The following is a 94,717-nucleotide window of genomic DNA, read 5'->3' on the forward strand; positions in this document are numbered from 1 at the left end:
TTTGAGGTAGTCAATTGCTAATTGAATATCGCTTAATAACTCTGAGGCTTGAGTTTGCATGGCATAGCTTCTGCCCGTTTCAATATCTTCGGGTGTGTATCCGGTTTCAAAGCCAGGAGCAATCCGTTGAAAAAGGGCAGGTGCGATCGCTACATACCCAAGTTGGGCAATCCGTTCTGTAACTTCCCGAATGTGAGCGTTGATACCAAAAATTTCCTGTAATACTACAACTCCTGGGTAAGATCCAGGTTCTTTTGGCTCTGCTAGATAAGCAGATACTTGAATATTATCTTGCAAAAGATTAACCGTTGTGGTACTTGTTGCTTGCTCTGTCATAATAATTTTTACCAGTGCTATGTGATTAGCTGTGTGTTTATTTGATATAACTATGCCAGTATGCCTAGCTTTTTTCTAATTAAATTATCAATAACCAATAGTGAGCGCATTAGAAATTTCTATCAGAAAAACTTTATATGTAAATAAACCTATTTGAGATGTAGCAAATGTAGCTGGTCACAAAAGGAGGGCTGAGTTAAAAGTGTTGAGTATAAAAGCAACACTTAATATTCAAAACTCAGCACTCATTAGCACTTAGTATTCAGGAGGTTTGGTGATGATTCAATTCCGTATTCAGCCAGACAGCGAAATTCCCGCATCAACCCAGCTGTTTAATCAAATCCGATTTGCGATCGCTTCTCGACAATATCCCCCGGCTTACAAATTACCAAGCACACGGGCGCTGGCAATGCAAACGGGTTTACACCGTAACACCATAAGTAAGGTTTACCGTCAACTTGAGGAAGACGGATTTGTTGAAAGTATGGCTGGTTCGGGTATTTATGTTCGTGCCCAAGGTCATGAGGGCGGTAGTAGGCTGCAATCACCAATTCTCAAACAAAATCCTGATGCATATCAAGTTGTCCAGCAAGCACTTGACGAGTTGCTCTCTCAAGGATGTTCGCTGAATCAAGCTAGAGAGCTATTTTTAGCGGAAATCGACTGGCGCTTGCGTTGTAGTGCGCGGGTACTGGTTGCAGTGCCATCTTATGACATGGGTGCTGGTGAGTTGATGGTCTATGAATTAGAGCGATCGCTAAAAATTCCAGTGCAGTTGGTAGCAATGGAAGAATTAACAGCTGTGCTAGATAAAACCACCTCTGCGACAGTAGTCACCAGTCGGTATTTTATCAGTAATGTGGAAGCGATCGCAGCTCCAAAAGCTGCACGGGTAATTCCTCTAGATATCTACGACTACAGCAAAGAACTTAGCCTCTTGAAAACCCTACCAAAAGAAAACTGTGTTGGGATAGTTAGCCTCAGTTCCGGGATTGCACGAGCCGCAGAAGTCATCCTCCACGGTTTGCGGGGCGATGAACTATTGGTGATGACTTCGCAACCAAAAGATGCTTATAAACTTCAGGCAATGGTTAAGCGGGCTGAGGTCATTATCAGCGACCAAGCTAGTTTTGCGGCAGTACAAGCAGCCGTGCAAGCATCTGATGAAGATATTATTCGTCCACCAAAGCTGATTAAGGTTGAAAATTATATCGGCGCTAACTCGATTAACTTGCTAAAACGAGAACTGGGTTTAAGTTAATCTCAAGATAATTCTACCAACATCTTTGAGAGCAACTGATACAGGAGGGATAGGATAGTGCAGATTGTGATTGTGGGCGCAGGCCCAACAGGTGTAACCCTTGCGCTGCTCCTTGTAAAACGTGGTATTGCTGTAACGTTAATTGAAGCAGCAAAAGACTTTCATCGTGTATTTCGCGGCGAAGGATTAATGCCCAGTGGCTTAGATGCCCTAGAGGAAATGGGTTTATCAGCCTTGTTGGAACATATTCCCCATCGGCAACTCGACGCGTGGGAATTTATTATCGGGGACAAGCAGTTGTTTCGAGTTGATGAACCAATGGGAGCAACCCGACCCTGTACGCTCGTTTCACAACCACCGCTACTCAAAGCACTTATTTCGGAAGCTCAAAACAATGATGGATTTGAATTTATTCAGGGTATTCCTGTCAAAGATTTGCTGTGGAGTAACCAACGTGTTGCAGGTGTAGTACTGAGCGATGGGAAAGAATTTGCTGCTGACTTAGTGATTGGGGCAGATGGTCGAAATTCTCTTGTGCGACAACGTATAGGATTGGAATTGGTACGTCAGCCCAAAAATATTGATATTCTCTGGTTTAAACTTGCCGCCAGCCCTGAGTTTGCAGCCGATAATGTGTTTCGTACTATTGTAAATGGCGATCGCGTATTTACCATCTTTCACGGAGCAGAATCAGGAAAACTACATCTAGCTTGGGTGATGTCGGCAACCGAAAATACTGACTCCAAACAAGCCAACTGGGCAGAGATTTTTGCCTCACTATCCCCCTCATGGCTAGCAGAGCATTTCCGTAATCATGCAGACACCATCGAATCTCCCATTCGGCTTTCTGTTGTGGTTGGTTATTGTCCCCAATGGCACGCACCAGGAGTACTGCTTCTAGGTGACGCTGCACACCCAATGTCTCCCGTCCGTGCCCAAGGAATTAATCTCGCATTCCGTGATGTGATTGTCGCTGCTAATCATCTTGTGCCACTGTTGCAAAAAAAAGCCGGACACCAGGATATTGATATGGCACTATCGCACATCCAAGCAGAACGTCAGCCAGAAATTATCCGCGCCCAGCAGCTCCAATTAGAGGAAGCGAAACAAGGCGAACTACTGCGAAAAAATGCACTGCTGCGATCGCTGTTGATTCAACTTGCTCCCTTACTCCGTAAAATAATTAAAAAGTCTTGGTTAAGGCGACAATACAAAATGCGTCAAGGTATCACACAGGTACACTTAACTGTCTAAAAAACCGCCGGCAGTTATCCGACTTGTGGTTGTGGGGTGTTAATTTGCAAAAACTCTTGTACCTGTTGCATATAAGTTGGCGCATCTTCCAACATAGGAAAATGCGCTGTGTTACGAATCATCACAAATTTAACTTTGTCATTCAATGCAGCTGCTTGACGCCCCATCTCGGCTGGAATAATTTTGTCATACTCCCCCGCCACAAGCAGAGTCGGCACTGTTAGCTTGGCAAACTCTTGCGGCATCACTTCAGATTGAGCCTTACTGACTGAAGTAAAAATTGTTCCTAAAGCCGCATCATAATCTGCTTCGAGAAAATCTTCCAAAAAAGCTTGCCGCTCAGAATGTGGTATCGAACTATGCAGAAATCGGGCCATAAACATACGGTCAACAAATGGAATTTTGCTTAACCACTTGGGACGGAATTTTACTACATAGCCACCAAATTTATGAAAGGCACTAAAAGATTTTTCGTCGTACTCAAAAATACCGCTACAAGTTAAAATTCCTCGTTCTACTCGTTCGGGATAGCGGTTAAAAAATAAAGTGGCAACAGAAGCGCCCATCGAATGAGCATTAATATAAACACGCTGGAGATGCAACCCATCTAACAAAGCTGCCAAATCATCAGCGTATTCCTCTAATTCATAGGTTAGCTCTTCAATTGCCTCTGATTTTTCCTGGGGGGATTCCGATTCGGCGACAGCTTCACTTGCTTCGGCTATGGTTGGCTTCCCACCAGAACGGCCAAATCCCCGCATATCGTAGAGTAAACAATCAAATTGCTCTGATAAAGCATCAGCAGTATTTTGCCAATATCTAGCCGAACCAGCCCAACCATGCATGAAAACCATCACTGGTTTTACCAAAGAACCGGATGGTTTTTTCACCCATTCGTAGTAATGCTCAACGCCACGAACATTAATATAAGGCATTAGTCATTTGTCCTTTGTCAGTTGTCATTAGTCCCTGGTATATGGTTATTATTCCTTATTTTTTGACCAATGACTAATGACCAATACAACTCTTGGAGAGGCTACACTTCGACTACGCTCTGTTACCACGCCAACGACTACGCGGTAGTTGAGCGCAGCCGAAACTCAGTACAAGTGACTAATGACTATTAAGCTGATTCTGGCTTCGGTAGTGAAGACGGATGGATTATCAGTTCAGCAGTCGATCGCTTCTCGACCATTTCCCTTGTAACTGTACAGCGTGTCACATCCTTACGGGATGGTAACTCATACATTACATCCAGCATCAGTTCTTCAACAATACCGCGTAATGCTCTCGCGCCAGTTTTACGGCGGTAAGCTTCTTGAGCGATCGCTCGTAAAGCATCTGCTTTAAAATCTAGCTGGACATTATCCATCTTCAGCAGCTTTTGGTACTGCTTGACTAAGGCGCTGCGTGGTTGGGTAAGAATCGCCATCAGCGCTTCTTCATCTAGCGGATCTACTACTGCTACCATTGGCATCCGCCCAATAAATTCTGGAATCAGGCCAAATTTTACTAAATCATCCGGTTCTAGATGGCGAAGGGTGTCTGCTGCTCGTTTCTCTTTTGATTGGCCTTCCCCCGGTTGTACAAAACCGATTGCTTTTTTGCCAACTCTCTGATCTACAATTTTTTCTAAGCCCACGAAGGCACCACCACAGACGAACAAAATATTACTTGTATCAATCTGGATGCAGTCTTGATAAGGATGCTTGCGCCCTCCTTGGGGTGGTACATTAGCGATCGTTCCCTCTAACATTTTCAGCAAGGCTTGCTGCACGCCTTCGCCAGAAACATCGCGGGTAATTGACGTGTTCTCGCTCTTACGAGCAATTTTGTCAATTTCGTCAATGTAAATAATTCCCCGTTGCGCTTCTTCTATATCCAAATCTGCCACCTGCAACAGTCGCAGCAAGATATTTTCCACATCTTCTCCCACATACCCTGCTTCTGTCAGCGTCGTCGCATCGGCTACGGCAAAGGGTACATCCAAGATTTTCGCTAGAGTTTGCGCTAAGAGAGTTTTGCCGCAACCAGTCGGGCCGATTAACAAGATGTTGGATTTTTGCAGTTCTATGGCATCATCTGACCCAGGTTTGCCACTGGCTTTAGACTGAATGACTGCCAGCCGCTTGTAGTGATTGTAAACAGCTACTGACAGAACTTTCTTCGCTTCGTCTTGACCAATAACGTGTTCGTCGAGATACTTTTTAATCTCTCTTGGCTTGGGTATTTGATTAAACGAAATACTAGCAGAGTGAGTACGCCGTTTTTCCGGTGGCTCTGCTCTTGGTGCTGGTTGTGCTGCCGCACCATTAGTATCGAGTAACTCCTCGTCTAGTATTTCATTACACAAGTCAACGCATTCATCGCAGATGTAGACTCCCGGCCCTGCGATTAATTTACGCACCTGCTCTTGAGACTTGCCACAAAATGAACATTTCAAATGGGAGTCGTACTTAGACATACCAGCCTCTTATTTCAGAATGGTGACGTTTTCCCCTGCTACGGGAAGATTTTGCCTGGAAATGACTTGATCGATCAAACCGTAGTTTTTTGCCTCTTCTGCCGACATAAAAAAGTCGCGCTCAGTATCTGCTTCAATTCTTTCTAGGGGTTGACCAGTATGGTGAGCCATTAACTGATTCAACTTAGCCTTAACGTAAAGAATTTCTCTGGCTTGAATTTCAATGTCAATGGCTTGACCTTGAGCGCCACCAAGTGGTTGGTGAATCATAATCCGGGAGTCGGGCAGAGACATTCGCTTACCGGCAGCCCCTGCTGTCAACAAAAATGCCCCCATGCTCGCGGCTAATCCAAAACAGATGGTAACAACATCAGGGCGAATTTGCTGTATTGTATCATAGATTGCCATCCCTGCGTAGACGGAGCCGCCAGGAGAATTAACATACAGTTGGATGTCTTTTTCTGAGTCTTCGGCGTCTAGGAATAACAATTGAGCCACAATTGAGTTGGCTACGGCATCATCTATTGGCGTTCCTAAAAAGATAATCCGCTCTCGCAGCAGGCGGGAGTAGATGTCGAAAGCTCTTTCTCCCATGCCAGATTGCTCTATCACCATCGGCACGATGTTGCTAGGGCTGCTTAACTGGGAGTTAATGTTTATTCGACTTAAGTTGCTGATTGGGGAATTTCCCGACTGCGATTCAAGCATACAAGCTTTCTTTGACAATTATTTAGGACAAATGTTTCAGCAGCAGATGCTGCCTTTTCAACGAATGGAATTTTTATAAGCTACGTATTAACCATTATGCCTCATATAATTTCCTCTCGTGTAACACAGTATCAAGCCTAGGCAATAACAGGTGTCACTATTTGCCGAAAATTTATTAATTATTCAATTATTTTGACTTAATCCCTAAGTCATTGGGCATTGGTTATTTCTCTCCCGACTTCCATCATCTCCCTTACCTTACCCATTTCACCAGTACTTTAACTCAGGACTGGTGAACTCATGGTTGGTTGTGGGATTTTTTATTATCCTTCTGTAACTTCTGTAGAAGCTTCGCTGTTTTCTTCCTCAATCTGAGGTGCATCAGCATCAGCATCTGATTCTGCGTCTTCCGTTTCCTCCGCAGGACTCAAAGAACCTTCGGGTACAAGTTCAACTGATGAGTGTTCTAAGAGCCAATCGATGATTTTTTCGGTTAACAGTTCGTTTTCCACGATTGAGCGCAGTTTATCTTCATCAACGTCTTGTTCCTCTGAGTATTGCTCCAAAAGTTCTGTGACTCTGGCTGCGATTTCTTCTGGTGTTACCTCGATAGATTCGCGTTTGCCGATTTCCCGCAAGGATAAGGAGCGTTTGATGCGTTCAATTGCTTCAGTACGCGATCGCTCCCGCAATTGCGGAATAATATCTTGAGTAAACAGCTTTCTCACATCCAATCCCTGCTGAGACAGCCGGATTGCTGTTTGAGTCAGCATTGCATCCACTTCTTGCTCAATCAAAGTTGCTGGTAAGTCAACTTCTACGTGCTTAAGTAGTTCCGTTAACAAGGCTTCCTGCTTATTGGTTTTTGTTTTGTCGTCCGCCTCTTTTTGATATTGCTCTACCAAAGAAGCGCGCAACTCCTCTAAGGTTTCAAAATCGCTGACTTCCTGGGCGAAATCGTCATTTACTTCTGGTAGTTCCTTTTCCTTCAGCTCTTTGAGCGTCACGGTGAAAGTTGCTGCTTTTCCAGCTAATTCTTCATTAGCATAAGGATCTGGGAACTGCGCCGCAATTTCTTTCGTTTCTTCAGGATTCATCCCGACTATTCCCGAAATAAAGCCTGGAATAAACTTATCTTCCTGCAACTCAACTTGAAAATCAGTTGCTTCGGCTCCGGGAATCGGTTCTAGTTCAGCTGTTTCGTCCTCGCCCTCAACTCTGGCGAATGAACCTTTAAAATCGACTACGGCAATATCGCCGATTTGGGCTGCACGTCCTTCCACAGGAATCAATGTCGCCAATTCTTGACGTTCCTTGTCAAGGTTAGCGTCTACTCGTTCTGGATCGTACTTAACTTCTTCAGCTTTGACTTGCAAATCAGTGTACTGCACGAGATTCACTTCTGGTTCTACATCGACAGCAGCGGAAATCGTCAGGGGTTTTCCAGGTTCATAATTACTAATCAAATCCTCAAAGGAGGAGCGCAATTGCGGCTGACCGATTGCTGGGATGGATTCTTGTTTGACTGCTTGCTCAATGCCATCTTGAATTAGTTCTTCCAGCGCCGCTGCCTTGATTCGAGTTGTACCCAGCCGTTGTAGTAATATCGGCCGAGGCACCTTGCCTTTACGAAACCCAGGAATATTGGCAGTACTCGCTAAGTTTTTAATGACCTGTTCGTAAGTTTGCTTGGTAATTTCCGGCGTAATCTCTATTTCCAGGCCAATTTGGCTGGCGGGAAGTTTTTCCTGGGTAACTTTCATGCTTCGTCTCTAGTTTTCTGGTATTTTATACTCCGAGTACACACAAAACGCAATAAAATAATTGTTTGCGTTTATGGCTTGATGTCTCTTAGGGGTAATGAGAGTTTGCCAAAAGGTCTTGTGACATCCAAGGATGGATGTTTGTCCTGGGGCAAAGATCCAGTTTACTGCCAATTATCAAGGACTTGACATTTTACCTTCATAACAATTTGGTTAATTGGGTATTGAGATCAGGGGGAAGATGACAGGTGATAGGAAAAAAATCTGTAACCTCTACCCTGTAACCTAATACCCTATTCGCTTTTTCACTCCTGACTCACCTAAAACTTGGGAATTAATTATTCAGTGGGCTAACGCCGTGATATCCTGGTCTCAAAGAGTGGTTAGTACCCCAGATTAAAGTTATAGTATTGAGTCTAGCTATTATCTAGCTATTATTAAGTTATGTGTGGTACGAGAGTGCATCTGTTACTTAACCGCATAGCTCAGTTTTACGTTGTGCTGGCTTTTTGCATTTAGTAGTATATTCATCATCTTAGTCAGCACGTTTGTAGCCAATATATTTGTTTCTTTACAGGAAGGATGCTTGTTAAACCCCTAAATGCAGATATCTCCCTTTTTATGATAAATAGCGGTTTATTGTATAATATCTAGTTATAGTAAATCAATGAAAAAATCGCCGTTATTTTAAAATGCAACATCACTTAACTTAATTAAAAAAATGTATTAAATATATAAAGATATATTAAATTAAAGAAAAATCTAAACCTATTAAAAATGTATTTCCAGACTGCGATCGCTATTTAAATATAACTAAATTGTCAATTGTTCCAAATTGCAGATTAAGTCTCTTATAAGGAGGAAGCAAGTTTGTCGAAATCCTATCGTTTAGCTATTTTAGGAGCTACTGGTGCAGTAGGCACAGAGTTGCTGGAATTATTAGAAAGTCGTAATTTTCCGGTTGCTGACTTGAAGTTATTGGCATCAGAGCGGAGTGTTGGGCGATCGCTACAATTTAAAGGGGAAAATATACCAATAGAGTCAGTCAGCGATCGCGCCTTTGAAAATGTCGATATAGTACTAGCTAGTGCAGGCGGTTCTACATCCAAAACTTGGGCAGCAGTTGCTGTGGAAAAGGGCGCAGTGGTAATTGACAACTCTAGTGCCTTTCGGATGAACCCGGAAGTTCCCTTAGTAGTTCCAGAGGTGAATCCCCAAGCCGCAGCGCATCACCAAGGCATTATTGCTAACCCCAACTGCACAACGATTTTAATGGCTGTGGCAGTCTGGCCATTGCATAAAGTTAAACCAGTGCAACGCATCGTCGCTGCAACCTACCAATCTGCTAGTGGTGCGGGTGCTAGAGCAATGGCAGAAGTCAAAACCCAAACAAGCGCTATACTACAAGGACAACCACCGATTGCTGAAATATTGCCTTACCCATTGGCATTTAATTTATTCCCGCATAACTCCCCATTAAACGATTTGGGTTATTGTGAGGAAGAAATGAAAATGGTCAACGAAACCCGAAAAATATTTGGTACGCAGCAAATCAGAATCACTGCAACCTGTATACGGGTTCCTGTACTCCGCGCCCACTCAGAAGCCATTAATTTAGAATTTGAGACTCCCTTTAGTGCGAAGGAAGCCAGAGAAATTTTAAATTCCTCCCCCGGAGTAAAATTGGTAGAAGATTGGGGAACAAATCATTTTCCGATGCCAATTGAAGCAACAGGGCAAGATGAAGTTTTAGTGGGAAGAATTCGTCAGGATATTTCTCATCCCTGTGGCTTGGAATTATGGTTATGTGGCGACCAAATCCGCAAAGGCGCAGCATTGAATGCAGTACAAATCGCTGAGTTATTAGTAGAGAAAAATCTACTCAAACCATTAGCTATTAGTCATTAGCCACTTGTACTGAGCGTAGTCGAAGTATTGGTCATTGGTAAAGTGACAAAGGACTAATGACAAAGTAAAAATGACACTTGAAAGCAATTTGCAGATAGGTTATTACAATAGAGAACCACCAAGATATAAAAACATGGGTAATCAGGAGTGAAAAAAGGGTGGGAGATTTTGGCAATGTTTTAACCGCTATGATTACGCCATTTAAAGCAGATGGTAGTGTCAACTATGATGTAGCGGCAGAACTGGCGGCGCATCTAGCTAACAACGGTACAGATACATTGGTGATGTGCGGCACAACCGGAGAATCACCGACGCTAAGTTGGGATGAAGAATACCAGTTGTTTGTCGAGGTATTGCAGTCCGTGGCTGGAAAAGCCAAGGTAATCGCGGGTTGTGGATCGAATTCCACCAAAGAAGCGATCGCAGCCACCCAAAAAGCGTCTAAAATAGGAGTACATGGTTCCTTACAAGTTGTTCCTTATTACAACAAACCGCCGCAAGCGGGATTGGAAGCGCACTTTAAGGCAATAGCACAAGCCTGTCCCGACTTACCGTTGTTGTTATATAATGTTCCCGGTCGTACCGGACAAAACCTTCAGCCAGAAACAGTTGCCCGGTTAGCTGAGGTTAGCAATATTGTTGGGATTAAAGAATCCACTGGTAATATAGATCAGGCAAGCGAAATTCGTCGCTTGACACCAAAAGAATTCCACATTTATTCTGGTGATGATTACATGACTTTGCCCTTGTTAGCGATCGGGGCAAAGGGTGTGGTAAGTGTGGCTTCTCATCTGGTAGGAAACCAACTACAGCAGATGATTCAAGCTTTTAGGGCGGGAAAAGTTGAGGTAGCAAGCGACATTCATCTCCAACTATTTCCGTTGTTTAAAGCTTTATTTCTCACTTCAAATCCCATTCCAGTGAAAAAAGCACTGCAACTTCAAGGTTGGGAGGTTGGTTCAACTCGTCCGCCCCTATGTGAAGCTGATTTAGAACTCAGTCAAAAATTAGAAGCGGTTCTGAAAGAACTTAGTTTAATTTAACCACCAACTTATTTAAATGCTGGTAGTCTCCTCCTTGTCAAAGATACATATAAACAACGATCATAATTGTTCATAAGTTGCAATTTAAAAACCTGTGCTAGGACTGATAGATATACTATGAATCCTTGAGTTTTACAGTTGATTTTATTAAATAAAAAATTGAAATCTTCAATTAAAACTTGATTGCTTTGGGACTGGCTTAAGAGACAGATGATGTTGTCTTAAATACAAGTTCGTTAACTATCAACTTAATTAACCACAAGTAACAATCTAAGGAGAAAATGGCTAAAAACGAAGCTAATAATTCCGCCTTGAAAATTATTCCTTTGGGCGGTTTACATGAAATTGGTAAAAATACCTGTCTTTTTGAGTATGACGATGAAATTATCCTGTTAGATGCAGGATTGGCTTTTCCCACAGAGGCGATGCATGGGGTAAATATTGTTTTACCAGATACGACCTATCTGCGGGAAAATCGCCACAAAATTAAAGGGATGATCGTTACTCATGGTCATGAAGACCATATCGGCGGAATTGCCTTTCATCTCAAGCAATTTGATATCCCGGTGATTTATGGGCCCAGACTAGCAATGGCAATGCTAGAGGGTAAATTAGAAGAAGCAGGAGTCCGCGATCGCACAGAAATTAGAACAGTTCTACCACGTGATGTAGTGCGGATTGGCAAAAACTTTTTAGTTGAATATATCCGTAATACCCACTCCATTGCTGATAGTTTTACTGTTGCCATTCATACTCCCCTGGGTGTTGTCATTCACACAGGGGATTTTAAAATTGACCATACCCCAGTGGATGGTGAAAAGTTTGACTTGCAACGCCTAGCAGAACATGGAGAAAAAGGCGTTCTTTGTTTACTAAGTGATTCCACTAACGCGGAAGTGCCAGGATTTACGCCTTCAGAACGTTCAGTTTATCCCAATCTGGAGCGAGTATTTAGTCAAGCACCTGGGCGATTATTTGTCACTACCTTTGCTTCTAGCGTCCATCGCATCAACATGATTTTGGATATTGCGAAGAAACAGAATCGTGTAGTGACAGTTGTCGGGCGTTCCATGCTGAACTTGATTGCTCATGCTCGCAATTTAGGTTACATCAAGTGTGAAGATAATCTGCTGCAACCATTGCACGCCGTCCGAAATCTACCCGATGAAAGAGTACTGATTTTAACTACAGGCTCTCAGGGTGAATTGATGGCAGCCATGACCCGCATTGCTAACAAAGAACATCCTCACATTAAAATCCGCCAAGGAGATACGGTAGTCTTCTCTGCTAACCCAATTCCCGGAAATACGATCGCTGTAGTAAACACCATTGATAAGTTGATGATTCAAGGTGCAAAAGTGGTCTATGGACGAGATAAAGGAATTCACGTCTCCGGTCACGGCTGTCAGGAAGAACAAAAGCTGATGATTGCCTTAACTCGACCCAAATTCTTTGTGCCATTTCACGGCGAACATCGGATGCTAGTGAAGCACGCAGAAACGGCTCAGAGTATGGGCATTCCCGCAGAAAATATGATCATTATTCAGAATGGTGATATTGTCGAACTGACTGAAGATGCGATTCGCGTCGCTGGTAAAGTGCCATCTGGTATCGAATTGGTGGATACTACTAGTTCGGGTATGGTAAGCGCCAAAGTGTTGCAAGAACGGCAACGTATGGCCTCAGAAGGGATTATCACGATCGCAGCTGCCATTGATTGGAATGGTAAACTGTTAGCAAAACCAGAAACTCACCTCCGGGGTGTAGTTACAAGTGTAGAGCGATCGCTGTTACAAACCTGGGTAAAACAACGCATTGAAGAAATTCTCGCTGTGCGCTGGACAGAATTTGCTCCTGAGCAAGGTGAAGCAGCAGATATAGACTGGGGTGGATTGCAAGGAACTTTAGAACGAGAATTGCAACGTTCCATCCGTCGGGAATTGCAATGTCAGCCATCTGTGACTTTGTTGATGCAAATCCCTGATGAGCCACCTGTGAAAGTTGCTGACGGGAGAAGACGGCGGACTCGAACTGCTGCTCAGGTAGCATCATAGGCTAAGATCGCAATTTAACGTAGAAGCGCAAAGACGCAGATTTTTTATGAACGTCTTTGCGCTTTTATGTAAGATATGGTCTCTTATCATGGGTACAGAAGCCGAGCGGTTTGTATTTGCCTATAGTTATTGGAGGCGATCGCTATGACTAAAACACCAATAAAAATTAGTACTCTTGAGGAATACATCAATTTTGATGATGGTACAGACAAGCGTTATGAACTTGAGGATGGGGTGCTGCTAGAAATGCCTCCTGGTACTGGCAAACATGAGGCGATTATCACCTTACTGTTAGTTCGCTTTTTTTTAGAAATTCAAAAAATGGGACTGCCTTTACAACCGCGCCCTAACGGTACAGAGGTGCTGACCAATAAACAACTTAGAAGACCTGATATTTGTGTAATTACCAATGAACAGGCAAAAAGTATTGAGACTACCTCGGCTATCCTCAAAACTGCTTCACCCCTCTTAGTTGAAGTGGTAAGCCCTGAATCTATTGACCGAGACTATAACCAAAAAACCTCTGAGTATGCAGCTATGGGTGTGGTCGAGTATTGGATTGTTGACCCCCTGGAAAATAAAGTAACTGTGTGTTTACTAAATCAGAGCAGTTACAAGCAAACTGTGTTTATTGAAGACCAACGGATTGTTTCTCAAACGTTTTCAGAATTGACCCTGACAGCCCAGCAGGTGTTTTCAGCTTAAGATTGTTTGGTTCCTTTGCGTGAAATAAAAAAAATACTGATTGCGTTCGTCGTTCGCGTTAGCGTCTCTGAAGGAGAAGACGTTGCCGAAGGCATCGCCTAAATCTTGCAATATTCAACACGGCATAGGGAGCTAACTTGTTAGGTTGCTGACCAATACTTGTCGGGTTTTGGGGGAAAGGGAAAGGGTTTGAATTTACCTTTACCCTTTCCCCTTTTACCTTTCCCCCAAACCAAAAGAGAGATTGTTGGGTTTATCCGAAAAGTATTGGGTTGCTGTCGCCTCAAGCAACTGCAACCAATATCTCCTCATTTTTCTCGGCTGCTGAAAGATACAAATTTCTCCATCGCTCGAAGTCTTCAAAACACCATTCATTTCTTGCAAACAGTTTTTCAGGATCGATCTGTCGAAAAATGCTGGCCCCTTCACTGACTAGCTCACGAGAAATAAGTCCCAAAGACTCCTCTGTTGATAACAGAGTTGGAGCAAAGGTTTGATCTCCGAACATGAGTTTTTCAACAATCTCATCAGCATTCGCAACCTTTCTTCTCGATAGCTCCTGCGACAAACGTTTCTCGATTTCAGCAGATGTTTTTTCTAGTAATGCTGTTCTATCTTCAATCCCTGGATAGGCTTGACGAGTAAGCTTTAACTCAGACCGCAATTCAGCAATTACCCAATCTGCTTCTAGTTCAGATCCAAAAATCTCGTGGTGTGTTTCGATAAAATCTTCAAGGATTTCATTATTCTCTTCAGGATCAATCTCAAAAAAGCGGAAAATACCGCAGCCATAGGGGAAAAGATAAACGACAAGGATGCTGAGTGCCTTTTCACGTTGAAGGCGTGCGTACAGGGTACTGCCAGGAGGAATTGCGCTGTAGAGTACGGAAACACCCATAAGCAAGCTCATCTGAATTTTAACGCTTCAGACTATATCATTCTCAAATCGCACTGCCAACCTAAGTTTAGTGAAATGCAATCGATTCTAGTCGATCAAAAATCGCTACTTCTACCGTATTCAGCAAGCGATGAACAAGACACACTTACGTGAGAAAGTGGGAACACGGAGAGGAAAAAAGCCTTCTAGGATATTACTGATGTTTATACTTAGCAAAAATACTTTCAAAAAGACCTTATATTAAGTTCTGTAAATGTTACACTAAAACCTATCCAATGATGGATGTCTTTATTAAAATTTAAACTGTGTCAAGTTATGAACAAGATCGTAATATTACACTACCGATCCCCAGAAATTTGCGATTAACTTGACGTAGTAATAAATTAGGTTCTGACTTAAGTGGCTAATCAGGTATTACATTATATCGCAGTCAGAACGCGATTTTTCCGGGAAAGTTCGTTGCCACGTTGTATATATTCATCAAAAAGGTGAATAGCCTCAATAACACAGAGGGTTAACCATGAAGGTATTCGACAATACCACAAAAAAGATTTTTCTGGCTAGCTGGGTATCAATCAATCAAGCAGAGACTACTGACCATAAATTAACCCAGCTAAACCATTCTCCTTCCAAGCCTCACTGGGATATTCTCCAACCCCTACGGCAGCGAGTAGAAAACATTCAAGTCCGCGATCGCCAACTAGCTCACCGTTTGTGCAAACTGATTCCATCTCAGTGCCCCTTTGAGCGCGATGTCAAATTATTTGGCAAGACCTTGTTTCACATCCCGCCCATGTGCAAGCTCAACCCCTTATATGAAGAAGTGGTTGGTTTACGTTTCCGAGCGTTGTGCTATCTAGCCGACGACTGTGGCGAAGATGTATCGCAGTACTGCTAATACTGAGATATGAAGGCTGAGGAAAAAGTTAGGAGTTAGGAGTAAGAGGTCGGGGATCAATAATATAACTCCTAATTCCTAACTTCTAACCATTTTTTATTATTTTTTTACTATTTCTTTTGCCATTTTTGGATGGCATCTTGAGCATCTTCATAAGCGCCTGTCTCCTCTGGCACTAAAGCTGCGGTGGCAATTGCGGCTTTACGTTCTCCTTCGGCAGCGCGGCGCTTTGCCAGGTCTAAAATTTTCTCACTCCATTTATTGATCGATTTTTGGGCAGTATCGAAGCCTGGTTGACCTGCCGGCACTTTCTTGGCAACTTCGATCGCCCGATTGTAGGTAGATGCCTGTTCGGGCTTAATTAAGGCATTCGCTGCATCTAAAAGAGTTTTGTTACTCACATACTGCTTACCCTCTAAGCGCCACAGGTTAATTGCTGCTTGTGCCTTCGCGTAGGGGGCTTCATCTTTGGTGATTAATCGAGCCGCAGCAATAGCGCTGGCATACTGTCTTTGTTTAGCACGACCTTCTGCTAAATCTAAAATCATCTGGCTCCAAATCTTAATATTCTCCTGAGCTTGTTCGTACAGTGGTTCGCCAGGTTGAATTTTTCGGGCTGTAGCGATCGCCATGCTCAAATCGCTCGCCTGAGTTTGTCTAAGCGACATTTTCGCCAAGTCTAATACTGCTTGATTCCGCTTTTTCGATTGGGAACTAGAGACTATTTGGGCGTTAGATTGGTTGTTAAGTCTAACTGGTTGAGTGCGAGCGCTTGGTAAATTCTCCACAACCTGGCGATCGCTAACAGTAGCATTGGGTGATGCACTTGATATTTGCTTAATTCTAAAAGTTTCTTGATTACGCAGAAAAACTACGGCGATTAAACCTGCTACCAGCAAGCTACCTCCGCCCCACAAGATAAACTGTTTCCAAAAAGGGATGCTTGGCTGATTCGCTGGCAATCGCGAGACGTAACCTTTTGAGGAATTGGGGATAAATCTTCCTCTGGTATTCACTCCCAAGGAAGTTTCCGCCATTGGCTGGGCAACTAATCTGCTACCTGACTCCTGGACTTTTTGACCCTTTGCCTGTTGGGAGGAGTTCACACTAAGTTTTCCCTGTCTGCCTGGATCTGCTGAACTTTTAGCGGAATCGTCGAGGGGAGGAGCTGCAAGGGCAATAGCAAAAGATTCTTGAGGATAAATCACCGCTTCCGGCTGAAAATCACTTTCCATTGCCAATTTTGGCAAGATTACTTGCTGCCTTGATGGGATGATAGTGGCAGGGTTTTGGATAGGACGCCAGTGATGGTGACATAACTTTGGCACAATCAGGCTGAGATAGCTTTCTAAATCTGCCAAGTTGCTGCCATTACCAGAACGCAAAGCTTCTAATAAAGCTGCTGTAAAGAATCCGTGACCTAGTTCGTTACTCTCATGGGAAAATTGCTCTGGTTGGCAAGAAAGAATTGTCGCCAGTTGTAGCTCTTGGGCTAGTTCTATTGTTTCTTCACCAACGGGAGCATCCGCTTGAGTGCCAAAAGCGCGGTTGATATCGAGTAGTAGCAATACATTTAGGTTAGCAAGTTGTAGACTTTGCATTAGCGATCGCAATTCTATGCCGGTCTCTTGCACGAGTTCCGGATTGCCCTCTGCTGGCATTAAGTAATCTTTGCCCTTGTAGTTGACTCCATAACCGCTAAAAAATAACCACAGATAGTCTTCCGGTTGCCAACTTGTTGCTGCCAAATTTTCAAGCAGCAGCAAAATATTTTCCTTCGTCGGGTAAGTCGATCTATCCCCAATCGGCGGCGAAGTATCTGTCATAACTAGACAGTGTTTGGGGAGAAAACCTGCCTCTGTCACCAAAAAATCTTCTAGTGCCTCAGCATCTGCTTGGGCACAACTTAAAGGTTGAAATAACTGATATTGATTGATACCAATCGCGATCGCCCAGTAATTTGCCATCCCGCTCTTTGTCAGTTATTGTTGTTTGCTGGTCTTAAAATTGCGGTTGGCTTTGCCAAAAAAACAAAGCTAACCTATGTCTTATAGTCTAGGTGATTCTGATTGAATCTTAAGTTAGAATGTAATTTTTATTACGTTAATTAGCCGGAAAATACCTTTACCTAATTTCAATAACAGATCATTACTAAGGAGATAGAAGGTCATGAGCAAAATTTCTGCTCACCTACCATCATCGCTCGCTCCCTTTTCAGTTATTAGCCAAATTGCCAGAAGAATCCGGATAATTCCTTTAGTAGTTTTGCTCATATCTACTGTTCCTGCGTGGTTTTTGATGGAAGCGATCGCACCGCAGCTTGTGCGAGCTTACACCGCTAGAGTCGATCTAGCTATTGACCGCCTGCCAGAAGAAAACTATGAAACCGTTCTCAGGAGAGCGGAAGCGGTCGCTAGGGCAGCTGCTCAAAGGAGCTTCGACCAAGATATCTTGGTGACAGATGTTTCCATCATTGTGTCCGTACAAAATTATGGCGCGATCGCACCAGTCCTGACATTAGATGTAAGTCGTCCTCAATGGCGATCGCGTCCTGATGCTCAAAATTGGGCCACTTACTTCAAAACTGCGCGATCTTTACTTTTCTTTGAAAACAACTCTAATCAAGTTCCAGCAGCTAGCGCTGTGTCAACGCCAAAATGACGGGTTGAGCTAGAAGTCCGAGCCAAAGCTTTTTTGGCTCGGTACCTTGGGGGATTTAAAGAAAGTCATTGTTGCTGTTCCCGCGTTGTGGCGTCAGTCCTAACCCAACTTACTTATTCCTGACTCAACTGTTGTCTTTGGCGTCAGTGGATGGCCTAGAATAAGAAGGTTGTCAAGAATCGCGATATCTGCTGACATGGCTGTTCCTAAGAAGAAAACTTCCAAATCAAAACGAGATAAACGTCGAGCTACCTGGAGGCATAAAGCCGTCGTTGAAGCTCAGAAAGCCCTATCTCTGGGCAAGTCAATTTTGACTGGACGTTCTACATTTGTTTATCCGGCTGCTGAAGAAGAGGAAGAAGAATCATAATTTCTCAGTCAGGAAAAGCATGAACAGCACCGATAGATTTGATTGCCAAGCTCAACAATCAAAGTTCCGATCGCTAGATAAATGCTTTTTCTTAGCTTTCCTGATTGCATTATGAATCATAACCACTCTACATAAGCTCATTAGATCGAAAAAAATTGGTAGTGAGTAATTGGAAATATCCATTACCCATTACCTATCATTCAAGAGTTGATATAAAGAGTAAAACATTTGGTGCTGTTGGCAACTCAGCAAAAAAGCTTGTAAACATCTTGAGAAAACTGATTTTTCTCTAACTATGCTAGGAAAATTTTTTCAGAAACCAGGCAAAGAAGAAGGCGATCGCGTTCCTCCTGGTCAACACTTAGCTAAAGGTTTTCCCGTATTAACTTACGGTGAAACTCCCCAAGTCAGCACTGAGGAATGGGAGTTTCGAGTTTGGGGTTTAGCAAAATCTGCTACCTTTAGTTGGTCAGACTTTATGGCGTTACCTCAACATGAATTCACAGCTGACTTCCACTGTGTAACGCGCTGGTCTAAACTTGATGTCAAATGGACTGGTATTAAAGTTACAGATTTTATGGGTCTGATTGAATTAGACCCGAAAGTAGCCCACGTTATGGAACACTGCTATGGCGGCTACACCACCAATATTTCTGTAGAAGATTTTCTACGCGAAGAAAACTTCTTTGCTTTTAAAGTCTTTGGTGAAGACCTTCCATCTGAACATGGTGGCCCGATGCGGCTAGTTGTCCCCCACCTCTACGCTTGGAAAAGTGCTAAGTGGATTAATGGTTTAGAATTTTTAGCTGCTGAAGAACTTGGTTTTTGGGAGCGCAATGGCTACCATCGCCGTGGCGAACCTTGGGCTGAGGAGCGTTACAGCAACGCTTTTGGGATTTAATAGTTAGGAGTTAGAAGTTTAGAGTTAGGAGTTAGGATTCAAAAATTCATAACTCATAACTCATAATTTCTAACCTAGAAGTTTCTTGATTAGCGGCAATTTGCCCTGATATGGAGCATATCGCCATTTTAAATCGAGCCAGAAGGAGTTTTGCAATACACTTTTCTTATGGGAAAAGGTGTCAAAGCTAGCTTTGCCGTGATAGTTGCCAATACCGCTATCTCCCACTCCACCAAATGGTAAAGACGAGACACCAACCTGCATAACTGTGTCGTTGATACAGACTCCACCAGAGGAAGTTTCCTGCAAAACTCGCTTTTGCAGGTTTTTGTCTTGAGAAAATAAGTATAACGCCAAGGGTTTGGGTCTAGAGTTAATTAAGGCGATCGCTTCTGCAATGTCAGTATATTCAATGATGGGTAAAATAGGCCCAAAGATTTCTTCCTGCATGACAGAATCTTCTAGTGAGACATTATCAATTAGTGTTGGAGCAATATAACGCTCTGAAGGTTGATTTTCTCCACCGATGACAACTTCACCGTCTTTGAGAAAACTAACCAATCTCTCAAAGTGTTTTTCACTGATAATCCGGGCATAATCAGGACTGCTTGCTGGATTCTCGCCATAAAATTCTTTTAAAGATTTTTCCAGACCATCTATTAAATCTTTTTTGATTGTTTTATTAACTAAAAGATAGTCAGGGGCGATACAAGTTTGTCCAGCATTAATAAATTTGCCCCAAGTAATTCGTCTGACAGTGTGTTCAAGATTAATGTCAGTATCTACAATACAAGGACTTTTGCCACCCAATTCTAAAGTCACTGGTGTGAGATATTTTGCTGCTGCTGCCATGATGATTTTGCCGACGGCTGTACCACCAGTAAAAAAGATATGGTCAAACTTTTCTGCAAGTAGTTTTTGACTTGCTTCCACGCCACCTTCAACCACTGCAAGATAAGCAGGATCAAAATGTTTGGCAATAATCTTAGCTATGACATCAGACGTATGAGAAGCAATTTCTGAAGGTTTGATAATTGCACAATTCCCAGCTGCGATCGCACCTATTAAAGGTGAGATAATTAACTGAAATGGATAGTTCCAAGGGCCGATAATTAAGACAACCCCTAATGGTTCTGGATAAATTTTCGCTGAGTAGGAAAAAAAATCCCAGGAAACCGCTGCTTTCTTGGGCTTACTCCAGTTTTGAAGATGTTTGATGGCGTAATCAATATCTTTAATTACGCTGATTTCTGTAAGATAAGTTTCTACTTCTGGCTTATGTAAATCCGCTTGTAATGCCTCGACTATTGACTGTTCATGCAGGGTAATTGCTTGCTTAAGATTTTTCAGTTGTTCAATGCGAAAATTTACATCTTTAGTTTTGCCCGTTTGAAAAAAATCTCGCTGAGTCTGGATAATATTGCCAATGTTAGATAATTCAGTGGTAATCATTGTTTTGTCCTATCAAAAACTATTTAATACTCATGCCATTATCTCAGCATATTTGATTCTTTAATTTTTAGCGTTTGATTTTTTAAGTGAATTTTTTACTTTAAATGATTGTAGATAATAGTAATGTTATAAATTATGAATTACCAAGATAAAAAACTCTAAAATTCATAATTTATAATTACTAGTTTTTTCATGCTTTGGTGGGAAGAAGCACAATAAATACACTACCTTTGGCCAACTCAGAATTAAGCAGAATAATACCTTGATGTGCCTCGACAATTCGACGAGCAAGGTACAATCCTAAGCCACTACCAGAACTCTTATGACTGCCTTGGCGAAATCGTTCAAATATAGTGGCTTGTTCTTCAGGGGGAATACCTGGGCCTGTATCCGCTATTTCAATTCTAATGTAGTCAACGGAATTGGATGTTGCAGATAACTGAGATTGATTACTTTTATCGAACTGGCGTTGAGAAGTAAAACGAATAGTAATAGACCCGGAGTCGGTAAATTTGATTGCATTTCCGATGAGATTGGTAAATAGACGATGCAGTTCCAAGCGATCGCCCATCACTGTGTTTGACTCTTCAGTAAAATCCAAATTTAGGGACAGTGCTTTGTCTTGGGCTAGAGGTGACAATTCTCCAGTCACTTCTTCTAGTAGTTGTCTCAGATTAACTGGTTGAAATGCCAAACTTTTGCGACCAGCTTCAAAGCGATAAACTTCCAATAAGGTATTGACCATAGTAAGCAGGTTCAGATTACTACGGGCCATGATGGCGATTACTTCCTGCATTTGCGGTGATAATGTTCCCAACGCACCTTGCTGAAATAGCATTAACATGCGATCGGCGGCTACCAAGGGAGTGCGTAAGTCGTGGGTGAGGCGGGAGACAAAATCTTCTCGCTGGCGGGCAATTTCATCACGTTCATCCATACTATGCTTCAAACGCAGGAGCGATCGCACTCGTGCCAGCAATTCATCTACTGTTACAGGTTTGCGGATAAAATCATCAGCACCCAAGTCTAATCCGTGGGCGACATTGGGCGCATCGTGGGCAGTGATCAGCAATATGGGGATATATTGCGGCAATTTCATATCTCCACGAATGTGCTTGGTAACTTCGTACCCGTCCATACCTGGCATCATTAAATCCAGCAGAACCAAGTCACAAGGAGAAGCTTTCAATTCTGCCAAGGCCGAAATACCATTTTCTGCGGTGCTAATGGTGTAACCTTCTTCTTCCAAAATAGTTTTGATCAAAAACACGTTATCAGGAGAGTCATCGACAACCAGAATTTTGTCAGAGCGAGAAGATTGTGAAGTCATATAGATGCAAGGTACGAGGTAAAAGTAAATTTTTGTAAGACTAGCTGTATTTGTAACAATTTGTCTACCAAGTTTTTTAGTAAGCCTCCCTACCTAAGAAGTATTTTTTACTATTAAATTATGGCTGGTAGAATTTTAGCTTTAGATACAGCAAATGGTTGAATGACTTATGTAGCCTTTGATGTATCGGTTTCGGTAGGGAACTGGAGATGTTGCGTAGGCGATCGCCCAAGACTAAGAGTGCCTTCTGAGTTTCTTAGGGCAACATACTTCTTATGGTAGAGTGAGCTTTCCCGTATGTAGGATAATCCCTGTTCAGCATTCTGCAAAATTTGTTTTCAAAATTAGAGCATAGAGGAAACCGTTGCCTCCTTCACAACTAGCCACTGGTGTCTGAATTGTTCTCTTTTGCTGGCTCCGGCAGAAATTTTAAAGATGTTTTAAGTAAAATCCAATCCAGATAGAATGCAAGAATATGCATTTTCAGAAAGTGGTTGAGGCGTTGGAAGTTTTCATCCCTCAGCAGCCATGCCCAGATTTTTTTCAGCAGTAGCACTAGGATAACTTCAACAGATTTCTTGAGAATCAGAGTAATTAATATTTCTAACATTGCGATCGCCTCAGTTGCTTGACTGAGTTCAATGTCGCAATTTTGTTTTGTAGTTATTTATTTGACTTGTTGTGACTTAGATTGACTTGTCTTGACATCTCATGACTTGCCGTAATTCGCTTGAAATGCAGGGTAAACTTAACTTTAAGCCGATTTTAGAATAGGTATATGTCGTTACCAAAATACTTCCTTACACAACTAGAGCAATACAGCGAATTGTCAAATAGAGAAAAGGCAGTTTTTGTGGAAATCTTTGGTAATAGCAAGAGCCGAGTCGAAAGTGACACAAGCGTTTCATGTCTCTGAGAGCAATTTAAGTAGTTGCCTTACAGGTATTTACAAGAAGTTCAGTATCAGTGGCAGGGGTCCTGTGAAGGAAACCCGCTTGCGGGAGTATCTCGAAAAGCGATATTCACAGCAGAAGCCTGTTGATATTACAAAGGATGATATTGATGCTCTAGTTCAAGAAATCCGGGAAAAGGTTAAATCCAGCATTAAACAAAAGTGTGGAACGATGCGCGTGCTGGATATGGATCGGCCTATTGAGTTAACTGGAGAGCGAGGCATCTATACTAACGTCAACATTCTGGAGAAAACCACAAAACGCAAGCGAGTGAAAATTGGGCAACTGCTACAAAAGTTTGATCGGGAGGACTTTGATCATTTTGGACTTCATGAAGCCAGTGAGAAGCGAGTACCAGGACTGCAAGCAGTACAGCATCACAATAAACTAATGGTTTTAGGTAAACCGGGCGCAGGAAAGACTACATTTTTGAAGTATTTAGCGATGCACTGCATCGAAGGGCAGTTTTTGACAAATCGAGTTCCTGTATTTATCTTATAAAGAAGGGTTGGATATATTGCTTAAGAAATGGGATGCTAAACGGAACATTGAGCGCAATCAAGTTTATAAAAATTTATCTTTGTGCTGTAAAGAAGATTTACTAAGTGAAATTGCTTTTACTACCTTTGAGCAGAAAGACTATTTTTTTAAACAAAAAACTGTAGAGGCATATATCGCCAAGTTTATCAGTAATTTACAGGATGCTAATTTAGAGCCAGAGGTTTTACAAGTTGATAGCGAAGACGTTTTGAAATCTATTGAAGCCCAGCATGGGTTACTGGTGGAAAGAGCAAAAGGAATTTATTCTTTTTCACATCTGACTTTTCAAGAGTATTTTTGTGCTAGAAAAATTGTAGCTACTTTAGCATATAAAAATTTAGTGCATCACATCAATGAAAAACGCTGGCAGGAGGTATTTTTACTCACAGTTGGAGTTATGGAAGACCCAGATAATTTAGTATTATTAATGAAGCGTAAAATTGATAATTTAGCTGCTTCAGATGAAAAACTACAGCATTTTTTAGAATGGCTTGATTGTAAATCTAGTTCATTTGAATCTTTTTACAAGCCAGCAGCTATCAGAGCATTGTATTTTACAATGACTTTAGATAGCGAACAAAATAAATTAGATAATGCTCTTGAATGGGATATAGAAAATACTTTATCTGGTTTAGATAATGCTCTTGGATTGGATTCAGAAGATACTTTAGATGATATAGAGATAGATTGGTTACTCAATCATGCTCTCACAAATACTCTTGTTCTTAGTGATGACTTAGCTAACGCTTTTTTTCAAGGTCTTGATGCTACTGATATTCTTGATGAAACTATTGAGAAATCATCTCGTGGACAAGCGTTAGTTGCTCGGGATAATGCTTGGTGTAATATAGCTGATCTTGATGATTTTCTTATAAATGCTATAGATTTAGCTTCTTCTTTTCAATCAGAATTGAAGACGGCATTGCAGTTACTAAGAGATAAACTCAATGAGGCAATACCAGAATGGGAAAACCTATTTGAAGAACTAGAAGAATTTGGAGAATGGTGGGATAAAAATAGTCAAGCCTGGACTGAGCAGTTAATAGCTTTAATGATTGAACATCGTAATATTGGTCATAACTGGCAATTCAGTTATAGACAAGCTAAACTATTACAGCAGTATTATAATAGTAACAAGCTCCTGGTAAACTGCTTAAACAGCGATTGTAATATTAGCGATAAAATTAGACAAGAAATTGAGCATAACTTGCTATTACCAATAAGTAAATTAGAAACGGAAAATAACAAAGATATTTCCTAATTTTGCATTTTAAACCTTTATCTACGTCTTTAGAAGTTTCGATAATCCTTTCTCGGTAACTTCTGACTTCAGTAGATTGAACTGTGATGAATTAAAACAAGAAGTACCTCTGTGCCATTGGTAAAACTGTTGCAGGTTCACAAATCAGCAACTCTCCATCTGCCCTAACTTGATATGTTTCTGGATCTACTTCAATGTGGGGTAGTGCATCATTCAGCTTCATATCCTGCTTACTCAATTGACGTGTCCCAGAAACTGCAACTGCTGCCTTTTGTAAACCTAGCTGGCTAGGAATTTCTTTCTCTAAAGCTGCTTGCGAAACAAAAGTTAATGATGTGGTATGACGCGCCCCTGCGAAACTACCAAACATCGGCCGCATATACACTGGTTGCGGTGTAGGAATACTGGCGTTAGCATCGCCCATTTGCGCCCATGCAATCATTCCGCCTTTAATCACTATCTCTGGCTTCACGCCAAAAAATGCCGGACGCCACAAACATAAATCTGCTAATTTTCCCTCTTCCACAGAACCTACATATTGAGCAATTCCATGAGCGATCGCCGGGTTAATTGTATACTTCGCAACATACCTTTTTGCACGAAAATTATCTGCTTTTTGCTCAGTTCCTTGTGGGTTAAGACTTCCCCGTTGCACCTTCATTTTGTGAGATGTCTGCCAGGTGCGAATTATCACTTCGCCTACCCTTCCCATTGCCTGGGAGTCAGAAGAAATCATACTAAATGCGCCTAAGTCGTGCAAAATGTCTTCAGCAGCAATAGTTTCCCTACGGATGCGAGATTCGGCAAAAGCGACATCTTCAGCGATCGCAGGATCAAGATGATGGCATACCATCAACATATCCAGGTGTTCATCTAAGGTGTTGAGGGTGTAAGGGCGTGTCGGATTGGTGGAAGATGGCAAAACATTAGCTTGTCCGCAAACTTTGATGATATCTGGTGCGTGTCCTCCGCCTGCGCCTTCGGTATGGTAGGTATGAATGGTACGATTCTTAAAAGCGGCGATCGTATCTTCGACAAATCCGGCTTCGTTCAGGGTATCAGTATGAATCGCTACTTGCACATCGTATTCATCGGCAACGCTGAGGCAAGTATCAATTGCTGCGGGTGTGGTTCCCCAGTCTTCATGTAGTTTTAACCCCATTGCACCGGCGGCTACTTGTTCTACAAGTCCTTGGGGTTGACTAGCGTTACCTTTGCCCAAAAATCCTAAGTTGACGGGAAAAGCATCAGCAGCTTGCAGCATTCGGTAAATATTCCAAGGGCCGGGGGTGCAGGTAGTGGCATTTGTACCCGTAGCTGGGCCAGTACCGCCGCCGATCATGGTGGTAATCCCGGAAGCGATCGCAACTTCAATTTGTTGGGGACAAATAAAATGAATATGGGCATCAATACCGCCAGCAGTGAGGATCATTCCTTCCCCTGCTAAGGCTTCGGTTCCGGGGCCAATAATAATATCTACATTATTTTGAATATAAGGATTTCCGGCTTTACCAATTTTGAAAATCTTGCCATCTTTAATGCCAATATCTGCTTTGACAATACCCCACCAATCGAGAATTAAGGCATTAGTAATTACTAAATCTACAGCACCATCAGCGTTAGAAATGGGGGATTGTCCCATCCCATCTCTGATAACTTTACCGCCGCCAAATTTTACTTCATCGCCGTAGGTGGTGAAATCTTGTTCAACTTCAATAAATAATTCTGTGTCTGCAAGTCGGATGCGATCGCCTACTGTTGGCCCGTAGGTTTCGGCGTAGGCGCGGCGATCCATTCTATAAGGCATATAAAATCCTTCTTTTTAACGCAAAGGGACGCGGAGGGAAGCGCAGAGGTACGCAGAGGTTTTTAGAGGTTTCCGTTAATTTTGGCGTTGAAGCCGTAGACTTGGCGAGTACCAGCGAGGGGGATTAGAGTTATTTGTTTTTCGTCACCTGGTTCAAAGCGAACTGCGGTTCCTGCGGGGATATCGAGGCGCATTCCTCGCGCTTGTTCTCTGTCAAAGTTTAAGGCGCTATTAACTTCATAAAAGTGATAGTGTGAACCGACTTGTATGGGGCGATCGCCTGTATTTGAAACTTGTAATTTTATAGTTGGACGACCAACATTTAGTTCAATTTCACCTAATGGTGTGATAATTTCCCCAGGAATCATAATAAATTCAAAAGTTAACGAATTGGATTATGTACTGTCACTAACTTGGTGCCATCAGGAAAAGTAGCTTCTACCTGTACTTCATGCACCATTTCTGATATCCCTTCCATGACATCATCCCGCGTCAATAGAGTTGTACCATAACTCATTAATTCAGCTACAGTTTGCCCATCTCTTGCACCTTCTAAAATGGCAGCAGAAATATAAGCGATCGCTTCAGGATAATTCAGTTTTAAACCCCTTCCTTTACGTCTTTCTGCTAATAAAGCAGCAGTAAAAATTAATAGCTTATCTTTTTCCTGCGGCGTAAGTTGCATTCTTACCTCCTCTGTGTTCTCTGCGCCTGTGCGGTAGCCTTCGGCAAGCCGCTACGCCTCTACATTCAAACCTGCCACACTCTTGGTATACAATTACCACGATTCAAGAAAGAAACTCGCAGCAGCTGCCAAACATTAATAAACCAGTTTCTCACCTCAGATGTAGAAGTACCGCGATATCGGCACAATAATCCATGTTGTAACCGACTAACACCCGCTTCTCCTTCCCCATGCCATAAATTTCGCGTTTTTTTGACAATTTCTGCTGAAACTGCACCACTAACCCAAACTAGACTACCTACTATTGGTTTTCCAGCCAAACCGTGGGGATTGTGAAAAGTTTCTTCGCTACCCTGTAACCATTGCCGATCAATCCATAAAGGAATACCTTCTTGCCAAATTTCGGTGTGCGATCGCCATTCTCCTTGCAAGAATTTTTCTCCTCTAGCACTGCGACCAAATCGGGTAATTTCCCAGCCTAACCAACTGCCCCCGGTTGCTAATTCTACCCGTAAATCTTGCCGATAAATCGCGTCGTTAAATAAAATTGTCTCTTGCGGCAACCATTCTAAACAAGCACCAGTATCAACTTGCATCTCGATGTTTTGTCTTACTTGTAAGCCATTACTGCGATATATTTTGCTTGCAGCAGCTGTAGTGATTAAGGCTTGGGTTTGGGGTTGGAGGTGGATGTTAGAGGATAAGCGATCGCCTCCCACCATGCCCCCAGCCGTGTGTAAAATGACGCTATGACAAACTTTTTCCCCTTCTGGATAAAATGGGCGTTGTACCTTCAGAGGCGCTTGGTGGTGACTGTAAAGTAATTGGGTTTTACCCTGGCGATCGGCATAAACTAAATTAAGTTTGCCATGCCAACCTTCTGCTATTTCTGAGTTGCAGGTCATTTATAAATTTTTATTTTTAAATTACTTCACCAAGGTGTACGCTAGTGCGATATACCATATAGACAAAACCATTTTTATCACGAAATCGCTGATATAACTCTTGGAAATTATTAATAAGCTGTTCGTATACCGACCCTTCACGCGGTAAATAAGAAACACTCATTGCTCGTCCAATAAATCCAGTTAAATCTAACTGTTGTCTATAAGTAAAATTATATTCACGGATGTTAATAAAATAGGGAGTTACTAATAGTGGCTCTACCGATTGCATTCGAGATTCTGCTGGGTGATTATTAGATGCTTCGCGGACTATTCGGCTATATTCTGTAGTTAAAGCATCTTCTCGATCGCGGTTATTCCACACCACAGCCAAGCGTGCTGATGGTTTTAAAATGCGGTGAAATTCCAATAAAGTTGGTTCGGGATTGAACCAATGGAAAGCTTGAAAACAAGTAACTAAATCAACTGATTTATCAGGGAGTTGGGTAAATTCTGCTGTTCCATCACGAAACTCTATCAAAAAATGTGGTTTAGCAGCTTCTCGCATCGCTGCATTTGGTTCTATGGCTATGACATTAACTCCCCGTTCAGCTAACAATCTTGAAGAAATTCCTGTACCTGCGCCAATATCTGCTGCTACGAGTTGTGAATTTTCACCTAATCCTTCCAAGATAATATCAATTGCATCTGCGGGGTAGCTAGGTCGATATTTTACATAATCATCTGCTCTGTCAGAAAATCGGTTGAGTGGGTTTAAGGTATGTAAGGGCGTTGTTTCAGGATTAATTTGGCTCATGGGTTTTGATGTAAAAGTAAAAATAAACCTGTTAGTTGGGCATATTTTCAGGGAAGCATAGAACTGTAGCTCATGAAATGCGTCAATCTACCAGAAATTATGACAGCTAAAGTGATAAGTATTTGCAACCTCAAGGGTGGAGTCGGTAAAACTACCATCGTTATGGCATTAGCGGAATATTTAGCAGGCGATACAATGTACCAAAAGCGTGTACTTGCTATTGACCTTGATCCTCAAAGTAATTTGACTAGTGCTTTAATGTCAGAAGAGGTTTGGGAACAAGAATTTGAAAGTAAAAAATTGACATTGCCTTATTTATTTAAAAATCCCGAATATTTTTTAGAAAATGTTAAAAACGAAAATTTTATAGTTAAACACAATCTTTCAAATGTTAGAAATAGAAATTCTTTTGCCCACTTGCATCTGATACCTAGCGGCCCAAGGCTATTTGAAATCCAGGAAGAATTGCCATCAGGTTATTATTCTTTTAACTTTAAACCTGTTGAGCTTATTCGTACAATCCTCAAACCCTTATTAAATAATTATGATTATATTTTAATAGACTGCGCTCCAAATATTAATACAGTAGTTAAAAGTGCATTTCTAGCTAGCAATGCTTGTATAATCCATTGTGTCCCAAACCGAATGTCTATTCATGGATTAGATTTATTACTTGAACACATTGAAAAGTTTAATAGAGATTATATACATAACTTAAAAGCAGTTGGGACATTAATTTCTCGTTACAACCGAACTATAGCCCAAAGCGAAAATCTAAACTCTATTATTGTTAACCCTTTCTATCCACCAGTTTTTGAAACCAAAATTTTAGAAAGAGCAAAAATTGCCGAAGGGTTAGAACTAAGTAATTATTTGACATATAAACAAAAATATGATGATTCTCATGAATCTATGGTGAAATTAACTAAAGAATTTATACAGAGAGTAGGTAGATAATGGAAACATCACAAATTGCAGATTTATTAAGAGCGATCGCAGAAGTTGTAGAATCTGAGCCAAAACTTGCCAAGGCTATAGAAAAATGTTTAACTAACAGTTTAAATGCTCAAAAAAGTAAAGATTCATCCGACGCAACACCAAAGCAGTCAGACACTAAAAAAACTCTCCAAAATGGCGATATTATCCTAACTGAATGTCGGCAAATTTTACGTAAACAGGGTGAAGAACAACTGAGATTTTACTTAACTGAGCTAGGAGAACAGGTTAGAGAACTATTGAAACACGGTCAACTTGACCCGAAACGCTCTATGCGCCGCCGGAAGGATTTGAATAGCATTATTGAGCATATTATTCAAAAATTGCAAGCTCAAGATAAAAGCGGAAAACTACTTGCAGCTTCAATCTCTAAAATATGATGCAGCTTTACTAATTCCTCTATTGCTGTTCTAACCAAGCTATAAAATCAGCAATTTCAGAAAAATCTAACAACGCCTCTCCCAAATTTTCTAACTGTTCGGCAGATAAATTCCGAACCTGCTCAACTAATGATCCATCAATATCGCCGAAACGCCGTTTAAGTAGACGACTAATTAATTTAAACGCTTCCTTTTGAACGATATCTTGATAAATTACAGACTCTTTCATAATATCCTCCCGCAAAAATTGCCGAACCAAATCCTTGTCAAAGCGCAAACCTGCCAATATTTCTACACAACCCGCGATATTTTGTCGCTCCTCCCTATCTGGAATTGTAGCGACTTGTTCAGCCACTTGTGCCAGTAAAGTTTGCGGCGAGTCAGTTCGCGTCAAACTTGCTAAAGGTAACAGTGCCGGATTAGTTAAAAATAGTGTTGAATCTTGCTCCCAAAGACGAACAACTTGATATTGGTGAATCGTCGTGTTGTCCCGATATTCTTCAGTAAAAGCCATTTCATTAGTAGTCTCTTGCAAAAAGATTAGCACTTGCACTACAGGACAACGGTATTGACGCTTCAACCTCACAGAATAATCGAGCATTCGGAAATTAAGCGCCGGATTAGATTTCGCCAAAGTTTGAAATTCAATGTGCAAAATTTGGTTAGCTGCTTGCAAAAATGTCACAGAATCTGCACGAATTGGTTCAAGCGTGAGTTCCGTTTTTAAAACTTCAATTTGTTGTACCTCTACCCCAAGCAACCAATGCACAAACTCGGCTGGGTATTGTTCAGCTAAATATTTACAAGCGTTGTCGTAACTCACCCTTTTGCTCTTCTCTTGACACAAAAAAACAGCCGCATCCACAAGGGAAGCAGCTGTTTTATTATGTAACTACAAAGTATTAGTAGTCGAAGTCGCCGCCGCCAGCACCAGCGCCAGCAGGAGCGCTATCTTTAGGCTCAGGCTTGTCAACTATAATACATTCGGTTGTCAACACCATACCAGCGATGGAAGCAGCGTTTTGCAGAGCAGAACGAGTCACTTTAGCAGGGTCAACAATACCAGCAGCTAACAAATCGACGAATTCGTTTGTTGCAGCGTTGTAGCCAACGTTGAAGTCTTTCTCTTTCACGCGTTCAGCGATAACAGCACCATTCTGACCGGCGTTTTCAGCAATCCGCTTCAGAGGTGCAGGTAAGGCACGAACGACAATCAACGCACCAATCAACTCTTCATCCTTAAGATTGCTCTTTGCCCAAACTTCCAATTCAGGAGCAAGGTGAGCCAGAGTTGTACCACCGCCAGGAACGATACCTTCTTCCACAGCAGCTTTGGTAGCGTTAATAGCGTCTTCTAGGCGCAACTTCTTGTCTTTCATTTCGGTTTCGGTTGCTGCACCAACTTTCACTACAGCAACACCACCAGAGAGTTTAGCAAGACGCTCTTGTAATTTCTCTTTGTCGTAAGAAGATTCGGTTTCATCGATTTGACGACGAATCTGTTCGACACGAGCCTTAACAGCAGCTTCGTTACCTTCGGCAACAATTGTGGTGCTGTCCTTGGTGATGGTGATCCGGCGAGCTTTACCCAGGCTATCCAGCTTGGTGTTATCTAGCTTCAAACCAGCATCTTCGGTAATTAGTTGACCACCAGTTAAAACAGCAATGTCTTCTAGTAGTGCTTTGCGGCGATCGCCAAAGCCAGGAGCCTTAACAGCAGCCACGTTGAGTACGCCGCGTAAACGGTTTACTACCAAGGTTGCCAAAGCTTCTTTTTCAATATCTTCGGCGATAATCACCAAAGGACGACCAGCACGAGCTACTTGCTCTAACACTGGTACCAGGTCTTGTACCAAAGCGATTTTCTTATCAGTCAGCAGGATGAAAGGCTCATCAAAAACCGCTTCCATCCGCTCAGGGTCGGTAGCGAAATAAGGAGAGATGTAGCCTTTGTCAAAGCGCATCCCTTCAGTGATTTCCAACTCGGTGAACATAGATTTCCCTTCTTCTAGGGAAATTACGCCTTCCTTGCCCACCTTGTCCATTGCTTGGGCAATCATCTGACCAACTTCTTCGTCATTACCAGCCGAGATGGCACCAACTTGGGCAATGGCTTTGGAATCTTCCACTGGACGGGCGTGTTCTTTGATTTTGTCTACTAAAAAGGCAGTAGCTTTATCAATACCACGCTTCAGCGAAATTGCGTTAGCACCAGCTGCAACGTTCCGCAAGCCTTCTTTGACGATCGCATGAGCTAAAACGGTAGCGGTGGTAGTACCATCGCCCGCAGCATCATTGGTCTTAGAAGCAGCTTGACGAATCAGAGCTACACCAGTGTTTTCAATGTGGTCTTCTAATTCGATTTCTTTGGCGATCGTTACACCATCATTAACAATTTGCGGTGCGCCAAATTTCTTTTCTAGGACTACGTTACGACCTTTGGGGCCAAGGGTAACAGCTACAGCCTCAGCCAGGATGTCAATGCCTCGTTCCAAGGCGCGACGGGCGTTTTCGTTGTAGATAATGCGCTTTGCCATAGGTGTCTAAATTCCGGGAGTAAGTCAATTTTTTTCTTGAATTGGGCATTGGGTATTGGGCATTGGGCATTGTCTTTGACATTCCCTATTGCTTATTCCCCACTCCCACTAGATAACAACTGCTAAAATATCTTTTTCAGAAAGCAGTACATATTCTTCGGTGCCGAGCTTGATATCAGTGCCAGCGTACTTAGAGTACAGCACCTTATCGCCGACTTTAATTTCCAATTCCTGACGGTTTCCATCGTCATTACGCTTGCCAGGACCAAGGGCAACTACTTCCCCTACTTGGGGCTTTTCCTTGGCAGTATCGGGCAAATACAGACCACCTGCGGTCTTTTCCTCAGAGGCGCTCACTTTTACGAAAACGCGATCGCCTAAAGGTTTAACTGTAGAAACGCTTAGAGATAAAGCAGCCATAATTATTTTCTCCAGAGTTTAGCACTCTCAACTCCTGAGTGCTAATTTACCGAAAAGTGGCGTCCAATGGCAAGAATGCCTTGAGTACGGGTTTCCGAACTAGAAGGTCAGAGATGTACTTAAGTATAAATGCTTAATTATTTATACCTTGCGGGTTTTGTTCTGTAAGTTACGAAGAGAGTAGGGAGTGGAGAATTAAGAGTTATGAAAATTCTTCCCCATTCTCTATTCCCCATTCCCTACTCTCCAGTCAACTTTATTTGCAAAGCTTGCAAATTGTTATAGAACTGTAATCAGGGAGCCCCTCGATGAGTAACAATACAGTGACAGCGATCCAGTCCAGCCATCAAATTCCCAAAACCATTAAGTCTCTGGAACATAAGACCCTAAGTAATTGTGTAGAAAGTTTAGGACTTGCAGAAATTCAGCGACACATTTTTATTTCCGCTGACCAGGCAATTGCTGCTCAAAACAAGCTAGTCTGGAATTCTGGGATTACTTAAAAAAAGCGACTTAAAGATTTAAAATTCAATGAGCCGCACTAAAGTCATTCTATTTGCGTCTATAAAACTAAAGCCAATTGCTTGCGTGTTTCTTGTTCTAGTCCCATAATGGTAGTTTACCCTGATGGTGTCTGGTATCGCCAAGCAAACCCGGAAGTTACCCTGCGGATTATCCGAAGAACACTGAATAGGCAATAAGGTGGTAGAAGAATATGCGTTTTCAATCCATCTTTTGCCAGAAACTTCCCTAGTTTCTTGTGAACACCTCATAGAGGCTTAACAACCAAAAGATATGGTATAGCAGTAAGCTTTAAGAAAGTGCGGGTTGGTTTTGAGGTAGGGTCATCTTTAAGCCAATACTTACTTGTGAGTCCGAAAGATTATTATTTAATCAGTGTTTTTTACCCCGCCCCTTTCAAAGCGATATATAATAGCGCATTATAGATACTACTGCTATACGTATCCTTGCTGGACTTTTGCTATCGAGCTACTAGTCTATTGAAAGTGCTCGGCATTTTTGAGACTTCGAGACAGCAAAGGCAAGTTAAGTAGGAAAAAGGACAACATCTCGAATAACCCACCATAGAGGATAAATATTCAAGACTTTGATGGACCGAAGCGCGACAAGTGCCACTGCTATGAAAGAGCCCAGCATGAAAGATCACAAACGACTTCTATTGATTGATGATGACCCTAACCTCATCTTGCTGGTGAAGGATTACTTAGAATTCCGGGGATATGAAGTCATCACCGCTGAAAATGGACGTGAAGCTCTGGAAATTTTAGAGCAAGATGTTCCAGACATGATCATCTGCGATGTGATGATGCCGGAAATGGACGGATATACTTTTGTGGAACAAGTCCGGCAAAACGAACGCACCAGCTGGATTCCAGTTCTTTTCCTTTCAGCTAAGGGACAAAGTGCAGACCGAGTTAAAGGTCTGAACAAAGGTGCTGATGTTTATATGGTCAAGCCCTTTGAACCAGAAGAACTCGTCGCCCAAGTTGAATCCTCGCTGAAACAAACTATCCGTTGGAAAGAACACCAAGCAAAAGGAGGCGAAAACGGTTCCCGTATCCAGGTTCCCTTCGATGTGCAATTAACTCCAACCGAACTGAAAGTAGTTCAGTTTGTTGCTAGGGGTTTAGCTAACCGTGAAATTGCTGAAGAACTTAATGTTAGTCAGCGCACGGTTGAAAGCCATGTGTCCAATATGTTGGGCAAAACCAATCTCCACAATCGCACTGAACTAGCGCGGTGGGCGATTGAAAATCAAATGGCTTAAACAAAGTTAAGAGTTAAAAGTTAGGAGTTATGAATTATGAATTTTTTAACTCCTAACTCCTAACTCCTAATTAAATTTACCAACCATCTTCTTCAGGGCTGGATTGGTGCAAAACTTCTAAATCCAGTTCATCCAGGTAAGTCAAGGCACTTTCAATCTGGGAAACAGTGCCCCGTAGTTCCAGAGCAAAGCAGCTATGTTGTGGCACGTTTGCGCTTATCTCGGCAGCAGCAATAATGACTGTGATACCGTAGTGAGAAACCAGTCGTGAAATGACTGGTTCCTCATGCAAGTCTTTAGGAATACGAACCTGGATGCGAGTTTGGGTGCGTCTATTATCTAAAATATCAGTATTAGATTTTACTTGTTTATTTGAAATTGCCATTGTAGCTTCCTATTCGACTTCTGGGATGAGGGTTTGGCTTTACACGACTTCTTTTAACACTAGCGTTACTCATCCTATGCACGCAAACGGTAGCAAATGATTCATAATTCATCATTAAGATTCGATGATATGAATTGTGAATTCCGATAAACAAGTGCGATGGCCGCATTTAAGTTGATTATAAATTTATTAACTTATAAGTAAATCTTTGTTGAAAAATCAATAGACATCTTGGAGAATAATTCTCCGATGAAATCTTAATTCAAGTGTTGCTTTTATTATTAACAGCTAATGCTATTGGAATTTCGATCGCAAATTCAGTTCCATAGCCAAATTCAGACTTTAGCTGGATATTTCCCTGATGTTTTTCAATAATTTGATGGCTAATTGCTAAACCTAGTCCCGTTCCTTTATTGATAGGTTTAGTTGTAAAAAAAGGATCGAATATCTTGCTTTGAATCTCGGAATCTATTCCATCACCGTTATCTCTGAATGTAATTATGACTGTTTCTAATTTAGTTACTTCAGTTTGAATTACAATTTGCTTTGGGATCTGATTATCTAGCTCTAGTAAAGCATCAATGCCATTACTAAGGATATTCATGAATACTTGGTTTAGTTGTGCTGGATAACATTGAACTGGTGGGAGATTTCCATATTTTTTTATAATTTCAATTTTTGGTTGTAGTCGATGATTTAAAAGTAATAAAGTACTTTCAATACCTTCATGAATATTAACAGCTTTTTTCTCTGACTGATCGAGTCGAGAAAAGTTTTTTAGCGATAGCACGATGTCGCGAATTCGATCGGTTCCTACGCTCATTGATGAAAGAATTTTTGGTAAATCATCGATGATAAAATCAATATTAAATTCACCAAATTTTTCTTCAAATAAAGAATACGAATCTGGATGTTCTTGTTGATATAGTTGGATTAAATTTAAAAGACAGTTGACATGGTTATTAAGATGATTAAAATTCCCGTGAATAAAATTAACAGGATTATTAATTTCGTGCGCTAAACCTGCAACCATCCGACCCAAGCTAGACATTTTCTCTGTCTGGATCAATTGAACTTGGGTAGCTTGTAATTCTCGTAAGGTATTTTCTAACTGTTGTGCTTGAAGTTGGGCAGTAGCAGTTGCAGTAGTGAGTGCTTTGAGGTTATTGTAAGCTTTGGAATGATAACGAATGCGGGCAATTAACTCAACTGGATCTGGTAATTTGATTAAGTAGTCATTAGCGCCTTCAGTAAAAGCTTCTGCTTTGAGCTTTGCTTCTTCTTTACTGGATAACATAACTATTGGCACATCACGAGTTACTGGATGAGAGCGAAACCAACGCAGTAACATTAATCCATCGATATCTGGCATGATCATATCCAAAAAGATCACCGTTGGTTCTATGGCGATCGCATCTTGAATAGCTTTAGCTGGATTACTTGTGTAGTGAAGGGAAATATCTGTTTCTGTCGCAACCATCCGACGGAAGGCTTCGCTGATAATTACCTGATCGTCAATTAGTAGAAGTCTTACTGTCAATATTTTGGCATCTAGAATAAATGGCGCAGCTTGTGGAGTTTGTGGTTGACTCCAGTTTGGTGATAATCTCGCTGTCTTTGGAGATATTTCTAAGAGTGCTGTTTCTTGCAGGTTCATTTAGTACCTCTAAATCGGTCTTTGTTTTTAATACTACAAACTAGCCAGTTAAATCCACTAATCGCCAATTGTCGTAATTGTATCTCAGTAATCAAAGGTATTAGTATTCTGCAATACTTCGTAAAGGTGTTTTAAGTATCTGCTTTCATGTATATATTTTATATCAAGAGTAAAATAAAGCACAATATTGTTAAGTGTTATGCCGTAAATTTGATGCAGGCTGGTGCGATCGCCTCAACTGGCAAAACCTCTACCGCAGCTTTTAATTCCATTGCTACTTTCGGCATACCATAAACAACGCAAGTTTTGCGATCTTGAGCAATAGTATGCCAACCTGCTTCGCGCAATTGTTTTAAGCCTTGAGCGCCATCTCCACCCATCCCCGTTAGCAACGCCCCAATCCCCTTTCCAGTCCAATTTTTAGCCACACTCTTGAAGAAAACATCAACTGATGGACGATAGGACAAATGTAGTGGTTCTTTGTCATAGCCAAAGGTGAGGTCGGGACGCATCACTAAATGAAGATTTGTGCCAGCAAGCAGAACTTTACTAGGCTGTGGTGTAGAACCTGCGATCGCTAGTTGCACAGGCAGAGGAATTTGCTCATTCAACCAGGCGGCAAAACTTTGAACAAATTGGGCATCTATATGCTGAACAACAACCACCGCCCCCGGAAAGTCTTGGGGAAATTGGCAGAGAATAGTTTTCAATGCCTGGGGCCCACCAGTGGAAGCCCCGATAACGATTAGAGGTGGAAGTGATTTTGAGTGATGGACAGGCGGCGATCGCCGATATGAAGATTTACCAATTAAGCGGGCGATCGTGGCAATTTTATTTAGTAGCCCATCATCACCTAAGATTGGCGTATCGATAGCATCCAAGGCTCCATAGCCCATTGCTTCAAAAATCTTGGCTGCATAGCGATTAACGCTAGCTGTTACCATCACAATCGCGCAGGGAGATTGCCTCATGATATGCCGTGTAGCTTCTACTCCATCCATACTGGGCATCAGAACATCCATCAAAATCAAGTCGGGAGTATCAGCCGCACACTTGCTTACAGCTTCCGCACCATCGTAGGCAACCCACGCCAGCTTGTAACCTGGTATTTTTACCACAATACGCCGTAGTGCCTCTACAGCCATGAACATATCGTTAGCGATCGCAATTCTCACAAATTATCGCATTTCTCCAAAATAACGCGACAAATACAACAGATAGAAACCCAGATTAAATAGACTTCTTGCATAAGTCGGGTAAAGGGTAAGGGTTAAAGGGAAAAGGGATAGAATTAACATTCCCCTTTAACCTTTCCCCCTTTCCCGACCTCTTGCAAAAGGCACTTTTGCAAGAGGTCTAATCTAGATTCAGCCTTTTCAAGGTGGTGAAATTTGGAAGGAAAATTGGTAATTTCAACATTCAAAAAGCCCAAAATCTGAGCGGAGGATTCAAAATGGTAGCACTGAAACAACGTATCTTTGTTCGTCACCTTGAAAGGGCTAGTCCTATATAATTTAGATGCCTTTGCCATATAGTCTAAACTCCAGTTTATAAAGCACAAGGAGTAACCAATGAAGCACTTTACCCTGTTTACTTTTCTGTATCTAGCAGCAGGAGCTTGCCTAACAGCGATCTTCCTTGGACATTCTGACATCGCTCCAAACCTTAAAACAATTCTGCTAATTAATGCTGGACTGTTATACCTTACTTCTGTCCTAAGTACTTTTCCCTTTTGGCGTAATCGCGTACTACAAAGCGAAGCGAGACTGCGCGATAAACCTGCTTGGGATCGGAATATTGTCATGATTATACCGATATTCCTCATTGCATTGATGCTTGTTATAACCATCCCCGACCTGGTGAATCACAACTGGGCAACTCCGGCAATCGCCAGATCATCTATAGGGCTACTGGTCATCCTACTTAATGCAGAACAACTTTTTATCAGAAACAAAATTCGGCAAGAATCCTGATTACTAGACAGACAGTACAGGGAGATGGATAAAATTTTTTGTCAATGCGTAAGTTCTAGATTCAGCCCTTTCAAGGTGGTGAAATTTGGAAGGAAAATTGGTAATTTCAACATTCAAAAAGCCCAAAATCTGACCGGAAGATTCAAAATGGTAGCACTGAAACAACGTATCTTTGTTTGTCACCTTGAAAGTGCTAGTCCTAAAATCTTACTTTCTTAATTACGAATTACGAATTACGAATTATTATCAAGCCTCTCCAATTAAATCAATCACCGCCTTTAACAGAGTGTCATCATGAAAGCTGCTCTTAGTTAAGTAGTAGTCTGCACCTGCTTCTAACCCTTGCAGTCGGTCTTCTTCCCGGTCTTTGTAAGAAACGATAATCACAGGTATTTGCTTCAACTTGGCATGAGTTTTTATCTGGCTGGTGAGTTCAAAGCCGTTCATCCGGGGCATATCAATATCTGTCACCACCAAGTCATAATCGCCACTGCGGATTGCATTCCAACCATCAATGCCATTAACCGCCACTTCAGCTTTGTAACCGTTGTTTTCTAAGAGTTTGCGCTCCATTTCGCGCACAGTTATTGAATCATCCACGACTAACACTCGCTTGTAAGTTTTAGTAACTACCTGATGAGTAGACTGATTTACCTGAGAAAGTTGTCCGCTGGAAAACACCTTAGCAATGGAACGTACCAAATCTTCAACATCGACAATCAACACTGGAGAACCATCATCCATCAGGGCGGCGGCGCTAATGTTGGCGACTTTACCAAGGCGGGGATCTAGGGGGCGGACAACCAAACTGCACTCACCGAGAAACCGATCTACAACTAATCCATAACGATTGAAGCGATCGCTAATCACAATCACTGATAGCGATTCTATATTCACCGCAGGCGAGGCTAACTCTAAAACTTGACTTGCTAAAATCAACTCCACAGGTTGATTATTTATCAGGAAAAATGGGCGATTTTCCGATACAGCAATCTTAGACTTCGATAATATCAACACCTCTTCAATGCGTGTCAGTCCGAAAGCATAAGGTTCGCCAGCAATTTCCACCAACAGGGTGCGAATCACAGATAGCGTCAGGGGTAACTGCAAGTAAAAGGTCATGCCTCTTCCCAACACAGAAACCGCCCGCAGCGTCCCACCAACTTCCCGCACTGCGCTATGGGCTATATCCAAACCCACACCTCTACCCGAAATTTCAGTTACAGTTCGGGTTGTGGAGAAACCAGGCAAAAACAGGAATTCCATCAACTCAACTTCGGTAAGTTGGGCTGCCATTTCCGGGTTTGTAAGTTTTTTGCTGATGACTGCTTGGCGCAAAAACTCGATATCGATTCCCCGTCCATCATCTGCAACGGTAATAAACAGCATTCCGGCGCGATGGGTAACTTCAATGCGAATAATTCCTTCTTCTGGCTTTCCTGCTGCTAGACGTTCCTGGGGCGTTTCAATGCCATGATCGATCGCATTCCGCAGGATATGAGTCAACGGAGCTTCCAGACGTTCTAGAATATCTCGATCTACCAAAGTAGACTTACCAAAGATTTCCAGTTTCACCCGTTTACTCAATTGTCTGGCTAAGTCGCGCACCATTCGCGGAAATCCCTGTCCCCCATCCGCAAAGGAACACATTCTAGTAGCAATAACTTCTTGATATAGGCGCTGGGAAAGGTTAGCAGAACGCTGAGAAAATTGTTCTAGTTCGTTTTGGCGATCGCTCATCATCTGGTAACATTCGTTAGCTTTTTGATGAGTTGCACTCAAGGTTTCCTTAATTTGCCGATCCAGATGATAGTTGCTCAATAACTCCTGTAACTTCTCCAGCAGGTTGGATAATTCCCCCTGATTCTTTCTCAACTTCAGCAAAGAGTTAGCAAATGGTTCTAATAAATTCGCCTCAACTAAAGACTCTCCTGCTAAACCCATCAAGCGATTCAGATTTTCAGTACTCATTCGCACCGCCCGATTTTGGGTAATGCCCAGTTCTTCTAATGGGGATGGGGAAATAAGGGTTGTCTGTTGGTTGTCTTCTAACTGCGCTGTTGTTATTAGGGGATGAATTTCTGTAGAGGTTGCCTCTGGAGTTAGGATATTAGCGATCGCACTCACCAATGATTGAATGCCAACATCTTCTAAAATCTGTAAATTTGGGTTGGCTGTAACCCTTTCCGCTATCCGCAGGAGCATATCTACCCCTTGTAACAATACATCAATGCGATCGGCAGTTAAGGAAACTTTTCCCTCTTGAGCCGCCACAAAGCAGTCTTCCATGACGTGGGCAAGGTTGACAGCCGGATCGATTTGGACAATTCGCGCAGCGCCTTTGATACAATGGGCTGCCCGCATTAAAGCTGCCAATTCTGGTTGGGGATCGGGCTTAGTTTCCAGTGCCAACAGGCAATCGTTCAATACCACAACTTGAGCTTTTACTTCCATGTTGAATAAATCAAACAAGGAAAGATTGCTGACATCAAATTCTTCTAACATCACAGCACCTTCCTAGCTAAGGTGGTGAATAACAATTCATCATCCAAATAGCTGACACTGTGCCTTAGCTCCATTTGCGATCCGCCAGGTTGCCAGTGAAATAACCCTTTTGTATAAGTTTGAGTCAGACTCTTGGGCGGATCTTGTAACTCATCCCGGTGAAATCGGTGTACTCCATAAAGTTCATCTACACCAAACACCCAAGTTTTATCTGCCTTTTCCAGCACCACCATGCGCGAATACACCACTGGACTGAGGGTTTGTACTGCTGTATCGGCAGTTTCCAGATTTAACAGATCGCTCAAAGAAATACACAATCGCAATTCGCCTCGGATACTTACCAATCCCCGCAAGATTTGGTTGCTGCGATGCGGTAGGGTATGAACCACACTCGCAGGAGAAATTTCTTTGAAGATTTGGGCAGAAAGTGCCAGCCATTCCCGTTGCAGACGAAAAATCACAACCGTGATTTGAGTGGTGGCTAAAGTATGGGATATCTGGGAATTTTCATCAGTTCTAGATTTAGCTAGTAACTCAGTCCACTGATGGCGATAACTTTCAGGTATGGAGCGCTCTAGCAAATAACGTCCAGCAGTAGAGTAAACGGGACAATTGCGGCAATGGGTGTAGGTGGCTAATTGCGGACAAGAGCGATCGCCCTCAATGCCGATAAAATTCCAACAACGTTCAATATTTAATGGTGTAGCGGGGTTCATAAGGGCTGCTCAAGATAATTGGTGAATCAGGGGTATAACGTCTTCTGTTTTCACCTGAAAGCGGGCAATCTCTTGACGCAATCCCTGCGCCACTTGGTTAAGTTGGGCTATGGCATGATTAATTTCCCGCAAAGAATCCGTACTTTGCACGGAGGTACTGCTTAACTGCACCATCGCCTCACTAATTTGTTGCGCTCCTATAGATTGGGTTTCCATACCCTGGTTGACAAATTCAAATCGTGGATTCAGGTCTTGCACTTGCTGGATAATTTGCCCAACCTGTGTACTAATACTGGCAACATCTCCTATACTCCGCCCAACTTCTGCGGCAAACTTGTCCATTTCCATCACACCTGTAGAGACTGACGATTGCATCTGCTTCACCATCTGCTCAATGTCGAGGGTAGCAACGGCGGTTTGATCTGCTAATCGGCGAATTTCTCTTGCCACTACAGCAAAGCCCAAGCCATACTCTCCAGCTTTTTCGGCTTCAATAGCAGCATTTAACGACAGCAGATTTGTTTGGTCTGCCACCTTGGTAATTGTGACGACGATAGTATTAATGTTATTTGCCTTTTCGCTAATTACTCCCAATCGGGCAGCGATCGCATTAGTGGCTTCTGCTAACTGCCGCATAGTGGTTTCCATCCGCACTATGTCTTTTTGACTATCATTGGCTGCTGTCGTCGTGATTTGGGAAATGCTTGCAACTTGTTCCATTGCACTTACTAATTCCCTAGAGGTGGCGGAAATTTCTTTGCTAGCAGCAGTTACCTCATTAGTAGAAGCTATCTGCTCGGTGAGCGTCCCTTCTAATTGTTTACCCGAAGCTGCTATTTGAGTCGCTGAAGAAGTAACCTGTATGCCTGAATGCTGTACTTGACGAATCAGAATGTTGAGACTCTGAGTCATGGTTTGGAAAGCAGTTAAGAGTCTATTCATTTCATCTTTGCTGTTGGGGTCAGCCTTGACCTGAGTTGTTAAGTTCCCCAGAGAAATTTGCTCTGCAAGTCCAACCACACCCATAATCTGACTAATAATCTGCGATGCAACTTGGCGAGCGATTACAACCCCCAAAATAATTGCAGTTGTAGGGCCAATGAAAATTCCTACACAAATCCAGAAAATGCTGCGAACTACATTCTGTTCGACTTCTTTTTGTATATCTAATATGTAACCTTCATTAAGTTTTAAAAGTTTGCCTGCTTGCTCGTCAGTTATTTTAAATAACGGCTCCTCCTTATTTGCGCCTTCAGAATCCATGCGATCGCGTAATCCAAGAGCCATTTGAATAGTGTTAAAATCCGCTGATTTTTCTTTTGCTTGACGGATTAATTCACTTTGTTTTTTCCAAGGATTGCGAACACCCAGTTGATTGAACTGTTGCTCAATATCTAACAATTTCTCATGGGCTTGTTTCCAGACACCCAGTTGGTCTTTAAGTAAGTCATACTCTTTTTTTTCTTGTTCGGTTAATGGCGTTGCTTCGTACTGTTTAATCCCTTCGTTAATCTGTTTCCAAGCATTCTGAATTTGAGTTATTGCACCCTGTCTTTCAGTCACAGTGACTTCAGGATCGAATAGTAACCGTTCTGCCGATTGGATTTGCGTCTGACCTTCGTTAATCTTCCATATCCCAGATATACTGGGAATATTATCTTTCTGTAGTATATTAATGTACTCATTTAACTGGTTAGTGGTGAACCATCCTAGCAAGGCCATTATGAGTACGATCAGTCCCATGAATAAAAAGGAAGCGATCAACCGTGTTTGCAAGGTCATGTTCTTGAACATTGGATATCCTACTGTTCCTCTGTTGCTGTAAAATGCGTTCATCTGTTAAAATTCCCAAATCACAAGCAAGATGAACAGTTTGTATTTTTATTTTTAAACAAATTATTAAGTAGGTAGCTTAGTTCAGAAATTAGCTTTTACTAATAAAATAAAAGTTTTGAGATATTTCCTCAATTGTTGATTAGATTGATTGCTGAGGAGTTAAACCGGAATATTCTGTTTTCACCTGAAAGCGGGCAATCTCTTGACGTAATCCAAGAGCCACTTGATTGAGTTGAGCGATCGCACTATTAATTTCCGTAGAGAATCCGCCGTTTGCACTTTCAGATAAGCCCAAAACACTTGTAGAGACGGCGATTTATCGCGTCTCGAAAACTCAAAATTGTTGCCAGTAACCCTTAACTGAGCCGTATTGAATTATATGGGTAGGCTCATACAGATATACGCCTTTATAACTGATTCATTTGTTGTAAAGATTTTTGAATATGATGTTAAAAGTCTTTTGAAACACTTGCAATTACTAGAGTTCCCAGATCGTAAACGAGATTAACAGTTTGCATATTCAATTTTGAAACAAATTATTAAGCGCTATCCTGATTTCACTTCTTCTTTAGTCGGTGAATTCGCTGCCAAAGGATATTTGCGCTACCATTATTTCCTTGATGTTCTCTGAGTAATGCTAAATGAATAAGTGCCTCTTCATGAGTAGGTTGCAGGTAGATTGCTTTTTGAAAAGATTGTTCCGCCTGCTCATTTTGTGCCATTGCTTGCTGTACCTGACCAAGTAGAAGATACGCTTCAATACTGACCTGATTTTGGTTCAGATAGTCGTTGCATAATTTAGCAGCTTCATTCAACTGACCTTGATTAGCTAAGTTTCTGGCTGTTTCTAACAAATTTATCTTCAGGTCTTTTGGTAATATGGGGTTTTGAGGAGGAAGATTCAATCTCCCTTGTGCGGCAAACTTGGAATGGTTTTTGTTCGGTAGTTGTCGCTTGTTGAGAACATCAATATTTTTGCTGCTAAAGTCTTGTTTCTGAAGATTGGGATGATGATTTTTGCGAACATTTTCGCACGTTGGGGACTTTCGATGAGCAACTACTGAATCTTGACGAACTGAAACAAATTGAGTTTTAAATAGTAACCAAGCTTCAGCATGTCCAACAAATAGAAAACCTTGCGGGTTTACCAACCTTTCTAGAATTCTAATAGTATGTACCTTGGTGGCACTATCAAAGTAAATCAGCAGGTTACGGCAAAAGACAATATCATAGGGCGGCGTACCCAATAAAAAATCGGTATCTACTAAGTTACCTTGCAGAAAATTCACCATACATTTTACCTGTTCGCATAGGTGGTATCCTGCCTCAGTTGCCTGAAAATAGCCTTCTTGAAAGGATCGGCTATTGCTACGAAACGAGTATTGATGGTAGATTGCTCGTTGCGCTTTTACCAGGCACTTGTTGCTAATATCAACAGCATCAATGTGAATGTTTGCAGGGTTCAATCCTGCTTCCAAAAGAGCGATCGCAATGGAATATGCTTCTTCACCTGTTGCACACGGTACACTCAAAACCCGCAGTATGCCCTGGGGATTTTTTGGCAACCACTCAGATAATACATAATGCTTCAGAAATGCAAAAGATTCTGGTTCTCGGAAAAACCAAGTTTCTGGAACAATTATGCTGTCAATCAGTGCTTCCCATTCTTGGCTAGATGCCTGTAACTTTCCCAGGTAGTTAGCAATATCTGTGATGCCACAATCTGCCATGCGTTGATAAATCACACTTGCGATCGCATCAGCACCAATAGAATTTGCATCTAAACCAATCTTGCTTTTTAGTAAAGCTTCAATAACAGATTGTGCCATTTATAGAGTCTTCAGACCAATCTAAAATCTAGTATTGTGATGAGTTTCTGGCAAGAGATTGACTTGCTGCGCTTCTGACAACAAGTACTCAATGCGAAGACACTGAATCATCCCTCGATCATCTACAATCATTTTGCCCAAATATGGCGCTGTATCTATCTGGATATTGGGATTAACAAATTCAGACTCAGACTTATGTAATGTTTCTACAACTTGTTCTGTCATCAAACCCAAAATATAGGGAGCCTTAAGTTCTGTATTATTACTCCCCCAATAATTGACTAATACAATCCTAGTACTCAAGTACTCACTGGAGGGTTTACCACGCATCAACTGACATAAATCAATTACTGGTACAATACGTCCGCGATAGTTAAAAACACCAGCGATATGCTCAGCCTGGTGGGGCAAAGTTTTGAGTATAACAAGTGGTATTACTTCTATAACCTGTCGGCTTTCTATGGCATATCGCTCATTTCCAATGTTGAGAAGTAACATTAACACTAATTTTCATCTCCAGTGCTAGCTTTTGTATTACTTGTAGACTATGCAAGACACCTATCATAGGATGTCTAGTAATAGTAGGTTGGGTTGACGCAAGGAAACCCAAGACTAACAAATTTAATTTTTATCAGCAATACATGATATCCATTTTTGAAAGCTGCCATGTATGACAATATCTGTAAATTCATTGCCGAAAACTTCAAAGATGACTTGGCAACTTGGTTACTAGGTTCACCGATTAAATTAACAGAACTTAGCCCTACTGAATTATCAAACGAACCAATTCGCGTTGAGAAAAACCAGTTCCGAATTAGTTAGTGAAAATACTTTTAGATTAAACAACACTTACCATCAGTTTGAAGTAATACGCCTGTGGGAACAACCAACAGAAAGGTTTTTGAGTATTCCAGGGCTATTACCCTTTGCCGTGCTAAGTCAGACAAACGATCCTACAATGGTATTAACCCAAGTAGCCAAAGCGGTTGAAGCGATTAGCGATCGCCAGCTACAAAGAAATATAGCTGCTGCCAGTGGCATTTTAGCAGGTCTGGTGCTAGGTAAAAATGTAATTAGCAAAATATTAAGGAGTGAGATTATGCGCGAATCAGTCATTTATCAACAAATCCTAGAAGAAGGCGAAGCTAAAGGTGAAGCCAAAGGTAAAGCGGAAACAACAAGAAAGTTGGCTTTAAATTTGTTGCGAATTGGAATGAGTTTAGAACAAATTGCTCAAGTTACTGAATTATCTCTTGAGCAAATTCAAGTTTTACAAGAGGAGATTCAAAATTCTTAATTTTAATTAATCGCTTTAGAAGATATATGGCTATACAAGTAAAACCCGCATTCGCGGGTTTTAAAGTTTTGATTAGTCCATCGAGACGGACTTGGTTTGTGTAGATGCGATTTATAATCGCCTGGTTTTCAAATTCTCAAACTAAAACTCAGCACTTTGTGGTGTACGCGGAAACGGAATCACATCACGAATATTTCCCATACCCGTTATAAATTGCACGAGTCGTTCAAAACCCAAACCAAAACCGGCGTGTGGAACAGTACCATAACGACGCAAATCCAAATACCACCACAAGTCTTCTGGGTTTAATCCTTGCGCTAATACACGACGTTCTAGAACTTCTAAGCGTTCTTCACGCTGGGAACCGCCGACAATTTCGCCAATTTTCGGTGCGAGAATATCCATTGCGCGGACGGTTTTTTCATCGTCGTTCAAGCGCATATAAAAAGCTTTGATTTGTGCTGGGTAATCTGTGACAATTACTGGCTTTTTAAACTGTTGTTCAGCCAAGTATCGTTCGTGTTCTGATTGTAAGTCTAAACCCCAACTCACTGGATATTCAAATTTAACATCAGCTTTTTCTAAAAGTTTGATGGCTTCTGTATAAGTTAAGCGTTCAAACTGATTATTAATTATATTTTCGGCTGTTGCCAACACAGATTTATCAATGCGTTCATTGAAAAACTCCATATCTTCTGGGCAAGTTTCCAATACATATTTAAAAATGTGCTTGAGAAACGCCTCAGCTAAATCCATATCGCCTTCTAGATCGCAAAAAGCCATTTCTGGCTCAACCATCCAAAATTCTGCTAGGTGGCGCGAGGTGTTGGAATTTTCTGCACGGAAGGTAGGGCCAAAGGTGTAGACGTTGCTAAATGCCATCGCCATCACTTCTGCTTCCAACTGGCCGCTAACTGTTAAATATGTGGGTTTAGCAAAAAAGTCTTGGCTGTAATCTACTGCTTGATTATCTGTGCGGGGAATATTCTTTAAATCTAAACTGGTAACGCTAAACAGTTCACCCGCGCCTTCGCAGTCGCTAGCGGTGATGATGGGTGTGTGTACCCACAAAAAGCCTCTTTGTTGGAAAAATTGGTGAATTGCTGTCGAACAAGCATTTCTGACGCGGAAAACTGCACTAAAGGAATTAGTGCGCGATCGCAAATGTCCAATGGTTCGCAGAAACTCAAAGGAATGGCGTTTCTTTTGCAGAGGATATGTATCGGGATCAGCTTCACCGTAAACTTTCACGGACTCGGCTTTCAACTCAATTCGCTGTCCTTTCCCCAGAGAAGCCACTAGTACCCCTGTCGCTTCGACAGCAGCACCCGTATTCAGTTTTTTCAATATAGCTTCATAATCTGGCAAATCCTGATTAATGACGACTTGCAAATTAGCTAGTGATGAGCCGTCATTGACTTCAATAAAAGCAAACCCTTTGGACTCGCGCTTCGTCCGCACCCAGCCTTGCACTTGGAGGGACTCATCAGGTTGGCCACTTCGCAATATTTCTGCAATCCGTCGATTTACCATATTTATCCAGCATAAGACTTTAATATCCAGCCTATGATAACGCCCATTCCACCAAAGCGGACTACTTGCCAGAAAGGTTTTTTGAGGCTACGCCAAGAAAATAACTGGCTTTCTAAGTTTAGTTCTAGCCTTTCCAACTGCTGTTGAATGTGCCGTAACTCTGCTTTGATTTCTGGTGTCTGAGATTTATTGTGCTTTAGTTGATCCCGGCGTTGTTGCCATTGTGCCTGTTGTTGGCGATCGCGTTGCACTTGATCGTAACGTTCTCTTAAGGATACGAGCGATCGCTCTACTTCCTCTAGTTCTTCTTCAAAATTTGGTTCGGGATTTTCTGCTGACGGCTGTGATTGTTTTGGCGGCTTCATTTACAAGTAGTAAAGTAGAAGTAAATGCAAATGTGCCAATAATTATGTCTCAATCTACTCAGCTGCCTAAAACCAGTCAACTGAATGAACTTAGTACTCTGGAACTAGCTCAAGCCCTCATGGAAAGGCTGACTATTTCCCCTAACGATTGGCATCGCCTCAAGTCTAACCGTAATTCCCGTGCTAATGAACAAGTGGCAGCAGCAATTGTATATCTTTTAAAGAATCAGCCAGAAGAAGCTCAAGCGAGATTACAACAGGCAGTTGGTTGGTTAGATCGCTCTATTTCTGCCCCTCCCTGTCCGACTCACGGGAAAAGTTAGGAGTTATGAATTATTATTCAACTCCTAACTCCTAACTACATCATCGCCGCAGAGATAATCCTCGGCGATTTTCCATTTGTTTACAAAGCCTCAATTCTGTGCCTTTGCGGTTCCACTCTACCTGATCAAAAATTTGATGCAGAAGACATAAACCACGACCATTTTCTGACTCATCTGGTGGAAGATAGTCTGTTGGTTCTTCATTAATAGTAGATGAAGGAGTAAAGCCACTACCTTGGTCTGATATTATCCACCAATATTGATTATCTATTACGGAAAAACGAACTAGGACTGTTTTACTAGGATCGAGATTATTACCATGTTTAGCCGCATTTACTAGGGCTTCTTGAAGTCCTAGCCGCAGTTCTGCTTGTAATCTTGCTGGAATTTCTGCCAACAATAAGTCTAAGATGGGACAAAGGTAGAGGGTTGAGGCAAAACTAATAGTGCCCCAATAACGTCCAACTGGACGGAGTGAAATAGTAATCACAAGAGAAACCCCATAGCTTTCAGTTAGCTAGACATCAGTTTGCTATTACAGTCACCCTGATAAAACTTGAGGTGGTCATGCTGCCTTCAAACTTGCGTCTTTAAAACTAAATTTTGAAAATGCTAGGGAGCATTGGCTCTATAACTATGAATTGGGATTGTTTAGGTATATATCGGCTGGAATAAGTTTGGTCATGAGATCAGCAAATTAAGAATATGCTGTTAATTCTAGATAGTATTGGCATACTCTAGTTAGTTACCGATTTATAATTTACGCAATCTTCTTCATGTTTTTAAGAACCCATGCAACTTGAATTTATTTAAACAAAATGAATTTTTATTTTTAGCTTAATTCAATTTTAGCATCTTTAGTATGCACTAGACTAAAATTTTCAAATTTCAGTTTTTTTGAAGGAATTACTACCCTTGTCAAAATGTGATAGCACAAGAAAGGCGGCAGCTTCAACATGAGCAGTTTGAGGGAAAAAATCAGCAGGTTGTACCCGTGTGATGGTATATTGCCCATCTTGACAAAGCAATTTCAGGTCGCGGGCGAGGGTAGCTACTTTACAGCTGACGTAAACGATCCAAGATGGTTTCAATTGCCGTAAAGTATCTATGACTGCGCGATCGCACCCCTTACGTGGTGGATCGAGTATTACTACTTCTGGTATTGTGCCCATTTGGGGAAGCAATTTCTCTACTGCCCCGACTTGGAATGTCACATTATCAATTCCGTTGCGGTGGGCATTCAAAATTGCTTGTTCTACTGCTGCTGATTGCACTTCTAATCCTGTAGCAATACGTACTTTTTTGGCGAGAGGCAAAGTTAAAGTCCCAATACCACAATAGGCATCAACTAGGAACTCATGCCCTTGAAGATTGAGTTCTGATTGAATTACTTGTAATAGTGCCTCTGCTGTTTCGGTATACACTTGGAAAAATGTATCTGGGCGTACTTGAAATTCCAGTCCAGCAAAATTTTCACGCAGGTGGGGTACTCCAGCGATGCAACGGGTTTCTGATCCAAAGATAGCATTTGTGCGATCGCTATTGCGATTGAGCGACACTCCCACTAACTGCGGATAGCGCTTTAACCATTCCTGGGCTTGGGTTTCAATTCCTGATAAATTCCAGTCTTTTACCACCAAAGTCAGCAACATTTCTCCAGTATGTCGGCCAATGCGTAAACCGAGATGGCGAATTTTTCCTTGGTGGCGCTGTTCGTCGTAAATTTGCCAACCTTGCCGTTGAATATCCTGCTTAACTTCGGCAAGTAAGGGATTTAATCGCGCATCTTGGACTGGACATTGATTTAAATTAATTAATTGGTGACTACCTTTTTGATAGTAACCAGCTTGTACTTGTCCTGTTGCTGATAGCGAGAGAGGATATGTAGATTTGTTACGGTAGCTGAGAGCAGAAGGGGCAGCAAGTACCGGATCTACTGGTGGTTGGATAAAACCGCCAATGCGTTCTAAAGCTTGGATAACTTGATTTTGCTTGGCTACTAGCTGGTAATCATAATTAATATGCTGCCACTGGCAACCACCGCACTTGTCAGCCACAATACAACTGGGCCGAATACGGTGGGGGGATGGTTCCAATAGCTCTTGGAGCTTACCGTGGGCGTATTTGGGTTTAACGTGTACTAAACGGACAATGGCGCGATCGCCTGGGACAGTATCTGGGACAAACACTACACGTTCATCAGCGCGCCCCACACCATCGCCTGTATCACTCAGGTTAGCGATCGTCACTTCAATTAATTCACCCTGTTGCCAAATTATTTTAGTCATTTGTCATTGGTCATTGGTCATTGGTCATTGGGATTAGGTGACAGGTGACAGGGAATAATCTGTACTCTGTAACCTGTTACTTATTCCATTCTTCAGTCCCCACTCCCCAAAATAGATAAATTCAATACATAAGTAGCTCCTATCCCTTCACTTGTGTACCTCCAACTCGCTAAACTAACAGATAATATTTCAGGTGATTTCAATAATCATGACTGTAATTAGCCAAGTTATTCTCAAAGCCGACGACGAACTGCGTTATCCCAGCAGTGGCGAACTTAAAAATATCAAAGACTTTTTGCAAACCGGCGTACAACGGACGCGGATTGCGGCTACCTTAGCCGAAAACGAAAAGAAGATAGTTCAAGAAGCAACCAAACAACTTTGGCAGAAGCGTCCTGACTTTATCTCCCCTGGAGGTAATGCTTACGGTGAACGCCAACGCTCTCTATGTATCCGTGATTTTGGCTGGTACTTACGCCTAATTACTTATGGTGTACTTGCCGGTGACAAAGAACCAATTGAAAAAATCGGTTTGATTGGTGTGCGGGAAATGTACAATTCATTGGGCGTTCCCGTGCCTGGAATGGTAGAAGCGATCAATTCCCTCAAAACAGCCTCCCTTAGCTTACTAAGTGCGGAAGACGCTGCCGAAGCAGCACCTTACTTTGATTACATCATTCAAGCGATGTCTTAATACAAAGTGTGTGCTGGTTCTAGGAATATACTTCCGGTCTACTAGAGTGAGTGCGAGGTATTAGCGCTCGATAGGCATAAAATCCCCAATTTGATCATACCTTCCCCACATTTGGTAGTGGCTGTGGCAAAATCTCTGTCAAGTTACCAACCAGTTGTGGGGAAATTTTATAGGTATGGGGCAAAACAGTTCCGTTAGAGGTAGTGGGGCGTTTAGCCTGTTCCGAGTTCCGAGCGAGTTCCGAGTTGAAATTTTCCCTACTCAGCACTCTTGAGGGGCATTGCTCAAAAGACAAAAACAATATAGATACAAAAAACCGACAGTCCTTGATTAAGGCTGTCGGCTATTAAGTGTGTTCCCTATTAATGACTCGGCTAGAGTTCAGTTGTCATTAATTATGCCTAGTTACCAATCGCTGGGAGACGATCCTAATCATCGATATGTGTGATTCTCGTCACTTGATTGTTACATCTAAACTGCATATACCCGAATAATCTCTGAGTGAGACTAGACTCACGTAAGTAAAGGAGCTAGAAATTTCACCAAGATTAAAAAATCAAGTTATCTTTAAAGACTAAAGCATTTTGTGTGCTAACGATCTTAATTTTGTCTACCTCATGGTCGGAATAATCCTATTGAGTGCATTTTGGGGTTGTACTACCCTTCCATCCAAGAAACAAGTTTGCTTGTAATAAAGGCTGTATAAGCATCTACTGTCAATATTTACCAAGATGGAAATACAAGTATTTAGTTAGAGTTTAAATTGAAGAGCGATCGCGCTTCAATCTACAGGAAGTAAAATTGCGTAGCTTGCCGCCGTAGGCATCGTGTTTTGCAACATAATGAGTAAATCACAATAGGGCGATAAGCTAGAGTTAGCAAGAAAACTGATTCATAACTGGCAATGAACCTAGCTTGGGGTAACGATGGCAACAGAACAAAAGCAAAGCACTTATTTATCAGAAGCCGAAAGCCGTTTGCGTCAACTTTCTATTGAAAAGTTGCGATTAGCAGTCGCGTTTCTGGCTTATTTGCAAGAAACAGAAGAAAACGAAGTTACTGAAAAAGTATTATTAAATATTCCTGATTTTGCCGAATATTTCCGTAAAATTGAACAAAATGAAGACAAATTAGAAAATACTGCCTCAAATCAGATTGCCTCAGATGAAGAAGTATGGCAGGCTTACTTAGCAGTTGAAAAAAAATGGGAAGAGGTATTCCTTCAGCTTGCAGACTCCTAAATTTCTCACTATTTCTCAGGTCTTAAATATTCACCAACGCCAAATTCAAAGATTTGGTGGAACATCAGGTGTTAAAGACGAAGGTTTGCTAGATTCAGCATTGGCACAACCTCAAGCTACTTTTGGCGGTGAACTTCTCCATCCAACAATTCACGAGCAAGCAACAGCGTACCTATACCATTTAGCAATGAACCATCCGTTTATTGATGGCAATAAGCGTACCGCTTTCGCTGTTATGCTTACTTTTTTGAGCTTAAATGGCTACACTCTCAACCTATCTCAAGAGCAAGCTTACAACTTGGTGATTCAAGTAGTTCAGAAAGAAATATCCAAAGAAGAATTATCTACATTTCTGGAACTGCACTTACAGCGCAAGTAAATCGATAGAATAATGCTCTGTCCCCCCAGAGTGCATTACTTCCATGACTGCAACCTCAAAACCAGCCTTTTCCCCCCAAGAAATTGCTGCTGAAGGTCTTAAACCAGAAGAATACGCAGAAATTGTCCGTCGGCTAGGCCGTCATCCTAATAAAGCTGAACTAGGAATGTTTGGCGTGATGTGGTCAGAGCATTGTTGTTATAAAAATTCTCGACCTTTACTCAAACAATTTCCCACCGATGGTCCCCGCATCCTGGTGGGGCCTGGTGAAAATGCTGGTGTTGTAGACTTGGGTGATGGACTCCAACTAGCTTTTAAGATTGAATCTCACAACCATCCCTCAGCGGTCGAACCCTTTCAAGGAGCGGCAACGGGAGTCGGAGGTATTCTCAGAGATATTTTCACAATGGGTGCGCGTCCCATTGCCCTATTAAACTCGTTACGCTTTGGTTCCTTAGAAGATCCCAAAACCCAACGACTGTTTAGCGGTGTGGTGGCAGGAATCTCTCATTATGGTAACTGTGTGGGAGTACCCACCGTTGGCGGCGAAGTCTACTTTGACTCTGCTTACTCTGGTAATCCTCTGGTGAACGTTATGGCATTGGGGTTGATGGAAACCTCAGAAATCGTCAAATCTGGAGCATCTGGCTTAGGCAACCCCGTGCTGTATGTTGGTTCCACCACTGGGCGCGACGGTATGGGAGGCGCGAGTTTTGCTAGTGCAGAATTGAGCGATCAATCCATAGACGATCGCCCTGCTGTACAAGTGGGCGATCCATTTTTGGAAAAGTCGTTAATTGAAGCTTGTTTGGAGGCGTTTAAGACGGGTGCAGTTGTCGCCGCCCAAGATATGGGAGCAGCGGGGATCACCTGTTCTACCTCAGAGATGGCGGCAAAAGGCGGTGTGGGAATTGAATTAGATTTAGATAAGATTCCCGTCAGAGAAATGGGGATGGTTCCTTACGAATATCTGCTTTCGGAATCTCAAGAGCGAATGCTGTTTGTTGCTCATAAAGGGCGCGAGCAAGAATTAATTGACATTTTCCATCGGTGGGGACTTCAAGCCGTTGTTGCCGGTACAGTCATCGCCGATCCGATTGTGCGAATTCTCTTTCACGGTGAAGTAGCAGCAGAAATTCCCGCTGAGGCTTTGGCGGAGAATACCCCACTATATAACCGGGAGTTATTGGCAGAAGCACCAGAATATGCGCGTCAAGCTTGGGAATGGACTGCTGATTCCCTACCTCCTTCTACAACTACTGGAATAGAACTCTCAGGAGGACTGCAAAGTTGGAATGATATTCTCTTAACTTTGCTCGATACACCCACGATCGCTTCTAAAAATTGGGTATATCGTCAGTATGACCATCAAGTACAAAATAATACAGTAATGCTGCCAGGTGGTGCAGATGCGGCTGTTATCCGTTTGCGCCCTCTGGAAGAGGATAGGGAGCGGGGGAGCGGGGGAGCAGAGGAGCAGAGAAAAATTCCCAATGTTCAACCCGGTGTTGCGGCGACGGTAGATTGCAATCCTCGTTATGTTTATCTTGACCCCTACGAAGGAGCTAAGGCAGTGGTGGCAGAGGCTGCACGCAATCTTAGCTGTGTGGGTGCTGAACCTCTGGCGGTGACAGATAACCTAAATTTTGGCTCTCCAGAAAAACCCATTGGTTACTGGCAATTGGCAGAAGCTTGTCGCGGTTTGGCGGAAGGTTGCCGAGAATTGGCGACACCAGTCACGGGCGGCAACGTCTCTTTGTACAATGAAACTCTTGATTCTCAAGGCATCCCACAACCCATTTATCCCACTCCTGTTGTCGGTATGGTGGGCTTGATTCCCGATATCACCAAAATTTGTGGTCAAGGTTGGCAAGCATCCGGCGATGTGATTTATCTTCTGGGATTGCCTCTGGCATCCCAAATTAATTTGGGAGCATCTGAGTATTTAGCCACTATCCACAATACTGTTGCCGGAAAACCACCACGGGTAGATTTTGACTTGGAACGCCGCGTCCAGAAAGTTTGTCGTGAAGGAATTCGTAATGGTTGGGTACGTTCAGCTCACGATTCTGCTGAGGGAGGAGTGGCGATCGCACTAGCCGAATCTTGTCTTGCTGGCAATCTTGGTGCCGAAATCAATTTAGAAATAGCGCCTACACAGTTAAACCACGGCAGTTGCTCCACTTGGGGAGACCCCAAGATTGCACTGCCTCGCCTTGACGAGGTGTTGTTTGCCGAAGGTGGTGCCAGAATTTTAGTTTCTGTAGCATCAGCACAACAAGAAATTTGGGAATCATATTTACAGGAACATCTGGGTCAAGAGTGGCAAAAACTGGGTGTAGTTAGTAATTTTGAGACGGGTTTGGGGGTTTTCACCACTGATAACCAAACCTTAATCAAAGTTAGTATCGAAGATATGAACGATCGCTATTCCCATGCGATCGCCAAACGTCTCGCCATCCATACCACTACCCCTGAAGAAGTTAGGAGTTGAAAGTGAGGAGTTAGGAATAAAAAGCATAACTCCTAATTCCTCACTCTTTTATTAGCGTCTCTGAGCAAATTTACGGTACTGTTTTAATGGATGGTTAAAGATTTGTTAAGAACTCCCCATCCATCTACATAATCCCAGTGACTGACTACCAATTTTAGATTTTGGATTAGGGGCATTGCTTCTAGTTCATACCTTGCTCTTACTGGGCAAAAAAATCTAAAATCGCCATTCTTAAATTCCAAGCCGCATCCTTACTACGGTGCGATCAATCCAAAATCGTCAATCGTTCGACTGAGCGTAGCCGAAGTCTCAAATCCAAAATTGATTGACCCCCCCCACTAGGAGCAAAGCTAGCATGATTTCTATTCATTCTGTCACTTCGGATGAATACCCCGACCAGACCAACAACCCAATCAATAGTCATGAAAATCAACCTGACAAGCCAGAAGAAGCTTGTGGTGTTTTTGGCATCTACGCCCCAGGAGAAAACGTTGCTAAACTGACCTACTTTGGATTGTATGCCCTTCAGCATCGGGGTCAAGAATCAGCTGGCATTACCACCTTTGAGGGTACACAAGTACATCTCCACAAAGACATGGGCTTGGTGTCTCAAGTCTTCAATGAATCTGTCTTGGATCAATTGCCCGGTAGTCTTGCTGTTGGTCACACTCGTTATTCCACCACAGGTTCTAGCCGCAAAGTTAATGCCCAACCCGCAGTACTAGAAACCCGTTTAGGTTCAATAGCTCTTGCACACAATGGTAATTTAGTCAATACTGTGCAACTTCGTCAAGAGTTGCTTGAGAATAAATGTAACTTAGTCACAACAACAGACTCAGAAATGATCGCTTTTGCGATCGCAGAAGCCATAGATACGGGAGCTGATTGGCTAGAAGGTGCAATTAAGGCATTTCAACGTTGCCAAGGAGCCTTTAGTTTAGTTATTGGCACTCCCGTCGGCGTTATGGGTGTCCGTGACCCTAATGGAATCCGCCCCTTAGTAATCGGCACTTTGGCTGGTAATCCAGTCCGTTACGTTTTGGCTTCCGAGACTTGTGGTTTAGACATCATTGGAGCCGAATACCTGCGAGACGTAGAACCAGGTGAATTAGTTTGGATTACTGAAGAAGGTTTAGCTTCTTATCATTGGAGTCAAAAATCTGAGCGGAAATTGTGTATCTTTGAAATGATTTACTTTGCCCGCCCTGATAGCGTTATGCACAACGAGAGTTTGTACAGCTATCGAATGCGATTAGGACACCAGCTAGCTAAAGAATCTTTTGTAGATGCCGATATTGTTTTTGGTGTTCCTGATTCTGGTATACCTGCTGCTATTGGATTTTCCCAAGCGTCTGGTGTCGCTTACGGCGAAGGACTGATTAAAAATCGCTATGTTGGGCGAACCTTCATTCAACCAACCCAAACCATGCGGGAATCGGGTCTGCGGATGAAACTTAACCCTCTCAAAGATGTGCTGGTAGGTAAACGAGTAATTATTGTAGACGACTCGATTGTAAGGGGTACTACCAGCCGTAAATTAGTCAAAACTTTGCGTGATGCAGGTGCAATAGAGGTACACATGCGAATTTCGTCTCCGCCTGTAACTCATCCCTGCTTCTATGGCATCGATACCGATTCTCAAGATCAGCTAATTGCTGCTACCAAGTCAGTAGCAGAAATTGCCAAGCAACTGGAAGTAGACAGCCTCGCCTATCTGAGTTGGGAAGGAATGCTAGAAGCGACACGAGAAGACACCAATAGTTTCTGCTCTGCCTGCTTCACTGGAGATTACCCCGTCACCATTCCTGAGCAAGTCAAACGTTCTAAGCTGATCTTAGAAAAAGTAGTGGTATAAAAACTGGGGGATTAGGGAGATGAGGAGGAAGAGTTAAAATCTTCCCCAGTACCCAATCCCTAGTCTCTAATCCCCAGTTCAATTACGAATTGTTACTACTGGCTTCATCTAGGGATGATTCTGATTTTTCTGGCTTGAGTAAAGGGAAGGCGATCGCATCCCGAATACTGGCACAATCGGTTAATAACATCACCAAGCGATCGATCCCAATCCCTAAACCACCTGTAGGTGGCATACCATATTCCAAAGCTGTCAGAAAGTCTTCATCTACACCTTGGGCTTCTAAGTCACCAGCAGCTTTCCGTGCCGCTTGTGCTTCTAAACGTTCTCTTTGATCGATGGGATCGGTAAGTTCTGAGAAGCTATTCCCAGTTTCTCGCCCGACTATAAATAACTCAAATCGTTCCACCAAACCAGGTACAGAACGGTGAGGTTTTGCTAGGGGCGAAATTTCTACAGGGTAATCAATTACAAAGGTAGGTTGAATTAAATTAGCTTCTACTTTCTCTTCAAAGGCTAAATTTAGTAACTTACCAATTGATTGGGCTTCATCTATACCAGGAATAGCAGCATTTTTACTTGCTGTTTTTGCTTCTTCTAAACTTTGGAACGAATTAAAATCCAAGCCTGTAAATTCTTTAACTAAATCGTGCATTGTCACCCGCCGCCAAGGTGGTGTTAAATCTATCGGTTCCCCTTGGTAGGTAATTTGTAATGTGCCGAGTACATCTTGGGCGACAGTAGTAATAATCCCTTCAGTCAACGCCATCATATCGTTGTAGTCGGCGTAAGCTTGGTAAACTTCAATCGTCGTAAATTCGGGATTGTGTCGAGTCGAAATTCCCTCATTGCGGAAAACCCGCCCCAATTCAAACACCTTTTCAAAACCACCCACAATCAACCGCTTGAGATGGAGTTCTGTGGCAATTCGCAGATACAACTCCATTTCTAAAGTGTTGTGGTAGGTGATAAATGGACGCGCATCTGCACCCCCAGTCTCACTTTGCAAAACTGGCGTTTCAATTTCCAGAAAATCTCGCTGTTCCAAATAGCGGCGAATACCAGCAGTAATTTGAGCGCGACGGCGGAAAGTTTGCCGCACTTCCGGGTTTACAATCAAGTCAACGTAGCGCTGACGGTAACGCTTGGCAACATCCGTTAATCCATGCCACTTGTCGGGTAGAGGTAACAGGGATTTAGTGAGGATAGTATATTGTTTAACGTAGACAGATAACTCGCCCTTTTCAGTCCGTTTAATAGTACCTTTGGCTCCTAAAATGTCGCCTGCATCTGTAAGTTGCTTCAGGTGATTGAAGGCATCGGCATCAATATCTGCCATACCTTCTTGGATACGATTTTTATCCAGATAAAGCTGAATTGTGCCGGTTTCATCTTGCAAGGTGAAGAAAGCCAATTTACCGAAAACGCGACGCGCCATAATGCGTCCGGCTATAGCAACTTCTAAATCAACTTCTTCGCCACTGGATAAATCGGCAAATTTTTCTTGCAACTGCGCTGCATGATGGGTAGATTCCCAACGATAGGCATAAGGGTTAGTCCCTAGCTGCTTGAGTTGTTCTACTTTCTCCAGCCTGGCGGCTCGGATATCTTCTTCCGACATGGTAACGAACTAAATAGGGCAAGATTAATTATAGATGCTGCCAAAGTTGAGAGTAAGAGATAATCGCCTAATAAGTGATGTGCGTAGGCGTAGCCCGCCGCCGCAGGAAATATACAATGACACAAACTAGAGTCCGCCTGTCGACTGTAAACGAATATCACCGGATGTTTGAAATCAGTCTTATTACAGAGGATGAAAGGGTAGAACTGATTGATGGGCAAGTTATCCGCATAAGTGCCACAAATCCCCCCATACAGCGACAACACTAGTGCATCTGATTATCTCAAGCGTTGGTGCAGCCCGCCGCAGGCATCGCTAGCAGAAGTTGTCTTAGTTCGGGTACAAGATCCCATTCAGTTGAGCCAATATTCCGAACCTGAGCCAGATATCGCTGTTGTCCGCATCGATTCGCGAAAGTATATCGATCGCCATCCCGCACCCAATAAAATCTTTTTATTAAGTATCCTTGCGTATTTGTCAAGATTTTGAGATATTAAATTGAAAAATCAATTCAGATAGAAACTTATGGCAACCGAGCAAGAGCTTCAATCTCTTTTTAATACCTTAGATAGCGATCGAGACGGCAAAGTATCCATTAATGATCTTTTTTTAAGTCCTGGCTTAAGTGCAATCATCTCGTCAGAAACAAATACCACTAGTCCCCAGGAATTACTAGTAAATTATGATTCAGACAAAGACGGTAGTATTACCTTTGAAGAGTTAAAGGAAGCAGTTGAGAAAGCAAATAATTTAAACTAGCAGTCAAAAAATTAACGCCACACTCACTCCAAAATCTCTCTAGCCCACACTAAATCCCTCTCTAGGCAACTATTGAGGGATTTGCCTTTATTTGCCCCTTAGTAACACTTTGCTATCCTCTACATGACACTTCATTCTTGCTAGTAATAACCTACCATCGACTCTGTAGCCACCTTTCAGAGGGTTTTCGATTGGTTAATGATTTTGACTATTTAACCCATATTCCGCAGGTGCGTAGGCGTAGCCCGCCGCAGGCATCGTAAATACTGTATATGCTACAGCGGGAATTGCTGACTACTGGATTTTGGATGTGAATCAGCGTCAGATTTATGTTTTCCGCGAACCAGGTTTGGAAGGTTACAATCTTGAATTTATTTTGCAGGAGGATGCAACGTTATCCTTGATTGCCTTTCCAGAAATTGAAGTCTAGATTAGTCAAATGTTTCCATAAGTTTTATAAATCAAACTTTTACTTCTCTGCTATTTTTAGCAAATGTCTAGATGAAATAGCCTTCATTTTCAAGTTAGTAAATTGCACGATCGCCTTTACTAAATCTTGCTGTTCTGGTTGCAAATTTAGTTTTTCTAGCGCTTGATTAATATTATTACCAGCCCGGAGATTGTGATTAAGTTGGTCACGCTGGGATGAGTTTAACACTGCCGCAATTTCCCTGTTTCTTCTCTGACGCACAGCTTGGAGTTCCTGCCGTTGTAAAGGAGTCAGGTTAATCTCCGACCAGGTGGAGTAGCTTGCAGTTGTGGTAGTTTGGGCGAAAAGAACACCAGAATTAGTATTGATTTGAACGGGTGCAGCTAAGGAAATTCCCGGTATGAACAGGATAAGAGCAAGAATATTAGCGAACACAGATAGCCGTTTTGTCAAGTAAATTGCCATATTGAGAAATGCCTATTAGACTGTGGTGGAAGTTTACCCACCTTTAACAAGTTGCTTGAGCAACTTGTTGGGTTAATTAACCTCCAAAACCAGGAATTAAACGCTTGAGGGCGCGACCAGCAACATCGCCATAGCGCAGTTCTCCACACAGAATCTTACCCATGATTTTCGCACCGGAAGGACGCTTAACACCAACTTTGTAGCCAATGCCAGGAAAGCGATAAAATGCTCCACCTAATTTTTGCGCCCAAGCCATCTCAGTACCCCATTGTTCATTGATGGCTTCGCTATATTTTTCTAAAGCGTTGGTATCACCAGAAAGAGCCTCATTAATGGCTCCTGCTGCAATCAAACCGCTAAAAATTGACGGACGAATGCCTTCTGCTGTCATCGGATCGACTACACAAGCAGCTTCCCCAGCTAAAACTGCATTTTGAGTATGCAACTTTTGGTTGCCATCCCATAAGCAAAGAGGATAACCATACTGCTTGCCAGTTTTGATATCTACATTAAACGATCGCGCGTACTCATCTAAAATTTTCTTAAAATCCTGGCGTTCGCCGCCAAGAAATGTACCGACACCAATGGAATAACCATCAGCTTTTGGGAAATTCCAAATATAGCCGTTTTTCACTAAGCCAAACTCGAAATGAATTGTCGATTTATCTTTGACATTTGCGGCAACTTCTGCCTCTAAAGCTCCTGCTAAACGGCGTTTACGGTCTTTGAAGCCGAGCCATTTTGCCATTGGCCCTTTAGCACCATCAGCCGCAATTAAGTAGCGACTTGTAACTGGGCCATTAGTTGTGTTAACTTGCCAATAGTCATCTTGAAACTCAATACCCGTTACTTCCGTATTATCCCGTAGTTCAGCCCCTTGCTTTTGTCCTTGCTGCACTAGGAAATGGTCAAAAATGTCTCGTCGCACCATCCAGACTGGTTCTTTAGTGGCGATTTTTGCTTCCACAGGGTCGCCTAATTTCCAGGTAAAGCGGAGGGAGTCAGCTTTTACAGAAATTACTGGGCTAAAATCAAAGTCAAACCATTGAGCGATCGCTGGAGATACACCACCACCACAAGGTTTATATCTTGGCAGAGATTCTTTTTCCAACACTAATACTGAGCGACCTTGTTTGGCTAAATGATATGCAGCTGTTCCACCAGCTGGCCCAGCGCCGACGATGATGCAGTCGTACATATTGAATTTTTGCTCCAGAATTAGTTTATTTTCTATTGAGAGGGGCAATTTAGGAATTGTTCCTAGTTTAATTATTCATGTCTAGTTACTTACTCGATCAATTTTTCTAGGATTTATGCAATAAATTAAGAAATGATAAAGGCTGAAGAATTTATCCATTATCCTTCAGCCTTTATGCTTAAGACTTTTGACTTTAAACAGTCGTGATGTCTTTTTCTTTTTCTGCCAACAGTGCGTCTATTTTGGCAGTATACTCATTTGTCAGTTTTTGCAAGTTGTCTTGTTGGTCTTTTGATTCATCTTTGGAGATTTCAGAGGCTTTCTCCTGTTTGCGAATGGCGTCTATGGCATCACGGCGAATGTTGCGAATAGCAACACGACCCTCTTCAGCATACTTGGATGCCATTTTGACGAATTCCTTACGGCGTTCGCTCGTTAAGGGCGGAATATTCAACCGGATTACAGAACCGTCGTTACTGGGTGTTAAACCCACATCTGAGAGGGAAATAGCCTTCTCAATGATGTTTAGGGTGTTGCGCTCGTAGGGTTGAATTAAGATCGTCGTAGCATCCGGCGTGCTAATATTTGCCAGTGATTTCAAGGAAGTAGGCGAACCGTAATAGTCCACCAATACCTTATCTAATAGACTCGCATTGGCGCGACCAGTGCGAATCGAGTTAAAAGCTCGTTGAGTTGCCTCAACGGTTTTTTGCATCGTACTTTCAGCTTCAGCTAATTTCACAAGAACCTCCCACAAGGGTGCCGATGGATTCTCCCAAGACTGCTCGGTGGATATTTCCTCGCACCGTTAGGTCAAATACCAGAATTGGGATATTATTTTCTTTACATAAGGCGATCGCAGTACTATCCATCACCCGCAAATCTTGGGCTAAAACGTGCGCGTAGGTTAAGCTATTGTAGCGCTTGGCGTCAGGATAAATATGAGGATCGGCATCATATACTCCATCTACTTTGGTGGCTTTAAAAATCACCTCAGCATCAATTTCTGCTGCTCTTAATGCCGCAGTCGTATCTGTAGTAAAAAAGGGATTTCCAGAACCAGCACCAAAAATTACCACCCGTCCTTTTTCAAGATGACGGATGGCACGACGACGAATATATGGTTCTGCTAATTCTTGCATAGCGATCGCGGTTTGCACCCGCGTCTGTACTCCTATGCGTTCTAGCGAATCTTGCAGCGTCATGGCATTCATTACCGTGGCAATCATCCCGATATAGTCAGCGGTTGCCCTGTCCATCCCCGCCGACGCTGCTTTGACGCCACGAAAAATATTGCCGCCGCCAACAACTATGGCGATTTGAGTACCAGTGGCTATCACCTCTGCTAATTCTTGTGCTATTCCTTTGACCACTTCGGGATCAATGCCATAGCCCATGTTGCCCATTAAGGCTTCACCGCTCAGTTTGAGTAAAACCCGTCGGTAATTCGTTCCCATGAAGTTACGCTTTATCAAAAAAGTTGCAATTGCCTCCAATTTAAGATAACAGTTACAGGGACTATCTATGTCTAGTTACGCCAAATCAATGTAGTACCTACTGGTTCTGTTTGTGGTATAGCTATTTCTTCACCTTTAAATAGAGAGGCGATCGCAGTTCTCAAATAATCCTCTCCCACTGGTAATGGTTCTTGGGGATGATTATCAATTTTACCTTTATAGCGGACTATACCGTTAGTATCTATGAGAAAGGCTGTTGGTGTTTTTGTTGCCCCGAAACTACCGGTCACATCTTGCGTTGAGTCCCACAGGTAGGGGAAATTCAACTGGTGACGTAGGGCAAAAGCTTTCATATTTTCAAAGCTTGACCTAGTGTCGTAGTCAACATTACTACCATTGAGTCCAATTAGTGTGAAGCCTTTTGGGGCAAATTCGGCTTGAATGTTTTTTAGTCTGCCTAAATACCGATCGACATAAGGGCAGTGGTTACACATAGAAATAACGCCGACTGCTCGGAACTTCTCAAGATAACGCCTGAGATGGTGTACTTGACCATCAATTCCTGGCAATTCAAAATCTGGTGCGTAGCTCCCAACGGGAGTATCAATTGTTTCTAGTAGATTCATGATTTCTGGCCCGCAGAACTAGGAACAAGAAAAATATTGTTAAATTCAGCGTCAGTTTCCAGTTGCAAACCACCCCTTAGCCGATGCCTCATATTCGCCAATCTTATAGACCAAATTTGCGATCGTAAATTGTGAAACTACTGAATCTAGCACTGATGCTAATTCACTCACATCTAAAAAATAGCCCAAATATTACTCATATTAGAAACGTTATGATTTTTAATACTGACATAATCTCAGTTGTGAGGAAATTACCTCTATCAATAAGATAAAAACTCTCTATACTGGATAAAATTATCAGCTTGATGCTAGGATTATTCAGCCTAGAAGCTTTTGTGGTATATGTATAGGCTATCACTAGAGCAAAGGATTAATTTTGAAAATCTGATAAATTTTCTGCAAATTCAAAACAATTTTACTTGTGCCTTGCTGCTAAAAAGCTTTTAGCATTCTTTACATCAAATTTACCATGACAACCTCAAGTTCAAAAACAGCACTTAACTCTATAAAAACCTGGATTTGGCAAGATTTTCCGATCTGTTACCAAACCCAAGGAACTACTGGGCCAGCTGTTGTCCTGGTGCATGGATTTGGTGCTTCTTGGTGGCACTGGCGAAAAAATATTCCGGTATTAGCGGAAAATTGCCATGTTTATACTATTGATTTGATTGGTTTTGGCGCTTCTGCAAAACCTCAACCTAATGAAAAAATTACCTACACATTAGAAACCTGGGGACAACAAGTAGCAGATTTTTGCCGTGAAGTTGTCGGTGAGCCAGCTTTTTTAGTCGGAAATTCCATTGGCTGTATTGTTGCTATGCAAGCAGCAGTCAGCAACCCAGATATTGCGTTGGGAGTTGCTTTGCTCAACTGTTCTTTACGGCTGTTGCACAATCGCAAACGGGTAACTTTACCTTTATCTCGTCGTTACGGAGCGCCTCTACTGCAACGCCTGTTATCTATCAAACCAGTTGGCGATTTCTTTTTCAATCAACTCGCTAAACCGAAAACGGTGCGGAAAATTCTCCTGCAAGCATACTCAAATCCTGAGATGGTGACAGATGAGTTGGTAGATATTTTGATGTCACCAGCAAGCGATCCGGGGGCTGGGGCTGTGTTTCTTGCTTTTACTTCTTATTCTACAGGGCCACTACCAGAAGACCTTTTACCACTGTTACAGTGTCCGGCGATTATTTTGTGGGGAACAGCCGATCCGTGGGAACCAATTAAATTAGGGAGAGAATTGGCTAACTTTCCCCAGGTAGAAAAGTTTATTCCTTTAGAGGGAGTAGGGCATTGTCCGCAGGATGAAGCACCGGAGTTAGTCAATCCGATTTTACTCGATTGGATTTTGGAGCGATCGCTGCTAATAGACTCGGCAAAATTAGAGGCATAATTTACCCGCATTCTGCAGATATTAAAGCAGATTTAATAAATATGAAATTCGAGGAATAAAAGCCTGAAATTATTGCCAAGCAATAGTTTCAGGCTTTTTTAAGATAAAATAATTGAGAATTTTATAAATTTTATCCTCGCCTGCTAATTGCAAAGTTTAAACTACAGGACTAGATAATTTGTAGGCAAAGCCTACTTAGTAGTAGTGACAGCGTTTTCTGAAATATCGTCGGTCATGGTCGCGGTATCCCCAATAGTCTATTATTCATTACGAATAGCTATGATAGATTTAGTCATCCCAAAAACTACTTCATGCTTGATAAAACAATCGACAAATAACTCTTGTAACATTTTCTTATCTAACAAACGATAATTTTCAAGTTTGGCGGTAGCTTCGTTAACTGTCTGAGAACGTTTGTGATTTCCTAAATCAAAACGCATAATTAAACTAATTCTTACTGGTCTCGGTAGCCAATGGAAAAAAGGACACATAAAATGTGGCTCTATTGGAAACCAAAAATATGGTGTTTGTACATATGTATTTGGTGCTAGCCTTTTAACTTCTTTAGCAAAATTTATCATATTTTGCCAACTTCCAACATGCTCAATTACAGAATTAGAATGAACTATATGGAAAGAATTATCTGGAAAATTATTCAGGTTGCAAGCATCTCCATAAATAAATTTATAATGTTCTTCAGTTGCTGGTAAAATTTCCCCAGGTAAATTAACAATAGTTATATGAACTTTCTTTAGCTTCAATAATTCTTCGGGTAATATATTCCAGTAATTTTTTCTTCCACCAATATCAAGTATGTTAACTAATCCATGCTTTTCATAAGTTTTTTCAATTATTGAAACTAAAGTTGCGATTCGTTTGTTTCTAAATTTTGAACCAATGGATTTAGGATTATCATAATTACTTATTTTCTGGGCTATTTTATTAGATAAACTCATAATTATTTCCTTTTAGCGTTACAGAAGCAGAATAGAAATTAGCGGGAACACTATGTAATGTTAAAGAAGTGCGTTTCAAAGTTTTGCACAGGTGCAAAATCTAGACTAATAATTTATCGACTATCGCTCTTTAAAGAAACAAGGCAGGAGGCAGCAGGAAAGAGGATTTGACTGACTTGTTTTTTCCATTTATAACGGAAGCGAGCGCGTCGGTAAACAGCTTTCATGACTGCTCAGGAGATAAAAATTAAGAAATCCTCAGATTAGGAGATGTCTGAAATAGCGAATAAAATTCTATTTATCAATGCAATTAGTGTTAGAACTGCAATTGATAAATGTCAAATCTGAAAGACCCTAAACTGAGATTTTAAGTAAATTAAAAAATTTGATAAATTGAATGACTAACTGGACTCAACAGTATCATCTCACGAGAGTTGACAAAACGCGCTATCAATAGAGGTGAGATTATAAATACTTATGCTTTGGAATATTTTGCATTAGTTTGACGTATTAAACCTCGGAGTTCCAAGTTGTTCGCCTACCTGCTCGGCGCAAAGTCAAGGCGGCCATATCATGTCAATAAGAACAGTCTATTCTCAATAATTTCAAAAATAATCTCATTAACCTTTGCTTATTGTTAAAGGTTTAAGCGTCACTGCTAGCCTACCCCTACACAAAAGCAAGCTATGCATAACGTCTCGTAGAAAAGGAATAAAAGTTGCAGAGAGTTTTTGCATAAGTCCTGAACAATTAGGAATGGCGCTCAAGAAGATTATTAACTAAGAACTAAGTTACTTAAAAAGAAGGCAAGGGCTGCACTACTCAAAGGAACTGTCAAATTGTCAATACCCAAAAATGAAACAGCTTCTAAAGCAGTAGCTATAAATGCCACTATCAGGGATATCGCCCAAGTTTGCCAACTGTTTCCTTGAGTTCCAATTAAAATCAAACTACTGACGACATAGCTAACGAGCATCATAGTTAGGGAGCCTTCCCAACTTTTTTCTGTACCAAAAACTTTATACTTATGTTTACCAAAGCGTTGCCCAATTAAGGCTGCTAGTCCATCTCCCCAAGTCATTATCAAAATTCCGAGTGCTGCATACTGGGGTTGTTGTAAATACCAGAACCAGGCAACTAAAATACCGAAACTGACAGAATAGAAAAATGTCCCTAAACTTTGCCGTCCAACGCTATTAATACCAGGAAGAATGGGCAATCGGTAGGACAATAAGGTGATTGCACTCGCTAAAATAGAAGCTGTAATCCCTACACTGGCAGGAATATCTAGCCACCAAGCGATTAAAATCACATTACCAGTGCCAATATGAACTATCTTCCGCACAATTTCTGGCTCGTTGGCGAAGCGGTTTACCACCCATGCAATCAAGAGGATGAGTAATACCCAGATTGCAGCCAACGCAATTTGCAGCCATAAAACCGGAATTGAGGTGAAGTCAGAAAATGTAATTAACAAAGATGCAACAAAATGAAAAGTTTTATCCCTGTTACTAATTTATAAGATTTGGGTGGCTGCAATGAAATTATTATTTATTTGGCTGATTCGGGGCTACCGAATGTTTATCTCGCCGTTGTTTCTCCCGACTTGTCGCTTTCAACCAACTTGTTCGATGTATGCTATTGAAGCTATTGAACGATTTGGAGTGTTGCGTGGTAGCTGGATGGCAACTCGGCGGATTTTGCGCTGTCATCCGTTTCATCCAGGTGGTTACGATCCAGTGCCAGAGGTGGTAGAAAAGGTGAAGGAGGAGTAGTTTTGTGCAAATGGTGACGAATTGAGGTTGGAGTTTAAACGCAAAGGAGCGCGGAGGGAAGCGCAGAGGGACGCAGAGAATGAGAGGAGCGGTAAATTATTAAATGAAGTGTTTGTGGGTATAGCTATTTGGAGAGATGTCAACAGCTGAGGTTGTCATCTAGCGTGGGAAGGTTGAATAATTTAATTTAGACTTACGATGATTAATCCTACTGCGATTTCTATACCCGAACCACAAATTCCTACTCCTGGGCCGAGTCCGCTACCTAGTCCCAATCCTGAGCCGAATCCGCTACCTAGTCCCGAACCTGTACCGGGGCCAGCGATTCCTCAACCGTTACCGGGGCCTGTACCAGAACCAGTACCTGCTCCCATTCCTCAAACAGTTCCAGGGCCAATTCCCCAAACCATACCGGAACCTGTTTAGATTACCTTGGTAATGTAATCCAAAATCCAAAATCTAAAATCCAAAATGCTAAGAGCCGGAATTGTCGGACTTCCCAACGTCGGAAAATCTACTTTATTTAATGCTGTAGTTGCTAATGCTAAAGCAGAAGCAGCTAACTTCCCTTTTTGCACGATTGAACCGAATGTCGGCGTTGTCGCAGTACCGGATGAACGGTTAAATGTTCTTGCTAAGATTGCCAGTTCGGCACAAATCATCCCGGCGCGGGTTGAATTTGTAGATATTGCCGGTTTAGTTAAAGGTGCTAGTCAGGGTGAGGGACTAGGGAATCAATTCCTGTCCCACATCCGGGAAGTTGATGCGATCGTCCATGTGGTACGTTGTTTTGAAAATGATGATATTATCCACGTTGCTGGTTCTGTTGACCCAGCGCGAGATATTGAAATCATTAATATAGAACTGGGTTTATCAGATTTAGCACAAATTGAGCGGCGAATTGATCGCACTCGCAAACTAGCTCGTACCAGCAAAGATGCACAGTTTGAAATCACAGTTTTAGAAAAATTAGCTGCGGCTTTAAATGAAGGTAAATCAGTGCGTCAGGTGAGCTTGAATGAAGAAGAAACAGAAATTATTAAAGGTTTAGAACTGCTCACTTATAAACCGATTATCTACGCTGCGAATGTATCTGAAGATGAGTTGGCAATGGGTAATCATTTTGTGGAAATAGTGCGGCAAATTGCAGCAACTGAAAAGGCCCAAGTTGTGATAGTTTCGGCTCAAGTTGAAGCTGAATTAGTGGAATTACCAGAGGAAGATAAAGCTGATTTCCTCGCGTCTTTAGGTGTGGAAGAAGGTGGTTTGAAATCATTGATTCGGGCAACTTACACGCTTTTAGGTTTGCGGACATATTTCACCTGCGGCCCCAAAGAAACCCGCGCTTGGACAATTAATGCAGGAATGTCTGCGCCTCAAGCTGCTGGTGTAATCCACAGTGATTTTGAGCGGGGATTTATTCGCGCCGAAACTGTCGCTTATAAAGACTTGGTAACAACTGGTTCGATGAATGCTGCGAAGGAGAAAGGGTTAGTTCGCAGTGAAGGGAAAGAGTATGTTGTGCAGGAAGGGGATGTAATGTTGTTCCGATTTAATGTGTAGGGGTAATTAATGAGTGACCGTTATCGTTCAGATAATGGTTAATTTACACTAAGTTGCGATCGCACCAAATAATTTGACAAAATATTCAATATATGTAGATTAGCTGGGAGGCGATCGCAAATAAACCAGCAATCCTGCAAACATAGTAGCTACTTCCACCCACAATATAGCCAAGCTGTGAGTATCGGTAAAATGAGTCTGTTAACGGATGCTCAATCATATCAAATCCAACCAATTTGCACCCACTTAATAAAGCAGCGTTTTGTACTCACGGCTAACAGTTTATTTACGTAATTAGTTGACTTCCGATAGTACTTTCTGTAAAGAAAGCAATAATTCGTTGACAGTATAGGGCTTCGACAAAAATGTATTGACACCAATAGCTGCTACTGCACTGAGTTTATTGTCAGACATCAGTCCACTGCTGGCGATAATTCTGACTTGGGGGTTGATTTTTTGCAAGGTACGCATGGCTGTTAAACCATCCAGTGAGGGCAGCATAATATCCATGAGGACGGCACTAATTTTGTCTCTATTTTGAGCATATAGTGCGATCGCCTCAATACCATCACTAGCAACTAAGATTTTGTAGTTGTGAGCTTCTAATGATGTTGTCGTAATCTCTTGAATGGCGGCTTCATCATCCACAACCAAAATTAATTCTCCATGTCCTGTCTGTGGCGGCAAATTTTCGGGGCTGCGTGTTTCTATTCCCCCCACTGCTGGCAAGTAAACCTTAAAGCTAGTGCCACTCGCCAGTTCACTATACACGTTCACAAAACCTCCATGACTTTTAACAATTCCCAATACTGTGGAAAGTCCTAAACCAGTGCCTTGTCCAACATCTTTTGTAGTAAAGAATGGCTCAAAAATTCTATCTAGCATTTCTTTAGGAATTCCAACTCCAGTATCGGAGACAGTAATCACTATGTAAGGCCCCTCTTTGGCTTCTAGGTTCATGCGGGCATAATTTGCGTCAATCAACATATTTTCGGCAGAGATACTCAAAGTACCACCATTGGACATAGCATCGCGGGCGTTAACGCAGAGGTTCATCAGCACTTGATGCAGTTGGGTACTATCTCCAGAAACCATCCACAAATCTTGCGGTACATTAGTGCTAATTTCTATCGATTTGGGAAATGTCTCTTTAAGAATCTTGGCAATTTCCACAATTATATGTCTGAGTTGCAAAGTGATGTGCTTCCCTTCTACACCCCGCGCAAAGGACAGTACCTGTTTGACTAAATCAGCACCGCGTCTAGCGTTAATTTCTAAAATTTCTAGGAGATGACGAGTCCGCTCATCTGCATTAGGAAATTTTAGCGGTAGCAGTTGCGCTCCTGCCAAAATCGGTGTCAGGATGTTGTTGAGGTCGTGAGCAATACCACTAGCTAAAGTGCCAATACTTTCAAGGCGTTGAGCGCGAAATAATTGGGCTTCTAGGTGCTTTTTCTCGGTAATATCTGTGTCAACGGTGAGAATTGATTTAGGTTTTCCTTGTTGATCGCATACCAGAGTCCAGCGACTAGACACAAGAACTTCTTTGTTCATTTTAGTAAGTTTTGTTAACTCGCCCTGCCACTTACCTTTACTAATAGCTTGCAATAGAGCCGCTTCAATTTCCGGTGAAGGTTCGTCATACAAAAGTTCGCTAGCATTTTTACCCCAAGCCTCTGTAGCTTGCCAGCCGTAAAGTGTTTCTGCACCTTTGTTCCAGAAGATAATTTGATTGTTTAAATCTCGGACGCAAATGGCATCTGTGGTGACATCTAGTAATGCTGCTTGTTCGCGAATTTTTTCTTCTGCCAATTTGCGATCGCGTAGCGCAGCTTGTCGTTCGCTAATATCTATACTGGCACATGTCACCCCGACAATTTCTTGGGTTTCATTCCGCAATGGCTCGATAGTTAAATCGTAATATCGCGTTGTATCTTTGATGGTAATTGATACTTCCTCTCGAGTTCCTATGCCTGTAGTCAGCACCCCATGTTTAATTGCGATCAGATGTTGAGCATCTTCTACTGGGACGATATCTAAGTCTTGTTTGCCCAATATTTTCTCAACTGTCAATCCAGATGGGGGATTGTAAACCCAGGTGTACCGTAAATCTTTATCCTGATTGTAGACAAAGATTGGAGAGTTTTTAAGAGCAACCCGAAATCGCTCCTCGCTCTGCCGTAGTGCGTTGTCTGCCCGTTGACGTTCGATGGCATAACGCATAGATCGCACCAGCAAGTCACCAGTTACTTGTCCCTTCACTAAATAATCTTGCGCTCCTTGTTGCATTGCTCTAGTTGCCAGCGTTTCATCATTTATACCCGTCAGCACAATGATTGGAGTTGCTTTCGCCTGATTGTGAGCAATGACAAAGGTTTGTAATCCCTGGCTATCTGGCAGCGAGAGGTCTAATAAAATAACATCAAAAATTTCGTTTGTTAGGTAGTTGACTGCTTCAGAAAGCCGTTCAACGGGCATCAACTCAACTACAACTGTGGTAACTTCCTTAAATAACTCTTGTAACAATAAGACATCACCAGGGTTGTCTTCTACTAACAAGACTTTAATAATATTTTTACCTGCCATTTCCACTACTCCGGTGGCAGTTTTACGATCGCAAACCAAAAATTTTCTATTGATTGGACAATTTTAACGAATTGATCGAAATCTACTGGCTTGGTTATATAACAGTTGGCAAAAAGGTTATAGGCTTTGAGGATATCTTCTTGAGCTTGGGAAGTCGTCAAAACTACTACAGGAATTCGTTTAAGGTTTTCATCTCCTTTTATTTCTGCTAATACCTCTCGTCCATCTTTTTTCGGAAGGTTAAAATCGAGCAGCACAATATCTGGATGAGGTAATTTAGCATATTTTCCCTGTTTTCGCAAGAATGCCATTGCCTCTACACCATCCTCGACTACGTTTAAGTGAATTGAGATTTTACTATCTTCTAGGGCGATGCGTGTGAGTTGGACATCGCCAGGATTATCCTCTACTAACAAAACCTCAATAGGCATAATCGCTGTTATGGTATTTACCATTGCTTACCTACTCTATCTGGAATTGTGAAGTAGAAAGTCGAGCCTTGACCCGGTTTCGACTCAACCCAGATCCGGCCGCTGTGGCGTTCGATAATTTTCTTACAAATGGCCAGACCAATTCCAGTACCTGGATACTTGTCTCTACCGTGCAAACGCTGAAAAATTATAAAGATACGCTCAGTATATTGGGATTCTAAACCAATTCCATTATCACGCACTGAGAACAACCATTCATCCTCCGAACGGGTAAAATTTAAATTTTTTCCATGTAATATATCTGCATCTCCCTTACTTACCCCAACATGAATTGATGGCTGTTGACGATCGCAAAATTTGATCGCGTTGGCAATCAGGTTTTGAAATACTTGTGTCAATTGCGTAGCATCAACCATCAGTTGAGGTAGAGTATCGTAAGTGACAACTGCCTTTCGATCTGCGATCGCAACTTGAAGATTAGCAAGCACCTTTTCTAAGACAACACTACAATCAACTGGCACAAAAGGCTGTCCGCGGGTGCTGACGCGAGAATAGTTTAACAAATCATTGATTAGGGTCTGCATCCGGCTGGCCCCATCTACTGCATAGGCAATAAACTGATCCGCATTGGCATCTAGTTTGTTTTTGTATCTCCGCTCCAGCAGTTGTAAATAACTAGTTACCATCCGCAACGGCTCTTGCAAATCATGGGAAGCTACGTAGGCAAACTGTTCTAATTCTGCATTAGAACGAGTAAGTTCCTGACTTTGCTGGGTTTCTTTTTCTAATAGTTGTGCCTGAGATAAAGCAATTCCAATTTGGTTCGCTAATTGCTGTAACAAATCCATCTCAAACTGATTCCACTGTCGAGGTGCGCTACACTGATGAGCTAGCAATAAGCCCCAAATATCGTCCCTGACAAGAATCGGCACTACCAGATTAGCCCTGACAGCAAACCGCTGAAGAAATTCTCGATGGCATGGTTGGATATGAGCAGATTCAATGTCTTCAAGGGCACTTACTCTTCCCTGGCGATATCTTTCTATATATTCTTCTTTAAAGCAGGGGTCGAAAAGATTTTCTCCTAGAATTACAGGCCAACCAGGCAGCACTGCCTCTTGTACCACTGTTCCCGAACCGTCAGCTTCCAGCCGAAAAATCAAAACCCGGTCAGCTTGTAGTAGTTTTTGTACCTCTGTGACAGTGGTTTGAAGAATTTCATCTATTTGTAAAGATTCTCGAATTTTTAGGGTAATTTCGGCAAACAGTTGCGATCGCAGATTTTGCCGCTTTAATTCTTCATCTGCCCGCTTGCGATCTGTGATATCAGTATAAGAACCAACCATCCGTACTATATCACCCAATGCGTCCCAAAGTGCCTGTCCTCGATCTAGAATCCATTTATACCTGCCATCTTGGCACTGGACTCGATATTCACAGACGTAAAACGGTGTTTTCTTGGCAAAATGGTCTTGGAAAGCCTGAAGTACCCAATCTCGCTCATCGGGATGGATTCGTTTTGTCCATTCATCCCAATGGTTGGAAACTTCGTAGTCTTTATAGCCGAGCATTTCCTTCCATCGAGTTGAGAAGAACACTTCATTAGTCTTGAGGTTCCAATCCCAAATACCATCATTATTACCATGTAATGCCAATTGCCAACGTTCTTCACTTTCTCGTAGTGCTTCTGCTGTTTTCCGTCGTTCAGTAACGTTTTGAAAATAAACAGACAAGCCGTCTTTTGCCGGATAGGCATGGACTTTAAGCCACTGTTGCTGTGGCAGATACAACTCCTCAAATTCGACACTAACCTGTTCTAAAATTGCCCTGCGATATTCACAATCAAATGTTGTGCCGATAATTTCTGGAAACACCTCCCAGATGTTTTTACCTAAAAGCTCATTGTGAGTTTTTTGCAACAACCGTTCTGCTTGACCATTAATATAGGTGAATTGCCACTTTTGATCTAGGGCAAAAAAACCATCAGTGATACTTTCGAGAAGATTGGTGATGCGGGTTTTAGCGGCTTCAGATTGGGCGCGGGTTGCTTGCTCATGCGCCACTAGTTTTTCGGTAACTTTAGATACCTCACTTACATGACGCCTGAGTTCGAGTTGGTCAATTACCAGGCGACTCAAACCTACAAACGCCTCCACTTGTTTTTGGCTTAGTTGCCGTGGAACTTGGTCAATAGCACACAGAGTTCCCAACATATCTCCCTTCGGAGTAATTAAGGGTACACCTGCATAAAACCGTATATATGGATAGCCAGTTACTACCGGATTATTTGCCAACTTCTCATTAGCTAGAGTATCAGGAACCACCACAACATTACGCTGCTCTTGGCAAAGATAAGATAATCCAACACTTCGGGGCATTTCTGATACATCTAAACCTATTTTTGCCTTAAACCATTGACGGTTTTCATCAATAAAATTTACCAAGGATATGGGAGTACCACAAATAAAAGCCGCTAACTGAGCAAGATTGTCATAGGCTTCTTCGGGTTCTGTGTCAAGAATTTGATACTGGCGGAGGGCTTCTAACCTCGCGACTTCTGTATCAATATGTCTAGGTTTCATTAACTTTTTTTAATAAATCTAAATGTGATATCCAGTCAGCAGCGTGATTATCTCAAGAATAGCTTAACTTTTATTAATAATTCTTAATTTTTTCCTCACCTTTGGCTGTTCGGGAAAGTCTATTAAAAGCGATTTTTAAAGGATGTTTGACAAGTATTTTCGTAATATCTAAGCCTTAGAAACCTAACTCTCCCAGCCCCCTTCGCTACAAGAGAATGGGCCTTTCAAAGCTTCTCTCCGTTTGGGGGAGAGTTTTGGAGAGGGGTTTTGAGTATACTTTACAACTTTTTAAACAAGCTCTGATCAGTCACTGCCTGTTTACGCCGCAAAGTTATTGCGTAGGTGTAGCCCGTCGTAAACATCGCACTAATCCTAGTGTAGACAAGTTTAGGACTGATATTATTTACTGTGCACGATTAGATTAACCATTCTAGGTCGATGCGATCTTCTTCTACTGTGTCGGAATTCTCAGGAAAACTGGCTTTTACATTAATGCAAAATTTATCTGCATCAGCATCGATGCACAGGGGCTGATTGTAAGATATCGCTCTAGTATTTCCACTACATGACTAAGGTATTCTCTATTCGCTCAATCAATGTACTGCGGATACATAAATAAACTCTACTAGAAAGGAGCAAGTGTATCAAATTGGCAGACGAGAGAGAGTATCCTAAAGTATATTTTTTAATCCATTTTTGAAGTTAATAGGCTTTAATTACGTATTTATACGGCTAAATCATCGCTTGATTTTTGATCTGTGGTGATTTTGCTGAGGTTGAATTTTTGCTCAAGAATTACACTCTTGTTGCAGTAAATCTGCTTAATCCTATTTTATTCTTTGCGCCAGGATAAGAAATCAAACTTTTTTGACTATCTATATTTACTGAAATACTGTTGAATACATCGAAGCAAATAAATCAATAATCACTTCAAAGACCAAGTATTAAATAATGGTTAATTTTCGATATTAGCCAATGCTCAATAGTTTGAATCGCCAAAAATTTTATTCTGAAAACATTGAAAAATCCAAATCGAAAAGGTATCAATATCTCCCTAATGAGATTCAAAAAAAATGTAAAAATTCTTGGAATTTGTTTATTGTATTCAACAATACTATACAAAATTGTATTTATTAAATTACCTGCGATCGCTCTAAGCATAAACAGGCAAAACAATATTGATTTAATCGCTAATCATAACAAATCATTAACCAATTCCGATCGAAAAACAAATAACTTACCAAGCCAAGAATTGTTAAAACAGGCTTTAAGAAAGTCTAACTCTAACCTAGAGAAACCAAAACGGTTACGCCAATTCACCATTGCTGACGTTATCCCAATTGAAGAATACAAAGACAAACCTCCTAAGCTACCTGAAGAAGATGAAGAAAAGCCTCAGCCAAATACAATTCAACCATCAAATTCATCAAAACCATACACCCTCCAGCAACAAATACTAATAGAAAAACTACGTCGAACAAAAAAACAACAACAAGTAATCCAAAAGAAAATAATTATTGACGCTTTGACTGCAAGTTCCAATCGGTATTCTTGGATTGTTAATCCTACAGATAACCTGACTTTTAAACCTCAATTATTTAAACCAAATGAAGACGAAAATTATATAGATACAGATTTAAATATCAGATTTTCTGGAGACAATCAGTTTATTGATAAATTTACTTATGCTAAATTTCCCAAAGATGACCAGTTTTACTGGGTTCTCGATAATAATAGATTAGTAATTGAGACTAAAGGTACACAAGCAGGTATTCTTGCCCAAGGTAGAGCTTCTGAAACTTACATTACCCAAAATATGACATCAACCCAAGGATTTTGGGGATTGCAAAATATTACTACTTTACCTGTGAATTTTGATGAATTAGTTGGTGGAGCTAAAATTCAAGATTTTTCTATACTTTCTCTAGCAGGAGAACTAATTAACCCTGAAGGGATACCTGCTGGTAAAGTAATAATTAATAGTGGAATCAATCTTAACGATCCTAATGTCACAGTTTTGGCAAATACTACACCAATTATTGGAAGCGGTTCCACTTTTAGTAATGATGGTGGCGGCTCTTTATTTGATTTCTTAGATGCTACTAATACACCTAAAATTCTACAAGCTTTTCCTACTACTAATTTAAAGCCTTTACTAAATGGCGGAAGCGTTCAACTCAAGCTAGGCGAAATTATTCCCGATCGTGTTCTAGAGGCGACTGGTATTTTATGGGGAAATATCTTGACGGGTGAAGGTTTTGGTTTTACTGCTCCTGTCTCTTCATTACCCGGTGTTAAGATTGCCCAGATAGGCGAATTTGATAATTTTGATTTATTAAATATAGCAGTTAATCCTTACTTGACGCCACTTGAGAGAGACTTGTCTTATTTAAATTCTTTATCTTGGGTATCTTTCGGCAAAAGAGACCCCATATTTGAAACTTTATCTGAGACAAAAACAACTTCTAATTGGCACAGATTATATGTTAACTATCCTCATAACCGTACTATTGTTCAATATGATAAAGAAAAAATTAGTGCTAATTATTCTAATATTTTTTCTAGCCCAGGATTGTCTATTACAGCTAATTTAAGTGACTTTAGTATTGATAGTATACAAACAGCTAACTCGACTTTAGGATTAGCATTAGGCGGAATCTTTGAATATATTAAAATAGATAATATTAATGAAAGTTTAGCAGAAGCACGACAAAGCTTTAAAAACGGAGAAGGTTTTGTTGAATTAAATACAAAGTCTACACCAAATCAAAGAAGACAAATTAACAACAGACTAAATCGTACTTTAGCTTATTCTAATGCAACCAGCGATCTAGAACAAGTCTCTGGAAGTATGACACTTCAAAGTAAAATCACTCCCAATAATTCTAGTATTTTAGAACTGAGAACAGGAAATCATAAACGCACAGTCCAATTTTTACAAAGAGATGTTGAACTCTTAGATCCAGGCGATACATTCTTTTCTACCCTTAGACTTTCTAATGAAAGATTTGGCCCTCTGACTTTCATAGGAAATCAAATACCTTTGACTAATACTGATATTAATCCTATTAACGAATCTAGCGGTGCCGAAGTTATTTTGACTAACTCCCAAGGACGACAATTTGTACAACGATTTAATTCTGAAGATAACACTATAGTACCAATTCCAGTCCGCACATTTGATTTAGCATTCGATTATTTTGAACTCACCAGGGTCGATCGCATCGGTGTGAGTTTTAAAAGCTTTGATGGTTATCTATCTTTACCTTCAGTCGAATTATTAGCTGCGGGTTCTGCTGGAGATTTAAACTATAGCGCTAGCTTAGGAACTTGGTTTAATATAAATGCCAACTCAGCGCCTGGAGTTTCTAATAATAATTTAGGATTAGCAGAACCATCTGTGGGTATATATGCTAGTATTTTGGCTAACTATATTAAAACTCATGTCCAGTTAAACTCAAATAAAAAACCTGTAGCTGTCAACACTCACATACCATCATTAAAAATTGACTGGAATAGTGCATCAAATAACAATAATCCTTTTTCAACTGTATTCAGTTATTATTTTAATCATCAAGAAAAACATATAAGTTTTTCTTTAGCACCTGCAATAGCTTTTATTCAAGATAATAGCAATGGTGAGTTTTTAACCCTGTTTAGTGGTGAAGTTAGCACTAGTACGGGTTTAAATATTAATACGAACCTAGAGTTAGGGAAAAGCCTTTTTTATGAGTTAGAAGGTTTACAAAAAGTTGGTAGAAATTTATCTGTTGGTGCTTATATTAAAAATTATTTTACTAAAAATGTGGGTTTAAACACCCGATTATCTGGTCTAAACTATGGAGCTATTTTTAGATATAATTTTATAGATAACAATATTTTTATACAATCTAAAATTGGTACGGGAGAAAATGGGCTTGATATGCAAATTCAAGGTGGTTATCGATTTTAAATACAAAAAGAAATAGGCAAGCTGAAATTATAAATATTTACTCTGGATTATTTAATTAAACAATATAGATTTAATATGTAAAAACAATCAGTACAATCCAAGGAGGCTTCTTTCCCTTTATATTTTGGCTTTTTCCTACTGCCTTCTGCCCTTTACCTCTTGCCTAAGAATTATCAAATATCGTAGATGCAGCAATAATAAATTTAATATAGTTTTTGCAACTATTCTAAAGCCCCTAAGCCATTACTACTGTTGATTGTCTGAATTAAAGAGGCTGTATCGGGAATTAATGTTTGATTATTGACTGTTTCTAAAGTTTGGTTCAAAAACGAATTGTTATTATTTGTGATTATTTCACTGGCTGTGCCTACTGTCAGAGATAAAGAAGTTATGCTTTGATTAGTTGCTCCAATATTTGTCAAAGTAGGCGTTATTGTTAGAGTCGTATTTGTGCCGGGATTTAAAAAATTATTACTAACAGGTAAAGAGAGTTCACCGCTAACACTTTGATAAGCGCCGGAAGGCGAAACTATAGAAATAGCCCCACGTGCCACAGCTTCTTGTGCATATACTGGCACTGCAATAAAATTGCCTATACTGATAAAACCCAGCAAGCAAATGGTTCTTTTGATAGTTATAGGCAATTGACGAAACACGCTATACATAATTTATTCCTCATGCTTTTTTTGACTGGCATGAGCAATATAGCGGTAACTTTTCAGAAAATTTGATTGCTAGACTACCAAAATTTGGTATAAGAATTAACACTTAGTAAATAAAGGCAAAGTCCAATAGGCAAATAACAAGAGTAATTATTGTGTGATTGTCTTGTGCCTATTGCCTTCTAGCTTCCGTCTTTTGCCTTTTATATTTTACCTATTGGCTAATTTAAAAGATTTCGTAAAGTATCTATTTAAACAACATCAAAAGCCCGATTTCTGCAAGAAACCGGGTTTATATGGTAATATAGTAGATGAGTTTGGAAATACCGCCCCTCAACTACATTCAAGGGGCTGTATTTTTTTTCAATCTTTTACGTCTCAGTCACTCTCTACTTTATCCCCTGTCAAAACTATGGATATAAGTAAAGGAGAGTCAGTCAAAGAATTGATTCGCGTATTACCAAATACTTTGATGCAAATGCCCAGCATGGGGATAGTCGTAGACGTTTCTTCTCAACTGATGGCAAAATTTTCTCAAACAATACCCAAACAGAGGTTGAAAATCAATTCAAGAAGTGAAAGCATATAGACTAAAAGCCAATAGCTTTTAACACTATAGTGATTTTCTGTCAGTTAACAATCAGTCTATTCTAGACCGCCATTAACACTAGCTGCTCTGACAAGGGCTGCTAGGTCTTCAATTGATGTAGCAGTACCGGCATCAATCTTAGCTGCAATAGCTGCTTCGATTGTAGAACTAGGTGGTGATACCAGGTTTACAACTACACCTGGATCTATTGTTAAACTAGTTACAAGTTCGTCATTTCCACCCGCGGTACCGCTATATGCAGGTGTAACAAGTAACATTGGTCCGGTGAAATATGCAGAAGTGGGTGCAGTTAACTCAGCACTGACGCTGACAGAAGAACCTGATGGTCTAACAATTGTAACTGCACCACGAGCAGCAGCATCTCCTGCATTTGCAGGTGCTGCAAAGAAATTACCAACACCAACCAAACCTAATACACAAACGCTGCCTTTGAGAATTGCAGAAATTTTCATGATTAACAAACTCCCCGTGTTGTTTCTCTTTACGTTCTCAATATAACCATTGCCTGCAAAAAAAATCCCAGTAATAATACTGGAATTTCTAAAAATTACAGAGGTCATAAATTAAAAAAACTAATAGATGGAAGTATGAGTGTGAATCTGAATAAAAGCTTCAAAAACCTGATATAAATAGAGTTGTAGCAAGGCTTATGCCTAAGCAGTATCTGTATAAAAGTTGTGGCAATGATTACCAAACTTTTGATTTGGGAAAACCAAATCCATAAAGTACTGGAGGTAAGGCTTGAGACTGCTTTCAACACCACAATCCTATGTAAACACTGCTTAATAATTTATTAAAACTTGTCAGATATGGCAACGTTATATCTTTGCTAAATCTTAAGTGCATCTTTATGGTTAATATGCTGTGGGCAACGATTTGAATCCCAATGCGATCGCAGTTATTGTATGGATGCAATATTTTGAAAGGGCAGATAACTATACGCCAACACCATATTCCACAAAATTAAAAACGGCTATAAAATCTAGTTATAGTTTGGGTGGTTAGGGTGGTTATCTGGAAGATAACCAGGGCGATCGCGCGAAGCACCCAAAAATTTCTTAGGAATGTTGGCTTTCGTGCCTACACAAGTTAATTTTTGAGTCTTTGACTAAAGTTATTTAAATACAAATAGATTTTTGAAACTTATGATGTCTGTCCTTTCCCAGTAGCGAGGTAGATCGTAAGCACAGCAAAAAATTGTCTTAGTGTTACCCTCAAGCACCATTTAACCTACTATATTTATTGTCCCCCAGTTCAATGGGCTACATCTGCCTGGCGTTAGGTCATTATGGCAAAATCTAAGAAAAGCGCTACCCCCATCAATCTCAGCGATCCACAATATTATCTTAACCGAGAGTTAAGCTGGTTAGAATTTAATGCCAGGGTATTACATGAAGCCTGTGACGATCGCACCCCACTTCTGGAACGTCTTAAGTTTTTGGGAATATTTAACTCTAATTTAGATGAGTTTTTTATGGTGCGCGTTGCTGGCTTAAAGCAACAAGTAGAGGCAAAAGTTAGCCTGTTAACTCCTGATGGTCGCACACCACAACAACAGCTAGACGATATTAGGTCTACCCTCACTCCCCATGTTAACAAACAGCACCAACATTTTGAGGAAGTGCTTCGTCCTCTACTAGTAAATCATGGCATTCATATTCTGAATTACATAGATTTAAATCAAAAGCAGCGGACTCATCTAAACAGCTATTTTGAGGAACAAATCTTTCCAGTTTTGACTCCTCTGGCTGTCGATCCTAGTCATCCCTTTCCTTTTATTTCTAATCTCAGTTTAAATCTGGCTGTTGTCGTCAAGAACCCAGACACCGAAGAAGAATTTTTTGCCAGAATCAAAGTCCCTAGTGTTCTCCCACGATTTTTACCGATACCACCTGAGTTGGGAGATCAAAATAACGAAAAACCTGCCCACTGGACTGGAGTACCCTTAGAACAGGCGATCGCTCATAACTTGGAATCTTTATTTCCAGGGATGAACATTCAAGAATATCATCCGTTCCGCATAACCCGTGATGCCGATTTGGTCTTAGAAGAAGATGAAGCAGATGATTTGTTGTTAGCGATCGAACAGGAATTGCGAAAACGGCGTTTGGGTGGTAGTCCAGTCCGGCTAGAAATTCAATCCCAGACTCCGGAAATAGTGCGATCGCGATTATTGCAAGATTTGGAATTAACAGAAAGTGATGTTTACGAGGTAGATGGTCTTTTAGGACTGCGGGATTTAATGTACTTTATGTCCTTGCCATTGCCGGAACTCAAAGATCCACCACGCCAATCTGTTGTACCATTACGCCTGCAAAGGTTGAGAGAACCGAGTTTAGACCCAGATGCGCTGGAGACGGACGAAGGAAAAGACTTTTTTGCTGTAATTCGGGAAAAGGATTTACTAGTACACCATCCCTATCAATCCTTTTCGGCTACAGTAGTCCGCTTTATTACCCATGCTGCCTACGATGCGAATGTATTAGCCATCAAGATGACCCTTTACCGGACTTCTGGTGACTCGCCCATCGTCAACGCCTTAATTGCCGCTGCTGAAAATGGCAAGCAAGTATCTGTGCTGGTGGAATTAAAGGCGCGATTTGATGAGGAGAATAATATTTACTGGGCAAAACGACTAGAAAGAGTTGGAGTTCATGTCGTCTATGGTTTAGTCGGGCTAAAAACCCATAGTAAAACCGTCATGGTGGTACGGCGCGAAAAAGACCGAATACGTCGCTACGTGCATATTGGGACTGGTAACTATAACCCCAAAACAGCACGACTGTATACAGATTTGGGATTGTTTAGTTGCCGTGAAGAATTGGGTGCTGACATTACAGATTTATTTAATTTCTTAACCGGATATTCCCTGCAAAAATCTTATCGAGAGTTGCTGGTTGCGCCTGTGAATATGCGCGATCGCTTTTTGGCATTAATTCACCGCGAAATCGAAAATGTTCAAAATGGATTTTCTGGACGGATTGTAGCCAAAATGAATTCCCTAGTCGATCCAGAAATTATCTCCACTTTATATGAAGCTTCCCGCGCCGGAGTGCAAATCGACTTAATTGTTAGGGGTGTTTGTTGTTTACGCCCAGGAATCAAAGACATTAGTGAAAATATTCGCATCATCAGTATTGTCGGTCGCTTTTTAGAACACTCTCGGATTTATTATTTTCATAACAATACACAGGAGGAAATCTATATCGGCAGTGCTGACTGGATGCGTCGCAACTTAGATCGCCGAGTCGAAGTAATTACTCCAGTAAAAGACTCAGATATTGCTAAGGATTTGCAAGAAATTATGGGAATTATGCTCGCAGATAATCGCCAAGCTTGGGAATTACAAGCTGATGGTACTTACATTCAACGGCGTCCTTATGATGATTCTCCAGAAGCTAATTCACAAAAAATTCTCATGAACATGGCATTACGCTCAACTGGTGTAGTCCCAACCTGATGGATGAAAAATAAGTTACTTAATACCTTGACAACTAGATCAACTTAGTTTTTTTTCCAAAAATAAAATTTTTTGAGCAGTTGTCTAAGTTCTTTATCATCATAGGTTCACACAAGTTATACCAATTTGAAAAAAGAATGTAACAAATAGAACATCCTTGGTTGAAGACGCGATTCATCGCGTCTTCAACCAAGGATGTGTTGCAATCATTAATTGAATTGGTATTATTCAACCATAGGATAGAGTTAGTGCTGGCACTTATTCTCATAAACTGGAGAGGTTATTCTGAATAAATTTGTCTTTCCCCTCAATGTTAATGTTATCCTGCGAGCTCTCTACCTTGCGTGTTTTAGTAGTTGATGACCACGAACTGACTCGCTTAACCTTACAATTGGTTTTTTCTTGCCAGGAAAATATTCAAGTAGTAGGTTTAGCCAGTAATGGTGAAGAAGCTATAGAAATGGTTAAACGTTGCCATCCTGACGTAATTGTTCTAGATTTACAGATGCCAGTCATGGATGGCTGGAGTGCGTCTAGTCACATTAAAGCTATATCTCCAAACACCCAGATACTTGCTTACTCCTCAGTGGAAGACGTAAATTTTCACGGACAAAAGGCAATGTCTAGCTTTGATAACGTTTGCAAGAAAGATGTACCTACAAGCGAACTTATTGCCTTAGTTAGGCAGCTAGGTCAGCGTGCAGGAGATGGTTCAGTGGCAGGATAAATGATGCAGTGATTTATTGCTTCGCCAACTCAGGCTTAGTTCAATTCTGGGGATTTGAAGACATGATACTACTGAAGAACGTCGGTCTAGCCTGAAGTTGGGGTTAAACCGACGTAAATTTTGATAATTTCTACTCTACCGGAATGGTGCGTGTAAATTCATCAATTAGTTCATCCAGTTCTTCCAAAGCCTGATTTACGTCAATTCTCAAAGTTCCCAGGTTTGGTTGCTCCAGTAAGCTTAATAGGTAATCGCGTTTACTTTGAACTGCGACAATTCGTTCTTTTATAGTCTGTAAATCCATTATTTTTTTCCTATCTTTAACTACCTTTAAATTTAAAGTTAACTCAAAATCTAATATTCTGGAACACTATACGCCCTTAGTGGTCAACTTATACTCACTTGCCTTCCCTACGAGATGCTGCGCGAATGTAGACTAAGGAAAAATTGAGTGTTTGAAAATCACAAAGACAAATGTGGGTAAAGTCTCGTTTAAACGAAGCCAGTGCTTTAGGCGACAATGCCTGACTTGTTCGTTCTTAGTGTTCCCTCGCGGCTCTTGAGCAACTGGCGTGCGGTTTTTAAATGCCTGAATAGGCAATTTAGGGTTAGTTGAATACTAGCACTTGGGTACGATGTTCTTTCCTAATTTGTTGCTTATAGCCGATGATAATAAAACTAAGGTATTCAAACTTTATACTAATTTAAGCTCATGCTACGCCAAATCTCTTTAGGAACACTCGGTCTAACTATCGGTGGCATATTAACAATCATTGGCTTCGTCGCCTATGCTGATAATAATGCCACACTCAATCTTGTCGGATTTTTTTACGGGATTCCTCTATTATTGGGAGGGCTGGCACTAAAAGCTAATGAACTTAAGCCAGTACCATTTACCCAAACTACGTCACCATCAGCATTGATACTGCGCCAGCAGCAAGCAACTGATACGCAAAATAAAATTCGCAAAGACATCACCCGATATTGCTACGGTCAAGATGCTCATCTAGATACAACACTTTCTTTTCTAGGTTTGAGTCCCAATGACCAGGAACGTCCAACAGTCACAGGGTTACGAGAAACAGAAGTTCATGGAAGTTATGCCCTAATTTTAGAATTTAATTCACCGCTAATACCAATTGATGTGTGGCAAAAAAAGCATGAAAAAATGACCAATTATTTTGGTCCTGGATTGGAAATTCAAATAACCCAGCCATCTGAAAATACAATTGAGCTAGCGCTCATCAATATTCAAAAAGAATCACTAGTCAGTAGTCAATAGTCAAGAGCAAAATCTTAAGCATTTACCAAAAAGTTACTTTTCTAAACGAACTGCGTACCACTGTAAATATTTCCCAGGCCCAATATCTAATTCGCAACTAGTGTCAATTAAATATTGGGCTTGAGTTTCAACAGTATCAAATTTTTGCAAATCAGGTGGCAAATCTTGAATTATGAGTTGTTGAAGAGTTGTTTTGAGCTTTTCTAATAACTCTGATGGGGTCATAAATTGTTCTGGTTGATTTGTTTCGAGAACAACAAAATTATCCTGCTGATACATTAATGAGTCTGGCATTTTAAAGATTTAGCGAATGTCAATAGGTTTGGATGGTTTCTGGAATAACTTTTGCTTGTTTGTTTAGTCAACTTGAGTTTTGAACAGTTTGTGGCTAGAACGAAATGGTTATGAACTAACTTGAAAATAAAGTTTTATCTCAATCTTATGTAATTATACTAAACCTCAGCAAGCCTTGTCGGATAGACTAAATAAATTTCAGTCAGGTGATATTAGTATTTAGTATTAGCTATTTTCTGAGGATACTTTGGTAATTGCTTTTCCTTGTTTCACTGTTTTTATAAACTAACTATATAACTAAATAATTAGGGTGTGTATTTGTAATTCTCAAAAAAATCGTAATTTGACTTTAACAATAGGGAAATATAAAAGTAACATTTTCTACCCTAACCATCGCTGAACAAGAAGGCAATTGCTGCCTTCTTGTTCCAATTACAGATTGTCTATGCAACTTATTTATCTACCGCTTGCTTGGCCCAACAACATTGGGCAGTCCATTGTCAAAAAACAGTTGATTGTGAAGCCAGACACGCCTTTGCCGCAAATCCTGGCATTGATGAAAATAGCGATCGCCCCCATGCGATTGAGTTGCACAGCCTTTTTCAGGATAGTCCCGCAAGTGGAAGGCAACTCATGTCAGGCATAAGCCCATTTACTGTTTCTAAGCAACCACCACTGATTCTAGTGGCTGATGATGACAAGACCATCCGGGTATTGTTGCGTAAAGCAATGGAACAAGAAGGTTATCGAGTGGTCGAGGTTAATGATGGTAAGCAATGTTTAGATGCTTACGAGACTATCAAACCGGATATAGTTTTGCTAGATGCTGTAATGCCTGTGATGGATGGCTTTACCTGCTGTAAGAACTTGCTCCAGATTGCCAGGAATAATTTAATTTCAGCCCTTGCTACCTTTGATACTGACTCAACTCTTAACAATACAGTCATCTCCAAGATATGGGAGCGCACTCCCATCTTGATGATCACTTGCTTGGACGATGAGGAATCTGTAAACCGTGCTTTTGAAGCGGGAGCGACTGATTATGTCACTAAGCCAATTCACTGGCCTGTATTACGCCAGCGGTTGCGCCGACTGCTACAGCAAGCACAAGTATACAAACAGTTAGAGGCGGCAAACGAAGCTTTGCATCACCTTGCCAATGTAGATGGCTTAACTGAGTTGGCTAATCGTCGCCGCTTTGACGATTATCTCAATACTCAATGGATTAATCTCGCACAAGAGGGATTTCCCCTGTCAATGATTTTGTGTGATATCGACTTTTTTAAATTTTATAATGATAAATATGGCCATCCGGCAGGGGATGTCTGTTTACAAAAGGTGGGTGCTGTCTTAAGCCTTAAGGCACAAAAACATCAGGATTTAGTAGCGCGTTATGGTGGCGAAGAATTTGCTGTAATTATGCCATACACTCCTGCATCTGGCGCACTTCACGTTGCCGCCGCAATTCAAGCGGGAATCAAAGATTTGCAAATTGTTCATGACGGTTCTGCGGTGAGTCAGCACGTCACTCTCAGTATGGGCGTGGCAACTGTTGTCCCGACTTGGGAATCTTCACCTTCAGAGTTGATCGTGCTGGCAGATAAAGCACTCTACCAAGCAAAGGCCGGGGGACGCGATCGCTTTGTCTCAAGTTCTTAATTGTCATTTGTCAATACCCATTATCTAAGAAGGATAAACTGGCAGTGTGAAGTGAAACCATGCTCCGTTATTGGGGGCAGAGTCCACCCAAATTTGGCCATAATGTGCTAAGACAATACGTTGGCATAGACAAAGGCCAATGCCGTAACCTTCTGTACCTTCATCCCGTTGCAGGCGGAAGTGGTTTTCAAAGATACGATCGCGATTCTCTACAGGAATACCAGGCCCAGTATCGCCAATACTAAACTGAACTTTTTGGGTAGTGCGGTGCAATCCGGCGATGCTAATCTTGCCACCTTCTGGAGTGTATTTGATGGCATTATCCAACAGATTTACTAGCACTTGCCGGATGCGTTCTGGATCGGCATATACATAAGGTAAGTCATTGGGAATATCTGTTTCGACCTCTTGGGATTTTGCGGTGTAGCGATCGCACAATTCTTCTAATACATCTAAGCACAGTTTACCTAGTTGCACCTTTTGTGGTAAAATTGGAAACTCAGTATCTTTGCCGCGACCTACCTGCAAAAGGTCGGTAATCATCCGATCGATGATCTTAGTTTGATTACGGGCTTGTTTTAATAGATGCGCTGTCAAGGATGGTTTGAGGCGCTGAAATTGGCCTGTCTCTAAATTGTAGTTAGATTGGAGAGTTTCGATGGCGATCGCGGCAGCAGTTAGGGGATTACGGAGATCGTGTGCCAGCATCGCAATCACCCGATCTTTAAACTGTAGCTGCTCTTGGAGGTTATCTTTTTCTTGTTTTAAACGAAAAATTTCGTCTGAGAGTCGGATGAGTTCGGCAGAAACAGCAACTGAACGAATAGTGGATTTGGGTGATGTCACTTTAGCAGTATCGTCTATCCGTTCTTGTAAGTCTTCCTGTAATTTCAAATAGGCGTCTACAGCGGTTTGCCAGCGAGGCCACCAGTTTTTCAATTGCGCTATGATATTACTCCCAGCCAAAACCTGTCGTGGTTCCGGGTGAATTTTGATTAAAGCTGGCGTTGCTACCAATTTAAAGTGTTCTGCTAAGTAAGGTTGTTGACCAACATCAATAGTTTGAAGTTCAAAACTATACTCAGCCTGCAATTCTTTTAAGTAAGCACGTATTCGCTGCACCTGTTGGCGGGACTTGGGGCGTCCATCGACAAACAGTAACAGCTGGAGTGGAGCTTCAGAATAAATAGGCTGATCCTGGGAAACTTGCATGTAATCGTGTTTCAGCACTGGTAACAACCCGGTGACGCTTTACAGAAAGTAAAAAAGACTGACGGTTGTCAATGGTCGTTGTTTTTTCTTAATATCTATTTTAGATTTTCATACTCCTATCCGATCTGCGTTTTTGACATCAGACATATCTTATTCAGCCTTTTGCCCCCGTTTGGTTAACTTCATCTCCAAGAAACACCCAAGCCCCTTGAATATAAGTCTTAATTTGCCCTGAATCAAAAATTTTCGCCAGAGCCAGAGGTGAAAGGCTAATACTATGTCAAATCGGCTAGTGCAGCACCATGTCAATTTGAGCAAGCGATCGCCCAAGAAAACACAGATGCTAATTGTATCTAATCTATCAGGAAGCTGTTAACTGTTCAGACAAAGTTTGTAGAGGTTTTTTTCAACCGCCAGTGCATTTGATGAAGTGTCTTTTTTGCCTCAAGCCAATCATTAACTAGGATTGGGAAAAACAGCCATAGATAACTATGTACTACTTCTATAACTTGCGAAGCGCACCTTCCAGTCTTCCTAAAAGAACCACAGCCCTATCCCAGAATAACAGGGGATGGGTTGATTGAGGGAAAGTTTTAGATAACATAGAGGCGATGCCTACGGCGGTAAACTACGCACTTTTTGAGGAAGCACTCACTGCTTTTGAGACTGTCAATAAACCCTTGACTACAGTACAAGTAACACTTTCTCCAGAAAATCAATTTAGAAATACTAGGGAAACTGCTGCGACTCTTGACTGCTTTACCTATTTACCCCAGTCGCCAAGAATAACGAACTTACGCTAATTTCCTGGAATTGTTTGACACTGGCATTTTCCAGAGATTCCCTTACTCACCTTAGCATCGTCAGATGAGTAATTTCCAGAATCGATTGTTGGGCAGTATTAGTTAACTCGATCTATTACCCTCTTTGGGTGAGGCTAAGGCAGGCTTTATTCCTAGTCTATCACTTCAGTTGCTTGGCGTAGGCTTTGCCCACCGTAGGCATCGCATTACAACTAGTGCATCTGGAAGTAAATTCAAGCTTTTGCTAGCTAAACTGTTTTTTGACCATTTATCAATCAGTTATCTGCTCTACAACTTGATGTTTAGATAACTATCTGAAAAATTGGTTCACAATCAAGTATCGATCGGTTTGTAGTTGGTGCCTCTAGTCCTCATCTAAAGACTAAAGTCCTTACTACAAACTCCCAACTCATAAAACTCTTATTTAGCAAGGATTTCAGATTTATTTATGTTTTTTCTCAAAAATGTTAGTTTTTCAGAATTTTAGGGAACTCTATAAATAAGCATAGGAATTATCAAAACCTAATGGCTGTAAAACGAAGACAATACGGTAGCTTTTGCTACCGTTTACTCATTTTTAGAGATATCATCACTAACATAGACATTTAGGAAGAAGACGTAGTAAGTCGGTAATGTCTTTTGGTGATTATAGAGAGTCAGAGGAGAGTAGGGGAATAAAGGAGAATAACCATGTCCTATGCCCCATTCCCATTTAATGGACAGTCTGCGCTAGGGTAGGAATTGAAACTCAATCTGTGATTTCCTGTGCTTCCCTGTAAACGTCCAGCTGTATTTCTAATTTGGGCTGTTATACTCACTTCGTTAACAGCCTGTGCTAATAGTCCAGTCGCCAAAAACCTTGAGCAATCTTTGGCGGCAGATCCGAAACTGCAAAGCGATGGAGTCGTCTTTGGAGAATCCCCAGGTAATCAACCGCAAACACAGCAAAATGAATCAGCAGTTCAGTTACCATCTGATTTTCCTAAAGATATCCCCTTATATTCCAATGCCAAACTACAGAAAGTTACACCTGCTAGCGGCTCAGAAAACAAAATCTCAACTCGTTGGTTAAGTTCTGATCCCAGTAATTTTATTGCTAGTTTTTATCGCAGCCAGTTTCAAACAAATAACTGGCAGATTTTACAACAGCCAACAGATGATACAGGAGGCGCTTTTGAGGCACGTCGCAACGATTTGCTGTTGAAGGTTTCCATTCAGCCCAAATCAGTTACTAACGCCACACCTAATCAACCCCAAACAGCCACTGAATTACTGATTGATTACGTACCGAATAGCACTGCAACAGCACAACCTACTTCACCTACAAATCCTAACGAAACTGCTAACGCCGTTCCTCAACCGGGAAATTCACAGTTCATTGGCCCAATACCACCTACAAACTTGGCAGCACAGCCACCAAGCACAGCTAATAACCAAACAATCCCTACAACCACCCCTAAATCTCAGGTATTCAACGATCTGAACAAAGCACCACAAGAATGGCGGCAACACATCCAAGACTTGGCTGCATTAGGTGTTTTATCTATAGAAGCAAAGACAACTAAGAGCAATTCCACTACCACAACTAATCAGTTTGAACCCGGTAAAATCGTTACACATCGGGAATACGCCCGTTGGCTAATTGCTGCTAACAATGCTGTATACACCAACAATCCAGCTAAACAGATTCGTTTGGCATCAGAAAGTACTCAACCAGCTTTTAGTGATGTGTCAGCAAAAGACCCTGATTTCCCAGCAATTCAGGGATTAGCCGAAGCTGGGTTAATTCCCAGTCCTTTGTCTGGAGATTCTACAGTAGTTTTGTTTCGTCCTGATGCACCTCTAACGCGAGAACAGTTGCTGCTGTGGAAATTACCTCTAGATAGTCGCCAAGCTTTACCCTCTGCTAACTTAGATGCGGTCAAACAAACCTGGGGTTTCCAAGACGCAGCGAAAATTGACCCCAAGGCTTTAAGAGCAGTACTGGCTGATTACCAGAATGGCGAACAATCGAATATTCGGCGGGTGTTTGGTTATACGACTCTGTTTCAACCCAAAAAATCAGTAACTCGTGCTGAGGCTGCTACGGCTTTGTGGTATTTCGGTAGTCAGGGTGAGGGTGTTTCGGCTACTGAGGCTTTGAAATTAAAGCAAAGTTAAAGCTATATCTACGATGGTCTACCTGGTTTAGTTGCGGTTAGTCCAGCATCAGCATAAAAGTGGGCAATTCTGTCCTTTAGGATATAAATTTTGCTATTTCTTTGTAATACACCTATTTTTCATCAAGAAAATGTAAATCTAAGTGTTTTAAGCGTTTTTACCTGGGTTTCATAAATTTTTGAGGCATAGTTAAGTGAAACAACGTAAATTAACTCAATAGACGTACTTAATTTTGAAGTATCTCAAAAGAGTAAGTTGTTAGACTATCGCCCTTTCATTGCTTTTAAACAAATAAAAAAGACCACAGGTAAAACAAATATGAAAAAACAAGCTGTAGCAGCAGGATTTGTTCTATTTTCTTTCATGTTGCCGACCAAAGCTTCGGCTCTGAGTTTTGATCGGCTTTATGTATTTGGCGATAGTCTTTCTGATACAGGCAATATATATAATGCTACCGGGAAAACATTCCCTCTAAGCCCACCTTACTTTGAAGGACGTTTTTCCAATGGGCCGCTCTGGGTGGATTATCTCGGAGATCAGCTAGGGTTAAAGCCTACTTTATTCACTACTCTTCCTTCCACACCTGCTACCCAAGGGATAAACTTCGCTTTCGGTGGTGCTAGCTCTGGTTCAGGTAACGCTGTCGTTCCTAATCCAAATTTACCAGGAGTACTCCAACAAGTCCTTGGTTATGCTGGAACTCTGCAAGCAAATAATCAAACTGCTGACCCAAATGCACTTTATACATTGTGGGGAGGTGGGAATGATTTCCTTTTTCTTAACTCCGAAGACTCTACCACGCCAATCAGTAATATATCCCTGGCGTTGAATACTTTGGTAGGAGTCGGCGCGAAAAATATTTTGGTGTTTAACTTGTCAGATTTGGGAAAGATCCCAGCAGCTACAATTGACGATCGCAATCCTACAACCCTTAGTAAATCGACTAGTGAGTTTAACTTGGGTTTAGCAAAAACTGTGAGCGCTTTGAGTCAAAACCCAAATCTCAACATCATCCCTATTGATACTTTTTCTTTATTTAATCAGACCAGTGCATTAGATTTTACGAATGTAACCGAGTCTTGTCTATCTAGGCTAGATATATGCGATCCAGCTAACAACAAGTTTCTCTTCTGGGACGATTTCCACCCAACGACTGCTGCTCATAAGTTAGTAGCAGACGCTGCACTGGCGGCGATTGAGGCTAAGTCTGTTCCTGAACCTTCGATAAACTTGGGAATTTTAGCCCTTAGTGCTTTTGGTGCGCTAGGAGTGCTAAAGCGTCAACAAAAAAGGTCAGGAGGTCGGGTTATTAATGCACAATTTTCTCATATAATAGTTAAAAACTAAACTAATTAGATGTGAGATTGCGATCGCTTATTGGAGATAATTGAAGAATTAGCCATGCACCATTCTCCGAGTGGTGCAGAAGCTGAGATTAACCAGTTTTTGATGCAAGGACTTGCGGCGCTGGATGTAGAAGTCTGGTGCGTAATACCAATTCACGAAAAGTATGATACAGATAAATTAGGAGTAAATATGAGCGGGCGGAAATGGTTGGAGTCACTAAAGTAGAAATATTTGAGTCAGTGCAAGAGTTACATGAACT

The 94,717-nt window shown here is 41.5% G+C and carries 88 protein-coding genes and 1 pseudogene (1 of these 89 running past the window's edge); 41 read left to right on the top strand and 48 right to left on the bottom strand.

The window, feature by feature from the left end:
- Positions 1–336: the start of a dienelactone hydrolase family protein gene (locus V7K53_RS09840; RefSeq protein WP_335197338.1), read on the bottom strand. 405 nt of this gene lie to the left of the window's left edge; 336 of the gene's 741 nt are visible here — the first part of the coding sequence; it begins with the start codon at positions 334–336; its stop codon lies beyond the left edge, outside the window.
- A 277-nt stretch (positions 337–613) separates the two neighbouring features.
- Here V7K53_RS09840 and V7K53_RS09845 point away from each other — a divergent pair, with 277 nt between their 5' ends.
- Positions 614–1,597 (top strand): GntR family transcriptional regulator, encoded by a 984-nt coding sequence (locus tag V7K53_RS09845; RefSeq protein ID WP_104905920.1) that lies wholly within the window; start codon positions 614–616, stop codon positions 1,595–1,597.
- A 54-nt stretch (positions 1,598–1,651) separates the two neighbouring features.
- Entirely contained in the window at positions 1,652–2,851 is a 1,200-nt protein-coding gene (locus tag V7K53_RS09850) for an FAD-dependent monooxygenase (protein ID WP_335197404.1), read from the top strand.
- A 14-nt stretch (positions 2,852–2,865) separates the two neighbouring features.
- Here the strand turns inward: V7K53_RS09850 and V7K53_RS09855 are convergent, their stop codons facing one another.
- From V7K53_RS09855 to tig, 4 genes are all read right to left on the bottom strand, one after another.
- Positions 2,866–3,786, bottom strand: a complete 921-nt coding sequence (locus V7K53_RS09855) for an alpha/beta fold hydrolase (protein WP_335197339.1) — start codon at positions 3,784–3,786, stop codon at positions 2,866–2,868.
- A 188-nt stretch (positions 3,787–3,974) separates the two neighbouring features.
- Complete coding sequence (gene clpX, locus V7K53_RS09860) at positions 3,975–5,315, bottom strand: ATP-dependent protease ATP-binding subunit ClpX (protein ID WP_292730369.1); 1,341 nt, start codon at positions 5,313–5,315, stop codon at positions 3,975–3,977.
- 9 nt (positions 5,316–5,324) lie between these two features.
- A complete protein-coding gene (gene clpP / locus V7K53_RS09865; protein WP_104905916.1) occupies positions 5,325–6,023 on the bottom strand; it encodes an ATP-dependent Clp endopeptidase proteolytic subunit ClpP in 699 nt (232 codons plus the stop codon).
- A gap of 323 nt (positions 6,024–6,346) precedes the next feature.
- The gene (gene tig, locus V7K53_RS09870) at positions 6,347–7,786 is read right to left on the bottom strand and encodes a trigger factor (RefSeq protein ID WP_335197340.1); all 1,440 of its coding nucleotides are present in this window, start codon (positions 7,784–7,786) and stop codon (positions 6,347–6,349) included.
- Positions 7,787–8,656: 870 nt separating this feature from the next.
- Here tig and V7K53_RS09875 point away from each other — a divergent pair.
- From V7K53_RS09875 to V7K53_RS09890, 4 genes are all read left to right on the top strand, one after another.
- Positions 8,657–9,694 (top strand): aspartate-semialdehyde dehydrogenase, encoded by a 1,038-nt coding sequence (locus V7K53_RS09875; RefSeq protein WP_335197341.1) that lies wholly within the window; start codon positions 8,657–8,659, stop codon positions 9,692–9,694.
- A 158-nt stretch (positions 9,695–9,852) separates the two neighbouring features.
- On the top strand, positions 9,853–10,737 hold the full coding sequence (dapA, locus tag V7K53_RS09880; RefSeq protein ID WP_335190903.1) for a 4-hydroxy-tetrahydrodipicolinate synthase: 885 nt from the start codon (positions 9,853–9,855) through the stop codon (positions 10,735–10,737).
- Between the two features lie 281 nt (positions 10,738–11,018).
- Positions 11,019–12,791 carry a ribonuclease J gene (locus tag V7K53_RS09885; protein WP_335190905.1) on the top strand — a complete coding sequence of 591 codons (1,773 nt, stop codon included), beginning with the start codon at positions 11,019–11,021 and terminating at the stop codon, positions 12,789–12,791.
- A 144-nt stretch (positions 12,792–12,935) separates the two neighbouring features.
- On the top strand, positions 12,936–13,496 hold the full coding sequence (locus tag V7K53_RS09890; protein WP_335197343.1) for a Uma2 family endonuclease: 561 nt from the start codon (positions 12,936–12,938) through the stop codon (positions 13,494–13,496).
- Positions 13,497–13,779: 283 nt separating this feature from the next.
- Here the strand turns inward: V7K53_RS09890 and V7K53_RS09895 are convergent, their stop codons facing one another.
- Positions 13,780–14,394, bottom strand: a complete 615-nt coding sequence (locus V7K53_RS09895) for a hypothetical protein (protein WP_335197345.1) — start codon at positions 14,392–14,394, stop codon at positions 13,780–13,782.
- Between the two features lie 520 nt (positions 14,395–14,914).
- On the opposite strand from V7K53_RS09895, the gene V7K53_RS09900 reads away from it, so the two are divergent.
- Positions 14,915–15,292, top strand: coding sequence for a Mo-dependent nitrogenase C-terminal domain-containing protein (locus tag V7K53_RS09900; protein ID WP_335190911.1), 378 nt, complete (start codon positions 14,915–14,917; stop codon positions 15,290–15,292).
- Between the two features lie 110 nt (positions 15,293–15,402).
- On the opposite strand, the gene V7K53_RS09905 is transcribed toward V7K53_RS09900, so the two are convergent.
- Positions 15,403–17,259, bottom strand: coding sequence for a caspase family protein (locus V7K53_RS09905; protein WP_335197347.1), 1,857 nt, complete (start codon positions 17,257–17,259; stop codon positions 15,403–15,405).
- A 202-nt stretch (positions 17,260–17,461) separates the two neighbouring features.
- Between V7K53_RS09905 and V7K53_RS09910 the strand changes: the two genes are divergently transcribed.
- From V7K53_RS09910 to V7K53_RS09920, 3 genes are all read left to right on the top strand, one after another.
- A complete protein-coding gene (locus tag V7K53_RS09910) occupies positions 17,462–17,953 on the top strand; it encodes a hypothetical protein (protein WP_094348614.1) in 492 nt (163 codons plus the stop codon).
- 196 nt (positions 17,954–18,149) lie between these two features.
- The gene (gene rpmF / locus V7K53_RS09915) at positions 18,150–18,323 is read left to right on the top strand and encodes a 50S ribosomal protein L32 (RefSeq protein WP_094328804.1); all 174 of its coding nucleotides are present in this window, start codon (positions 18,150–18,152) and stop codon (positions 18,321–18,323) included.
- A gap of 295 nt (positions 18,324–18,618) precedes the next feature.
- Positions 18,619–19,224, top strand: a complete 606-nt coding sequence (locus V7K53_RS09920; protein ID WP_335197348.1) for a sulfite oxidase-like oxidoreductase — start codon at positions 18,619–18,621, stop codon at positions 19,222–19,224.
- Between the two features lie 69 nt (positions 19,225–19,293).
- Here the strand turns inward: V7K53_RS09920 and V7K53_RS09925 are convergent, their stop codons facing one another.
- The 3 genes from V7K53_RS09925 to V7K53_RS09935 form a co-directional block, all read right to left on the bottom strand.
- A complete protein-coding gene (locus V7K53_RS09925) occupies positions 19,294–20,676 on the bottom strand; it encodes an aldehyde dehydrogenase (protein ID WP_335197349.1) in 1,383 nt (460 codons plus the stop codon).
- A gap of 190 nt (positions 20,677–20,866) precedes the next feature.
- Positions 20,867–22,006, bottom strand: a complete 1,140-nt coding sequence (locus V7K53_RS09930; RefSeq protein ID WP_335197350.1) for a hybrid sensor histidine kinase/response regulator — start codon at positions 22,004–22,006, stop codon at positions 20,867–20,869.
- Positions 22,007–22,385: 379 nt separating this feature from the next.
- Entirely contained in the window at positions 22,386–22,616 is a 231-nt protein-coding gene (locus V7K53_RS09935) for a hypothetical protein (protein WP_335197351.1), read from the bottom strand.
- Positions 22,617–22,986: 370 nt separating this feature from the next.
- Here V7K53_RS09935 and V7K53_RS09940 point away from each other — a divergent pair, with 370 nt between their 5' ends.
- A complete protein-coding gene (locus tag V7K53_RS09940; RefSeq protein WP_335197352.1) occupies positions 22,987–23,460 on the top strand; it encodes a hypothetical protein in 474 nt (157 codons plus the stop codon).
- A 7-nt stretch (positions 23,461–23,467) separates the two neighbouring features.
- Complete coding sequence (locus V7K53_RS09945) at positions 23,468–24,760, top strand: NACHT domain-containing protein (RefSeq protein WP_335197354.1); 1,293 nt, start codon at positions 23,468–23,470, stop codon at positions 24,758–24,760.
- A 91-nt stretch (positions 24,761–24,851) separates the two neighbouring features.
- Here V7K53_RS09945 and ureC read toward each other — a convergent pair whose 3' ends face one another.
- From ureC to V7K53_RS09970, 5 genes are all read right to left on the bottom strand, one after another.
- Positions 24,852–26,567 carry an urease subunit alpha gene (ureC, locus tag V7K53_RS09950; protein ID WP_335197355.1) on the bottom strand — a complete coding sequence of 572 codons (1,716 nt, stop codon included), beginning with the start codon at positions 26,565–26,567 and terminating at the stop codon, positions 24,852–24,854.
- 62 nt (positions 26,568–26,629) lie between these two features.
- Positions 26,630–26,935 (bottom strand): urease subunit beta, encoded by a 306-nt coding sequence (locus V7K53_RS09955; RefSeq protein ID WP_335197356.1) that lies wholly within the window; start codon positions 26,933–26,935, stop codon positions 26,630–26,632.
- Positions 26,936–26,949: 14 nt separating this feature from the next.
- Positions 26,950–27,252: an urease subunit gamma gene (gene ureA / locus V7K53_RS09960; protein ID WP_196520369.1), complete on the bottom strand. Its 303-nt coding sequence runs from the start codon at positions 27,250–27,252 to the stop codon at positions 26,950–26,952.
- Positions 27,253–27,317: 65 nt separating this feature from the next.
- Positions 27,318–28,157 carry an urease accessory protein UreD gene (locus tag V7K53_RS09965; protein ID WP_335197357.1) on the bottom strand — a complete coding sequence of 280 codons (840 nt, stop codon included), beginning with the start codon at positions 28,155–28,157 and terminating at the stop codon, positions 27,318–27,320.
- A 16-nt stretch (positions 28,158–28,173) separates the two neighbouring features.
- Positions 28,174–28,953 carry a class I SAM-dependent methyltransferase gene (locus tag V7K53_RS09970; RefSeq protein WP_335197358.1) on the bottom strand — a complete coding sequence of 260 codons (780 nt, stop codon included), beginning with the start codon at positions 28,951–28,953 and terminating at the stop codon, positions 28,174–28,176.
- Positions 28,954–29,052: 99 nt separating this feature from the next.
- On the opposite strand from V7K53_RS09970, the gene V7K53_RS09975 reads away from it, so the two are divergent.
- On the top strand, positions 29,053–29,910 hold the full coding sequence (locus V7K53_RS09975) for a ParA family protein (RefSeq protein ID WP_335197359.1): 858 nt from the start codon (positions 29,053–29,055) through the stop codon (positions 29,908–29,910).
- On the top strand, positions 29,910–30,329 hold the full coding sequence (locus V7K53_RS09980) for a hypothetical protein (protein WP_335197360.1): 420 nt from the start codon (positions 29,910–29,912) through the stop codon (positions 30,327–30,329). The genes V7K53_RS09975 and V7K53_RS09980 overlap by 1 nt, the downstream gene beginning before the upstream one ends.
- Before the next feature lie 19 nt (positions 30,330–30,348).
- Here the strand turns inward: V7K53_RS09980 and V7K53_RS09985 are convergent, their stop codons facing one another.
- The 3 genes from V7K53_RS09985 to groES form a co-directional block, all read right to left on the bottom strand.
- On the bottom strand, positions 30,349–31,152 hold the full coding sequence (locus V7K53_RS09985; protein WP_335197361.1) for a DUF4351 domain-containing protein: 804 nt from the start codon (positions 31,150–31,152) through the stop codon (positions 30,349–30,351).
- Between the two features lie 79 nt (positions 31,153–31,231).
- The gene (gene groL, locus V7K53_RS09990) at positions 31,232–32,866 is read right to left on the bottom strand and encodes a chaperonin GroEL (protein WP_190892556.1); all 1,635 of its coding nucleotides are present in this window, start codon (positions 32,864–32,866) and stop codon (positions 31,232–31,234) included.
- A 108-nt stretch (positions 32,867–32,974) separates the two neighbouring features.
- On the bottom strand, positions 32,975–33,286 hold the full coding sequence (groES, locus tag V7K53_RS09995) for a co-chaperone GroES (RefSeq protein ID WP_094348596.1): 312 nt from the start codon (positions 33,284–33,286) through the stop codon (positions 32,975–32,977).
- A 308-nt stretch (positions 33,287–33,594) separates the two neighbouring features.
- Here groES and V7K53_RS10000 point away from each other — a divergent pair, with 308 nt between their 5' ends.
- A complete protein-coding gene (locus V7K53_RS10000) occupies positions 33,595–33,789 on the top strand; it encodes a hypothetical protein (RefSeq protein ID WP_335197362.1) in 195 nt (64 codons plus the stop codon).
- A gap of 608 nt (positions 33,790–34,397) precedes the next feature.
- The gene (locus tag V7K53_RS10005) at positions 34,398–35,075 is read left to right on the top strand and encodes a response regulator transcription factor (protein ID WP_012407592.1); all 678 of its coding nucleotides are present in this window, start codon (positions 34,398–34,400) and stop codon (positions 35,073–35,075) included.
- Between the two features lie 76 nt (positions 35,076–35,151).
- Here V7K53_RS10005 and V7K53_RS10010 read toward each other — a convergent pair whose 3' ends face one another.
- From V7K53_RS10010 to V7K53_RS10020, 3 genes are all read right to left on the bottom strand, one after another.
- Positions 35,152–35,460 (bottom strand): NIL domain-containing protein, encoded by a 309-nt coding sequence (locus tag V7K53_RS10010; protein WP_335197363.1) that lies wholly within the window; start codon positions 35,458–35,460, stop codon positions 35,152–35,154.
- A gap of 262 nt (positions 35,461–35,722) precedes the next feature.
- A complete protein-coding gene (locus V7K53_RS10015; protein ID WP_335197364.1) occupies positions 35,723–37,117 on the bottom strand; it encodes an ATP-binding protein in 1,395 nt (464 codons plus the stop codon).
- Positions 37,118–37,314: 197 nt separating this feature from the next.
- The gene (locus V7K53_RS10020) at positions 37,315–38,292 is read right to left on the bottom strand and encodes a chemotaxis response regulator protein-glutamate methylesterase (RefSeq protein WP_335197365.1); all 978 of its coding nucleotides are present in this window, start codon (positions 38,290–38,292) and stop codon (positions 37,315–37,317) included.
- A 396-nt stretch (positions 38,293–38,688) separates the two neighbouring features.
- Between V7K53_RS10020 and V7K53_RS10025 the strand changes: the two genes are divergently transcribed.
- Positions 38,689–39,090, top strand: a complete 402-nt coding sequence (locus tag V7K53_RS10025; RefSeq protein ID WP_335190951.1) for a hypothetical protein — start codon at positions 38,689–38,691, stop codon at positions 39,088–39,090.
- A gap of 246 nt (positions 39,091–39,336) precedes the next feature.
- On the opposite strand, the gene V7K53_RS10030 is transcribed toward V7K53_RS10025, so the two are convergent.
- The 6 genes from V7K53_RS10030 to V7K53_RS10055 form a co-directional block, all read right to left on the bottom strand.
- The gene (locus V7K53_RS10030; protein WP_335197366.1) at positions 39,337–41,595 is read right to left on the bottom strand and encodes a hybrid sensor histidine kinase/response regulator; all 2,259 of its coding nucleotides are present in this window, start codon (positions 41,593–41,595) and stop codon (positions 39,337–39,339) included.
- Positions 41,595–42,311, bottom strand: a complete 717-nt coding sequence (locus V7K53_RS10035; RefSeq protein WP_335197367.1) for a chemotaxis protein CheW — start codon at positions 42,309–42,311, stop codon at positions 41,595–41,597. The genes V7K53_RS10030 and V7K53_RS10035 overlap by 1 nt, the downstream gene beginning before the upstream one ends.
- A gap of 9 nt (positions 42,312–42,320) precedes the next feature.
- Positions 42,321–44,147, bottom strand: coding sequence for a methyl-accepting chemotaxis protein (locus V7K53_RS10040; protein WP_335197368.1), 1,827 nt, complete (start codon positions 44,145–44,147; stop codon positions 42,321–42,323).
- A 139-nt stretch (positions 44,148–44,286) separates the two neighbouring features.
- Entirely contained in the window at positions 44,287–44,442 is a 156-nt protein-coding gene (locus V7K53_RS10045; protein ID WP_335197369.1) for a hypothetical protein, read from the bottom strand.
- Between the two features lie 262 nt (positions 44,443–44,704).
- Positions 44,705–45,976 carry a CheR family methyltransferase gene (locus V7K53_RS10050; protein WP_335197370.1) on the bottom strand — a complete coding sequence of 424 codons (1,272 nt, stop codon included), beginning with the start codon at positions 45,974–45,976 and terminating at the stop codon, positions 44,705–44,707.
- A gap of 21 nt (positions 45,977–45,997) precedes the next feature.
- Positions 45,998–46,474 carry a chemotaxis protein CheW gene (locus V7K53_RS10055; RefSeq protein ID WP_335197405.1) on the bottom strand — a complete coding sequence of 159 codons (477 nt, stop codon included), beginning with the start codon at positions 46,472–46,474 and terminating at the stop codon, positions 45,998–46,000.
- A gap of 168 nt (positions 46,475–46,642) precedes the next feature.
- Here V7K53_RS10055 and V7K53_RS10060 point away from each other — a divergent pair.
- Positions 46,643–47,273: pseudogene (locus V7K53_RS10060) on the top strand (Rpn family recombination-promoting nuclease/putative transposase).
- Between the two features lie 141 nt (positions 47,274–47,414).
- On the opposite strand, the gene asnS reads toward V7K53_RS10060, so the two are convergent.
- On the bottom strand, positions 47,415–48,806 hold the full coding sequence (asnS, locus tag V7K53_RS10065; protein ID WP_335197371.1) for an asparagine--tRNA ligase: 1,392 nt from the start codon (positions 48,804–48,806) through the stop codon (positions 47,415–47,417).
- Positions 48,807–48,808: 2 nt separating this feature from the next.
- On the bottom strand, positions 48,809–49,171 hold the full coding sequence (locus tag V7K53_RS10070; RefSeq protein ID WP_335197372.1) for a hypothetical protein: 363 nt from the start codon (positions 49,169–49,171) through the stop codon (positions 48,809–48,811).
- Positions 49,172–49,215: 44 nt separating this feature from the next.
- Here V7K53_RS10070 and V7K53_RS10075 point away from each other — a divergent pair, with 44 nt between their 5' ends.
- Positions 49,216–49,494, top strand: a complete 279-nt coding sequence (locus tag V7K53_RS10075; RefSeq protein WP_292730277.1) for a DUF6439 family protein — start codon at positions 49,216–49,218, stop codon at positions 49,492–49,494.
- Between the two features lie 40 nt (positions 49,495–49,534).
- On the opposite strand, the gene V7K53_RS10080 is transcribed toward V7K53_RS10075, so the two are convergent.
- Both V7K53_RS10080 and rlmD read right to left on the bottom strand, forming a co-directional pair.
- Positions 49,535–49,984, bottom strand: a complete 450-nt coding sequence (locus tag V7K53_RS10080) for an ATP-binding protein (RefSeq protein WP_335197373.1) — start codon at positions 49,982–49,984, stop codon at positions 49,535–49,537.
- 391 nt (positions 49,985–50,375) lie between these two features.
- Complete coding sequence (rlmD, locus tag V7K53_RS10085) at positions 50,376–51,782, bottom strand: 23S rRNA (uracil(1939)-C(5))-methyltransferase RlmD (protein ID WP_335197374.1); 1,407 nt, start codon at positions 51,780–51,782, stop codon at positions 50,376–50,378.
- A 208-nt stretch (positions 51,783–51,990) separates the two neighbouring features.
- Here rlmD and V7K53_RS10090 point away from each other — a divergent pair, with 208 nt between their 5' ends.
- The 5 genes from V7K53_RS10090 (at position 51,991) to purF (ending at position 58,445) form a co-directional block, all read left to right on the top strand.
- Complete coding sequence (locus V7K53_RS10090; RefSeq protein ID WP_094348587.1) at positions 51,991–52,476, top strand: allophycocyanin subunit alpha-B; 486 nt, start codon at positions 51,991–51,993, stop codon at positions 52,474–52,476.
- Positions 52,477–53,402: 926 nt separating this feature from the next.
- A complete protein-coding gene (locus V7K53_RS10095) occupies positions 53,403–53,717 on the top strand; it encodes a hypothetical protein (RefSeq protein ID WP_335197375.1) in 315 nt (104 codons plus the stop codon).
- Positions 53,704–54,096: a type II toxin-antitoxin system death-on-curing family toxin gene (locus V7K53_RS10100; RefSeq protein ID WP_335197376.1), complete on the top strand. Its 393-nt coding sequence runs from the start codon at positions 53,704–53,706 to the stop codon at positions 54,094–54,096. Before V7K53_RS10095 ends, V7K53_RS10100 begins: the two co-directional genes overlap by 14 nt.
- Positions 54,097–54,139: 43 nt before the next feature.
- Positions 54,140–56,590: a phosphoribosylformylglycinamidine synthase subunit PurL gene (gene purL, locus V7K53_RS10105; protein ID WP_335197377.1), complete on the top strand. Its 2,451-nt coding sequence runs from the start codon at positions 54,140–54,142 to the stop codon at positions 56,588–56,590.
- Between the two features lie 355 nt (positions 56,591–56,945).
- Positions 56,946–58,445, top strand: a complete 1,500-nt coding sequence (gene purF, locus V7K53_RS10110; RefSeq protein WP_335197378.1) for an amidophosphoribosyltransferase — start codon at positions 56,946–56,948, stop codon at positions 58,443–58,445.
- Positions 58,446–58,527: 82 nt separating this feature from the next.
- Here purF and lysS read toward each other — a convergent pair whose 3' ends face one another.
- Positions 58,528–60,066 (bottom strand): lysine--tRNA ligase, encoded by a 1,539-nt coding sequence (gene lysS / locus V7K53_RS10115; protein WP_335197379.1) that lies wholly within the window; start codon positions 60,064–60,066, stop codon positions 58,528–58,530.
- A gap of 116 nt (positions 60,067–60,182) precedes the next feature.
- Here lysS and V7K53_RS10120 point away from each other — a divergent pair, with 116 nt between their 5' ends.
- The gene (locus tag V7K53_RS10120) at positions 60,183–60,335 is read left to right on the top strand and encodes a hypothetical protein (protein WP_335197380.1); all 153 of its coding nucleotides are present in this window, start codon (positions 60,183–60,185) and stop codon (positions 60,333–60,335) included.
- 14 nt (positions 60,336–60,349) lie between these two features.
- Here V7K53_RS10120 and V7K53_RS10125 read toward each other — a convergent pair whose 3' ends face one another.
- Entirely contained in the window at positions 60,350–60,547 is a 198-nt protein-coding gene (locus V7K53_RS10125; protein ID WP_335197382.1) for a hypothetical protein, read from the bottom strand.
- A gap of 44 nt (positions 60,548–60,591) precedes the next feature.
- On the opposite strand from V7K53_RS10125, the gene V7K53_RS10130 reads away from it, so the two are divergent.
- Positions 60,592–60,825 (top strand): EF-hand domain-containing protein, encoded by a 234-nt coding sequence (locus V7K53_RS10130; protein ID WP_289796891.1) that lies wholly within the window; start codon positions 60,592–60,594, stop codon positions 60,823–60,825.
- A gap of 256 nt (positions 60,826–61,081) precedes the next feature.
- Positions 61,082–61,255, top strand: coding sequence for a Uma2 family endonuclease (locus V7K53_RS10135; RefSeq protein ID WP_335197406.1), 174 nt, complete (start codon positions 61,082–61,084; stop codon positions 61,253–61,255).
- A gap of 39 nt (positions 61,256–61,294) precedes the next feature.
- Here V7K53_RS10135 and V7K53_RS10140 read toward each other — a convergent pair whose 3' ends face one another.
- The 5 genes from V7K53_RS10140 to V7K53_RS10160 all read right to left on the bottom strand — a co-directional run bounded on the left by V7K53_RS10140 (position 61,295) and on the right by V7K53_RS10160 (position 65,001).
- Positions 61,295–61,720: a hypothetical protein gene (locus V7K53_RS10140; RefSeq protein WP_335197383.1), complete on the bottom strand. Its 426-nt coding sequence runs from the start codon at positions 61,718–61,720 to the stop codon at positions 61,295–61,297.
- A gap of 76 nt (positions 61,721–61,796) precedes the next feature.
- Positions 61,797–62,918 (bottom strand): geranylgeranyl reductase family protein, encoded by a 1,122-nt coding sequence (locus tag V7K53_RS10145; RefSeq protein ID WP_335197384.1) that lies wholly within the window; start codon positions 62,916–62,918, stop codon positions 61,797–61,799.
- 193 nt (positions 62,919–63,111) lie between these two features.
- Positions 63,112–63,660, bottom strand: coding sequence for a ribosome recycling factor (gene frr / locus V7K53_RS10150; protein WP_335197385.1), 549 nt, complete (start codon positions 63,658–63,660; stop codon positions 63,112–63,114).
- Entirely contained in the window at positions 63,647–64,375 is a 729-nt protein-coding gene (pyrH, locus tag V7K53_RS10155) for a UMP kinase (RefSeq protein ID WP_094348577.1), read from the bottom strand. Before pyrH ends, frr begins: the two co-directional genes overlap by 14 nt.
- 71 nt (positions 64,376–64,446) lie before the next feature.
- On the bottom strand, positions 64,447–65,001 hold the full coding sequence (locus tag V7K53_RS10160; protein ID WP_335197386.1) for a thioredoxin family protein: 555 nt from the start codon (positions 64,999–65,001) through the stop codon (positions 64,447–64,449).
- A 469-nt stretch (positions 65,002–65,470) separates the two neighbouring features.
- Here V7K53_RS10160 and V7K53_RS10165 point away from each other — a divergent pair, with 469 nt between their 5' ends.
- Positions 65,471–66,397, top strand: coding sequence for an alpha/beta fold hydrolase (locus V7K53_RS10165; RefSeq protein WP_335197387.1), 927 nt, complete (start codon positions 65,471–65,473; stop codon positions 66,395–66,397).
- A gap of 260 nt (positions 66,398–66,657) precedes the next feature.
- On the opposite strand, the gene V7K53_RS10170 is transcribed toward V7K53_RS10165, so the two are convergent.
- Both V7K53_RS10170 and V7K53_RS10175 read right to left on the bottom strand, forming a co-directional pair.
- Entirely contained in the window at positions 66,658–67,353 is a 696-nt protein-coding gene (locus V7K53_RS10170; protein ID WP_335197388.1) for a class I SAM-dependent methyltransferase, read from the bottom strand.
- Positions 67,354–68,128: 775 nt separating this feature from the next.
- The gene (locus tag V7K53_RS10175; protein ID WP_335197389.1) at positions 68,129–68,830 is read right to left on the bottom strand and encodes a diacylglycerol/polyprenol kinase family protein; all 702 of its coding nucleotides are present in this window, start codon (positions 68,828–68,830) and stop codon (positions 68,129–68,131) included.
- A gap of 61 nt (positions 68,831–68,891) precedes the next feature.
- Here V7K53_RS10175 and yidD point away from each other — a divergent pair, with 61 nt between their 5' ends.
- The 3 genes from yidD to ychF all read left to right on the top strand — a co-directional run bounded on the left by yidD (position 68,892) and on the right by ychF (position 70,691).
- The gene (gene yidD, locus V7K53_RS10180; protein WP_012412579.1) at positions 68,892–69,128 is read left to right on the top strand and encodes a membrane protein insertion efficiency factor YidD; all 237 of its coding nucleotides are present in this window, start codon (positions 68,892–68,894) and stop codon (positions 69,126–69,128) included.
- 198 nt (positions 69,129–69,326) lie between these two features.
- Positions 69,327–69,554, top strand: a complete 228-nt coding sequence (locus tag V7K53_RS10185) for a hypothetical protein (protein ID WP_196508711.1) — start codon at positions 69,327–69,329, stop codon at positions 69,552–69,554.
- A gap of 45 nt (positions 69,555–69,599) precedes the next feature.
- Positions 69,600–70,691 (top strand): redox-regulated ATPase YchF, encoded by a 1,092-nt coding sequence (gene ychF, locus V7K53_RS10190; protein WP_335197390.1) that lies wholly within the window; start codon positions 69,600–69,602, stop codon positions 70,689–70,691.
- Positions 70,692–70,985: 294 nt separating this feature from the next.
- Here the strand turns inward: ychF and V7K53_RS10195 are convergent, their stop codons facing one another.
- From V7K53_RS10195 to V7K53_RS10205, 3 genes are read right to left on the bottom strand one after another with little or no spacing between them, the layout of a single operon-like run.
- Positions 70,986–73,277, bottom strand: a complete 2,292-nt coding sequence (locus V7K53_RS10195; RefSeq protein ID WP_335197408.1) for a hybrid sensor histidine kinase/response regulator — start codon at positions 73,275–73,277, stop codon at positions 70,986–70,988.
- Positions 73,278–73,282: 5 nt separating this feature from the next.
- The gene (locus tag V7K53_RS10200) at positions 73,283–73,732 is read right to left on the bottom strand and encodes a response regulator (RefSeq protein ID WP_335197391.1); all 450 of its coding nucleotides are present in this window, start codon (positions 73,730–73,732) and stop codon (positions 73,283–73,285) included.
- Positions 73,726–76,290 carry a GAF domain-containing protein gene (locus V7K53_RS10205; protein WP_335197392.1) on the bottom strand — a complete coding sequence of 855 codons (2,565 nt, stop codon included), beginning with the start codon at positions 76,288–76,290 and terminating at the stop codon, positions 73,726–73,728. The genes V7K53_RS10200 and V7K53_RS10205 overlap by 7 nt, the downstream gene beginning before the upstream one ends.
- A gap of 1,018 nt (positions 76,291–77,308) precedes the next feature.
- Between V7K53_RS10205 and V7K53_RS10210 the strand changes: the two genes are divergently transcribed.
- On the top strand, positions 77,309–80,242 hold the full coding sequence (locus V7K53_RS10210; RefSeq protein WP_335197393.1) for a hypothetical protein: 2,934 nt from the start codon (positions 77,309–77,311) through the stop codon (positions 80,240–80,242).
- A gap of 221 nt (positions 80,243–80,463) precedes the next feature.
- On the opposite strand, the gene V7K53_RS10215 is transcribed toward V7K53_RS10210, so the two are convergent.
- Both V7K53_RS10215 and V7K53_RS10220 read right to left on the bottom strand, forming a co-directional pair.
- Positions 80,464–80,907 (bottom strand): hypothetical protein, encoded by a 444-nt coding sequence (locus tag V7K53_RS10215; protein ID WP_335197394.1) that lies wholly within the window; start codon positions 80,905–80,907, stop codon positions 80,464–80,466.
- Between the two features lie 642 nt (positions 80,908–81,549).
- Complete coding sequence (locus V7K53_RS10220; protein WP_335197395.1) at positions 81,550–81,966, bottom strand: hypothetical protein; 417 nt, start codon at positions 81,964–81,966, stop codon at positions 81,550–81,552.
- A gap of 412 nt (positions 81,967–82,378) precedes the next feature.
- Here V7K53_RS10220 and V7K53_RS10225 point away from each other — a divergent pair, with 412 nt between their 5' ends.
- From V7K53_RS10225 to V7K53_RS10235, 3 genes are all read left to right on the top strand, one after another.
- A complete protein-coding gene (locus tag V7K53_RS10225) occupies positions 82,379–82,519 on the top strand; it encodes a hypothetical protein (RefSeq protein WP_335197396.1) in 141 nt (46 codons plus the stop codon).
- A 283-nt stretch (positions 82,520–82,802) separates the two neighbouring features.
- Positions 82,803–84,974: a polyphosphate kinase 1 gene (gene ppk1 / locus V7K53_RS10230; protein WP_335197397.1), complete on the top strand. Its 2,172-nt coding sequence runs from the start codon at positions 82,803–82,805 to the stop codon at positions 84,972–84,974.
- 310 nt (positions 84,975–85,284) lie between these two features.
- Positions 85,285–85,701 (top strand): response regulator, encoded by a 417-nt coding sequence (locus V7K53_RS10235; RefSeq protein WP_322669733.1) that lies wholly within the window; start codon positions 85,285–85,287, stop codon positions 85,699–85,701.
- A 130-nt stretch (positions 85,702–85,831) separates the two neighbouring features.
- Here V7K53_RS10235 and V7K53_RS10240 read toward each other — a convergent pair whose 3' ends face one another.
- Positions 85,832–86,005: a hypothetical protein gene (locus tag V7K53_RS10240; protein WP_094348556.1), complete on the bottom strand. Its 174-nt coding sequence runs from the start codon at positions 86,003–86,005 to the stop codon at positions 85,832–85,834.
- 408 nt (positions 86,006–86,413) lie between these two features.
- Between V7K53_RS10240 and V7K53_RS10245 the strand changes: the two genes are divergently transcribed.
- On the top strand, positions 86,414–86,983 hold the full coding sequence (locus V7K53_RS10245) for a DUF2854 domain-containing protein (protein WP_335197398.1): 570 nt from the start codon (positions 86,414–86,416) through the stop codon (positions 86,981–86,983).
- Between the two features lie 33 nt (positions 86,984–87,016).
- Here V7K53_RS10245 and V7K53_RS10250 read toward each other — a convergent pair whose 3' ends face one another.
- Positions 87,017–87,277 carry a chlororespiratory reduction protein 7 gene (locus V7K53_RS10250; protein ID WP_335197399.1) on the bottom strand — a complete coding sequence of 87 codons (261 nt, stop codon included), beginning with the start codon at positions 87,275–87,277 and terminating at the stop codon, positions 87,017–87,019.
- A gap of 633 nt (positions 87,278–87,910) precedes the next feature.
- On the opposite strand from V7K53_RS10250, the gene V7K53_RS10255 reads away from it, so the two are divergent.
- The gene (locus V7K53_RS10255) at positions 87,911–88,936 is read left to right on the top strand and encodes a PleD family two-component system response regulator (protein WP_334836965.1); all 1,026 of its coding nucleotides are present in this window, start codon (positions 87,911–87,913) and stop codon (positions 88,934–88,936) included.
- Positions 88,937–88,960: 24 nt separating this feature from the next.
- Here V7K53_RS10255 and V7K53_RS10260 read toward each other — a convergent pair whose 3' ends face one another.
- The gene (locus V7K53_RS10260) at positions 88,961–90,166 is read right to left on the bottom strand and encodes a histidine kinase (protein WP_335197400.1); all 1,206 of its coding nucleotides are present in this window, start codon (positions 90,164–90,166) and stop codon (positions 88,961–88,963) included.
- Positions 90,167–90,759: 593 nt separating this feature from the next.
- Between V7K53_RS10260 and V7K53_RS10265 the strand changes: the two genes are divergently transcribed.
- The 4 genes from V7K53_RS10265 (at position 90,760) to V7K53_RS34025 (ending at position 94,683) form a co-directional block, all read left to right on the top strand.
- Complete coding sequence (locus V7K53_RS10265) at positions 90,760–90,951, top strand: hypothetical protein (protein ID WP_335197401.1); 192 nt, start codon at positions 90,760–90,762, stop codon at positions 90,949–90,951.
- 765 nt (positions 90,952–91,716) lie between these two features.
- Complete coding sequence (locus V7K53_RS10270; RefSeq protein WP_335197402.1) at positions 91,717–93,111, top strand: S-layer homology domain-containing protein; 1,395 nt, start codon at positions 91,717–91,719, stop codon at positions 93,109–93,111.
- Positions 93,112–93,429: 318 nt separating this feature from the next.
- Positions 93,430–94,458: an SGNH/GDSL hydrolase family protein gene (locus tag V7K53_RS10275; protein WP_335197403.1), complete on the top strand. Its 1,029-nt coding sequence runs from the start codon at positions 93,430–93,432 to the stop codon at positions 94,456–94,458.
- A gap of 54 nt (positions 94,459–94,512) precedes the next feature.
- Positions 94,513–94,683 carry a hypothetical protein gene (locus V7K53_RS34025; protein ID WP_442940479.1) on the top strand — a complete coding sequence of 57 codons (171 nt, stop codon included), beginning with the start codon at positions 94,513–94,515 and terminating at the stop codon, positions 94,681–94,683.
- Positions 94,684–94,717: the final 34 nt, after the last annotated feature.

It is taken from the genome of Nostoc sp. (assembly GCF_036917355.1).
GTDB lineage: Bacteria > Cyanobacteriota > Cyanobacteriia > Cyanobacteriales > Nostocaceae > Nostoc.

Coding starts and splice junctions, on each gene's coding strand:
- V7K53_RS09845 (WP_104905920.1), top strand. CDS start 614: ATGATTCAATTCCGTATTCAGCCAGACAGCGAAATTCCCGCATCAACC.
- V7K53_RS09855 (WP_335197339.1), bottom strand. CDS start 3,786: ATGCCTTATATTAATGTTCGTGGCGTTGAGCATTACTACGAATGGGTG.
- clpX (WP_292730369.1), bottom strand. CDS start 5,315: ATGTCTAAGTACGACTCCCATTTGAAATGTTCATTTTGTGGCAAGTCT.
- clpP (WP_104905916.1), bottom strand. CDS start 6,023: ATGCTTGAATCGCAGTCGGGAAATTCCCCAATCAGCAACTTAAGTCGA.
- tig (WP_335197340.1), bottom strand. CDS start 7,786: ATGAAAGTTACCCAGGAAAAACTTCCCGCCAGCCAAATTGGCCTGGAA.
- V7K53_RS09885 (WP_335190905.1), top strand. CDS start 11,019: ATGGCTAAAAACGAAGCTAATAATTCCGCCTTGAAAATTATTCCTTTG.
- V7K53_RS09890 (WP_335197343.1), top strand. CDS start 12,936: ATGACTAAAACACCAATAAAAATTAGTACTCTTGAGGAATACATCAAT.
- V7K53_RS09895 (WP_335197345.1), bottom strand. CDS start 14,394: ATGGGTGTTTCCGTACTCTACAGCGCAATTCCTCCTGGCAGTACCCTG.
- V7K53_RS09900 (WP_335190911.1), top strand. CDS start 14,915: ATGAAGGTATTCGACAATACCACAAAAAAGATTTTTCTGGCTAGCTGG.
- V7K53_RS09905 (WP_335197347.1), bottom strand. CDS start 17,259: ATGGCAAATTACTGGGCGATCGCGATTGGTATCAATCAATATCAGTTA.
- V7K53_RS09910 (WP_094348614.1), top strand. CDS start 17,462: ATGAGCAAAATTTCTGCTCACCTACCATCATCGCTCGCTCCCTTTTCA.
- rpmF (WP_094328804.1), top strand. CDS start 18,150: ATGGCTGTTCCTAAGAAGAAAACTTCCAAATCAAAACGAGATAAACGT.
- V7K53_RS09920 (WP_335197348.1), top strand. CDS start 18,619: ATGCTAGGAAAATTTTTTCAGAAACCAGGCAAAGAAGAAGGCGATCGC.
- V7K53_RS09925 (WP_335197349.1), bottom strand. CDS start 20,676: ATGATTACCACTGAATTATCTAACATTGGCAATATTATCCAGACTCAG.
- V7K53_RS09930 (WP_335197350.1), bottom strand. CDS start 22,006: ATGACTTCACAATCTTCTCGCTCTGACAAAATTCTGGTTGTCGATGAC.
- V7K53_RS09935 (WP_335197351.1), bottom strand. CDS start 22,616: ATGTTAGAAATATTAATTACTCTGATTCTCAAGAAATCTGTTGAAGTT.
- ureC (WP_335197355.1), bottom strand. CDS start 26,567: ATGCCTTATAGAATGGATCGCCGCGCCTACGCCGAAACCTACGGGCCA.
- V7K53_RS09955 (WP_335197356.1), bottom strand. CDS start 26,935: ATGATTCCTGGGGAAATTATCACACCATTAGGTGAAATTGAACTAAAT.
- ureA (WP_196520369.1), bottom strand. CDS start 27,252: ATGCAACTTACGCCGCAGGAAAAAGATAAGCTATTAATTTTTACTGCT.
- V7K53_RS09965 (WP_335197357.1), bottom strand. CDS start 28,157: ATGACCTGCAACTCAGAAATAGCAGAAGGTTGGCATGGCAAACTTAAT.
- V7K53_RS09970 (WP_335197358.1), bottom strand. CDS start 28,953: ATGAGCCAAATTAATCCTGAAACAACGCCCTTACATACCTTAAACCCA.
- V7K53_RS09975 (WP_335197359.1), top strand. CDS start 29,053: ATGACAGCTAAAGTGATAAGTATTTGCAACCTCAAGGGTGGAGTCGGT.
- V7K53_RS09980 (WP_335197360.1), top strand. CDS start 29,910: ATGGAAACATCACAAATTGCAGATTTATTAAGAGCGATCGCAGAAGTT.
- groL (WP_190892556.1), bottom strand. CDS start 32,866: ATGGCAAAGCGCATTATCTACAACGAAAACGCCCGTCGCGCCTTGGAA.
- groES (WP_094348596.1), bottom strand. CDS start 33,286: ATGGCTGCTTTATCTCTAAGCGTTTCTACAGTTAAACCTTTAGGCGAT.
- V7K53_RS10000 (WP_335197362.1), top strand. CDS start 33,595: ATGAGTAACAATACAGTGACAGCGATCCAGTCCAGCCATCAAATTCCC.
- V7K53_RS10005 (WP_012407592.1), top strand. CDS start 34,398: ATGGACCGAAGCGCGACAAGTGCCACTGCTATGAAAGAGCCCAGCATG.
- V7K53_RS10010 (WP_335197363.1), bottom strand. CDS start 35,460: ATGGCAATTTCAAATAAACAAGTAAAATCTAATACTGATATTTTAGAT.
- V7K53_RS10015 (WP_335197364.1), bottom strand. CDS start 37,117: ATGAACCTGCAAGAAACAGCACTCTTAGAAATATCTCCAAAGACAGCG.
- V7K53_RS10025 (WP_335190951.1), top strand. CDS start 38,689: ATGAAGCACTTTACCCTGTTTACTTTTCTGTATCTAGCAGCAGGAGCT.
- V7K53_RS10030 (WP_335197366.1), bottom strand. CDS start 41,595: ATGTTAGAAGAATTTGATGTCAGCAATCTTTCCTTGTTTGATTTATTC.
- V7K53_RS10035 (WP_335197367.1), bottom strand. CDS start 42,311: ATGAACCCCGCTACACCATTAAATATTGAACGTTGTTGGAATTTTATC.
- V7K53_RS10040 (WP_335197368.1), bottom strand. CDS start 44,147: ATGAACGCATTTTACAGCAACAGAGGAACAGTAGGATATCCAATGTTC.
- V7K53_RS10050 (WP_335197370.1), bottom strand. CDS start 45,976: ATGGCACAATCTGTTATTGAAGCTTTACTAAAAAGCAAGATTGGTTTA.
- V7K53_RS10055 (WP_335197405.1), bottom strand. CDS start 46,474: ATGTTACTTCTCAACATTGGAAATGAGCGATATGCCATAGAAAGCCGA.
- asnS (WP_335197371.1), bottom strand. CDS start 48,806: ATGGTAAATCGACGGATTGCAGAAATATTGCGAAGTGGCCAACCTGAT.
- V7K53_RS10070 (WP_335197372.1), bottom strand. CDS start 49,171: ATGAAGCCGCCAAAACAATCACAGCCGTCAGCAGAAAATCCCGAACCA.
- V7K53_RS10075 (WP_292730277.1), top strand. CDS start 49,216: ATGTCTCAATCTACTCAGCTGCCTAAAACCAGTCAACTGAATGAACTT.
- rlmD (WP_335197374.1), bottom strand. CDS start 51,782: ATGACTAAAATAATTTGGCAACAGGGTGAATTAATTGAAGTGACGATC.
- V7K53_RS10090 (WP_094348587.1), top strand. CDS start 51,991: ATGACTGTAATTAGCCAAGTTATTCTCAAAGCCGACGACGAACTGCGT.
- V7K53_RS10095 (WP_335197375.1), top strand. CDS start 53,403: ATGGCAACAGAACAAAAGCAAAGCACTTATTTATCAGAAGCCGAAAGC.
- purL (WP_335197377.1), top strand. CDS start 54,140: ATGACTGCAACCTCAAAACCAGCCTTTTCCCCCCAAGAAATTGCTGCT.
- purF (WP_335197378.1), top strand. CDS start 56,946: ATGATTTCTATTCATTCTGTCACTTCGGATGAATACCCCGACCAGACC.
- lysS (WP_335197379.1), bottom strand. CDS start 60,066: ATGTCGGAAGAAGATATCCGAGCCGCCAGGCTGGAGAAAGTAGAACAA.
- V7K53_RS10120 (WP_335197380.1), top strand. CDS start 60,183: ATGACACAAACTAGAGTCCGCCTGTCGACTGTAAACGAATATCACCGG.
- V7K53_RS10130 (WP_289796891.1), top strand. CDS start 60,592: ATGGCAACCGAGCAAGAGCTTCAATCTCTTTTTAATACCTTAGATAGC.
- V7K53_RS10140 (WP_335197383.1), bottom strand. CDS start 61,720: ATGGCAATTTACTTGACAAAACGGCTATCTGTGTTCGCTAATATTCTT.
- V7K53_RS10145 (WP_335197384.1), bottom strand. CDS start 62,918: ATGTACGACTGCATCATCGTCGGCGCTGGGCCAGCTGGTGGAACAGCT.
- pyrH (WP_094348577.1), bottom strand. CDS start 64,375: ATGGGAACGAATTACCGACGGGTTTTACTCAAACTGAGCGGTGAAGCC.
- V7K53_RS10160 (WP_335197386.1), bottom strand. CDS start 65,001: ATGAATCTACTAGAAACAATTGATACTCCCGTTGGGAGCTACGCACCA.
- V7K53_RS10165 (WP_335197387.1), top strand. CDS start 65,471: ATGACAACCTCAAGTTCAAAAACAGCACTTAACTCTATAAAAACCTGG.
- V7K53_RS10170 (WP_335197388.1), bottom strand. CDS start 67,353: ATGAGTTTATCTAATAAAATAGCCCAGAAAATAAGTAATTATGATAAT.
- yidD (WP_012412579.1), top strand. CDS start 68,892: ATGAAATTATTATTTATTTGGCTGATTCGGGGCTACCGAATGTTTATC.
- V7K53_RS10185 (WP_196508711.1), top strand. CDS start 69,327: ATGATTAATCCTACTGCGATTTCTATACCCGAACCACAAATTCCTACT.
- ychF (WP_335197390.1), top strand. CDS start 69,600: ATGCTAAGAGCCGGAATTGTCGGACTTCCCAACGTCGGAAAATCTACT.
- V7K53_RS10195 (WP_335197408.1), bottom strand. CDS start 73,277: ATGGCAGGTAAAAATATTATTAAAGTCTTGTTAGTAGAAGACAACCCT.
- V7K53_RS10200 (WP_335197391.1), bottom strand. CDS start 73,732: ATGGTAAATACCATAACAGCGATTATGCCTATTGAGGTTTTGTTAGTA.
- V7K53_RS10205 (WP_335197392.1), bottom strand. CDS start 76,290: ATGAAACCTAGACATATTGATACAGAAGTCGCGAGGTTAGAAGCCCTC.
- V7K53_RS10215 (WP_335197394.1), bottom strand. CDS start 80,907: ATGTATAGCGTGTTTCGTCAATTGCCTATAACTATCAAAAGAACCATT.
- V7K53_RS10220 (WP_335197395.1), bottom strand. CDS start 81,966: ATGAAAATTTCTGCAATTCTCAAAGGCAGCGTTTGTGTATTAGGTTTG.
- ppk1 (WP_335197397.1), top strand. CDS start 82,803: ATGGCAAAATCTAAGAAAAGCGCTACCCCCATCAATCTCAGCGATCCA.
- V7K53_RS10235 (WP_322669733.1), top strand. CDS start 85,285: ATGTTAATGTTATCCTGCGAGCTCTCTACCTTGCGTGTTTTAGTAGTT.
- V7K53_RS10240 (WP_094348556.1), bottom strand. CDS start 86,005: ATGGATTTACAGACTATAAAAGAACGAATTGTCGCAGTTCAAAGTAAA.
- V7K53_RS10245 (WP_335197398.1), top strand. CDS start 86,414: ATGCTACGCCAAATCTCTTTAGGAACACTCGGTCTAACTATCGGTGGC.
- V7K53_RS10250 (WP_335197399.1), bottom strand. CDS start 87,277: ATGCCAGACTCATTAATGTATCAGCAGGATAATTTTGTTGTTCTCGAA.
- V7K53_RS10255 (WP_334836965.1), top strand. CDS start 87,911: ATGTCAGGCATAAGCCCATTTACTGTTTCTAAGCAACCACCACTGATT.
- V7K53_RS10265 (WP_335197401.1), top strand. CDS start 90,760: ATGCCTACGGCGGTAAACTACGCACTTTTTGAGGAAGCACTCACTGCT.
- V7K53_RS10275 (WP_335197403.1), top strand. CDS start 93,430: ATGAAAAAACAAGCTGTAGCAGCAGGATTTGTTCTATTTTCTTTCATG.
- V7K53_RS34025 (WP_442940479.1), top strand. CDS start 94,513: ATGCACCATTCTCCGAGTGGTGCAGAAGCTGAGATTAACCAGTTTTTG.